Source organism: Tateyamaria sp. ANG-S1 (assembly GCF_000814025.1).
Taxonomy (GTDB): domain Bacteria; phylum Pseudomonadota; class Alphaproteobacteria; order Rhodobacterales; family Rhodobacteraceae; genus Tateyamaria.
This window is the reverse complement of sequence record NZ_JWLL01000009.1, coordinates 1-115,343: the sequence shown is the minus strand read 5'-3', so window position 1 is coordinate 115,343 and position 115,343 is coordinate 1. Positions and strand designations below refer to the sequence as shown.

The 115,343-nt window shown below is 60.5% G+C and carries 109 protein-coding genes (1 of these 109 running past the window's edge); 53 read left to right on the top strand and 56 right to left on the bottom strand.

Annotation, left to right across the window (positions count from 1 at the left end):
• On the bottom strand, positions 1–179 hold the 5' portion of the coding sequence (locus tag RA29_RS17605; RefSeq protein WP_039688431.1) for a sugar ABC transporter substrate-binding protein. 901 nt of this gene lie to the left of the window's left edge; 179 of the gene's 1,080 nt are visible here — the first part of the coding sequence; it begins with the start codon at positions 177–179; its stop codon lies beyond the left edge, outside the window.
• 131 nt (positions 180–310) lie between these two features.
• Here RA29_RS17605 and RA29_RS17600 point away from each other — a divergent pair, with 131 nt between their 5' ends.
• The gene (locus RA29_RS17600) at positions 311–1,333 is read left to right on the top strand and encodes a LacI family DNA-binding transcriptional regulator (protein WP_052249749.1); all 1,023 of its coding nucleotides are present in this window, start codon (positions 311–313) and stop codon (positions 1,331–1,333) included.
• A gap of 242 nt (positions 1,334–1,575) precedes the next feature.
• Here the strand turns inward: RA29_RS17600 and RA29_RS17595 are convergent, their stop codons facing one another.
• Together RA29_RS17595 and RA29_RS17590 are read right to left on the bottom strand one after the other, a co-directional pair.
• On the bottom strand, positions 1,576–4,059 hold the full coding sequence (locus tag RA29_RS17595) for a PAS domain-containing hybrid sensor histidine kinase/response regulator (RefSeq protein ID WP_241462642.1): 2,484 nt from the start codon (positions 4,057–4,059) through the stop codon (positions 1,576–1,578).
• 36 nt (positions 4,060–4,095) lie between these two features.
• Positions 4,096–4,590, bottom strand: coding sequence for a molybdopterin-dependent oxidoreductase (locus tag RA29_RS17590; protein ID WP_039688671.1), 495 nt, complete (start codon positions 4,588–4,590; stop codon positions 4,096–4,098).
• 351 nt (positions 4,591–4,941) lie between these two features.
• Here RA29_RS17590 and RA29_RS17585 point away from each other — a divergent pair, with 351 nt between their 5' ends.
• Positions 4,942–5,556, top strand: a complete 615-nt coding sequence (locus RA29_RS17585; protein WP_039688427.1) for a response regulator transcription factor — start codon at positions 4,942–4,944, stop codon at positions 5,554–5,556.
• Positions 5,557–5,583: 27 nt separating this feature from the next.
• Here RA29_RS17585 and RA29_RS17580 read toward each other — a convergent pair whose 3' ends face one another.
• From RA29_RS17580 to RA29_RS17530, 11 genes are all read right to left on the bottom strand, one after another.
• Positions 5,584–8,196, bottom strand: coding sequence for a calcium-binding protein (locus tag RA29_RS17580; protein ID WP_039688669.1), 2,613 nt, complete (start codon positions 8,194–8,196; stop codon positions 5,584–5,586).
• A gap of 40 nt (positions 8,197–8,236) precedes the next feature.
• Positions 8,237–9,631, bottom strand: a complete 1,395-nt coding sequence (locus RA29_RS17575) for a nucleotide sugar dehydrogenase (protein ID WP_052249767.1) — start codon at positions 9,629–9,631, stop codon at positions 8,237–8,239.
• A 203-nt stretch (positions 9,632–9,834) separates the two neighbouring features.
• Positions 9,835–11,250 (bottom strand): mannose-1-phosphate guanylyltransferase/mannose-6-phosphate isomerase, encoded by a 1,416-nt coding sequence (locus RA29_RS17570; RefSeq protein WP_039688426.1) that lies wholly within the window; start codon positions 11,248–11,250, stop codon positions 9,835–9,837.
• A 97-nt stretch (positions 11,251–11,347) separates the two neighbouring features.
• On the bottom strand, positions 11,348–12,937 hold the full coding sequence (locus RA29_RS17565; RefSeq protein WP_039688424.1) for a glycosyltransferase: 1,590 nt from the start codon (positions 12,935–12,937) through the stop codon (positions 11,348–11,350).
• The gene (locus RA29_RS17560; protein WP_193743572.1) at positions 12,930–14,402 is read right to left on the bottom strand and encodes a biotin/lipoyl-binding protein; all 1,473 of its coding nucleotides are present in this window, start codon (positions 14,400–14,402) and stop codon (positions 12,930–12,932) included. The genes RA29_RS17565 and RA29_RS17560 overlap by 8 nt, the downstream gene beginning before the upstream one ends.
• A 127-nt stretch (positions 14,403–14,529) precedes the next feature.
• On the bottom strand, positions 14,530–15,471 hold the full coding sequence (locus RA29_RS17555; protein ID WP_039688420.1) for an ABC transporter permease: 942 nt from the start codon (positions 15,469–15,471) through the stop codon (positions 14,530–14,532).
• Positions 15,468–16,511 (bottom strand): ABC transporter permease, encoded by a 1,044-nt coding sequence (locus RA29_RS17550; RefSeq protein ID WP_039688418.1) that lies wholly within the window; start codon positions 16,509–16,511, stop codon positions 15,468–15,470. The genes RA29_RS17555 and RA29_RS17550 overlap by 4 nt, the downstream gene beginning before the upstream one ends.
• A complete protein-coding gene (locus RA29_RS17545) occupies positions 16,501–18,021 on the bottom strand; it encodes an ABC transporter ATP-binding protein (protein WP_039688417.1) in 1,521 nt (506 codons plus the stop codon). The genes RA29_RS17550 and RA29_RS17545 overlap by 11 nt, the downstream gene beginning before the upstream one ends.
• Entirely contained in the window at positions 18,018–19,331 is a 1,314-nt protein-coding gene (locus RA29_RS17540; RefSeq protein ID WP_039688415.1) for an amidase, read from the bottom strand. Before RA29_RS17540 ends, RA29_RS17545 begins: the two co-directional genes overlap by 4 nt.
• A gap of 3 nt (positions 19,332–19,334) precedes the next feature.
• The gene (locus RA29_RS17535; RefSeq protein WP_039688413.1) at positions 19,335–20,318 is read right to left on the bottom strand and encodes a BMP family protein; all 984 of its coding nucleotides are present in this window, start codon (positions 20,316–20,318) and stop codon (positions 19,335–19,337) included.
• A gap of 30 nt (positions 20,319–20,348) precedes the next feature.
• Positions 20,349–21,641, bottom strand: a complete 1,293-nt coding sequence (locus RA29_RS17530) for an amidohydrolase family protein (protein WP_039688411.1) — start codon at positions 21,639–21,641, stop codon at positions 20,349–20,351.
• A 199-nt stretch (positions 21,642–21,840) separates the two neighbouring features.
• Between RA29_RS17530 and RA29_RS17525 the strand changes: the two genes are divergently transcribed.
• The 7 genes from RA29_RS17525 to RA29_RS17495 all read left to right on the top strand — a co-directional run bounded on the left by RA29_RS17525 (position 21,841) and on the right by RA29_RS17495 (position 28,813).
• Positions 21,841–23,781: a neuraminidase-like domain-containing protein gene (locus tag RA29_RS17525; protein ID WP_152613071.1), complete on the top strand. Its 1,941-nt coding sequence runs from the start codon at positions 21,841–21,843 to the stop codon at positions 23,779–23,781.
• Between the two features lie 18 nt (positions 23,782–23,799).
• Positions 23,800–25,176 carry a neuraminidase-like domain-containing protein gene (locus RA29_RS17520; RefSeq protein ID WP_039688407.1) on the top strand — a complete coding sequence of 459 codons (1,377 nt, stop codon included), beginning with the start codon at positions 23,800–23,802 and terminating at the stop codon, positions 25,174–25,176.
• Positions 25,177–25,376: 200 nt separating this feature from the next.
• Entirely contained in the window at positions 25,377–25,502 is a 126-nt protein-coding gene (locus RA29_RS23785; protein WP_275041512.1) for a hypothetical protein, read from the top strand.
• 75 nt (positions 25,503–25,577) lie between these two features.
• The gene (locus RA29_RS22540) at positions 25,578–25,985 is read left to right on the top strand and encodes a PAAR domain-containing protein (protein ID WP_082029594.1); all 408 of its coding nucleotides are present in this window, start codon (positions 25,578–25,580) and stop codon (positions 25,983–25,985) included.
• A gap of 8 nt (positions 25,986–25,993) precedes the next feature.
• The gene (locus tag RA29_RS17505) at positions 25,994–27,178 is read left to right on the top strand and encodes a hypothetical protein (RefSeq protein ID WP_039688404.1); all 1,185 of its coding nucleotides are present in this window, start codon (positions 25,994–25,996) and stop codon (positions 27,176–27,178) included.
• Positions 27,179–27,309: 131 nt separating this feature from the next.
• Positions 27,310–27,987, top strand: a complete 678-nt coding sequence (locus tag RA29_RS17500) for a hypothetical protein (RefSeq protein WP_152613070.1) — start codon at positions 27,310–27,312, stop codon at positions 27,985–27,987.
• 13 nt (positions 27,988–28,000) lie between these two features.
• Positions 28,001–28,813 carry a hypothetical protein gene (locus RA29_RS17495; protein ID WP_039688400.1) on the top strand — a complete coding sequence of 271 codons (813 nt, stop codon included), beginning with the start codon at positions 28,001–28,003 and terminating at the stop codon, positions 28,811–28,813.
• Positions 28,814–28,844: 31 nt separating this feature from the next.
• Here the strand turns inward: RA29_RS17495 and RA29_RS17490 are convergent, their stop codons facing one another.
• The 4 genes from RA29_RS17490 to RA29_RS17475 form a co-directional block, all read right to left on the bottom strand.
• A complete protein-coding gene (locus RA29_RS17490; RefSeq protein ID WP_039688398.1) occupies positions 28,845–29,588 on the bottom strand; it encodes a 3-oxoacyl-ACP reductase family protein in 744 nt (247 codons plus the stop codon).
• Between the two features lie 73 nt (positions 29,589–29,661).
• Positions 29,662–30,969 (bottom strand): TRAP transporter large permease, encoded by a 1,308-nt coding sequence (locus tag RA29_RS17485; protein WP_039688396.1) that lies wholly within the window; start codon positions 30,967–30,969, stop codon positions 29,662–29,664.
• Positions 30,969–31,556 (bottom strand): TRAP transporter small permease subunit, encoded by a 588-nt coding sequence (locus tag RA29_RS17480; protein ID WP_241462641.1) that lies wholly within the window; start codon positions 31,554–31,556, stop codon positions 30,969–30,971. The genes RA29_RS17485 and RA29_RS17480 overlap by 1 nt, the downstream gene beginning before the upstream one ends.
• Complete coding sequence (locus tag RA29_RS17475) at positions 31,557–32,540, bottom strand: TRAP transporter substrate-binding protein (protein WP_039688394.1); 984 nt, start codon at positions 32,538–32,540, stop codon at positions 31,557–31,559.
• A gap of 321 nt (positions 32,541–32,861) precedes the next feature.
• Between RA29_RS17475 and RA29_RS17470 the strand changes: the two genes are divergently transcribed.
• On the top strand, positions 32,862–33,542 hold the full coding sequence (locus RA29_RS17470; protein ID WP_039688392.1) for a GntR family transcriptional regulator: 681 nt from the start codon (positions 32,862–32,864) through the stop codon (positions 33,540–33,542).
• A gap of 225 nt (positions 33,543–33,767) precedes the next feature.
• Here the strand turns inward: RA29_RS17470 and cynS are convergent, their stop codons facing one another.
• Genes cynS through RA29_RS17445 form a run of 5 tightly spaced genes read right to left on the bottom strand, consistent with a single transcriptional unit; the run spans position 33,768 to position 37,848 of the window.
• Complete coding sequence (gene cynS, locus RA29_RS17465; protein WP_193743571.1) at positions 33,768–34,217, bottom strand: cyanase; 450 nt, start codon at positions 34,215–34,217, stop codon at positions 33,768–33,770.
• A gap of 16 nt (positions 34,218–34,233) precedes the next feature.
• The gene (locus RA29_RS17460; protein WP_039688388.1) at positions 34,234–34,710 is read right to left on the bottom strand and encodes a nuclear transport factor 2 family protein; all 477 of its coding nucleotides are present in this window, start codon (positions 34,708–34,710) and stop codon (positions 34,234–34,236) included.
• Positions 34,711–34,714: 4 nt separating this feature from the next.
• Entirely contained in the window at positions 34,715–35,617 is a 903-nt protein-coding gene (locus RA29_RS17455; protein ID WP_039688386.1) for an ABC transporter ATP-binding protein, read from the bottom strand.
• Between the two features lie 12 nt (positions 35,618–35,629).
• Complete coding sequence (gene ntrB, locus RA29_RS17450) at positions 35,630–36,466, bottom strand: nitrate ABC transporter permease (protein ID WP_193743570.1); 837 nt, start codon at positions 36,464–36,466, stop codon at positions 35,630–35,632.
• The gene (locus RA29_RS17445; RefSeq protein ID WP_039688384.1) at positions 36,463–37,848 is read right to left on the bottom strand and encodes a CmpA/NrtA family ABC transporter substrate-binding protein; all 1,386 of its coding nucleotides are present in this window, start codon (positions 37,846–37,848) and stop codon (positions 36,463–36,465) included. Before RA29_RS17445 ends, ntrB begins: the two co-directional genes overlap by 4 nt.
• 189 nt (positions 37,849–38,037) lie before the next feature.
• On the opposite strand from RA29_RS17445, the gene RA29_RS17440 reads away from it, so the two are divergent.
• Positions 38,038–39,873 carry a sigma 54-interacting transcriptional regulator gene (locus RA29_RS17440; RefSeq protein ID WP_039688383.1) on the top strand — a complete coding sequence of 612 codons (1,836 nt, stop codon included), beginning with the start codon at positions 38,038–38,040 and terminating at the stop codon, positions 39,871–39,873.
• A gap of 106 nt (positions 39,874–39,979) precedes the next feature.
• On the opposite strand, the gene RA29_RS17435 is transcribed toward RA29_RS17440, so the two are convergent.
• The 14 genes from RA29_RS17435 to RA29_RS17370 all read right to left on the bottom strand — a co-directional run bounded on the left by RA29_RS17435 (position 39,980) and on the right by RA29_RS17370 (position 59,222).
• Positions 39,980–40,975 carry an oligopeptide/dipeptide ABC transporter ATP-binding protein gene (locus tag RA29_RS17435; RefSeq protein ID WP_039688381.1) on the bottom strand — a complete coding sequence of 332 codons (996 nt, stop codon included), beginning with the start codon at positions 40,973–40,975 and terminating at the stop codon, positions 39,980–39,982.
• Positions 40,975–41,922 carry an ABC transporter ATP-binding protein gene (locus RA29_RS17430; RefSeq protein ID WP_039688379.1) on the bottom strand — a complete coding sequence of 316 codons (948 nt, stop codon included), beginning with the start codon at positions 41,920–41,922 and terminating at the stop codon, positions 40,975–40,977. The genes RA29_RS17435 and RA29_RS17430 overlap by 1 nt, the downstream gene beginning before the upstream one ends.
• 33 nt (positions 41,923–41,955) lie before the next feature.
• Positions 41,956–42,894 carry an ABC transporter permease subunit gene (locus RA29_RS17425; RefSeq protein ID WP_082029593.1) on the bottom strand — a complete coding sequence of 313 codons (939 nt, stop codon included), beginning with the start codon at positions 42,892–42,894 and terminating at the stop codon, positions 41,956–41,958.
• The gene (locus RA29_RS17420; protein ID WP_039688377.1) at positions 42,891–43,823 is read right to left on the bottom strand and encodes an ABC transporter permease subunit; all 933 of its coding nucleotides are present in this window, start codon (positions 43,821–43,823) and stop codon (positions 42,891–42,893) included. Before RA29_RS17420 ends, RA29_RS17425 begins: the two co-directional genes overlap by 4 nt.
• 132 nt (positions 43,824–43,955) lie before the next feature.
• The gene (locus RA29_RS17415; protein ID WP_241462649.1) at positions 43,956–45,521 is read right to left on the bottom strand and encodes a peptide ABC transporter substrate-binding protein; all 1,566 of its coding nucleotides are present in this window, start codon (positions 45,519–45,521) and stop codon (positions 43,956–43,958) included.
• 551 nt (positions 45,522–46,072) lie between these two features.
• Positions 46,073–47,470 carry a siroheme synthase CysG gene (cysG, locus tag RA29_RS17410; protein WP_039688373.1) on the bottom strand — a complete coding sequence of 466 codons (1,398 nt, stop codon included), beginning with the start codon at positions 47,468–47,470 and terminating at the stop codon, positions 46,073–46,075.
• A gap of 10 nt (positions 47,471–47,480) precedes the next feature.
• Positions 47,481–50,084 (bottom strand): nitrate reductase, encoded by a 2,604-nt coding sequence (locus tag RA29_RS17405; RefSeq protein ID WP_082029592.1) that lies wholly within the window; start codon positions 50,082–50,084, stop codon positions 47,481–47,483.
• The gene (gene nirD, locus RA29_RS17400) at positions 50,081–50,416 is read right to left on the bottom strand and encodes a nitrite reductase small subunit NirD (RefSeq protein ID WP_039688369.1); all 336 of its coding nucleotides are present in this window, start codon (positions 50,414–50,416) and stop codon (positions 50,081–50,083) included. Before nirD ends, RA29_RS17405 begins: the two co-directional genes overlap by 4 nt.
• Positions 50,413–52,845 (bottom strand): nitrite reductase large subunit NirB, encoded by a 2,433-nt coding sequence (gene nirB / locus RA29_RS17395; RefSeq protein WP_039688367.1) that lies wholly within the window; start codon positions 52,843–52,845, stop codon positions 50,413–50,415. The genes nirD and nirB overlap by 4 nt, the downstream gene beginning before the upstream one ends.
• Positions 52,846–52,850: 5 nt before the next feature.
• The gene (locus tag RA29_RS17390; protein ID WP_039688365.1) at positions 52,851–54,527 is read right to left on the bottom strand and encodes an ABC transporter ATP-binding protein; all 1,677 of its coding nucleotides are present in this window, start codon (positions 54,525–54,527) and stop codon (positions 52,851–52,853) included.
• 5 nt (positions 54,528–54,532) lie between these two features.
• Complete coding sequence (locus RA29_RS17385) at positions 54,533–55,612, bottom strand: ABC transporter permease (RefSeq protein WP_039688363.1); 1,080 nt, start codon at positions 55,610–55,612, stop codon at positions 54,533–54,535.
• A gap of 245 nt (positions 55,613–55,857) precedes the next feature.
• Complete coding sequence (locus RA29_RS17380) at positions 55,858–57,198, bottom strand: CmpA/NrtA family ABC transporter substrate-binding protein (protein ID WP_241462648.1); 1,341 nt, start codon at positions 57,196–57,198, stop codon at positions 55,858–55,860.
• Between the two features lie 264 nt (positions 57,199–57,462).
• Positions 57,463–58,641, bottom strand: coding sequence for a CmpA/NrtA family ABC transporter substrate-binding protein (locus tag RA29_RS17375; protein WP_039688359.1), 1,179 nt, complete (start codon positions 58,639–58,641; stop codon positions 57,463–57,465).
• Positions 58,638–59,222: an ANTAR domain-containing protein gene (locus RA29_RS17370; RefSeq protein ID WP_039688357.1), complete on the bottom strand. Its 585-nt coding sequence runs from the start codon at positions 59,220–59,222 to the stop codon at positions 58,638–58,640. The genes RA29_RS17375 and RA29_RS17370 overlap by 4 nt, the downstream gene beginning before the upstream one ends.
• Positions 59,223–59,420: 198 nt before the next feature.
• Between RA29_RS17370 and RA29_RS17365 the strand changes: the two genes are divergently transcribed.
• The 5 genes from RA29_RS17365 (at position 59,421) to RA29_RS17345 (ending at position 64,009) form a co-directional block, all read left to right on the top strand.
• Entirely contained in the window at positions 59,421–60,632 is a 1,212-nt protein-coding gene (locus RA29_RS17365) for an FAD-binding oxidoreductase (RefSeq protein WP_039688355.1), read from the top strand.
• 10 nt (positions 60,633–60,642) lie between these two features.
• On the top strand, positions 60,643–61,482 hold the full coding sequence (locus RA29_RS17360; protein ID WP_039688354.1) for an NAD(P)-dependent oxidoreductase: 840 nt from the start codon (positions 60,643–60,645) through the stop codon (positions 61,480–61,482).
• Positions 61,483–61,485: 3 nt separating this feature from the next.
• On the top strand, positions 61,486–62,460 hold the full coding sequence (locus RA29_RS17355; RefSeq protein WP_039688352.1) for a membrane dipeptidase: 975 nt from the start codon (positions 61,486–61,488) through the stop codon (positions 62,458–62,460).
• A 62-nt stretch (positions 62,461–62,522) separates the two neighbouring features.
• Complete coding sequence (locus RA29_RS17350) at positions 62,523–63,467, top strand: NAD(P)-dependent oxidoreductase (RefSeq protein ID WP_039688350.1); 945 nt, start codon at positions 62,523–62,525, stop codon at positions 63,465–63,467.
• Positions 63,468–63,508: 41 nt separating this feature from the next.
• Positions 63,509–64,009, top strand: a complete 501-nt coding sequence (locus tag RA29_RS17345) for a hypothetical protein (RefSeq protein WP_039688348.1) — start codon at positions 63,509–63,511, stop codon at positions 64,007–64,009.
• Here RA29_RS17345 and RA29_RS17340 read toward each other — a convergent pair.
• The 3 genes from RA29_RS17340 to RA29_RS17330 are packed head-to-tail and all read right to left on the bottom strand — an operon-like array spanning position 64,006 to position 66,481.
• Positions 64,006–64,557 carry a TadE/TadG family type IV pilus assembly protein gene (locus tag RA29_RS17340; RefSeq protein ID WP_039688346.1) on the bottom strand — a complete coding sequence of 184 codons (552 nt, stop codon included), beginning with the start codon at positions 64,555–64,557 and terminating at the stop codon, positions 64,006–64,008. The genes RA29_RS17345 and RA29_RS17340 overlap by 4 nt on opposite strands.
• Positions 64,557–65,036, bottom strand: a complete 480-nt coding sequence (locus RA29_RS17335; RefSeq protein ID WP_241462640.1) for a TadE family protein — start codon at positions 65,034–65,036, stop codon at positions 64,557–64,559. The genes RA29_RS17340 and RA29_RS17335 overlap by 1 nt, the downstream gene beginning before the upstream one ends.
• A gap of 53 nt (positions 65,037–65,089) precedes the next feature.
• Complete coding sequence (locus tag RA29_RS17330) at positions 65,090–66,481, bottom strand: TadE/TadG family type IV pilus assembly protein (protein WP_241462639.1); 1,392 nt, start codon at positions 66,479–66,481, stop codon at positions 65,090–65,092.
• Between the two features lie 322 nt (positions 66,482–66,803).
• Between RA29_RS17330 and RA29_RS17325 the strand changes: the two genes are divergently transcribed.
• The 13 genes from RA29_RS17325 to ribD all read left to right on the top strand — a co-directional run bounded on the left by RA29_RS17325 (position 66,804) and on the right by ribD (position 80,957).
• The gene (locus RA29_RS17325; RefSeq protein ID WP_039688341.1) at positions 66,804–68,234 is read left to right on the top strand and encodes a Glu/Leu/Phe/Val dehydrogenase; all 1,431 of its coding nucleotides are present in this window, start codon (positions 66,804–66,806) and stop codon (positions 68,232–68,234) included.
• A 192-nt stretch (positions 68,235–68,426) separates the two neighbouring features.
• A complete protein-coding gene (locus RA29_RS17320; protein WP_039688658.1) occupies positions 68,427–69,680 on the top strand; it encodes a sarcosine oxidase subunit beta family protein in 1,254 nt (417 codons plus the stop codon).
• Positions 69,681–69,798: 118 nt separating this feature from the next.
• Positions 69,799–70,062: a sarcosine oxidase subunit delta gene (locus tag RA29_RS17315; protein WP_039688656.1), complete on the top strand. Its 264-nt coding sequence runs from the start codon at positions 69,799–69,801 to the stop codon at positions 70,060–70,062.
• Complete coding sequence (locus RA29_RS17310; RefSeq protein WP_039688339.1) at positions 70,059–72,992, top strand: sarcosine oxidase subunit alpha family protein; 2,934 nt, start codon at positions 70,059–70,061, stop codon at positions 72,990–72,992. The genes RA29_RS17315 and RA29_RS17310 overlap by 4 nt, the downstream gene beginning before the upstream one ends.
• Complete coding sequence (locus RA29_RS17305) at positions 72,985–73,524, top strand: sarcosine oxidase subunit gamma (RefSeq protein WP_039688337.1); 540 nt, start codon at positions 72,985–72,987, stop codon at positions 73,522–73,524. The genes RA29_RS17310 and RA29_RS17305 overlap by 8 nt, the downstream gene beginning before the upstream one ends.
• Before the next feature lie 38 nt (positions 73,525–73,562).
• Positions 73,563–73,865 carry a hypothetical protein gene (locus tag RA29_RS17300; RefSeq protein ID WP_039688335.1) on the top strand — a complete coding sequence of 101 codons (303 nt, stop codon included), beginning with the start codon at positions 73,563–73,565 and terminating at the stop codon, positions 73,863–73,865.
• A gap of 36 nt (positions 73,866–73,901) precedes the next feature.
• On the top strand, positions 73,902–75,860 hold the full coding sequence (gene dnaG / locus RA29_RS17295; RefSeq protein WP_039688333.1) for a DNA primase: 1,959 nt from the start codon (positions 73,902–73,904) through the stop codon (positions 75,858–75,860).
• 128 nt (positions 75,861–75,988) lie between these two features.
• The gene (gene rpoD / locus RA29_RS17290; protein WP_039688331.1) at positions 75,989–77,974 is read left to right on the top strand and encodes an RNA polymerase sigma factor RpoD; all 1,986 of its coding nucleotides are present in this window, start codon (positions 75,989–75,991) and stop codon (positions 77,972–77,974) included.
• Between the two features lie 82 nt (positions 77,975–78,056).
• The gene (locus RA29_RS17285) at positions 78,057–78,326 is read left to right on the top strand and encodes an HlyU family transcriptional regulator (protein ID WP_039688329.1); all 270 of its coding nucleotides are present in this window, start codon (positions 78,057–78,059) and stop codon (positions 78,324–78,326) included.
• A 5-nt stretch (positions 78,327–78,331) separates the two neighbouring features.
• Positions 78,332–78,739, top strand: a complete 408-nt coding sequence (locus RA29_RS17280; protein ID WP_039688327.1) for a secondary thiamine-phosphate synthase enzyme YjbQ — start codon at positions 78,332–78,334, stop codon at positions 78,737–78,739.
• 104 nt (positions 78,740–78,843) lie between these two features.
• Entirely contained in the window at positions 78,844–79,272 is a 429-nt protein-coding gene (locus RA29_RS22070; protein WP_152613068.1) for a hypothetical protein, read from the top strand.
• Between the two features lie 123 nt (positions 79,273–79,395).
• Positions 79,396–79,863 carry a transcriptional regulator NrdR gene (gene nrdR / locus RA29_RS17270; protein ID WP_039688325.1) on the top strand — a complete coding sequence of 156 codons (468 nt, stop codon included), beginning with the start codon at positions 79,396–79,398 and terminating at the stop codon, positions 79,861–79,863.
• Positions 79,860–80,957, top strand: a complete 1,098-nt coding sequence (gene ribD / locus RA29_RS17265) for a bifunctional diaminohydroxyphosphoribosylaminopyrimidine deaminase/5-amino-6-(5-phosphoribosylamino)uracil reductase RibD (protein WP_342666430.1) — start codon at positions 79,860–79,862, stop codon at positions 80,955–80,957. Before nrdR ends, ribD begins: the two co-directional genes overlap by 4 nt.
• On the opposite strand, the gene RA29_RS17260 is transcribed toward ribD, so the two are convergent.
• The 3 genes from RA29_RS17260 to RA29_RS17250 form a co-directional block, all read right to left on the bottom strand.
• A complete protein-coding gene (locus RA29_RS17260; RefSeq protein ID WP_039688323.1) occupies positions 80,954–82,948 on the bottom strand; it encodes a capsular polysaccharide biosynthesis protein in 1,995 nt (664 codons plus the stop codon). The genes ribD and RA29_RS17260 overlap by 4 nt on opposite strands.
• 23 nt (positions 82,949–82,971) lie before the next feature.
• Positions 82,972–84,108 (bottom strand): polysaccharide biosynthesis/export family protein, encoded by a 1,137-nt coding sequence (locus RA29_RS17255; RefSeq protein ID WP_039688321.1) that lies wholly within the window; start codon positions 84,106–84,108, stop codon positions 82,972–82,974.
• 153 nt (positions 84,109–84,261) lie between these two features.
• The gene (locus tag RA29_RS17250) at positions 84,262–85,554 is read right to left on the bottom strand and encodes a capsular biosynthesis protein (RefSeq protein ID WP_039688319.1); all 1,293 of its coding nucleotides are present in this window, start codon (positions 85,552–85,554) and stop codon (positions 84,262–84,264) included.
• 153 nt (positions 85,555–85,707) lie between these two features.
• On the opposite strand from RA29_RS17250, the gene RA29_RS17245 reads away from it, so the two are divergent.
• The 7 genes from RA29_RS17245 to RA29_RS17220 all read left to right on the top strand — a co-directional run bounded on the left by RA29_RS17245 (position 85,708) and on the right by RA29_RS17220 (position 90,572).
• Positions 85,708–86,295 carry a riboflavin synthase gene (locus tag RA29_RS17245; protein ID WP_039688317.1) on the top strand — a complete coding sequence of 196 codons (588 nt, stop codon included), beginning with the start codon at positions 85,708–85,710 and terminating at the stop codon, positions 86,293–86,295.
• A 208-nt stretch (positions 86,296–86,503) separates the two neighbouring features.
• Positions 86,504–87,625 carry a 3,4-dihydroxy-2-butanone-4-phosphate synthase gene (gene ribB, locus RA29_RS17240; protein WP_039688315.1) on the top strand — a complete coding sequence of 374 codons (1,122 nt, stop codon included), beginning with the start codon at positions 86,504–86,506 and terminating at the stop codon, positions 87,623–87,625.
• Positions 87,625–88,167 carry a 6,7-dimethyl-8-ribityllumazine synthase gene (locus RA29_RS17235; protein WP_152613067.1) on the top strand — a complete coding sequence of 181 codons (543 nt, stop codon included), beginning with the start codon at positions 87,625–87,627 and terminating at the stop codon, positions 88,165–88,167. The genes ribB and RA29_RS17235 overlap by 1 nt, the downstream gene beginning before the upstream one ends.
• A complete protein-coding gene (gene nusB, locus RA29_RS17230; protein WP_039688312.1) occupies positions 88,164–88,631 on the top strand; it encodes a transcription antitermination factor NusB in 468 nt (155 codons plus the stop codon). Before RA29_RS17235 ends, nusB begins: the two co-directional genes overlap by 4 nt.
• Before the next feature lie 128 nt (positions 88,632–88,759).
• Positions 88,760–89,242, top strand: a complete 483-nt coding sequence (locus tag RA29_RS22970; RefSeq protein WP_152613066.1) for a hypothetical protein — start codon at positions 88,760–88,762, stop codon at positions 89,240–89,242.
• A gap of 82 nt (positions 89,243–89,324) precedes the next feature.
• A complete protein-coding gene (locus RA29_RS17225) occupies positions 89,325–89,591 on the top strand; it encodes a hypothetical protein (protein WP_193743569.1) in 267 nt (88 codons plus the stop codon).
• Between the two features lie 15 nt (positions 89,592–89,606).
• Positions 89,607–90,572 (top strand): NADPH:quinone oxidoreductase family protein, encoded by a 966-nt coding sequence (locus RA29_RS17220; protein ID WP_039688310.1) that lies wholly within the window; start codon positions 89,607–89,609, stop codon positions 90,570–90,572.
• A 218-nt stretch (positions 90,573–90,790) separates the two neighbouring features.
• Here the strand turns inward: RA29_RS17220 and RA29_RS17215 are convergent, their stop codons facing one another.
• On the bottom strand, positions 90,791–91,774 hold the full coding sequence (locus RA29_RS17215) for a DMT family transporter (RefSeq protein WP_039688308.1): 984 nt from the start codon (positions 91,772–91,774) through the stop codon (positions 90,791–90,793).
• Between the two features lie 103 nt (positions 91,775–91,877).
• Between RA29_RS17215 and RA29_RS17210 the strand changes: the two genes are divergently transcribed.
• From RA29_RS17210 to RA29_RS17160, 11 genes are all read left to right on the top strand, one after another.
• Positions 91,878–92,396: a carbon monoxide dehydrogenase subunit G gene (locus RA29_RS17210; protein ID WP_039688305.1), complete on the top strand. Its 519-nt coding sequence runs from the start codon at positions 91,878–91,880 to the stop codon at positions 92,394–92,396.
• Between the two features lie 90 nt (positions 92,397–92,486).
• Positions 92,487–93,422, top strand: a complete 936-nt coding sequence (locus tag RA29_RS17205; RefSeq protein WP_039688304.1) for an ABC transporter ATP-binding protein — start codon at positions 92,487–92,489, stop codon at positions 93,420–93,422.
• The gene (locus RA29_RS17200) at positions 93,419–94,180 is read left to right on the top strand and encodes an ABC transporter permease (protein ID WP_039688302.1); all 762 of its coding nucleotides are present in this window, start codon (positions 93,419–93,421) and stop codon (positions 94,178–94,180) included. The genes RA29_RS17205 and RA29_RS17200 overlap by 4 nt, the downstream gene beginning before the upstream one ends.
• Positions 94,181–94,249: 69 nt before the next feature.
• The gene (locus RA29_RS17195) at positions 94,250–95,047 is read left to right on the top strand and encodes a S49 family peptidase (RefSeq protein ID WP_039688300.1); all 798 of its coding nucleotides are present in this window, start codon (positions 94,250–94,252) and stop codon (positions 95,045–95,047) included.
• Between the two features lie 3 nt (positions 95,048–95,050).
• Complete coding sequence (locus tag RA29_RS23310; RefSeq protein WP_039688298.1) at positions 95,051–95,215, top strand: hypothetical protein; 165 nt, start codon at positions 95,051–95,053, stop codon at positions 95,213–95,215.
• Positions 95,216–95,226: 11 nt separating this feature from the next.
• Positions 95,227–96,177 (top strand): calcium/sodium antiporter, encoded by a 951-nt coding sequence (locus tag RA29_RS17185; RefSeq protein ID WP_039688649.1) that lies wholly within the window; start codon positions 95,227–95,229, stop codon positions 96,175–96,177.
• Positions 96,178–96,197: 20 nt separating this feature from the next.
• A complete protein-coding gene (locus RA29_RS17180; RefSeq protein WP_039688296.1) occupies positions 96,198–96,977 on the top strand; it encodes an SDR family oxidoreductase in 780 nt (259 codons plus the stop codon).
• Between the two features lie 289 nt (positions 96,978–97,266).
• Complete coding sequence (uvrC, locus tag RA29_RS17175; protein WP_052249742.1) at positions 97,267–99,153, top strand: excinuclease ABC subunit UvrC; 1,887 nt, start codon at positions 97,267–97,269, stop codon at positions 99,151–99,153.
• Between the two features lie 57 nt (positions 99,154–99,210).
• Positions 99,211–99,870 (top strand): CDP-diacylglycerol--glycerol-3-phosphate 3-phosphatidyltransferase, encoded by a 660-nt coding sequence (gene pgsA / locus RA29_RS17170; protein WP_039688294.1) that lies wholly within the window; start codon positions 99,211–99,213, stop codon positions 99,868–99,870.
• Positions 99,871–99,875: 5 nt separating this feature from the next.
• Positions 99,876–100,121: a molybdopterin converting factor subunit 1 gene (gene moaD, locus RA29_RS17165; protein WP_039688292.1), complete on the top strand. Its 246-nt coding sequence runs from the start codon at positions 99,876–99,878 to the stop codon at positions 100,119–100,121.
• A gap of 4 nt (positions 100,122–100,125) precedes the next feature.
• The gene (locus RA29_RS17160) at positions 100,126–100,566 is read left to right on the top strand and encodes a molybdenum cofactor biosynthesis protein MoaE (RefSeq protein ID WP_039688290.1); all 441 of its coding nucleotides are present in this window, start codon (positions 100,126–100,128) and stop codon (positions 100,564–100,566) included.
• Between the two features lie 356 nt (positions 100,567–100,922).
• Here RA29_RS17160 and RA29_RS17155 read toward each other — a convergent pair whose 3' ends face one another.
• From RA29_RS17155 to ubiA, 3 genes are all read right to left on the bottom strand, one after another.
• Entirely contained in the window at positions 100,923–101,249 is a 327-nt protein-coding gene (locus RA29_RS17155) for a hypothetical protein (protein WP_039688288.1), read from the bottom strand.
• Positions 101,236–103,152, bottom strand: a complete 1,917-nt coding sequence (locus RA29_RS17150; protein ID WP_039688645.1) for an OmpA family protein — start codon at positions 103,150–103,152, stop codon at positions 101,236–101,238. The genes RA29_RS17155 and RA29_RS17150 overlap by 14 nt, the downstream gene beginning before the upstream one ends.
• A gap of 67 nt (positions 103,153–103,219) precedes the next feature.
• On the bottom strand, positions 103,220–104,182 hold the full coding sequence (ubiA, locus tag RA29_RS17145; RefSeq protein WP_039688286.1) for a 4-hydroxybenzoate octaprenyltransferase: 963 nt from the start codon (positions 104,180–104,182) through the stop codon (positions 103,220–103,222).
• A 12-nt stretch (positions 104,183–104,194) separates the two neighbouring features.
• On the opposite strand from ubiA, the gene RA29_RS17140 reads away from it, so the two are divergent.
• The 4 genes from RA29_RS17140 to RA29_RS17125 all read left to right on the top strand — a co-directional run bounded on the left by RA29_RS17140 (position 104,195) and on the right by RA29_RS17125 (position 107,807).
• On the top strand, positions 104,195–104,920 hold the full coding sequence (locus RA29_RS17140) for a 16S rRNA (uracil(1498)-N(3))-methyltransferase (RefSeq protein ID WP_039688285.1): 726 nt from the start codon (positions 104,195–104,197) through the stop codon (positions 104,918–104,920).
• Positions 104,920–105,795 (top strand): GNAT family N-acetyltransferase, encoded by an 876-nt coding sequence (locus tag RA29_RS22065; protein ID WP_052249741.1) that lies wholly within the window; start codon positions 104,920–104,922, stop codon positions 105,793–105,795. Before RA29_RS17140 ends, RA29_RS22065 begins: the two co-directional genes overlap by 1 nt.
• Complete coding sequence (locus tag RA29_RS17130) at positions 105,795–106,328, top strand: hypothetical protein (protein ID WP_342666429.1); 534 nt, start codon at positions 105,795–105,797, stop codon at positions 106,326–106,328. Before RA29_RS22065 ends, RA29_RS17130 begins: the two co-directional genes overlap by 1 nt.
• A 108-nt stretch (positions 106,329–106,436) precedes the next feature.
• Entirely contained in the window at positions 106,437–107,807 is a 1,371-nt protein-coding gene (locus RA29_RS17125; protein ID WP_039688281.1) for a glutamate--cysteine ligase, read from the top strand.
• 79 nt (positions 107,808–107,886) lie between these two features.
• On the opposite strand, the gene RA29_RS17120 is transcribed toward RA29_RS17125, so the two are convergent.
• The 9 genes from RA29_RS17120 to RA29_RS17080 form a co-directional block, all read right to left on the bottom strand.
• Positions 107,887–108,216, bottom strand: a complete 330-nt coding sequence (locus RA29_RS17120; protein WP_039688278.1) for a hypothetical protein — start codon at positions 108,214–108,216, stop codon at positions 107,887–107,889.
• A 14-nt stretch (positions 108,217–108,230) separates the two neighbouring features.
• The gene (locus RA29_RS17115; protein WP_039688276.1) at positions 108,231–108,698 is read right to left on the bottom strand and encodes a hypothetical protein; all 468 of its coding nucleotides are present in this window, start codon (positions 108,696–108,698) and stop codon (positions 108,231–108,233) included.
• A gap of 23 nt (positions 108,699–108,721) precedes the next feature.
• Positions 108,722–109,258, bottom strand: coding sequence for a MarR family transcriptional regulator (locus RA29_RS17110; protein WP_039688274.1), 537 nt, complete (start codon positions 109,256–109,258; stop codon positions 108,722–108,724).
• 307 nt (positions 109,259–109,565) lie between these two features.
• Complete coding sequence (locus tag RA29_RS17105; RefSeq protein ID WP_039688272.1) at positions 109,566–110,189, bottom strand: LysE family translocator; 624 nt, start codon at positions 110,187–110,189, stop codon at positions 109,566–109,568.
• A gap of 9 nt (positions 110,190–110,198) precedes the next feature.
• Positions 110,199–110,486 carry a hypothetical protein gene (locus RA29_RS17100; protein WP_039688270.1) on the bottom strand — a complete coding sequence of 96 codons (288 nt, stop codon included), beginning with the start codon at positions 110,484–110,486 and terminating at the stop codon, positions 110,199–110,201.
• A gap of 3 nt (positions 110,487–110,489) precedes the next feature.
• Positions 110,490–111,104: a glycerol-3-phosphate 1-O-acyltransferase PlsY gene (gene plsY, locus RA29_RS17095; RefSeq protein WP_039688268.1), complete on the bottom strand. Its 615-nt coding sequence runs from the start codon at positions 111,102–111,104 to the stop codon at positions 110,490–110,492.
• Positions 111,105–112,385 (bottom strand): dihydroorotase, encoded by a 1,281-nt coding sequence (gene pyrC, locus RA29_RS17090; protein WP_039688266.1) that lies wholly within the window; start codon positions 112,383–112,385, stop codon positions 111,105–111,107. It abuts the gene before it with no gap.
• Positions 112,382–112,924, bottom strand: coding sequence for a hypothetical protein (locus tag RA29_RS17085; RefSeq protein WP_039688264.1), 543 nt, complete (start codon positions 112,922–112,924; stop codon positions 112,382–112,384). The genes pyrC and RA29_RS17085 overlap by 4 nt, the downstream gene beginning before the upstream one ends.
• A complete protein-coding gene (locus tag RA29_RS17080; RefSeq protein WP_039688262.1) occupies positions 112,921–113,865 on the bottom strand; it encodes an aspartate carbamoyltransferase catalytic subunit in 945 nt (314 codons plus the stop codon). Before RA29_RS17080 ends, RA29_RS17085 begins: the two co-directional genes overlap by 4 nt.
• Before the next feature lie 141 nt (positions 113,866–114,006).
• On the opposite strand from RA29_RS17080, the gene RA29_RS17075 reads away from it, so the two are divergent.
• Positions 114,007–114,771, top strand: coding sequence for a uracil-DNA glycosylase (locus RA29_RS17075; protein WP_039688260.1), 765 nt, complete (start codon positions 114,007–114,009; stop codon positions 114,769–114,771).
• On the top strand, positions 114,768–115,343 hold a 576-nt coding region (locus RA29_RS17070; protein WP_039688258.1), incomplete at its 3' end, for a LysE family translocator. The genes RA29_RS17075 and RA29_RS17070, both read left to right, overlap by 4 nt.

Here is a 115,343-nt window from a genome sequence, read left to right as displayed (position 1 = left end):
CGCCAGTCATTGCCAGCAAACCCGTTGACGAACGCCAGCTTATACGGGCCTTCCTTTGCATCGTACTGAATGGATGACGTCCCCGGCGCTGGCGCAAAACATTCCGGACGATACGTGTCCGCGAAAGCGATACCTGCCCAAGCGATTGCAATCGCAGAGCTCATTAAAAGTGTTTTCATATTTCCTCCCCAGCGGCGGAGCCGCCTTAATTCTGTCTAGTATGCAATGTGTGTTTACGTAAACACATTGCGCAGAACTTAGGTGTTTACGTAAACACACGTCAAGAGAAGAGTCTGTAGGCACTGACCCAATGGCCAAGAAGCGCCCCATACATGCCGCGAAAGCGCAACCTACGATGCATGACGTCGCGCGCGTTGCTGGCGTCAGTCAGATGACCGTATCCCGGGTCATGCGTGGCGCTGGATATATCTCGAAAGATGTTAAAAAAGAGGTGGTTAGGGCTGCGCGTGACATCGGCTACGTGCACAATCGACTGGCTGGCGGCAATGCGAACTATGACAACCCAATCGTTGGAGTCGTCGTTCCGACCTTGCAAAACCGCGTGTTCACGGAAGTTCTGTCGGGCATCAATGCCACCTTGGACGAAAGCGGGCTGAGGCCGGTTTTCGGTGTTTCGGAATACTCGCTCGAAACCGAGGAGGACTTGGTTTTCGATCTGTTGTCCTGGCGTCCGCGCGGCCTGATTCTGCCGGGCCTGGAGCACACTGACCAACTTCGAAAAATCGTCGCCAAGACAGGCGTCAGGGTCGCGGAGATCATGGATATCGATGGTGATCCGATCTCGACTTGTTTTGGGTTTTCCCACAGCAAGGTTGGTGCAGAGATGGCAGTCCACATGATCGGGCGGGGGTATCGGAGTTTCGGATACATCGGCAGCCTGGGTGAGCTTGATTTGCGGGCTGCAAAACGTTTCAGGGCCTTTGCCAAAGTCGTGCAGGAGGCCGGGGCGACGCTCCATGCGGTCGAAAAAACCCGGGATGCCTCGTCGATGGAGACGGGGCGTCTCATGACAGACCGGATACTGCAGCGCATCGACCGGCCGCAGGCCATCTACTACGCCAACGATGATCTCGCGGCTGGCGGTTTGATGCATTGTCTAGCGGAGGGGCTTAGTGTCCCAGATGACGTTGCACTGGCGGGGTTCAACGGTCTCGGCTTTCTATCGGCCTTGCCCAAACGCATAACTACAACAGTGACCCCGAGATACGATATTGGGGCATCCGCAGCGAATTGGATTCTGCAATCTCAGGACCAAGAAATGCCAAGCATCATTGAGTTGGCGGCTGCCCTCAGGGTGGGGGAAACAACCTAGAAACGATAGTGGCGGTCTGCGCCGTTCGACTTGGATGCGTCTTCGCGTCCGTGAGTTGCCAGAGATTTCCGCTCGATAGTGTGCTCCTTTTTCCGGGCAGGATGAAGGGCGGGTATTCGAAGCGGATGCACCCTTTGCGGGTGGCTTTGATAGTCACTGAGCATTCTCTCAAGGTGTGCATCCCATGCCTTGAGTGCTTGTGCCTTTGCATGGGGCACATCGCGCAAATCGGATGGCTAGCTCTACGAGAGGATGGGTTTCACCGCTGCTTCAAGGTTTCCAATGTGTTGCCCGTGCCTATGGGGCCAGTCTTTTCCATCGCAGTGTTCTATGTCTTGCAAAACTCCATGGACTCTCTCTTCGCCCAGGATCGCAGCAGATCCGCTGAGTTTATGCGCGGTTTCGCGGATTTCAGCAGTAAGAGCCGGTGTTCGTGCAAGTTCTTGCGCCAGTTTGGCGATGTCAGAGTGGAGCGCTTCCAACGCGGATTGGTACTTGATTTCGCCAAACCGTTTTCTGAATTCATCACCGGCGCGTGCGTCATCCTGGTTGACCGTGGTGAGCTGATCCAAAGTCAGGACGGAAGATACCGTAGCGACAATATCTTCGGGACGTACAGGTTTGACCAGCAGGTCTGAGAACGACGCCTTATTGATCGTCTCATGATCCTTGCGAGCCGCATGAGCGGTCACGGCGATAGCGGGCAAGGTAGACCAATCCACATCCAGTTTGCGAATGCGATCGAGTGTTTCGATCCCATCAATCCCGGGCATGCTGATGTCGAGGAAAATGATGTCAAATCGTTGGTTGGATATGCATCCTATGGCCTCGAACCCGTCGCTTGCCTCGTCCGCGCTGAACCCGATATCTCGTAACATATCCACAAGGATCATGCGGTTGATTTCGTTGTCATCAACAACAAGGGCATGCTGCCCGCGGGGCAGTCGAACAGGCGCGACACCGTGTGTCGGCCCCACATCACCCCTTTCGGATCGCTCGACAGGAAGCGGCAGGCGCAGCGTGAAAAGGCTCCCCTCGCCGGGAAGGCTGTCGGCTTCGATCTCGCCCTGCATGGCTTCGACCAAACGCTTGGTAATCGCCAGCCCCAGACCCGTGCCAGCATTCTCGCGCGCAAAAGCTGTGTCGATGGTGACAAACTCTTCAAAGATGCGTTCAAGGTTGTCCGGCGCGATGCCGACACCGGTGTCCGACACTCGAATTTCTACAAGGTCGCCATCGTTCAACCGCTCAATCTCAATGGCGACAACACCATCGCTGGTGAACTTGATGGCGTTGCCCACTAGATTGATCAAGCATTGCTGGAGGGAGCGCTTAGACCCGGACACCGTTCCAAGATCGCCAGACAAGTACTCCACAGTAAGGGTATTGCCACGCTCTTGCGCGCTGGCCATCAGGCTGTTGGCCAACTGTTGCACCATATCTTGCAGATCAAAATTGTCTGTCTGCAGGGGAACTGAATGGGAATTGAGGCTGGACAGATCCAGCACGTCATTCACATGCGACAACAGCAATTCGCCTGAGACGGCAATTGAGTTCAGATGCCGTTTCTGCCGCTCCTCCAGGTTATCCTGATCGATTAACGCGAGCGAACCGAGAATGCCGTTGAGCGGTGTGCGCATCTCGTGGCTCATGACAGTAAGCAGGTCAGACTTGGCTTTCTCGCTTTCCTGTGCCTTGTCGCGGGCGTTGCGCAGCTGTTCCTCGGCTTGCAATTCGGGGGTGATGTCCCTCAGGAAAGAAACGAAAACCCGTTCACCATCTGCTTCGGAGAGCGAAATCGATAGCTCGACCGGAAAGACTTCACCCGATTTACGTAACCCTTCAAGCCGTATGCGCCCTGCGCCAATCACCTTCTGCTCGCTAGTTTCAAGATAGCGCGCCATGCCTTTGCGGTGCATCTCGCGCAGATGTTCGGGCACAATCATCTCGGCCATATCGCCGCCCAAGGCTTCGGCGCGGGAATAGCCAAAGACAGTTTCCGCCGCACCGTTGAACTCAACGATCTTCCCGTGTGTGTCTACGACCAGAACGGCATCCAGCGAGGATGAAACCGCAGCCTCGAACCGCGAGCGTACCACCTCGTTGTCATGAACAACCTGTTGGCCTCGGCGATAAAGCTTGACCAACACCACAAGGCCCCCAAGCAAGAGCAGGATCAGTGCCAGTATTGAGGCTGCGAGTTTTACCAGAGTATGCGAGAACTCCGCGCGCCGTGCGGCTTCAGCCTCGGCGAACACTTCGATCCCGGCGAGCGCCAGGGTGCGCAGTTGAGGACGCAGTTCGACGAGTTGATCCTCGATACCGTGCAAGGCAGCGCGCAAGGCCGCGTCAGGACCATCGACAACTGGCGTTGTGTCTTCAAGAAAACTGAGTGCTGCTGTCAGGCTGGCCTCTGCGTTCGCTTCGGCGCGGATAACTGCATACAAAGAGCTTTGCGTCAGCGTATTGACACGACTGTAGAAAATATCGAACCGCCTGCGAAAATCCGACAAGTCGCTGGACGCGGAATGTCCAGCATCGTGGGCCGCACTTGCCAGGTTCAGGACCTCGATTTCGAGCTGGGACATGTTCCAGCTGATATCATCATGCAGCGCTGTCGAGAGTATCTCGAGATCATCGATCACGGAACGCCCGAGATAGGTGATGAACACAAGTCCGGCAATCAGCAGGCCTGTGAACAGCATGACCGGCTTTTTGCCCATCATCGGATACGACCCGCGATGTGCGATGACATCCTCACTTTAGTTTTCCGTGACAAGCTCGATACGATCGAGTTGCCAAATACTGCGGGAATAATACTCTTCCGACTTGTAGATCTCGTTATCATCAAATGGGTAAACGATCCACAAAGGGCCCTTGTCGCGGACTGACATTTCATCACCGTTGCGCCCATAGGCCACGATTGGTCCGCCCTCGACCGCGTCGGCCACCGGGATCGAGACGGCGTAGTCATTCAAGGCGACAGCGCGGATGGTGCTACCCGTCGCACCCACGTGGTCCAACAAAACAACCAATGGCACGCCTTCGAATTGCTGCGGTCCCTCGGTCCAGATGGTGGTGGTTTCAAAACGTTCGGCAGGCAGTGACTTTAGGTCCACCATATCGAATTCCCAAGCGCTGCCCTCTGCCGGGGCCTCTACGGCCCCTGAGACAGTCAGTACGACCTCGTCGGCAAGGGCCGGGGTGGCCAGAGAAAAGACAATAAAAGTGACAGCAGTGCGGATCGTCGCGAACATGAAAAAGCTCCGTGGGTCATCGTGCATTCCAGGATGCGTATGCCATGGCCCGGCCTCGGTGGCTGAGGTGCAGGGGGTTAGCAAAATATACTTTCGTATAATTCGGGTAACCCAAGGTGCTTCGGCCCTGTCTGGAAGCGCTGATGCTGTGTCTGCTTCCCTTGCGACATAACCGGATGAGTAAATCGCCCCGGCTTTTGGCGGACCTCCATGTCCGAAAGATCAGAGCCGATGAAAACGTAAGGAATTGCTATGACTATTGCAGTAAGACGAAACGATAGCGGCCTGACTGGTTCCACCTATACGGGTGCGCTACCATGTGATGTGAACAGTAGAGTACAGAGGGCGGCAATGCGGATTTTGTTGGCAGATGATCATCAGATGGTGCGCGACACGATGTCCGTCTATCTCGAATCCGAGGGGCGCGCGGCGGTCGTCGCTGTTGAGGATTATACGCAGGCGATGAAAACACTGGCCAACAAAGGGCCGTTTGATCTGGTTTTGCTGGATTTCAGCATGCCGGGTATGAACGGCTTGGATGGTCTTTCGGATGCCATCAAGGCCCACCCGGATCAACCATTTGCGATCCTCAGTGGCACCGCTCCCAACCGTATCGCACAAGAGGCCGTCGAATGTGGGGCAATCGGGTATTTGCCCAAATCGATGTCTGCAAAGTCTCTGGTCAACGCGGTGCGTTTCATGATCGCGGGAGAGACCTTTGTTCCGGCCTCGGTACTGGCTGATGCAGGTGAGGCGGCTGAGAACGAATTTACAAAGCAATTGAGCCAACGGGAGAGGCAAGTGCTGGCTGGACTATGCCGTGGCCGGTCAAACAAAGAGATCGCGCGCGAACTGGATCTACAGGAAGTCACCATCAAACTGCATGTGCGAACGCTGTGCAAAAAGTTGAATGCAAAAAACCGCACGCAAGCGGCGCTGATCGCGAAAGACGCGGGCTTTGAGTAACCCGCGCCTTTCGTCTTTAGGCCTACTCTAGAACAACATGCTGTCGAACAGCAGACCCAGGTCCGGGGCAGCGTCATCCAACAGTAAGGTGCTACCGGCACCCAGTTCAATTTGAATGCTCTGATCGTTGATCACGCTGACATTGCTGTCGAACCAGTCGCTCATATCCGTGCCCGAAGCATCAAGGTTCAGACCGCGCAGATCCAGTTGATCACCCTGAGACACCGAAAAGTCGGTGATTACGTCCATCGCTCCATCAAGGTCGTTGCTGCGGAACACGAAACGGTCTGCATCTGCACCCCCCGTGGCGACATCATCACCAGCGCCAAGGTAAATCCGGTCTTTGCCGCTGCCACCGTCCAGGGTGTCATCGCCTGATCCACCGTTCAGATAGTCGTTGTCGCTGCCGCCGCTGAGCTGGTCATCGCCCGAGCCACCTTTCAGAGTGTCGCGGCCATCACCGCCCGACAGGATGTCATGACCTGACCCGCCATCAAGCGTATCTTTGCCGTCCTCGCCACCCAGTACATCGGAGCCCGATCCCCCCTTCAGACTGTCATCACCGTGACCACCCCGCAAGAAATCTGCGCCCGACCCACCATCCAGTTGATCGTCACCGCTGCCACCCGAAAGCGTGTCGTCACCTGACCCGCCCGCAAGGTTATCCGCACCGTCATTCCCGGACAGAGCGTCGTCACCGGACCCGCCGGACAACATATCCTGGCCATCGTCGCCAAAGAGTGCGTCGTCACCAGAGCCGCCGTGCAGTTGGTCATCGCCATCACCGCCAGACAGGAAGTCTGCCTCGGACCCACCGCTCAGGTTGTCGGCGCCGTCTCCTCCGTAAAGTGCGTCCGATCCAGACCCCCCGTTCAGGATGTCATCGGCGTCTCCGCCATCAAGTGTGTCATGCCCGGCAGACCCGGACAGCGTGTCCTCTCCGGCCCCGCCCATGAGGATATCGTCATCCTCGGGCAGGATGTTGCCATACTGATCATAGCGCACACCATTCTCGTCATAGGTCGAGATGATACCGCTGGCGCTGTCTTCGCCTGCACCGCCATGCAGATTGTCTGCGCCGTCATCGCCTTCTAGCGTGTCGCCGGCGCTGCCGCCGATCAGCACATCCGTTCCGATGCCGCCCGACAGTGTATCGTGCCCGGCATTGCCGCTTAGCGTGTCGTCATAGGTCAATGCGCCTTCTGTCGTGGCCACCAGGGACAGATCGGCCAACAACACGCTGGATTCGATGTCCACCTCGGCGAAGGGGCTTTCAGCTGTCGGATCCGCCGCGCCATCGTTGGAGTAGGAGCTGGGCGCTTGCTCGACCAAGTGCAGGCTTGCTTCACCCGTCTGTGGATCAATCATCACCTGATAGATCGCGCCTGACGATCCTGTCGCGTCGTCCATATCGTGATCGCCGGAATTGCCACCGACATAGAGGTTGCCATCCGCATCCACGATGGCGGCGCCAAAGGTCATCGCTGGAGCCCCGTCCAGAGTATTCCCGTCTAGCACGGTCGAGGTTACGGGAACGGTGCTGAACTGAGGCTCTCCGCTGGAAATATCAATCACCAGCAGAACGGTGTCCTGCCCTTCTCCACTTGGTCGGGCCACCCCGTAAAAGCTTTGCGATGCGGCGTCAAAAGCCACGTCATAGACGCGCACGTCAACCAGTTCGTTGGGTATATTATAAACGGTTGTGATCGGGTTGCCGTCCACATCGAACTGATCAACATCAATCACCGCGATATGGTCCATGCTGGACTGGAAGGACCAGAGGTTGCCCTGATCATCAAAATCACCGGTCCAGGCGCGATAGGGGGTCGATCCAACAAGATAACTGTTGCCCTCGGCATCGATCATCACAAGGTCGGAGCGGCTTACCGGTTGGCCGAGGGCATCCACACCGTTACCGACCGCAATCGCATAAAGCATGTCATCTTCCGCATTGTAGCCTATCGAGTTGACATTGACCGTGCCCTGCACGCCCGCCACCTCGTAGCTTTGGGTTTCGACATCAAACACATGCAGCGTGCCGTTGAGCACTTGATAGAGGTTGGACTGACCATCTGCGAAAGCCGAAACGGTCACAGTCTGCCCACCGATCTCCATCTCTTTGTCGTAGTGAAAAATGGGGCCGGAGGTATCGATTTGCGGGCCATCGTGGTCCGCGGCCACCGAGCGGATGGTGATCTGCGCGCTGGTGTCTTCTGCTGTGAACTGCACGTCATGTGCGCCAAAGGCGCCACTTTGCGAGCTGAATTCGGCGATCACAGTGCCGTCAACCAGTACCTCGACCGCGGCCCCGGATTGACCACCGGCAAAGTTCGCGGCCAGCTCAAGGTTCAGGTTGTACACACCGCCCACTTCCGTGGTGACCTCTTGTGTCATTTCCTGGTGACCATTTTCGAGATCAACGACCTGCCAATCACCGCTGGCCGCGTAGTCGGAAAAAGATGTCGCGCCATCAGTGCCGCCCAGCAGGTTTTCTTCGGCGTAGTCGCCATGCAGGGCGTCATCCCCAGCTTGACCACTCAGATTATCGTTTCCAGCAAGGCCGACCATGTTGTCATTTTGGCCGCTGCCCTCGTTTTGATCGGACAGTCCCGTGCCGATCCATGTTTCAGTCGTCGTCATTTCAGTACCTCGTTTGATGAAGGGTAGGGGGGTGCAGGTCTTACCAGCCGATGCCATCGACCTGCGCGGTTTGGGGCGCGTCGTCGAACAGACGCACCACATCGATCACCGGGATGTCCGGGCCGTTGATGATGGCCTGCCGGTAGGTGTTGTTGCTGTGGCAAACGATGACGGCGTCCACGTTGTCCATCACCTCGCGCACATCGTCGCAAAGCATGTCCTTGAGCGTGTCCGCCAACTGGCCAAGACCTTTGCTGCCATGCTGCACGTAAGCCTGCAAAGCGCCCAGCGGCGTGTTTTTGGTCACTGCCGTGTCATGCACCAAAAGCTCAAAGCCATCGGCTTGCAGGTCGGCCATAACCTCCAGGATTGGGCTTTCACGAAGATCGTCGGTGCCAGGTTTGAAGGCAACGCCCAGAATGCCGATGCGCTTCGCCCCGGTCGCGCGCGCCATGCGGGTCGCCTCCTCGATCTGTACGCGATTGGAGCGATCCAGATTGCCAATGAGTGGCAGAGAGACGCCCAGGCCTTCGGCAATATGCTGGACCGCACGCACTTCCTTGGGCAGGCAAGAGCCGCCATAGGCAAAGCCGGGCTTCAGGTAGTACGGCGACAGGTTCAGCTTCTGATCCTGAGTGAAGATGTCCATGACGGCGTGACTGTCCACGCCCAAGGGCTTGCACAGGCGACCCACCTCATTGGCGAAGCACACCTTGGTCGCGTGCCACACGTTGTCGATGTATTTGATGGTTTCTGCCACCTCGACCGTGGTCAGGATCGGATTGGCGTCCACCGGCGCATAGATGCGCCGCATGATTTCTGCCGTGCGGAAATCGCTGGTGCCGATCACGGTTTTGGGGGGATTGTGGAAGTCGTCAATCGCGACGCCTTCCCGCAGGAACTCGGGGTTGAAACAGATCCCGAAATCGCGCCCCGCCTTTTTCCCGGACATATCTTCGAGGATCGAGGCCATGACCTTCATCGTGGTGCCCGGGGGGATCGAGCAGCGCATGGCGAAAACGTGAAAGCCATCTTTCTGGCGCAGGCCCACGCCCATGGATTTGGCCGACTGTCGGATGTAGCTGTCGTCACATCCGCCGTCGGCAGCGGTCGGCGTGCCGACAGACACGAAAGTCACGTCAGTTTGCCGAACTGCCTCAACGAGATCTTCCGTCGCGCTGATCAGGCCACCCCGCACGCCTTGCGCCAGTGTCTTGCCCAGCATCTCTTCATGGATGGGACTTTGTCCTCGGGCGATCTGGTCAATCTTGACGGGATCAATATCGACACCGATCACCTTGTGACCCAGCGAGGCCAGACAGGCGGTCGAGACAGCCCCGACATACCCCAGGCCAACGACGCTGATCCGTGATTTTTGCGACTTGGCCGGGATCACTACCTGGCCGTCATGCTGGTCAAATTTCCTAAGTTCCATAATCTGATCCTCCATTCTGAGGATCGTTATAACTATCTGAAAATAAATATATTTGTGGCGAAGGGTGAGGTGTTTGGCGCGAATGAGTGGTACGCTATACCAAGGGTTAGAAACGCCATACCCAGGCATAAAAAAGGCCCGCGTGGTTTCCCACGCGGGTCGATCGCGTCCGTGAGTGATGGCACTGCAGCCTGACGCGAACCTCAGGCGACCGCGGTGCGATCGTATATGTCCTCGTAGCGGATGATGTCGTCTTCCCCGAGGTAGCAACCCGATTGTACCTCAATCAGATGCAAGGGCAGCTTTCCTGGGTTTTCCAGCCGGTGTACCGCACCGAGCGGAATGTAGGTGCTTTCGTTTTCAGAAAGCAGCTTGACCTCATCGCCAACGGTTACTGTGGCTGAACCGCTGACCACCACCCAGTGTTCGGCACGGTGCACGTGGCTTTGCAAGGAAAGCTTGGCGCCCGGTTCGACCATGATGCGTTTGACCTGAAAGCGCGGACCAAGAGACAGGGTTTCATAGTACCCCCAGGGGCGGTGACAACGACGGAACCCATCGGCTTGAGACGCACCTTCTGCCCGTAGGACATCTACCACCTGCCCCACTTTCGGGCTATGTGCTGCGTCGGCAACAAGAATGCCGTCATCAGTGGCCACAGCGACAATGTCTTTCAAGCCCAGGCCCACCAACTTCACATCCGGGTTTTCGGATTTCAGCAATGTGCCTTCGCAGTCGATCGCTGTTGCGTTGCCTGAGGTGACATTGTCGTCCGTGTCATTCTCTTCGCGCTCTTTCAGCGCGGTCCAACTGCCCAAATCAGACCACCCACAGGTCAATTCCAGCGCCACACACTCGTCGATATGCTCCATGATCGCGTGATCGAAGGAAATGTCCCGACAGCGGGCAAAGGCATCTTCGGCCAAACGCTGGAAACCCAGATCACATCCGCCCAATGCAATCGCTGCCTCGACCGGCGCCATCAGATCCGGCGCGTGGGCTTGAAACGCATTCAGCACCGTATCGACGCGGAAAAGAAACATGCCCGAATTCCACAGCCAGCCACCCGTCGCCAGCATCTGCGCGGCCCGGGTTGCGTCGGGTTTCTCCGAAAACTCAGAGATGACGAGCGTATTCGCGTTGCCCCCCTCGACCTTGAGATAACCAAAGCCTGTGGCGGCATGGTCCGGTTGAATGCCAAGTGTCACGATCGTGCCCTTGGCTGCGATGCGGCCCGCCTTGGTGAGGGTGGTTTGGAAGGCCGCCTCATCCTCAATCATGTGATCGCTGGGCAAAACTGCCAGAACCGCTTCGGGCTGATCCTTGCGCAACAGCGCTGCCGTCAGAACTGCGGCGGCAGTGTTGCGCCCTACGGGTTCAACAATCAGATCCGATGCTGTCGCCCCGATATCAGCCAGTTGTTGACCTGCGATGAAGCGATAGTCTTCGCCTGTAATGATCGTTGGCTCGGCAAAACCCTTGCCCGAAACGCGCTGTATCGTGCGTTGAAACAGGCTTTCGCCGTCGATCAGCGCTGCGAATTGCTTGGGGTAGCTTTTGCGGGACACGGGCCACAGGCGGGTGCCGGCGCCGCCAGCAAGGATAACAGGATAGATCATTTGAATACCTCGTTTGTTTGATGGGGTCATCCTATCAGCGCCTGATATTCTTTTTTGATATCTGAGGGTTAAGTGAGCTATCGAAAGGATAGTCCAACTAGCTGAAAGGGCTTTCGATCAGGCCCACGTAAATCATGATGAGCATCAAAAAAGCGGACAGTGAGGTAACCAGCTGGAACTTTGCAAACCCGCATTTAGCCGTCTCGGTCAGGCCGGAGCCGTCGCCAGAGCTCTGGTTGCCTCTATTCGACCATTTTTGTTTGGAGAGATGGAAAATCATGTAGATTTTCACAGACGCGTTGATGACCTGGTTCAGATACAGGATGAACGGCCAAGTCATGTCTGCTTTGCGGCTGTAGCCGAACAGGAACAGGCACAGCACGATGCGCGAGAATAACACCCAGATCAGACAGTTCCAGAAGTAGCCCGGTGCAATCATGCTGCCCAAGACCGCCATGACCGGGCTGACCATCATGGTCCACATTGCCAGCCGCTGATCTACCACGCACCACCAGATGAAAAACGGCATGGCCGTCGGGCCCAGGGCAATGGCGCGCGCGCCGTTGCGCAGCATGTTGCCCGACCAACGCCGGAAGTTCTGTACCATCCGCATCAGGCCGTTTTCCTTGATCACCTCGATTGTGTAGACGGTTGCGTCGGGCACATAGGTCATTTTGGCGCCTACGCTGAGCAACCTGTACCAGGTGGATTTGTCATCCCCGGACAAGAAGCGGAAGCGGCCCCAAAGCCAGTGGTTCAGATGGTCGGCCTCGATCGTGCGAATGAACTTTTCATCGAGGATATGGCGTGCGCGAAAAACGCTCATGCGGCCAGTAAGGGTCAGCACCCGGTTTGACAGCGCGTGGCTTTGCATCGCCAACCGGCGCTGGGCAAACCGCATATCCAGCCATTTTGAAATCCATGTCGGGCCATAGCAGATCACCTCTTCATCGGTAGTCAGGGCCTGCAGCTCGGGGTCGCTTCCAAACATCGACAGCGTCTTGCGGAGCACGTCACCGCCATAAAGCGCGTCGCCGTCCATAAAGATCACAAGGTCATCGTGAGCGGCGCCCGACCGCGCAATCGCGCGCAGGATCAGACCGATGGCCATGCGCTTGCCTGGCTGGTTCTGCCGAATGAAGATCAGTTCGGCCAGATCGTCGGGGATGTCCTGCGCATAGGTCTCGACAAAGTCGCGGATGATCTGCTCGTCATAGGCGCTGCCGGTGCCGATATAGAGCGAGGTTGGGATACCCTCGCGCTTGATCTGTCCCAGGATCGATCCAATGACGCGCTTGGTGATCGACGGCTCTTCGAAATAGGTGGTCATCTGGATATGCAATCGTTTGGGCCGCCAGCCAGCTTCCCAAAGAGCATCGGCGCGCTTGCGCATGCCCGGCCACTTGGTGCGGGCATAGACCTGTGCGCGCATGGCGTGGGTAAACCACCAACCGAACCGCCAAAGGCCCAGTGTGCCAAGAACCACAGTCACATGCAGGGTCGAAGGATTGGCAAAACGGTTGGGTACACTGGCCAAAAGCCACAGGAGCCCCATGAACAGCAGAAGGAACAGCGTGAATTGCGGCAGGGACCAACGCGCAAAGTAGTTCGGCACCGGTTTTTGTAATTCACGCAACCTGCGCGTCAGGTCCTTGTCAAAGGCGTATTCCGACATTTCCTCAGCCATGCCAAAGGCCCTTGTCGGCCAGCCAGCCACGAAGCCGCTGGCCCATCTGCCGCTTTGCCTCCAGATTGACCGGCGCCCCCAGGCGCAACCGGGCTTTGGTTGCTTGGGCGTCCAGCCCGACGGCCGAAACAGTCACCATTATGCCAAACTCGCCGGGCCTCTCCGGATGGTCGCCCGCCCTTACATCCGTGACCGCCCCCTCAAGCGTGATCTTTTCGCCGCTCTCGTTCAGTCCGATCGTGGCCGGCATCCCGATATACAGCGTCTCAGCAAATTTCTCCGAGACCCAGCCGACAGTGACACGCGGTTCCGCGTGTTCAAACACAAGCGCGTCCTGTTGCACTCCAAAAGGTTGTCCGGTTTGCAAGCGAACATCATGTACCAAACCATCTGACGGTGCACGTATGTGTCCGCGGTCGACTAATTCGAGCAATGCATCGCGGTCAGCTTGAATGCTGGCGACCCGAGCAGCCCGACGCGCAGCTTCGCTGGCGACCAGATCGGCAACAATCGTCACCGGGTCCGAGATAGCCGCAAGGTCATCATTGCGCCCGCGCATGGCCACCCATTGTTGACGCAAATCGTCAAACCCACCTTTGCCCAGAAAGCCCGTGTAGGTCCGTGCTGCAATGGCCATCCGCAAGGCAACGTCGTCTACCGCTTCTTGCGCCGCCAAATCGTACTGAGTAGCAAGACTGCGGTCATGCTCTGCCGTTGCGACAGCAAGTTCGGTTTCTATCTGTTCCAACCGCGCAAGCGTTTCAGGATCGCGCAGCCGGACAAGGATATCGCCAGCGTTAACTTGTTGCCCGGCTGATACCTCGACACTTTCGACAAAAGCGCCCTGAGACGGAAAAGCTGGGTACATGGTGGCAAGCACACGACCGTGTTGAATATCAATCCTGTCGAGACTGGAGAAGATATTGTTGCCGATAACCCCCACCACCATTGCGGCGATCAGCAGATAGGTGGCGATGTTAAACGCAACGCGGATAGGCCGGGGAATGAATTTTACCGGTTGTTCGGATTGCTCGGCGTCGGTTTGCTCCATCGGGACCAGGTCGACAGGTGTATCGAGGCTGGTGATGACCTCGCCACTGCTGGCCATCTTGCCCGACAACAACGAGCGATAGAACAGGGCCAAAGTCTCACGTTGCCTGCCGCTCAGCCCCTCAAGGCGGACGAGGTTGTTTTCCATGTCATTCGACAAACGAACGGGAAACCGAACATCCACACCTTGGAAGGGAACGCTGAGTGTGCCCGTCTTCGGACAATCTGGTGCACCTTCGGGCCAGCTCAGCCCCGACAACGACCAGCTTTGAATCTGCACCGATTCCCCCAAAGGTGTTTCCAACACCAGGGGTGCGCGAACTTTCCAAGCCATGTCGGCGTCTGGAGTTTCGTGGCGGATTCTCATCGCAAGCCTCTTTGTTGTGCGATGTGACCATAGCCAAACAGCCCACAAACCGTGTTGCGCACACGGAGAACCAAGCCTGCAAAAGACCATAAGGTTTATACAGAAGTATAGTCATGCCACATGGTTGTTGCTCAGCCTTGAGCCGCTCAAGACCGCAGTAACGAAACGATGCGATCTAGCGTTCTCCGCGTCTGAAGGGGGTCATCAACGCCTCGGGCACTTCAGCACGGCGCGCGACAAGAACCAATGCCAGGATCGACATCGCGTACGGGGCCATGAGCAACAGTTGATATGGCACGCCTTCGATCACTGTCTGGAGGCGCAATTGGAATGCATCGAAAAACGCAAAGAGCAATGCACCGATCAGCGCTTTTCCGGGCCGCCATGAAGCGAAGACCACAAGCGCGATACAGATCCAGCCGCGCCCCTGCACCATTTCGGGAAAGAAGCTGTTGAATGCCGCGGTTGTAAGAAACGCGCCACCAACGGCCATCAGGGCTGACCCGGCAATCACGGCTCCGATGCGGATCCAGGTTGGATTCAGCCCTTGCGCATCGACCGCATGCGGGTTCTCCCCCGTCATCCGAATGGCAAGCCCAAGAGGTGTGCGCGCCAGAACATAGGCCAAAACTGCAACCGACATCAGAGCCAGATAGGTGGGCATGGTTTGTTGAAAAACAATCGGGCCCAGGACTGGGAGGTCCGAAAGAATGGGTATGTCCAAGGGGCGAAAGGGCTCAATCGTCGGGGGCAAATCCCCGACCACAACAATCAGGCGATACAGGTAGTAGGCCAGCGCTGATGCAAAGAGCGTGACGCCAAGCCCGGAGACATGTTGTGACAGCCCAAGGGGTACCGTCAGCATGGCATGCAGAAGCCCGAAGAGGGCCCCTGACAATGCTGCAACCACAAGGCCCGTCCAAAGGTCGCCGCCCATGTAGACGGTCAGCCAGCCCGTCATTGCGCCCATGGTCATAATCCCCTCGATCCCGAGGTTGAGCACACCGGCGCGTTCACAGAGCAGCGCGCCAAGCACGCCAAAGATCAACGGGGTTGCGATACGCAGCACCGCCGCCCAAAGGCTGGTGTTTGCAAGAAGGTCCAATGCTTCGATCATTTTCGCACCCGGTACGTTGTGAACAGAAGCGCCACCAGCATCGTCAACAAACACAGCGCCACGATGACGTCCGAGATGAAGCTGGGCACCCCGGTTGCGCGGCTCATGGCATCTGCACCGACGAAGACCGTGGCCACAAAAACCGCCGCAGCAACGACCCCAGCGGGGTGGAGCGCCGCAAGCATGGCCACGACAATCCCGGCATACCCAAAGCCTGGCGACATCGTGGTCGTGACCACTGCCGTGACGCCGAGAACTTCCATCGATCCTGCCAATCCTGCCATGCCGCCGGAAAACAGCGCCACTGCCATCAGGTTTCTGGGCAGCGATATTCCCGCAAAGGATGCCGCCGATGGGCTTAGGCCCACCGCGCGGGTTTCGGTTCCGAACACTGTGCGCGCGAGGATTAGCCAGACCACGCCAGCCGCCGCAATGGCGATCAGAAACCCGATATGCAGGCGGGTGCGCGCGATGAGGTCGGGAAGGCGGAAATCGCTGTCGACCGGCACGGAAGAGGGCCAACCGAAGGCCATCGGGTCACGCAGCGGCCCTTCGACCATCAGGCCGACCAACAGGATAACGATGAAGTTCAAAAGCAGCGTTGTGACAACTTCATCGACCCCAAAGCGCAGACGCAGGTAGGTCGGGCCCGCTAAAAGAGCCGCCCCGGCGGCCATGCCGATGAGAAGCAATACGGCGATGCCGGGAACGGGCGGCAGCCCGAGCGAATGACCGACCCACGCTGTAATCAACGCGCCCATAAAGAACTGCCCCTCGCCGCCGATGTTCCAAAGTCGGGCGCGAAAGGCGATGGCGGCAGCCAAGCCTGTCAGGATCAAAGGTGTTGCGCGGGTCAGCGTCTCGGTCACAGAAAGCCGGGATCCGAACGCGCCCTGTAGCATTTCGGTGTACGCGGTCAGGGGGTTTACGCCTGCCGCAGCAATCAGGCCTGCGGCCAGAGTCAAGGCCACAGTGATGGCCGCGATGGGCGCCACGATCACAAGGTGGATTGGCACGTGGGCGCGTCGTTCAAGTCGCATATTCGCCCTCGGTCCAGACACCTGCCATCATCAGGCCCAGACGCTGCGGATCTGCCGCGCTGGCTGGGATCGGATGTGACAGGCGGCCCTTGACCATCGCCTGAATGCGGTCAGAGAGGGCGACGGCCTCTTCCAACTCTTCCGAAATCAGCAAGATCGCGGCTCCAGCGCTGCGGGCGGCCAGAAGTGCGGCATGGACGGCGGCAATCGCGCCTTCATCAAGGCCCCGTGTCGGCTGATTGGCCAGCAGCAACTTGGGTCTGATCGACAGGCAGCGGCCCAGGATCAGCTTTTGCATGTTGCCCCCCGATAGCAGCCGCGTCCGCGTGTCCGGGGTCGCTCCGCGAATATCAAATCGTTCAATCAACCCGGCGGCATAGGCTTTGCAGGCCCTTTGTCGCACGAAGCCACGGGTGGAGAAATGTGGTGCGCGCAGGCGTTCGAGTACGGCGTTTTCCCAAACCGCCAATTCGCCGACCACGCCCTCGCTATGGCGGTCTTCGGGAATACGACCGACGCCCGCGCGTATCACCCCGCGGGGACCGAGCGAGCGGACGTCTTGCTCCTCAAGTGTAAGACTGCCTGCCGTTGGCTTCGTCTGTCCGGAGAGAAGCGCGCCCAGGCTGGCCTGACCATTGCCTGATACGCCGACGATCCCGAGTATTTCACCGGCTGACACTGTGAAAGACAGATCGTCCAGCTTGACCTTGCCTTCGGCTTCGACCCTGACAGAGTTGGCAACAAGCACCGGCGCGCCGATCTTGTGATCCTTGCGTACGGGTCGCTCAACCTTGCGGCCGACCATCAGTTCGGCCAATTCCTCGGCGCTGGTGTCCGCTGTATTGCGCTCAGCAACTATCCGACCGCTGCGCAGCACCGCCACGCGGTTCGAGGCAGCCATGACTTCATGCAGTTTGTGACTGATGAAAATCAGCGATAGCCCTTCTTTCGTCATCTCCTTCAACGTCTCGAACAGGCGCTGTGCTTCGGGGCGGGCCAGCACGGCTGTCGGTTCATCGAGGATGAGGATACGCGCGTCGCGGTAGAGTGCCTTGAGGATCTCGACCCGCTGACGCTCTCCGACCGACAGCCTGCTGATCTTTTCATCGGGGGACACTGGCAGGCCGAAGCGCTCGGCGATTTTCAGCAGTTTGTGGCGCGCTGATGTGCGGGCTGATCTTGTGCGCCAGAGGGGCTCGGACCCGAGCATGATGTTGTCGAGGACTGTCAGGTTTCCGGCCAGGGTGAAGTGCTGGTGGACCATGCCCACGCCTGCATCAATCGCGGCGCGCGGTCGGCCCGAAGGCAACTCTTGGCCAAACACCCTAACGGTGCCCGCGTCGGCGGCATAGTGGCCGAAGAGGATATTCATCAATGTCGTCTTACCTGCGCCATTTTCACCCAGAAGCGCCAGGATTTCGCCCTGTCCGAGGGTCAGCGAGACGTCGTCATTGGCCGTGAGCTTGCCAAATCGCTTGGTGATCCCGTCAAGTTCCAGCACCGGGGTCATTGCGGCATCCCTGCGATTGGCGCTGGATAGGCGATGGGCGGCGGCGTGATCTTTGCCGCAAGTGCAAGCAGCATGGCGTCAGACCCTCGCGGTCCCATCAACTGCACGGCTGTGGGCGTGGGCCCGCACGTGGGCAGAGGGATGGCGAGCGCGGGCAGGCCAGCGATGTTGGCAAATGCTGCGTTTGGTGCCAGCGCTTCCATCTTTGCAAGGTGCCCTGCCACATCTGCGTGATCGGTTGGGAATGCGCCCAATGGCGGCGGGGGGCCTGACAGGATGGGCATAAGGATCGCGTCGACATCTGCAAACAACGATAGCGCGGCATGGCTGATCTGCTGAATGCGGCGGCTGAGGGCAAAGATTTGCGGACCGGTTATGGCGCGACCCAAGGTGGCATTGGCCGCAGAGAGGAGAGAGACCTCATCATCCGTGATCCCAAGCGCGTCCAGCCACTCTGCCAGCGATACGGCAAGGATTTGGCCTGCGATTGTCTGGGCCTGTCGCCCAAGGTCATCTGGGGCGGGTTGGCGTATGACAATCGCACCCGCTGCTTTAAAAAGCTCAGCCGCCTGACGTGCTGCGTCGGCTTGAAGGGTGTTGCAGCGTTCCGGTATCGCTAGCGCGATCCGGGGGCGCTTTGGCGCTGTGCCTTGCGGCAGAAATGGTGCAAAGGCAGCAGCGATGTCGCGCAGGGACCGCGCGAGGACACCTTCGCCGACGATACCCATCAGATAATTGCCAAAGTCAGGTCCCATGGGTGTCGCCCCGCGCGATGGCTTGAGCCCCCAAAGGCCACAGCACGCGGCGGGCACCCGGATGGACCCCGCCGCATCCGTTGCATGTGCAATGGCGACGATACCGGCTGCGACGGCGGCGGCAGCTCCGCCTGAGGAGCCACCGGGCGATAGGTTTATGTCAAAAGGGTTCAGGGCAGGGGGCTGGTTAGTAGGTTCGGAACTCAGCGCAAATCCGAATTCTGGCGTTGTGCTCAGACCAACGGGGATTAGCCCCTGCGACCGAAGACCCTTGAAAAAATCGCTATCCTCGGGCGGATCGGTGATGCGCGCGCGCATCGCCTCTGACCCGGCAGAAGGTGCAAGGCCTTGCGCGTGGGACCCCAGATCCTTGGCCAGCATGGGCACTCCGCCGAACGGGCCGTCAATCCCGGCAGGGATCTTGTCGCGGGGAAGCAGTCGGGCCACGGCGCCCAAGCCCGCCTGCGCGTCGGCGCAGGCGAGTGTGGCATCCATCACTTGCGAAGCAGTCGTATGCCCCTGGGCGATGGCATTTGCGAGGGCCGTGGCGTCCAAGTGTTAGGCCGGCTCGTCGTTGTTGATCGGCACGTCCCATTCGCCGGACTTGATCTGTGCCTGACGCGCTTCCATGGGTGCAATGGCGTCGGCCGGGACGTCCTCGGCGACATAGATCAGTTCATTGCCGCCATAGGCCATGAATGAGTACTCCGTATAGTCGCGTCCCACTGGCTTACCCGCCTGAACATCAGCCACGATTGCTTCGATGGTTGGGCCGTAGTTCCAGATCGCGTTGGCAAACACCGTGCCGGGATACCGCGGCGTATAGTCGATGAGCGAGCCAATCGCCTTCACGCCGCGTTCTTCGGCGGCGTCGGCCGTGCCGATCCGTTCGCCGAAAAGAATATCGGCGCCTGCGTCGATCTGGGCCAAGGCGGCCTCTTTCGCGCGGGCCGGATCGAACCACGCACCGAGGAACGCATTGAGGAAGGTCGCGTCGGGGTTCACTTCCGTGACGCCCGCGCGGAACGCATTGATCAGCAAGTTCACCTCTGGGATCGGGAAGCCTCCGACCGAGCCGAAGACATTCGACTCCGACATTGTGCCTGCCAACATGCCGGCGAGGTATGCGGCCTCGTGATTGCGGGTGCCAAACACGCCAAAATTGTCGCCTTCCGGTCCGCCAGAGGACCCCATCAAAAACGCCGTGTCGGGGTAGTCTGCAGCCACTTCGCGCGCCTCGCGCTCAACCGCATAGGATTCGCCCCAGACCAGATCCACGCCGCTTTCGGCGTATTCACGCATTGCACGCGGGTAGTCGGTTGGCGCAACGCCTTCAGAAAACTCATATGTGATCAGGCCGGATGCAGCGGCTTCCTGAAACGCCAGGTGGATGCGGCTGTTCCATGCGTTTTCGACCGGAGAATTGTGCACACCTGCGATACGAACTGCGCTTTGGGCGTTGGCGCGCCGGATGTATGCGGGCAAGGCCAGTGTCGCAGCGGCACCGATCAGAAGCTGACGGCGGTTGGATGTAAACGTCATAGTAAGTCCTTTCGTTTAAGTCGCAGCGTATTATGGATCTTTGGCCGTCGGCGCATAATCGGCCGGATCAAGGGTTTCTGCACGGTTTGGGAGGTCGAGATGCGCGACCCGAGGTTCCGTGCGGGCAATGACTTTTCCATGTTTGATGACAGCGAGGCGTGTCGCCCGCAGGCGGACGGCTTCAATGGGATCGCGGGCTTGAAGAACAACCATGTTGGCGGGGCCGCCCTCGCGGATTGTGGGATCGGGCAGACCCATGGCGCGCGCACCGTTGACCGTTACGGAAGTGAAGGCCCATTCCATCGCCTCGCGAGAGGTCATAGGAACCGCATGAACCCCCATATGCGCCACGTCTAGCATGTCAGCCGAGCCAAGCGAGTACCACGGGTCCATCGTGCAGTCCTGGCCAAAGGCCACGTTCACGCCTGCCGCCCGCAACTCTCGCACGCGGGTTAACCCACGGCGGCGGGGGTAGGTGTCTGACCTGCCTTGAAGGGTGATGTTGATCAGCGGATTTGGGATCACGTTCATCTCACTTTCAGCGATGAGCGGTATCAGCTTGCTGGCGTAATAATTGTCATAGGAATGCATTGCAGTGACATGGCTGGCAGAGACGCGCCCGCCAAGACCCAGGCGCGTCGTCTCTGCGGCAAGTGTTTCCACATGGCGTGACATTGGATCATCGCTTTCGTCGCAATGAATATCCACCATGAGACCACGGTCAGCCGCGATTTCGCACAACCGCAGGACGGAGCGCGTGCCGTCAGACATGGTACGTTCGAAATGTGGGATACCCCCCACTACGTCGACGCCCATATCAAGCGCGCGCAACAGGTTCTTCTCAGAATTGGCTGTCCGAAACAGGCCATCTTGCGGAAAGGCCACGAGTTGCAGATCGATATAGGGGGCAACGGTTTTGCGCACTTCGATAAGCGCCTCAACGGCGGTCAGCCTGTCGTCGCAAACGTCGACATGGGTGCGGATTGATAACAGACCTTGAGACACCGCCAGATCGCAATATCGCAGGGCGCGTTCCATTACGGCTTCTGGTGTCAGCAATGGTTTCAGCTCGCCCCACAGTGCTATGCCTTCCAGCAATGTACCCGAGACGTTCAATCGCGGTAAGCCGAGGCTCAGCGTGGCATCCATATGGAAGTGCGGGTCGGTAAATGGCGGGGCGACAAGCTGCCCCGTGGCGTCAATTTCCGCGCGAGCTTCGGCGTTGATGTGAGGCGAAATCGCGGCGACTTTGTCTCCGACGATCCCAATATCCAAAGGACCTTGCCCATCCGGCAAACGGGCCTGCCTTAAAATCAAGTCCAACGCGGCATCTCCTTCAATTCCCTTACCATATGGTAAAAGTTTTCTGTGTCCTTCGTATGATTGCGTTGCGTGACATGAAAAGCGTCATCTGACTAAGAAACGGGCAGCTATTGCGGTGCATTCAACCATAGGGCGACGGTTTTGCGTGCGGCAAAGTTCGTTGTGCGAAACTGGCGCGATAATCCCACAGGATGAAGATGTGATTGCCGGGCTCGAACAGACCGAGGTTTCGTTCCTGCGCACGCTCTTCGGCGATGATGCTGCTGCCATGCAGGTTTGGACTGCGGCGGGCGAGACACCCGTCACCGACCCGGCATTGGCAGCTGTCCTCTGCCGTGGGCTCGGCCTGACCACGGCAGAGCTGCACGCCCTGACCGATGCGCTCGATCCGACCTTCAGCCTTTCGGATGGCGTCGATGCGAACGGGCTGGCCGCACTCTACCGCCTGCGCACGGTTTTCCGTCTCTTCGGTTGGTCGATCGCGGACGGCCTTCGGCTTCTTGCCTGTCTGGGTGCCGATACAGACCCGAGCCGGGCAGTCCTGATGAAGGTAGATAGCCCGGAAGACCTCATCCGCCTCTGCGACGCGCTCGACCAACTGGCCGCGCTCGCACGCTGGATGGACAGCGTAGAGATTTCTCCTTCGACGCTCTGCGCCATTCTGATCCCGACCGAGGCTGGTGCGGTGCCCGACCTGAGCGACACTGACCGCGCCTGGCTCGACGCCCTTGGGACCGCAAGCGCACCGCTGGCGATCCACGCGGAAACATTTTTCGAGTTCCAGGATTGGCACGGCCCCGTTTTCATCGAGGCCGAGACCTGGCTGGCGCACTTGCAGGCGCGAGGCGATATCCTCCATCCGTCAGGTATCTTCCGCGCCAACGTTACGGTCGATCAGATCGAGACGGTGGTTGCTGACATGCTCAAGACCGCGTCCGTAGATCTTGAACACCCCCAGAATTCGGCGCGCCGCGAACAACTTGTGACACGGCTCTTGCGGTTGCACGATAATCAGGTCCAGGCGGTTCTGGCCCATATTGCCACTCTTAGCCGCAGTCTCACTGCCGCGGGGGCCGACCCGCTCACGCGCTGGGCGCAGACCAGCCCGCTAGACCTGCTGGATATCCTGTTGAACGACGGTGATGATCGGCAGCGTTTTTTCTGGATGGAAGGGCTCAAGCGATACGTTAGCGTCATCGAAGCCTTTGGCTTGGGTGATATTGACCTCTGGATCGCGGGTCACAGGCAACACTGGCTTTCCGCCACCTTTGGCGCGAATTTGCAACCGCTCAGCCTCGATCAACTCTTCCATTTGCAAGCGTTCGCGGCCCTTCAGGTCGGCGCGGCGAATGATGCGACCTGGCGCGGGTACCTTGCCTTCGTCAACGAGGGTCAGCAGGATGCGGATCAGACGGACTGGCACATCGCTGCGGTCGACACTCTTGCTGTCCTGTTCGGCACAGCCCCCGAAGAGATGACCCTCTATCTTCAAGATATCCTCGGTCCCGAACACGTCCCGACGGATATCGAGACGCTTGAAACCATCGTCCGCCATGTCCGGCTTGCCGAGGACCTGGCGGTCAGCGCAGATGGTTTGCTGGCCCTCAAAGCGGTCGCGAACGCGGGCGAGACGGCCGATTGGCAGGCTGCTGCAACCGCGGCCGAGGCAGGCCTCGCCCAGTTCAATGATGGCAGTCAGGTGCCCGCTTACCGTCACGCCTTTGCCGAACTCAAACGCGACGCCCTCGTTGCCGCTTACATGAAAACGAAAGTCGCGGGCGATCTGGACCTGACGGAGACAATCAAGGACCGCGACGCGCTTTATCGTCACCTGCTGCTCGATGTGGATGTCACCAGCGCGGTCCCGACCAGCCCGATTGTCGAGGCGGCAAGTTCCCTGCAACTCTACATCAGTCGTGCGCTCAGCGGATTGGAGCCGGAGATTGGTTTTTATGATCGGGACGCCCTGCAGGCGCAGTGGGAGCTTGATCAGGACTATCGCCAATGGGAGGTCAATCAGAAGCTCGCCCTCTATCCGCAGAACTATATCGAGCCTGAACTGCGCTATGTGACATCGCCGGAATTCGATGAGCTTTTGCAGGCCGTCTCTGGCAAGAGCGTTGATACAGACGCAGTCTAGGCGGCGGTCAACACCTAAATGGCCGGCCTTGCCAGCCGCTGCGATCTCAAGCTCTGCAGCATGTTCGTCGACCGCAAGGGCGGGGGCGAGACCACCTATCATTTGCTTGCGCGCGCGCAGTGGGAACCGGGCCGCTTCTTCTACCGCAAGCTCGACGCGGACTACGCATTGATCGCGGATCTCGATGATCCAACGCAGTACCTCAAGGCGATGGATTGGACCTTCTGGAAAGAGATCGTCATCCCGTCCACGTACGATCTCTTCTCGGACGTTTCGGTCTGCTATTTCCGTAACCGCTACTTCTTTTTCTGGCTCGAGATTGAAAAGTTGGAAAATCAGGGCCCGGATGCCGACGCCACCGCCTGGCGCATCCATCCCCGCTATATGCGCTGCGACACCAGCGCGCTCACCGGGCCGATGCACGCGCCCAAGCTCTTCACATCCGGTGATCTGGCCGACGCAAGCCAGACGGTCGGGGTCGACGATGCGTTCGTCTGGTATGGGACCCGGCCGCAACTGGATGGAACATATCATCCGGCCCGCATTTCAGATGCCTTCACGTTCAGTAAGAGACAGATCAATACAAACCCAGAGGAAGAGGTCGTCACCGCGATCGTCGTCACGTTCGGCGTTGCGCTTCGCGACGATGCGAGCAAACGCCACGACACATCGATACAGCTTCGCCTGACCGACGACTGGGCCGACGCACTGCATATCCTTGATGAAGCGGTGAACACCAGCTTCGACGAGTCTGCGCCGCAGGGTTATGACAGCGTTTATCCCCGCCCCAACAAGCCTTTCGCGGCAACTCCGGACAAAGAGTTCTTCGAAGCCACTCACGAACTCGGCAATACGCTCAACTTCAAGTACGAGGAGGTGAACTCATACTCCCCGGAGGGCAACTACCTCCGCATCTTTAATGAATTCAAAGCCGACACATACAACACGTCGACCCGTTTCCGTATGGCCGAAGCTGGCTCGGGCAACCTAGGGACGCTCGACGTTAGCGTCGATCTCGGACCAAGGTCCTATCGCTTCCAAGAAAAGGGTTATGTCGATGGAGACAATCTGGGCGCACGAGAGGCTACTGGCACCCGCCTGTTCTTACAACTGACTGTCACGGTCAGCGCCCCGGGCGAGAAATGCCGCGAACTCACCCTGCCCGAAACAGAACTGGTATCGGCACCGTTCAACTTGACTTGGCCTGCCAATGATCCCATGCCTGCCCCTATCACCCATGTGGCATCCGAGACGGTAAACTGCCTTGTGCCTTTGCCGGTAGATCTGGCTTTCGACGGAACGAGCGAAACCACCAGGACGGTCAAGATGAACATCCGGCGCGAGGCGCCGAAGATGATCGTGCGCAAGAGAAGGTACTACAGCTACGGTTCATAGCGTGAGCCTGCCGACCTGCTGCGGCACCTGCGCGTGGCCGGTGACCTTCACTATCCATTGCTGCTGCCTGGCGCGATCTGCCTGGGATGGGCGGCAGCGATCCTACATGTTGCTGGCTTGATCATCGCTGTTCCCACACGCGCGAAGATACGCCGACGGTCGCCTCCAAGCTGCAATCGACTCGTCAGGGAGATGCGGACGTGGCACGCTTTGCGTGTTTGTTAAAAGTATTTGTGCAGGAGCTTTTTGATGAAGTGGTGCGTGATTTCGTACAGGCTGACCGGATCGTGCGCATCACGGTACCTCTGAGCGAGGACACTATTTGAGCCCTTATACGCCCCTGTCCCGCAAGTGACCCATCTGAGATGTCCAGCCTCACACGATCAAGATTGGAGATGTGAATGCCCCCAGCACACCGCAAAGGCGATATCGGGTCCGGCCATGGCTGCCATTTCCCTCCGACACCGGCCACCGGAGGCAGCCCCGACGTCTTCGTCAATGGAAAACCCCTTATGCGGCAGGGGGACAGTTTTGCCTCTCATGCCTGTGTGAGAGGTCATGCGCGTACGCATAGCCGGGCGCTATCCTCTGGATCGGTTTCTGTTTTTGTGAATGGGTCCCCAGCCGGGCGCAAGGGGGACAGCATCAATTGTGGCGGAGTTGCTGAAACGGCCAGCCCGGATGTGTTCATCGGCGATACCGTGAGTTCCGGGGCAGGCGCTAAGACCAGAAGTTTCCCGTTCAGCGCCCGCAAGCCACAATGCCAACGCAGTATGGCAGCGGCAGGAATGCCGTTCCTTAAACCGTAGAGGCTGCGATGGTTGCAGTTGAGGTGCTGACGCCACGGTCTGCGGGGACGCAGTACGACGAGCTTGCAGCCGCTGTCGAAGGCGCTTTGGCAGATGGCAACAGGCTTGCCGTTGCGTTGGATGGCGCCTTGTTCGCAGATATATCCGCATCCCTAGAAGACTTGGATATCTGGGGAACCCCGCTGTGGGGCGGGAGCCTGCCCCGTGCCCAAGTTGATGCGGGCCCGTGGATGGCCTTTCCGGACAGACGACCGGTCAACGCAGTGGATGGGCTACCGAAAGCCCCTGAAAACATCGCGGCGGATCCGGAGGCGCATGCAGCTTTTCTTGCTGACGCAGCATCGCAGCTCGCGGACAGTGAAAGCCGCCCAGCGGATGGAGTTTTCGGCGCTGCGGGCATTGCCGCGCGGGACGCGCAAGATACGCGAGCGGTTTTGTCCGCATTGATCGAAAACTGCGTGCCCTTTTCCCCGGTCTTCTGGGTCTTACCGCCCCGTAAAACGTTCGTTGATGGAGACATCGACACCGATGTAAGTACGTTGCGGCGGCACTTGCGCAGTCTGAACCTCATCCTTCTTGCACGCCGTCCCCGGCCAAGGCATCCCGATGCAAGTGGTCAGGAGGAGGTCGCATTCCGGCACGCTGATGGCCGAGCCATGGCGGTCGTTGCGTCTCTTCTTCGGCCCGATCAGAACGCGCGTTTGCTGGGGCCAGCGGTGTCCATGTTCGCTGTCGTCCCGGATGGCGCGATATGTCACGATGGCACCCTGTCCCATGTGGTCAGGCTCGATCGGGAACCGACAGCGGAAGACAACTCTCAGGACGGTCTTCAGCCCCTTTCTCTTGATCCGCAGCAAGTGGATGCGCTGGGTGATGCACGGGCGTCGGAGCTGGATGTTGCGATAGCGCGTCATCTTTCCCGTGCCTATCCCGAGATCAACGAAATGGCCGCGCAGGACGTCCGGAGACGTGCCAGTGAACTGCGCCGCATTGCAACATCGCGAACGGCGTTTCGGGCTGACCAACACATCGCGGACCTCGTTGAGATCTTATGGCATTACGGTGCCTCGATCCTTCAAAGACCGGACATCAAGGTCTGTCTGTCGCGTAAAGACTGGTCCCAAGAGCGCAAATGCGCCGCCCTTCGCCGGACCCTCTTGCCACCGGCCACCAATGCGGGAATTGATGTCTGATGCCACAGGATGCCCCTTTCAGTACAACTCGTTCGTCGCCGACGCCTGTCGGTGTTTGTCCCGATGACTGTGACGAAGCTTTCGCGATGGTTCAGGACGAGGTGAACCGGATCAAGCGACAGGGTCCCGGCATGGCCGATATGGATATGGAGAGCCGAACCTATCGCGAGATTCCAGCAGAAGTCATACGCAACGGCTATATCACGCAAGCCTACACCGATCTTGCGGCTGATATGCCTGAAAATCACTGGGTTCGTCTGGCGTCTTACGTGTCGGTACAAGGGGGCTGTGCGATCCGGCAGGCCGCCAGCGCTGACGATATGATCCCGGACCGCATCTTCGGCGGAGCTGATACCGGCGCAAACATGCTGACTGCGCTCGGTGAGGCGAATGTTGCCATCTTCGAGAGTATCTATCCCCCGATGCGGATGGCCGCGAATTGCGGGATCGAACGAGTACTCGAGTGCGCTGATGAAGGCGCCATTCAATTGGAACAAGACCTGCGGACGGCGCTGGAGCAGATGCAAGATGGTGATCTGCGAGGAGCTGCGGACACCATTGCCCGATATGAACAGATGGAAGTTGTGCAACCGGTGTACGAGCGATGGCCGGGCACTTTTCAGGCCGCAGGGGTCGTTGACGGCCTGAACGTGTTTCAGGACATGACCTCGATCCCGGTCGCCAAGACTTGCACCCGAGAAAACCTGGTTCCCCTGGGGGACCGATCTATCGCGAGTCCGACGGACCGCGTGGATTATTACCGTGATCTGATGGATCGCATGTACGAAATCGAAGGTATCCGCGAGTGATGAGGATGCGCACATGTTTCAAAGAAAATGGATCGCTGCATATGTCGGATTGCTCATTCTCGCGGGCGCATTTCTCTGGTGGCGAGGTGCGGCAGTGAACCTTGATCCGCCGAAAGTCTTGGAACTCGGTCTGCTGGACGAAATTTCCAAGTTCTACGAACGCATCGGCTCGGAACTGCCAATGGGGACTGAACGGCCCCGTCAGGATGACGATGTGGTCTTTTTTCAGGCGCTTGCCTCCGGCACGAGCGGCCCTGACGGTTACATCCTGCGGTATAACGATGGCACCTGTCCGCCCATAACCTTACCAGCTGGGCGTTTGATCCGGGTGGACCACGTGGGCCCTTGGATTTCCGGTGTCTATGCGACGCTTCCGATGGAGCCGCTTTCCTTTCAAGATGCCCGTGCGGCATCGGATGACATCATTACATCCATGATGGAGGCGGGCTGGGAACGCAGCTTCTACCGCCCCGACGTCGATGAGGCGCGCATTGCCGAAAGCATGGGCCGTCGATATATCCTCGCCCGGCTAAACGTTTGCGGGACTGAAGGAACCTATGCGGAGGTGGTGTTGCGAAGCTACGGCGACGGATCACCGGGCTTTTCCGCCCCGCCCCTCGCGGTCGGTCGATCCCTGCCAGAAGACGAACCGATCCGCTACCTCATTGCTGTGTCGATCATTGCGCGCGATTTCGATGACGCCACGCCAAACCTGATTGCGCCACGCGAAGACCTGGTGCGCGCCCGGCGCGAAGCGGTCACTGGCAATCCGAGACAAGCGATACCGCTGTCCGTATGGCTCGAAGAGCCGAACTGGACGCCTTGAGTGCATTACCCACTGGCGTCCGCGCGGTAACCTATGAAAACAAAATGCCCCCGTTGATGTCGATGTTGGTGCCTGTGATGAAAGCGCTGTCATCGCTTGCCAGAAACAGGACGAGATTTGCGGCATCCTCAACATGCCCTTGGCGTTTGAGTGGTGCGCTGGCTTCAAAGCCACGCCGGCCTGCATCGGGCGTGTGGACGTTGTGAAAGTCGGTGTCGATCATGCCGGGGCATAGGGCGTTGACCCGAATGTCTGGCCCGAGTTCCTTTGCAAGCCCGCGTGTCATTGTCATGATTGCCCCTTTTGAGGTCGCATATGCAACTGCGCCAGGGCCGCCACCATCGCGGCCCGCTTGACTGGCCAGGTTCACAATGGCGCCGGAGGTCATTTGCGCAAGACACGCCTGGGTCATCAGGAAAGTGCTTGTCACGTTCAAACGTATCACAGCCTCCCAGTGCTCCAAAGGCATCTCGGCGATCGTTTTCCGCCCGATCAATCCGCCCGCGTTGTTCACAAGAATATCGACACCACCGAAGGCATCTACTGTCGCCTGAACCAGTGCCTGTACATCCGCCTGCTTGTTCAGATCACCCTGCATGGCCAGGGCGTTTCCCCCCTTGGCCTTGATCGCAGCGACAGCGTCATCCGCACCTTTTGAACTTGAGAAATAGTTGATGGCGACATTTGCCCCTTCAGAGGCCAGTTTCTCAGCAACGGCGCGGCCAATGTCGCGACCTCCTCCGGTCACGATGGCGGTCTTTCCTGCGAGTTTCATGTCGATCCTTCCTGTTTGCGAATGACCCAGTGCGGGCCGATGTTTCGGTTTATGAGTAGAGTAGGGGCGCCCGTTAGAAAGCGCCCGGCATAAGCGCCTTGGGCAGCCACAGAATGATTGCGGGAAATGCGGCGAGCATCACGAGGATGAAGAGCATTGGGGCAAGGATAATCACCACTTCGCGCAGCACCTGCACGACGTTCAATCCTCCAATCGCTGCTGAGATCAACAGGCACAACCCATAGGGCGGTGTCACCAGTCCGAAAGCGAGTGAGACGATCCCGATGATTGCAAATGCGATGGGATCGACGCCGCCAGCCTGGGCCACGGGCATCAGCACCGTGCCCAGAATGATGATTGTGGGGATGGCGTCGATAAACAGCCCGAATACGAGAAACAGGGCGGCGATGACCATGGCTGTGCCGAAGGGGCCAAACTCCCACGCCGTCAGGACACTCACGATCAGGCGAGGTGCATTGTAGAAGGACAGCAACCAACCGAACGCCGAAGCGGTGCCAATGGCAAAGAGTGAAATAGCGGCAAATCGGGCCGTGTCATATAGGATGAAGCCAAGGGTGCGGACTGTCACCGTGCGATAGACAAACATGCCCAAGACCAATGCATAAGCGGCGGCGATGATCGCGCTTTCCGTGGGCGTCACGATCCCGCCGACAATCCCGCCGATGACGAAGATGGGCGTCAGAAGGGCGAGGGCAGCGCCTTTCCAGGCGGCCCAAAAAGCGCCAAGGCTTGGCGTTGCGGTCACCGGATAGTTGCGCACCTTGGCAAAGCAATAGACGGTGCCCATCAATGTCAGGCCGATCATAAGCCCCGGGACAGCGCCACCCAGGAACAGCGCCCCGACAGAGACCTGCATCACACCGCCCCATACGATCATGAGAATGGATGGCGGGATGATCACACCCATGACCGAAGAACAGGCCGTGATCGCTACCGCAAATCGGGTGTCGTACCCCTCTTTCTGCATGGCCGGGATCAGTATTTTCCCGATCCCCGCAGCGTCCGCCGTGGACGAGCCTGAGATGCCCGCAAACAGCATGGACACAGCAACGTTCACATGGCCAAGCCCGCCCGGCATCCACCCGGTCAGCACGCGGGCCAGCTCGATCAAACGGTCCGTCACCTTGCCAGAATTCATCAGATTGGCAGCCAAAAGGAAGAATGGCACAGCGAGCAGGATGAAGGAATTGTATGACTGGAACATCCGGTCCAGCACGATGAACGGGGTCAGGCGCAACTCCAGCAAGACAACCGGGACGGTTGCCAAGCCCAAAGCAAACGCAACCGGAATGCGGATCAGGATCAAGACGACGAAAGCCCCGATCAAAATCAGTGTGGCGGTGGCTGTGTCCAGGATCATCAGACGACACCTCCGCGCGCGCGAAAGATCGCGATCTCTTGGGCAAGGCGATAGCCCGACAACAGCATCCACAAGCCACCAGCGATGGGGACAGAGATATGCGTGATCATAAGGTTGGCCCGCATCATGACAGATCGCTGCTTGCCACCGAATTCGGCGTATTCAACGCCGTAGAACAGGAACAAAGCGCCGAAGGCCATGATTGCAAAGTGCACGACACCGCGTTGCATGAGCGTCATGAAAGGGGTTTGAGCATCCCGCGTGATGCGCACGTCAAAATGAGTGCCATCCCAAACGGCAACCACCGATCCGATCATCACGATCCAGACAAATAGAAAGGTCGCGAGTTCTTCGGTCCACAGGAACGATGGGATGATTCCCGTGTATCGAGACAGGACCTGCATCGCGACCGGGATGGCCAGTGCGCCCATCAGCGCGCCAAGAAGAATGCGCAGGCTCTTGCAGAACCCATCAAGTAGTCGGCCAAGCATGACGCCCCCGGATTTGCGGCAGAACACGGTGCCAGGATTTTCGGAAAGCCAATGGGCGGCGCAGTTCTCTGCATCCGCCCATTGGCTCGGAGGCATTTACATGCCGCGGACGTTTGTGAGCAGCTCTGTCGCGCCGAGGCTTTCGGCGTAGGAGTCCTGCACCGGCTTCACCAGTTCGAGCATCTTCTCGCGACCGGCAAAGTCGTGAATGACGATCTGTCCGGCTTCGGACATCTCTTGCAGGATTTCACCATCGGCGCCGCTTTCAAGGGCGCGGCCAAAGGCACCGGCTTCTGCACCAGCTTCCATGACCGCGCTTTGCAGGTCTGCGGGCAGCCCATCGAAGGTTTTGGCAGACATCACAATCGGGCGTACCGTGATCGTGTGCTGCGTCAGTGAGATGTGCGGTGCCACTTCGTAGAACTTCAGGTTCTGGATCGAGGCGGCCTCGTTCTCGAACCCGGCAATAACGCCAGTCTGGATCGCGTTGTAGACCTCGTTGTACGCGATGGCCGACGGGGCCGCGCCAACGGCATCGAACGTCTGCGCCTGAATGGGCGCCCCCATGACACGCATCCGGTGGCCTGCCAGCTCGTCCATGCTGGTCACCGGCTCTGCCGAGGCCAAGTTCCGCACCCCGCCGCCATGGTAGCCAACGATCACAATGCCCGCCGCTTCGCGCAGGTCCGCTTCCAAAGGTGCGAAGGCGTCAGATGACAGAACGGCATTCCAGTGGTCCAGATCGCGAAACAGGAACGGCATGTCCATGAGCGGAATGCTCTCGGAAAACACCGCCATATTGGAAGGCGCAAGGATCGTGTAATCGACCGCAACGCCCTGGTTCAGATAGGTCACGTAGTCGGACTCGACGCCAAGTTCGCCGTTGAGCCGCAGGTCAAAGCTGACGTCCCCATCGTATTTCTCGGCCACCAAACGCTCGAATTCCCGCAGCGTTTTCGTGAACGAATGCTCTTCGTCGAACATGCTGGCGCCGCGCAGTGTCACGTCGGCTTGGGTCACCGATACCCCGGCCAGCACCATCGCTGACGTTGCCAGAGCCTTGAGTGTTACATTGATCATTGTGTCCTCCCTGATCAGTTTCTTTTCGCTCCCTTGGTCGGTCTTGGATCAACCGACCACATCACCTGCGAGTTCTGCCTCTACCGAAATGCGCGCGTGCCTAGCGCGCCTCCAGCCGGAGAGACGACTCTTTAGTTGATGTTCCAGATGAAAGCCCTAACTGGGATACTAGTCAACCATTATTGTTGAGAAGAACTGTAGGAAGAGATTTCCTGGAAGCTCCAAAGCAATAGGCAGTAGCCTAGTAGCCTGAAGTAACGTCTTTTACTCCGGGCGATCGTCTGACAGAGTTGCGATAGACAGAAAGGCAGCGAAAGAATTATGGCGGCACTGGGAACCTTGGAACGCACAACCGGTAGTGATCTGGTCTTTGACCAACTCTTCGAGCAAATCACCAAGCTGGAGCTGCTGCCTGGAACCAAGATCTCGGAATCGGAGATCGCGAAGGCATTTGGCTACTCAAGGCAGCCGGTGCGCGAGGCGTTTACCCGACTTGCCGGTCTCAACCTTCTTCTTGTTCGCCCGCAGCGCGCCACTGTCGTCCGACCCTTTTCCAGAGAGTTGATCGCAAATGCCCGGTTCGTTCGGGCCGCGATAGAGCTTGAGGTCGTGCGCACCGCAACGGTGGAACGCGATATGTCCATTGATCCAAAGCTGAAATCGAACATGAAGGCGCAGGCCGAAGCGATTGTGGTGGAAAACACCGATCTGTTTCACGAATTGGACTACGAGTTTCACAAACTTCTGTGTGCCTCGGCGCGGCAAAGTTTTGCCTTCGATCTGATCGCGGCAAACAAGGCTCAGGTTGACCGGCTGTGTATGCTGGCACTCACCAGCAAGGATGCGATGACCGTGCTTTACAACGACCACCAGGACCTGCTTGACGCCATCATGTCAGGTGACACAGGCAAGGCTGACGTGACGCTGCGGGAACACCTTGGCAGGCTGACGCCAACGATTGATGCGATCTACACGACGCACCGTGCATACTTTGATGACTAGTCATGCGATGATGATGCAAAGGCCTGGAAACTGAAAGCAAAGCTTATGCTGCGTCTGGATCTGTTCTAGCGCCGAGCTTTCGAGGCGATCTCAGCATAGAAAACAGGCGCTGCAGCAGGGCGTAATTTAGCAGGGATTCTGCGCCCTGGCCCGTCAATCCATATTGCTGAAAACAACAAAGGCGGCCGAACGGCCGCCTTTCTGGATTGAATGCAGTATTACAGCTTACCAGCTATTGTAGCCGAGGAATTTGCCAGACATCTCGACCTTTACGCGATCCCCTTTGGGGTGTTCGACGCGGGTCACGGACATGTCGAAATCAATCGCCGACATGATCCCGTCACCAAATTTCTCCTGGATAATGGCCTTCAGAGTCGGACCATAGACACCGACGATCTCATAGAAACGGTAGATGCAGGGATCGGTGGGCACGGCTTGTTCCCAGATCTTGGTGGGGCTTTCGGCCAGCACGGCTTCGGCCTCTTGGGGCAGGCCCATGGTTTGCACCATCAAAGCGGCTTTCTCGGCCGGGAAGGCATTCATGCCCATAGCCGCTGAGTGGGTCCACACCGGTGACATATCGATCTTGTCGGCGATCTCTTCCCAGGTCAGACCTGCCTGCCTTTTCGCAGACAGGATCATCGCTGTGACGTCTTCCTTTGTCATCTCGGTCATTATTGTGTCCTTCATCTTACAATCCTAACGCTGTTAGCCCGGGGTGATCGTCTGGCCGCGGCGTGCCTTCGGGCCAGTGAAACTTGCGCTCCGCTTCGGCAATCGGGACATCGTTGATCGAGGCATGACGCACAGCCATGTACCCAAGCGCATCGAATTCCCAGTTCTCGTTTCCGTGGGCGCGGTACCACTGACCCGCGTCATCATGCCATTCATAGCAAAACCGCACGGCGATCCTGTCGTCGCTGTGGCACCATATCTCCTTGATCAGGTGGTAGCCGGTCTCCTTGGCCCATTTGCGGGTCAGGAAGGCTTGCACCTCGTCGCGGCCCGACGGGAATTCTGATCTGTTGCGCCAGCGGGTATCGACTGTGTAAGCTTGCGCGACCTTTTGTGGATCGCGTGTGTTCCAGGCATTTTCCGCCATCCGCACCTTCTGCACCGCGTCCTCGTAGCTGAATGGCGGCAGGGGTGGGCGTTGGGGTTCTGTCACAGCGCTATCCCTCCACCGCGCGCAACACGGGCGCAGGTTCGGGGTCGTCAGCCTCGTCCGTGACGTCGATGCGCACAGTTTTGGGCTGGTGCATACCGCTCCCACCGCTTTGCCCCGAAAGCTCTGCCGAACGTTGGCCGAGGAAGTGCACCAGATGGTTGCGGATCGCGTAGTAGTTCGGGTGTTCGACAATATCTGTCCGGTTGCGCGGACGGGGGATCGTGATCTCGACACTCTCGGCCACCTGCGCATTGGGGCCATTGGTCATCAAAAGGATGCGGTCCGCAAGCAGGATCGCCTCATCAATATCGTGGGTGATCATAAACACCGTCTGGTCGGTGTCGCTCCACACCTTGATCAGTTCATCCTGGATTGTGCCACGTGTCAGCGCATCAAGCGCGCCAAAGGGTTCATCCAGCAACAACAGCTTGGGCTCATTGGCAAAGGCCCGCGCGATTGAGACACGCTGGCGCATGCCGCCTGACAGTTGGCTCGGCTTGCGGTGGATCGCATCCCCTGTCAGCCCGACTTTGGCCAGAAACGTCGTCGAATGCTCGATAACTTTTGCCTTGTCCCAATCGGGAAAGCGCGCCTGCACGCCGAAGGTCACGTTCTTTAGGGCCGTCAGCCAGGGCAGAAGCGAATAGTTCTGAAACACCACGCCGCGATCCAAACTTGGCCCCGACACGTGCTGCCCGTCCATTTTGACAACACCGCTTGTGGGCTCGGCCAGTCCGGCCAGGATGTTCATGATCGTCGACTTCCCACAGCCCGAATGGCCAAGGATACAGACGAATTCGCCCTTCTCGATCCCAAAGCTGGCATTCTCAAAGACGGTGAATTCGCCGCCATTGCCATCGGGGTATCGCTGGGTCAGTTGCTCAATGCTCAGGAAGGCATTTGCCATATCTCAGCGCTCCTATTCGGTATAGGCGACGGTGCGCTGCAGCAGGCCAAACATCGAGTCCAGCAGCATGCCCACAACACCAATCATAAGGATGGAAAAGATGACCGAAGTCAGGTCGAGGTTGTTCCACTCGTTCCACACGTAGTAGCCAATGCCGGTGCCACCGACCAACATCTCAGCGGCCACAATCACCAGCCACGCAATCCCGATCGAGATGCGCATGCCTGTCACAATCGTCGGCGCGGCCGCAGGCAGAATGACAGTGAAAGCGGTCTTCAGCGCACCAAGCTCGTGGGTGCGTGCAACATTGACCCAATCCTCACGCACACCGGCGACACCGAATGCCGTGTTGATCAACATGGGCCAGATCGAGCAGATGAAGATTACGAAAATCGCACTCATCTCACTGTCCTGGATCACAAACAGGGCCAGTGGCATCCACGCCAGCGGAGAAATGGGCCGTAGCACCTGTATGAACGGGTTAAGCGCCTTGTACGCGACCGAAGACATGCCGATCAGAAACCCGAGCGGGATCGCGATCACTGCCGCCAACAAATAGCCCGTCAGCACCCGGTAGATCGAGTATCCGATTTGGATGCCGATGCCTTTGTCGTTGGGGCCGGCGTCATAGAACGGGTCCGACAGTTGCTCCCAGGCCTTTCCTAGGACCTGGCTTGGCGGCGGGACACCCGCTTTTGGCTGGCCGCCGCCGGTGAGCCGCTCATATTCGGTCAGTTCCTCAACGGCCTTTTGGGCGGGGATAGACATCTCCCAGATGAAACACCCGACCAGCAGGATCAGAACCGACAGCAAGGCGGCCTTCTTGTTTTCGCTCAGCGTCCCGATCATCGTTTGATCTCGAAGCTGTCGATATAGTCTTCGGGTTCTGCTGGGTCGAACGTCTTGCCCATGATCGTATGCGACTTGTAGGTGACGTCAGGCGCATCATAGCCAAGTTCGGTCATGACCTTCTTCGCATCGGAGGCAAGGTAGACCTGCTCGGCTACGCCTTTGTAGTCCACGTCCCCTTCGATGTAGCCCCAGCGCTTCATCTGGGACAGGATCCACACGCCCATGGAATGCCAGGGGAACGGGTCAAAATCGATCCGGTCCGGCACCCGCTGCACCTCGCCCAGACCATCGGCATAGGTGCCCGTCAACACTTGCTCGACCACCGTGACCGGCTGGTTGAGATAGTTGGTGGGCGAGATTGCCGCGGCAATCTCCTTCCGATTGTCCTGGTTTGATGCGTATTGAGTGGCGTCAATGATGGACTTTAACAGCGCGCCATAGGTGTTGGGCAGCTCGGTTGCGAAGGACAGGGGCGCAGCAAAGGCGCAGCACGGGTGGCCTTCCCAAATCTCCTTGGTCAGGATGTGTATGAAGCCAATCCCCTCGAACACCGCACGTTGGTTGAACGGGTCAGGCGACAGATAGCCGTCGAGGTTCCCGGCCCGCAGGTTTGCAACCATCTCCGGCGGGGGCACCACGCGGATCTGAATGTCTTTGTCGGGGTCCAGACCAAACTCCGCCACATAGTAACGCAGCAAGAAGTTGTGCATCGAATACTCAAACGGAACACCAAATGTGAATCCCTTCCACTGCTTGGGATCACGCTTGTCTAGATGTTCGTTGGACAGAACGATGGCCTGACCGTTGATGTTCTCAACGGCGGGCATGATATAGGGCGTCGCGACCGAGCCTGCGCCCAGCGTCATGGCCAAAGGCATCGGTGTCAGCATGTGGCTGGCGTCGTATTCGCCGGACAGGGACTTGTCGCGGGCCACCGCCCATCCCGCCGTCTTGATGACCTGCGCGTCCAACCCGTAGCGTTCGTAAAACCCGAGGGGCTGCGCCATGATGATGGGGGTCGCACAGGTGATGGGCACAAAGCCGATGTTCAGGTTTGTTTTCTCCGGCGGTCCTAGATCATCCAGGATCGCGGCCTTGGCCTGTTCCAACGGAAACACCGACGCCAAAGCGGCCGCCGCCGTGGTGCCACCGATCATACCCATGAATGACCGGCGACCAATGTCACTTTGCCCAAACACCGAACGCACAACCGCGCTTTCAACAGCTCGCTCAAGCATCTGCTCGCTGTTCATCTTATGGGGTTCAACATGATCCTTGTCATGCCCGTGACCGCTCAGGCAGCCCTCGCAACCGCAGTCGGCGCCGTGCCGCAGGTCCGTTTTTTCAGAGAAGGGGTTTCCAAGGCTTTTGAGTGTCATGCGAAGTCTCCTGGCAGCGTCTGCCCAACCGTCTCACCCAAAACGCCCCCCTTGAAGGCAGGTCGGACATGGCTCAATTTTTCGCGAAGCATTGATTTTATTGATTAATTTTTGGGCATTGGTTACGAAAAGTCGTAAAGTACGAGATTTCATAAAGCGCGCGCGGAAAACCTGCGTGATCCTCTGGTCATGCTTGACGATTCCTCTGCGCCCTTGACTGTCGACCAACACGCTCTGCCCACATTGCTGGTCTCACCACGCGACAACCGTGTGCTCGAGGCCAATACCTCGGCCCGCGCCCTGTTCCAGCTGAGCGAACAGCTCTCCGAGCTTCTGGTGTCGGACGCGGCCGATGCAGTGGTCTTTTTCGATGCGGTCGCTCACTTCGGGCGCTACGCGGATCGTACGCTTGAACTCCGCGGTGCCGATGCCCGACAGCTTCGACTGCAAACCTTTGGTGTGCAGTTGGACGGCCCCAAAGTTCTCCTTAGCTTCCTTGATCTCAACGACCTCGACCAACGCAACCGCGCCATGGAACACGACGCCCACCAAAAGGGCGGGTTGATGCAGTGGCGGAATATCTATGGCTTCTTCCAAGAGGTTGAGGCCCAGAACCACCTGATCCTCGAAGCCGCGGGTGAAGGGATCTATGGGATCAATGCAGAGGGCAAAGCCACCTTCGTCAATCGCGCGGCACAAGAGATGCTGGGTTGGTCCGCAGAGGATCTCATTGGCCGAGACCTACACGCCACCATTCATCACAAACACCTGAACGGAGAGCATTTCCCGGCCCATGAATGTCCGATCTACGCCTCCTTCCGAAATGACGAGACGATGCGGGTCGATGACGACGTGTTCTGGCGCAAGGACGGCAAACCGATCATGGTCGAATACGTCTCGACCCCGATCTACGACCATAACATTCTGGCGGGCGCCGTCGTCATCTTCCGGGATGTCACTGAACGTCGCGAAAATGAACGCAAGCTGCGCGACGCCCTGGCCCAGGTCGAAGAGCTGAAGGTCAAACTGGAACAGGAAAACGAATACCTGCTGACCGAAGTGCGGTCTGCCCGCTCCCATGCCGGTGTTGTGGGCGTTTCGGACGCCATCAAATCGCTTAATGCGCAAATTGATCTGGCTGCAAAGAACAATGCGCATGTGCTTGTTTCTGGCCCGCCCGGATCCGGCAAAAGCCTGACAGTTTCAGCGATCCACGAAGCCAGCACGCGCCAACGGCGTCCGCTGGTTCGCATCAATTGCAGTGAGACGAACGTCCAAGCGCTCGAAACAGAGCTCTTTGGCCATAAACGCGGGGCGTTCCCCGGTGCAACGCGCGATCAAACCGGCAAGTTTCTGATGGCGAACAACAGCACCTTGCACTTGGACGAGGTCGCCGATCTGCCCAAGTCCGTTCAGGCTAAGCTCCACGACGTCTTGCAAAGCGGTCACTTCCAACGCCCGGGCGACGCAAGCCAAATCCCCATCAATCTCACCGTCGTGGCGACGACCTCGCGCGATCTTGCGGCCGAGGTGCGGGCAGATCGGTTTCGCCAGGACCTCTACTTCACACTCAACCTCTTTTCGATCCGCTGCACACCACTGTGCCACCGGGAAGAGGATATCCCGTACTTGGCAAAGCACTTTCTGGACAGAACAACGCGCCGTCTGCGGCTGCCTGAAAACCGGCTCACGCGGTCCAACATACAAGCGCTCGAACAATACGCCTGGCCCGGCAACGTGCGCGAGCTTGAGAACGTGATTGAACGTGCGGCCATACTCGCGCAAGGCGGGCGGCTCGAGTTTGATTTCCAGAGTTCTGATCCGTTGCCAAATGAAGGTTCGGATGTTGTGCTGACCGCTGAAAACCTCCGTGATCTGGAACGGACGAACCTTCAGAATGCTCTGAAGCGAAGCCAGGGAAAGGTCTCGGGGAAACACGGTGCGGCTGCGATGCTGGGTTTGGCGCCCACGACGGTGTATTCCAAGATAAAGTCATTGGACATCGACGCCGCCGAGTTCAAATAGTGGCCGATCTGGAAACACTACTTGTTCACATGTGGACTGCCTGGATGTTCGGCTGACATTTGGTCATGTCCCAAACGCCCACAGAGAGGCAGATTCCGTCCCAAGTTCAGTGGGTCAGGGCAGCCTCCTTCTCGGACATGTCCTCCAACAGAACACACGCAGCCCGATGCTGTCCGCTTGTCACCATCGGTGGGCGTGCACTGCCGCACTTTGGCATGGCTTTTGGGCATCTCGATTCAAAAAGACAGCCGGGCGGTAAATTCAATGGGCTCGGCAGGTCACCTTCCAGCATCTGCGGTGCGATCCGCACGCGCGGGTCCGGGACCGGCACGGCCGACAGCAGCGCTTGGGTATAGGGATGCTGCGGGTGAGCGACCAGCGCTGATGCAGGCGCTTGCTCCATCGGTGCGCCCACATACATCACGAGGACATCGTCCGAAATATGCCGCACCACGCCAAGATCATGCGCGACAAAGACGATGGCCAGCCCCATCTCGCGCTGCAATTCTTTCAGCAGGTTGACCACCTGCGCCTGGATCGAAACGTCCAGTGCCGAAACCGGTTCGTCACACAGCAGCACCTTCGGTCCCGCGACCAGCGCGCGTGCGATGCCAATGCGCTGGCACTGCCCGCCCGAAAACTCATGCGGAAAGCGGTTGGCCTGCGCAGGCGGGATACCCACGCGCTCCAGCATCGCCAGTGCTGCCGTGTTGCGCTCTTCGGCGCCCATGTCGGGTTTGAAGAATGCCAAGGGTTCAACCACGATCTCACGGATGGTCATGCGCGGATTAAGCGATGCAATCGGGTCCTGAAAGATCATCTGCATGGTCGCCCTCAACCGCTGCATGGACGCGCGATTGCGGTAGTCGACGGTTTCCCCGTCCAATTGCACGGTGCCAGCCTGCAAGGGCGTAAGGCCCGCGACCGAGCGGATCAATGTGGACTTGCCGCAACCGGACTCGCCCACGATGCCAAGGGTTTTGCCCGCTTCCAGCTGAAACGAGATACCATTGACGGCATGTACGATGCCGGGCTTTGACCAGGGCCATTTCTTGGTTTGCGCCACCTGAAAGGTCACGTGCGCGTTTTCAACGGATAGCATCAGGTCAACTCCTCAACCGGGCGCACGCAGGCGCGCCCCTTGTGCAGCATGGGCAGCGTATCGCGGCAGGTGTCCACGGCATCGACGCAACGTGGTGCAAACGGGCAGGCCTGCGGAAACCGGTGCTGGCTGGGTGGGCTGCCGGGGATTGCGGTTAGCGCGTCCGACGGGTCCTCAATGTTCGGTACGGCGCGCAGCAGGCCGCGCGTATAGGGATGGCCGGGCTGCTCAAACAGCGCAGTCGTCTGGGCCTCTTCCATGATGCGCCCGCCGTAAAGGACGACAACGTCCTCGCAGAACCCGGCCACAACCCCCAGGTCATGGGTGATCAGCACCACGGAGGTGCCAAAGTCCTGCCGAATGTCCGCCAATAGCTGCATGATCTGCGCCTGGACCGTCACGTCCAGCGCAGTCGTCGGCTCATCCGCCAAGATCAGCTTGGGCTGGCACATCAATGCCATGGCAATCACGATCCGTTGCCGCATACCGCCTGAGAACTCGTGCGGGTAGGCCCGCAAGCGCGCCTTGGCATCCGGAATGCGAACGGCATCCATCACCTCAAGTGCGCGGGCGCGGGCATCGCGGCGCGACATCCCCTCGTGGTGCTCGACGATCTCGGTCAGCTGCCGTTCAATCGTCATGTAGGGGTTCAGCGACGACATCGGATCTTGAAAGATGATCCCGATCTCCTGCGCGCGGATGCGGTTCATCTCGCGCTGCGATGTGGCCAACAGGTCTTGGCCATTCCACAGGATCTGACCGTCCACTTCCGCGTTCTTGGCCAGCAGGCCCATGATCGACAGCGCGATCTGGGATTTGCCCGACCCGCTTTCGCCGACAAGCGCGATATGCTGGCTGGCGCCGACGTCAAAGGACACGTCATTGACCGCGTGGACCATGCCGTCGCCTGTGCGAAAGCGGATATGCAGGTTCCGGACACTCAGCATGTGACCGCCCCCTTCGTTTCTGGATGGTTCAAGTCATCTCTCCTTGGGGTCCAGGGCGTCACGCAACCCGTCCCCGATATAGAACAGCGACACCTGCGCGATCACGAAGATTGCCGCCGGGAAGCCCAGCTGCCACAGCGTGCCAAATGTCATGGTCGCCGCCCCTTGGGACAAAAGCGCACCGATGGATGTGTTGGGTTCCTGAATGCCCACGCCCAGAAAGGACACAAGGCTTTCCATCATGATCACTTCGGGAATGACGATGGAGGTATAAATCACCACCACCCACAGCACGTTGGGTGCGAGATGGCGGAAGATGATCTTGAAATCCGACATGCCCAGCATCCGGGCTGCATCTACGAACTCGCGGTTCTTCAGCATCATCACCTGACCCCGCACGATCAGCAGGCCCGCGGTCCAGTTCACCAGAATGATCACAAGGATCATCTGGCTCATCGAGCGACCGAAAAAGGCCTGCCAAACCACGAAGAAGATGATGTAGGGGATCGCCAGCCAGATGGTGTAAGCGGCAAGCACGGTGCGGTCCAAGCGCCCGCCATAGTACCCCGCGAGCGCGCCCAGCATGGCCCCCAGCATGACCGATACGGGCCCCGCGATGAAGCCCACCAGAAGCGAGGTACGCGTGCCCTGAACGACCCGGGCATATAGGTCCCGGCCCAGCTCATCGACGCCGAACCAATGGCCATTCTCAAGCGACGGGCCACCGTCTTCCTTGATGCGGCCCAGCACGTTCCAGTCGATCTCTTCATAGGACCAGCGTGCAAACAGGTTGCCGAAGATCGAAAACAGGATCAGCAGGCCAAGCATTCCAACGGAAAACACGGCCATGCGGTTGTTCAGAAAGCGCCGTCCTGCATCCGCCCAGAACGACCGCGAGGCGATCATCTCGGGCGCACGTTCATCGGCAAAGGCGCGGGATTGAAGGCGGCGGCGGGCCGCAGACAGGATCATGACAAGCCCGCCCGCACCTTGGGATCAATCCAAGCGTAAAGCAGATCGACCATAAGTGTCAGCGCAAAGGTGAGAACGGCGTAGAGAATGGCAAGGCCCAGCAGGATAGCGTAGTCGCGGCTATAGGCACCGTTGATGAAATCCTGCCCGATCCCGCCGGTGGAAAAGAACACGTCCACAAACACCGACCCTGTGATCATGTAGACAAAGACCGGGCCCATATAGGTCAGCGTCGGCAACAGCGCTGGCTTCAGCGCGTGACGCATGATGATGGTGCGCTCGGGCAGTCCCTTGGCGCGGGCGGTGCGGATATAGGGCGAGTTCAGCACTTCCAGCATGGACCCGCGGGTCAGGCGCGCGACCGACGCCATATAGGATGTGCCAAGCGCGATAGCGGGCATCACGACATATTGCCATTGGCCGCCATTCCATCCACCGCCTGGCAGCAGTCCCCATGACAGCGTGAACAACAGCACCAGCAGCGGCGCGAGCACGAAGTTCGGGAAAATCTGAGAAAAGATGGCCAGACCAGTCATCGTGTAGTCCCAGAACCCGTTATGCCTGAGTGCGGCGATGATCCCCAAGGGGATGCCCAGCACCAGCACGAACACCGCCGACCAGAACCCGTAGGTCAGGGTCACGGGAAAGCCCTGCGCGATGACATCGTTCACCGTCCGGTCTTTCTGGGAAAAGCTGGGGCCGAAATCGAAGCAGCAGACGATGTTTTTGACATAGGTCCAAAGCTGGACATGCAGCGGCTCGTCCATGCCGTAGCGTTCCAGCACATTTGCCATCACTGAAGGGGGCAGGGGGCGTTCAGAGGTGAACGGCCCACCTGGCGCAAGGCGCATCAGGTAAAAGGCAAAGATCACGAGGATCAAAAGCGTCGGCAGCACCATGAGCAGGCGGCGAAGCGTGTAGTTGAGCATTGGGTATTCCCATCAATGGGCGCGGATTGGGCCAGCAAACATGTTCGACCATACCGCGCGGGGCGTGCGCTGCATTTGATCCAGCGCACGCCCACATGCAGAACCCCGGCGCAAGGCCGGGGCATGATCACGTCAGTCAGCGACGCGATACAGGTCTTTGGAGTACCAGTTCAGTTCGACGTTATTTACAGGAAAGCCCCGGATTTCGTCGGACAGCATACGGTTGAGGGAATAGTGATAGATCGGAATGACCGGCATTTCGGCGGCCACGATCTGCTCTACCTCTGTGTAGAGCGGTTGGGGGTCGCTGGACGATTTGGCTTCGGCCAGCAGTTCGTCCACGCGCGCGTTTGAATACTTGGCGTCGTTGTAACCGGACTCTGTGGTCAGCAGATCAAGGAAAGTCGATGCCTCGTTGTAGTCACCGCACCATGCGCCCCGGGCCATGTCAAAGTTCTGTGCGCCGCGGCTCTCAAGGAACACTTTCCATTCCTGGTTTTCGAGGGTGACATCGACGCCCAGTTTCTGCTTCCACATCTGGCTTGCAACGATGGCCACCTGCTGGTGCGCTTCGTTGGTGTTGTACAGATACTTGAAGCTCAGGGGCTCACCACCCTCGCCATATCCGGCCTCAGCCAGCAATTCCTTGGCCTTCGCGTCACGTTCGGCCTGCGTCATGGAAGCCATTTCGATGTCTGGCATCTCGAATTCGGCTGTCGCGGCAGGGGTGAAGTTATAGGCTGGGAACTGGCCGCCCTGTAGAACGCGGTCCACAATCACTTCGCGGTCAATCGCAAGGGCGAGGGCCTGCCGGACACGCACATCCTTGAATGCCTCGGGGCCGGACGCCAGGTTGAAGTTGAAGTAGTAGTTGCACAAGCGGGGCAGGGCCAACGCTTCTGTCGGGAATTCTTCGACCAAGGCGGGGTATTGGCCTGCGGGAATGTCGGCCATGTCGACTTCGCCCGCGCGCCATCGTGTCAGCCCTTGGGCATCGTCGCCGATGACCAGCGTGGTGACGGTCTCAAGCACCGTGTTCTCGTTGTCCCAATAGGTTTCGTTGCGCACCCGGACCGAGCGTTCCTTGGGCACATGGGTGTCCAGGATGTAAGCGCCGTTGCTCACAATGTTTTCGGGTCGGGTCCATTGGGTGCCGTGTTCCTCAATAACCCACTTCGGAGCAGGGAATGTCGTGGAATGTGTCACCATCTTTGAAAAGTAGGACAACGGTTGCGACAGCTTCACTATCAGCGTCGTGTCGTCGGGTGCTGATACGCCCAGTGCGTCTGTCTCCATTTCGCCATTGACGATGGCCGCCGCGTTCTCAATCGACATCAGCTCCATGTACCACGCATAGGGCGAGGCCAGCTCCGGGTCGACGGCCCGTTGCCAAGCGTACACAAAGTCACCTGCCGTGACAGGTGTTCCATCGGACCACATGGCGTTCTCGCGCAGTGTGAACGTGTATGTCAGATTGTCGGCAGACGCCTCGTGGCTTAACGCAACGCCAGGCACAAGATTGCCGTCGGCATCTTGATTGTACAGCCCCTCAAACAGGTCGCGAACAATGTCAGACCCATCGACATCTTCAACCACCTGGGGGTCGAGCGACGAAAACTCATCAATTGTGCGGTAGGTAAACGTCTGTTCCTCTGCCAACGTGACACCTTCGGGCACATCGGCGGCAAGGGCAGGCATCGTCAGGAACGTCGTGGCAAGGGCTGCGGCGAAAAACGAGCGGCGTTTCAATGGAAAACTCCTCTGTTGGCTACGTTTCTTTTCTGCGCGCATTGTGACCGATGCGCGCCCGAGGCCAAGCCACCTTTCTCAAAAGAGGCGCGACGGAAGGGTCTGATCGGCGAAGTTCTGCCAAAGCGCGTTTTTCAGCCGGAAAACAGGGGCTTGTGCCGTGCGTTGCATCAAAAGCTATGCGGCGGGCACTGGAAACGACCCTCAAGCAAGACGATTTTGCCGGGATGACGGCCCGAAAAATCCGTCCTTTGCGCTGCCAGCGACGTGAATCCCGTACATTCGAAATGACTGCGGATGCCTCTTGCCGCAGTGGCATCCACATATTCCGAAACGGCATTTCTGCTCTAGTGCCGATGCCAGCCTTCAAACTGACTTTGGTTGCGCTGAGTTCGATCTCCCAGTGCCGACTGTCGAGGTGTCAGCCCCGATCACGCGATACCGATGAAAGACCGTCGTTCCGGGCCCCGATACGATACTGTGCCAACATGCACGATGGCTTAGACCGCCACCAGATGCGGTACAGGCTCAGCCGTGCCTGAGGTCGACACATCGCGATGCGACAGGAACAGGATCGCCGGGCTTTCTATGCCTGCGCGGTCCAGTTCTTCGACCATGTCGGCAGCCCGGCAGCGCATCACCTTCTGATCCGCATGCTGCGCCTTGCTGACGGCTGTCAGGTCGATCTGATCCAGCAAGCCCGCCCGTGCAAGCGAGTCTGAGATGCTGGGCGCTGCCGCGACGCCCATATAGACGGCCACATTGCTGCGCTGAGTCAAATGCGTCACCCAATCCGGCACGCCATTGCCGTCTGCACAGCGACCCGTGGTCAGGACCAGCGTATCGCTCTTGCCGCGTTCGGTGAGAAACCCGCCAACCGCCGCTGCGGCACCGCTTGCCGCGGTCACGCCGGGTACGATCTCGTACTCCAGGTTTGCGGCTTGCAGGGCTTCCGCCTCTTCCGCACCGCGGGCAAACACACCCGGATCGCCGCATTTCAGGCGCACGACGCGCTGCCCGCGCTTGGCGGCAGCCACGATGACGGCGTTGATCTTGTCCTGCGGCCAGGCGTGGCAGCCCGGTTCCTTGCCCACGAATACCCGTTCCGCATCGCGGCGGGCCAACTCCAGCACACCGGGATCGACCAAGCGGTCGTAAAAGATGATGTCGGCCTCTTGCAGCCGTTGCACACCGCGCAGCGTGATCAGATCGCTAGATCCGGGACCGGCCCCAACCAAGGCAACGGGGGCAGGGGCGGCGGCAGGCACGCTGCCGGTGCGGATCACATCCTTGATCGCGCGGGCCACTGCCGCGTCGCCCTCGCGTGCGTGCTGCGCCCGCAAGGGGCCGTTGAAGACCCAGCGCCAAAGGTCACGGCGCTGGCGCGGCCCCAGCCGTTGGGCAGCGTAATCGCGCAAACGGCCCGCAAGGGCGGCCAGATCGCCCAAACGCGGGTCCAGCATCCGTTCAAGGGCCGTCTTCACCTGACGCGCCAGAACAGGCGCTGTACCTTCGGTCCCGATGGCGACGACGACGGGGTCGCGGTCAACGATGGCTGGTGTGATCGCGTCGCACAGGTCGGGTTGGTCGACCACATTGACCAGTGCGCCCGCGTCACGTGCAACCGCGTGCAGAGCCGCGTCAATGCCGGGGCAGCCGGTCCCCACAAAGACCAGCGGCGCGCCGCGCAGCGCCTCCGCCGTGATTGGCCCCGTTCTGTGCGTGATCCGCCCGTTGTCTGCTAGCGCCTGCAACTCGACGTCCAGAGCGGGTGCAAACACCTCGATCTCCGCCTCGGTCTTCAGCATCAGGCGGCATTTCTGCGTCGCCTGCTCGCCACCGCCCAGGATCACGACGCGGCGATCCGTCATGGTCAGGAACATGGGAAAGGTCTTCATGGCATGTCTCCTATTCTGCGGCGACGGCTGGAGTGGGGGCAGGCAACAGCAGGCCCTGAAGTTCGGGTTTGCAGGCGCCGCAATTGGTGCCCGCGCCGGTGCAGTCGCCAAGCGCTTCGACAGTGGCCGCACCATCCGCGATGGCACGTTTCAGATCGTTCAGCCCGACGCTCATACACGCGCAGACGGTGGGACCCGGGTCTGCCTGCGCGCCCGCCGCACGCCCGGCGAGAGCCGCGCCAGCAGGGCTGTCCTGCCCAATGGCTGCAATGGCATGAGACCGCGAGAGTTGCACAGGCTCGGGCGACAGGAACAAAAGGGCGCTCAGGCGGCCATCAAGGTGGTGCGCAAGACGTTGCGTGCCCGTCGCTGCATCCGAGGCGATGCTGATACTGCCGGTGGGTGTACCGACCAGCCGCGCCAGCAAGGCTTCCGCATCTGCGGGGGCCGAGGCCCCGGCCAGTTCCGCCTGCCAACCGGTATCCGTGCGCGCGATCGCGCAATAGTCGCCCAAGGGCGTGACCGCCTGTGCCGAGGCCAGAAATCCGTACCACCGCGCTTCGAAACGGCTGGCCGTCACCCGCCCGAACTTGAGCGCCGGTTGTCCGGACACCGGGTCAGTTCCGGCCTGTACGACTGCGTTTACGGTTCCGTTTGCTGCGCGTTGCCGTGTCCAGTGCATGGGCGCAAAGAGCGCGCCACGCGCAACCCGGTCCGTGGGCAGACTGCGCAGGATCGCGCTGTTCTGCCCGTCGCTCAGCACGCACAGCTCAGCCGTGCCAAGGCCAAGCTCGGCAGCGTCGTTCGGGTGAATTTCCACATAAGGCTCCGCCAGATGGGTCCCGAGGCGCGGCGCCTTACCCGTGCGCGTCATCGTGTGCCACTGGTCCCGGTTGCGACCTGTGTTGAGGTGGAACTGGCCCGATGGAAGGGCCGTCGGCGCACTCAACGGCAGCATGCGTGCCTTGCCATCCGGATGATAGAACCCACCGTCGGCAAAAAAGCGGGTCTGCCCCTTGCCCTCAGCCGGAACCGGCCATTGCACGGGTGCCATCGCGTCATATTCCGCGTCACTCAGCGTCGCCAACCCGCTGATGTCAAAGTCCCGCTTAAAGGGACGCATGGCGGCAGACAGGGCGGCGTGCTCCCGAAACACATCCGCCGGGCTGGTGTAGTCAAAGGCATCCGCCCATCCCATGACCGCCGCCACATCGCTGATGATCTTCCAATCGGGCCGCGCCTGCCCCGGCACCGGCAGAAACGCCCGCTGCCGCGAAATGCGCCGCTCGGAGTTCGTCACGGTCCCGCTCTTCTCGCCCCAACCCGCCGCAGGCAGCAGCACATCGGCCAGATCGCCGGTGTCCGTCCGCACCATGATGTCCGACACCACGGTAAAGGGCACGTTGGCAATCGCATCCGCCACACCCTGCGCATCGGGCAGGCTCACCGCAGGGTTGGTTGACATCACCCAAAGCGCCTTGATCTTGCCCTCTGCGCAGGCCTTGAACAGATCGACCGCTTTCAGCCCGGGGGCTTCACAGATCGTCGGGCTGTTCCAGAACGCCTGCACCGCCGCCCGGTGATCCGCATTCTCGATATCCAGATGGCTCGCCAGCATATTGGCCAAACCACCCACCTCGCGCCCGCCCATCGCATTGGGCTGACCGGTCACCGAAAACGGCCCCATACCAGCGCGACCAATGCGGCCTGTCGCCAGATGGCAATTGACAATCGCGTTCACCTTGTCGGTCCCGCTGGACGACTGGTTCACACCCTGTGAATAGACGGTGACAACCTTCTCGGTCCCGGCCCACATGGAATAGAAAATCGCCAGCTCATCTGCTGACAAACCGCTCTCTGCCGCTTCGGTCGCATAGGCGGCAGCCAAGGCAGGCTCAAACCCGTTCACATGTGCATCGACATACGCGCGGTTCACCCGGCCCGTCGTCGCCAGATGCGCCAGCAGCCCATTGAACAGCGCCACATCGCCATCGGGTGCAATGCTAAGATGCAAATCGGCAAGCTGAGAGGTCGCAGTCCGACGCGGATCGATGTTCACGATCCGCATCTCCGGCCGCGCCTCCTTGGCAGCGGCAATGCGCTGGTGCAGGACAGGATGGCACCAGGCCAGGTTCGACCCGACCAGCACGATCAGATCAGCTTCTTCCAAATCCTCATAGGTTCCCGGCACCGTATCGGTGCCAAAAGCGCGCTTGTGCCCCGCAACGGACGACGCCATGCAAAGCCTTGAATTCGTGTCGATATTCGCCGCGCCGATAAATCCCTTCATCAGCTTGTTGGCGACGTAGTAGTCCTCGGTCAGCAACTGACCTGAGCCGTAAAACGCCACGGACTCTGGACCATAATCGCGAATGGCCTCGGAAAACTTCCGCGCGACAAGCGCGGTCGCCTCGTCCCAGCCAACCTCGATCCCGCCCACAGTCGGGGCCAGCAAACGACCCTCCAGATCAATGGTCTCGCCCAGGGCAGAGCCCTTCGAACACAACCGCCCGAAATTGGCCGGATGCTGCGCGTCGCCCTTGATGGTCCCATCGGGCGACGCGATCACACCGCAGCCTACGCCGCAGTATGGGCAGGTCGTGCACGTGCTCATGCGGCAGACCGCGCCTGTAGGAACGTAGTATCCAGCAGGATGCGCCCGCCTTCAACCCGCGCCGGATAGGTCGCGACCTGACCCTCATCGTTGCCCTGCACCAGACCGGTCTTAAGCGAGATCACCCAATTGTGCAGCGGGCACGTCACGGCAGACCCGTGTACGATCCCCTCGGCCAGTGGCCCCTTCTTGTGCGGGCAGGAGTTCTCCAACGCGAACACCTCATCCGCCGCCGTCCGAAATACGGCCACACACCCGGCCCGCGTCTTCACCACGCGCGCGCCGCGCTGGGGAATGTCGTCGAGGGCTGCAATATCAATCCAATCGGTCATTCCGCAGCCTCCAGGGTCAGGTTCGCAACAGGCCGGTAGATCGCGGCCTTCTTCTGGGCGTGCTCGGCCCATGGGTCTTTCTGGTAAACGGTCTGGGACAGATCAAAGCGGGCCGCCAACGCATCACGCTCTGCTGGGTCGGCAATGCGCTCGCGTATCCAATCCAGCCCCACCTTGTTCATCCACTTGTAGATGCGGTCGAGATATTTGGCATTCTCACGATAAAGCTGCGTCATCGCCTTGATGACGATAATCGTCTCTTCTTCGGTCTCGACATCAATCAGGCGCTCAACCTCTTTGACATCCATGCCCGCCGCACCTCCGATGCCCACTTGAAAGCCGCTGTCGACGCAGATCACACCAATGTCCTTGCACGTTGCCTCCGCACAGTTGCGCGGGCAGCCCGACACACCCAGCTTCAGCTTGTGCGGTGTCCACGACCCCCACAGCGCCTTTTCCAGCTTGATACCCAGACCTGTGGAATCCTGCGTCCCAAACCGGCAGTGATCGGTGCCCACACAGGTCTTCACCGTGCGCAGCCCTTTGGAATAGGCGTGGCCCGAGACCATCCCGGCCTCGTTCAGATCGGCCCAGATGGCGGGTAGGTCCTCGCCCTTCACGCCCAGCAAGTCGATGCGCTGCCCACCGGTCACTTTGACCGTCGGCACATCGTACTTATCCGCCGCATCGGCAATCGCGCGCAGCTCATCCGGCGTGGTGATCCCACCCCACATGCGCGGCACGACGCTGAATGTCCCATCTTTCTGAATGTTCGCGTGCTTGCGCTCGTTGATAAAGCGCGATTGCGGGTCGTCCAGATATTCCAGCGGCCAGTCGGCAATCAGGTAATAGTTAAGGGCAGGGCGGCACACGTGGCAGCCATCCCGCGTCTTCCAGCCACATTCCTGCCAGACGGCATCCATGGACTTGAGTTCCTGAGACTTGATCATCCGCCGCACGTCTTCGTGCGTCAGATCGGTGCAGCCACAGATCGACTGCGCCGCTGGCATGACGAAATCGTCGCCCAGCGTGACGGCCAGAACCTGCTCCACCAGCCCCGTACACGTCCCGCAAGACGCCGACGCCTTGGTCACGGCTTTCACGGCTGTCAGGTCGGTCGCGCCACCCTCGATGGCGTCCACGATGGTGCCTTTGCAAATGCCGTTGCAACCACAGATTTCCGCATCACGCGGTAAGGCTGCAACGGCTGCTAAAGGGTCCACGGGGGCACCCCCTTGGTACGCAGGCCCAAAGATCACCGTATCGCGCATCTCTGCGATGTCGGTCTTGTCGCGGATCAGGCCAAAGAACCAGTTGCTGTCTGCGGTGTCGCCATACATGACGGTCCCGACAACAACGTTGTCCTCAATCACCAGCCGCCGGTATACGCCGCGCCCCGGATCACGGAACACGATGTCCTCGCGCCCCTCTGCATCGGCAAAGTCACCGGCAGAGAACAAGTCACAGCCCGTCACCTTCAGCTTGGTGCTCAGTTCTTTCTGAACAAATGTCGCGTCCTCGCCCATGATCGTCTGAGCCGCGACTTTCGCCTGATCGTAAAGCGGCGCAACAAGGCCAAAGATCGCCCCGTTGTGTTCGACGCATTCACCCACGGCGAGGATGTGTTCATCCGAGGTCAGCATCTGGTCATCCACATGGATGCCCTTGCCCACAGCGAGGCCTGCGTCCTGCGCGAGCGCCACGTTGGGTCGGATACCTACCGCCATGACCAATAGGTCACAGGGCAACTCCGTACCGTCGTCCAACAGCAGCGCCTTGACCTTGCCGTCTTCGCCCAGAATTTCCTTGGAGTTCGCCTGGCACAGCACCGTAATGCCTTTGTCCACCAGCGCCTTACGCAGCAGGTAGCCCGCTGCCTCGTCCAGCTGCCGCTCCATCAGGTGGCCCATGATGTGCACAACGGTCACGTCCACACCCCGCGCCGCCATACCGGCGGCGGCCTCAAGCCCCAGAAGGCCGCCGCCAATGACCACGACCTTGTTTTGCGGCCCCATCGACATCATCAACTCGGTGTCTTCAAGGTCGCGATAGGCAATCACCCCGTTCAGGTCGTGGCCGGGTAGGGGAATGATGAAAGGGTTCGAGCCCGTGCCGAAGATCAGCTTGTCATAGGGCAGAACATCGCCGTTTTCCGCAGTGACCGTCTTCGCCGCTCGGTCCACCGATGCGACCCGCTCGCCAAAGCGGCAGGTCACACCGTTAGCCTCATACCAATCGGCATCGTGGGTCACGATCTCTTCGTAGGTCTTGTCGCCCGCCAGCACGGGCGACAGCATGATCCGGTTGTAGTTCCCGCGCGGCTCGGCGTTGAACAGCGTGACGTTCACGTCCGCGCCTGCGTCAAACAGGTGCTCCAGCGCACGGCCCGAGGCCATGCCGGCACCAATGACGATGATATTCTGTGTCATCTCTTTCACTCCGCTGCCATCGCTTTAGGCTTTGGTTTGGGCTTTGCGCCGTGCTCATATTCCTCAAGGAAATCGAGCACGTCCTGCCGGTAGTTGTAGTAGTCTGGATGCTCCAGCAGCGCCTTGCGCGTCCGGGGCCGGGGCAGGTCCACATCCACGATCTTCCCAATCGTCGCCTGCGGCCCGTTGGTCATCATCACGACGCGGTCGGCCAGCAAAATCGCCTCGTCCACGTCATGCGTCACACAGATGGCGGTCACCTTGGTGCGCGACCAAACCTCCATCAGTACTTCCTGCAACTCCCACCGCGTGAGCGAGTCCAGCATTCCAAAGGGCTCATCCAGCAGCAGCAGCTTCGGCGACAGGGCAAAGGCCCGCGCAATGCCAACCCGCTGTTTCATGCCGTTCGACAGATCAGCAGCCTGCTTGTCCATCGCGTCGGCCAGCCCCACACGTTCGAGGTAGTACTCGACTACATCCTGCCGTTCTTCACGCGACGCACGCGGGTACACCTTGTCCACCCCGATCGCCACATTCTCCTTGGCACTCAGCCATGGGAACAGGTTGGGGGACTGGAACACGACCGCCCGCTCAGGATCCGCGCCTTCCACATGCCGACCATCCAGCTTGATGGCCCCCTTCGAAATCTCGTTCAAACCAGCCGCCATCGTCAAAACAGTCGACTTGCCGCAGCCCGAGTGCCCAATCAGCGAGATGAACTCGCCCTTGTTGATCTTCAGATCGAAATCCTCGACCACCGTCAGAGGCCCCTTCGGCGTCGGATACACCTTGTGCAGCTGCGAGAAATCCAGGAACCGGTTCTCGATCATCCCCTTCTGGGCATCGGCCACAGCCGACGGCACACCATGGATGGGCGTCACGTCTGGCAAGGATTTCGTGCCCTCGACCTTCGCCTCAATCCCCACATCCATCAGATACTTCGTCACATCCGCCCGCAACCGCTTGAACTGATCGTTATGGTTCATCTCCATGCGATCACGCGGGCGGGGGATGGAAACAGAAAACTCGTTACCCAACGTGCCGTCCGGGTTCAGTGCTATGATGCGGTCGGCCAGAATAATCGCCTCGTCCACATCATTGGTAATCAACACACAGGTCTTTTTGTCGGCTTCCCAGATATGTTCGATCTCGTCGGCCAGATTGGCACGGGTCAGCGCGTCCAGCGCGGACAAAGGCTCATCCAGCAGCAGCACCTCCGGGTTCATCGCCAAAGCACGGGCCACATTCACACGCTGCCGCATCCCGCCGGACAACTCGGCAGGACGGCGCGTGGTCGCGTGACCCAAACCCACCATCTTCACATAGTGGTCCACCTTCTCGGCCCGCTCCGCCTTGGACAGACTGGGGAAAATGGTGTCCACAGCCAGACCCACATTCCCGTTCACCGTCAGCCAGGGCATCAGCGAATAGCTCTGAAAGATCACACCACGCTCCGGCCCCGGCCCGGTGATCGGCGCACCCTTGAACGTCACCTCACCGCTCGAAGGGGTATCCAGACCCGCCATCAGGTTGATCAGGGTTGTCTTACCGGTCCCCGAGAACCCGAGGAGGACCAGAAACTCCCCCTCTTTCACGGACAGAGAGATGTCTTTCAAAACCTCCGTCCGCTCGGTGCCTGCGTCGAAATACTTCGATACGTTTTTGAACTCGATCATGCTCATTGGGATCACCGGTTGTTCGTGAAGGTGAACATGGATTGGATGGCGTACATCAGACGGTCGAGTAGGAAGCCGATGATGCCGATGGTGAAGACAGCCACCATGATCTTGGCGAGGGACTGGCTCGACCCGTTCTGGAATTCATCCCAGACGAACTTGCCCAGACCGGGGTTCTGCGCCAGCATTTCGGCGGCGATCAGAACCATCCAGCCGACGCCAAGCGACAGACGCAGGCCAGTAAAGATCAGCGGCAGGGCCGAGGGCAGGACCAGCTTGGTGATCTTGGTCCAAGTGTTCATTTTTAGAACCTTCGATACGCTCACCAGATCCTTGTCGATGCTGGCCACACCGAGTGCGGTGTTGATCAGCGTGGGCCACAACGAACACAGGGTCACGGTGATGGCCGATGTAAGGAAGGATTTGGCAAAGAAACCGTCAGCAGCATAGGTAGCGGAGACAACCATCGTCACGATGGGCAGCCACGCCAGCGGTGACACGGGCTTGAAGATCTGGATCAGCGGGTTGATCGCCGCGTTCACCGTCGGGCTCAGACCGGCAGCGATGCCCAGCGGGATGGCGACGACCGACGCTATCAGGAAGCCAAAGAAGACTGTCTGGATCGAGGTCCAGATTTGATCGTAGTAAGTCGGCTTGCCGGTGTAGACGCGCTCTTTCACACGGTCGGCCTGACCATCTGCGATCAGCTTGGCATTGCGTTCGTCCTGACGAACATAGAACGCGGCCTCTTTCTCTTTCTCGCGCTGGGCGTCTTCGTTTAGCTTGCCGACCTGCTCCCAAACCTGCGCCGGTCCGGGGATTGCACCCAGCGATGTCTGCACGGTCGGAGCCAGTGATGCCCAAGCCACAAGGAACAATGCGATTGCCACCAGCGGAACACCCAACAGCCGCCAGATTTCCTTGGTCTGTGCCTTGGGGTTGTCCCCAGCTGCGGCCTTCAGAACCGGCGTCAGCCAGGCGAGGCCCAGAACCTGAAACCATTTGTCGGCGGCGTTGATGCGGGTGAATGTCCGCTGCTTGCGTTCTTCGCGCGCTGCGGCGTCCAGATCGGATGGGTCGATGGCGGTCATGTCAGGGCCTCCTCGGCGGGATCGGGCGGGGCTGTCAAAACCCCATATCTTGTGTCTGGCGGGCTATGCTGCACTGCGGCGGTGCATAGGGGGTGTACGGGGGGTGCACGCGGGGTGACACCGTGGTGTTGGGGGCTCTTGCGGCACAGCAGCGTGCCTAAATTCTGAGCAAACGCCCCACCGTTGGGGCCGGATTGCTGCGGAGCAGCGTAGGGTGGGCATCGCTGCCCACCCCTTCATGGCTTTCAACCTTCGACTGCATTGCCGACGACCTTCTGCTCACCTTTCAGACCGATGGGCAGGCTGTCGATGTAAGCGTTGGGCGCTTTGCCGTCGTAAGGGATGCCGTCGATGATGTCGGCGGCAGGCGTCGGTGCCTTGAACCCGTCGCTGTCCCAGGGGAAGTCAGCCTCATTGGCCAGACCTTCGTCCACCAGCAGGCGTGCGGCTTCCAGGTAAATCTCGGGCTTGTAGACCTTGGCAGCCATGTCGAAATACCACTGGTCAGGCTTCGCCTCGGAAATCTGACCCCAGCGGCGCATCTGGGTCAGGTACCAGATGGCGTCCGAATAGAATGGGTAGGTCGCATTGTAGCGGAAGAACACGTTGAAGTCGGGGGCTGGGCGGCGGTCGCCCTTCTCGAATTCAAAGAAACCGGTCATTGAGTTCGCGATCACGTCGTAATCCGCGCCCACATATTCCGAACGGCTCAGGATCTCGACCGCTTCCTCGCGGTTGGCGTTGTCGTTCTCGTCCAGCCAGATGGCCGCACGGATCAGCGCCTTGGTGATGGCCTTCGTGGTGTTGGGATATTCTTCGGCGAACTCGTTGGTGATGCCGAAGACTTTTTCGGGGTTGTTCTTCCACATGTCGTAGTCGGTTATGACCGGCACGCCGATGCCTTTGAACACGGCCTGCTGGTTCCACGGCTCACCCACGGCGTAGCCATATATTGTGCCAGCTTCCATTGTGGCGGGCATCTGTGGGGGTGGGGTCACGCTCAGCAGCACGTCCGCACCGATCTGGCCGGTGATGTTGTCGGGGCTGTAATAGCCGGGCTCCAGACCACCAGCAGCCAGCCAGTAGCGGATTTCGTAGTTGTGAGTGGAGACGGGGAACACCATGCCCATGTTGAAGGGCAGACCTTGATCTTTGTAGTCTTCAACGACTGGCGCGAGGGCCTCGGCGCTGATCGGGTGCTGCGGACGACCATCGTCCATAAGCGGCACATGCGGCTTCATCTGCTCCCAGATTTCGTTGGAAACCGTGATACCGTTGCCGTTCAGGTCCATCGAAAAGGGTGTGATGATGTGCGCCTCGGTGCCGTACCCAATCGTGGCGGCGAGAGGCTGGCCTGCCAGCATGTGTGCGCCGTCAAGCTGGCCGTCAATCACGCCGTCCAGCAGAACTTTCCAGTTCGCTTGCGCTTCCAGCGTCACGAACAGGCCCTCATCTTCGAAGTAGCCGTTTTCATATGCAATGGCCAAGGGCGCCATGTCGGTCAGCTTGATGAAGCCAAACTTCAGCTCATCCTTTTCCAGATCCAGCAGCTCGGCATGTGCTGCCGTGCCAAGCAGGGCAGCCATGGCACCTGCAAATGTAAAGAGACGGGTCATCCTGTCGGTCCTTTTTTTAACAAAAAAGCTGCCCGTTCTACGGAGCGCATGGGAGGAGGTATGCGCAGGCAGAACGAGCAGCTTTGCTCTTGATAGAGCCCCCATCGTGGAGGCAGAGGGAAGCGTCTTTGCTTCGTTGATTTCAGGGTAGCGACTCATCGGGCCGCTCGCCAATTGGATTTTGGTCGTAAGCAAGAGATTTCCGCTGCGATGCAGCAACTGCCCAAAAACTAATCACTCAGACGGGGCAAAATCGAAAGTTTCGCCATCAAAAAAAGCATCCGGCCCCAGAATCATCTCCCCCCGTGTCGACGCGACGGCCATGGGGTGGGTCAGGGCGCCTTCGATTTTGGCGGAGGCGCCGGGCATGTCGACACCTATTGGTCCCAGATGCTCCCGGTAGCAATCGGGGCGCATGGCGCGCTGGGCCATGGCGATGGCGTGGTCACGGTTGATCCCGGCAAGCCGCGCAATCTCGGCACCGATCCAAGCGGCCTGGCTGCGCCACGGGAAGTTTGCGGCCCGGTCGTGGAAGCGCAGGAAACCGGGCACATCTACGGGTGCCGCGCCGAACTGGGTGGCAAAGCGGCCCATGAGGGCGTGATCCAATGCGGCATGGGGCAGATCAAGATGCGCGCTGCGGGCGAGGATCTCGATTGCAAGGGGACGGTTCTTGGGGGTGTCGAGCCATGCGGACGCCCGTGCGACCGCGCGCATCAACGCGCCGACGACAACCGGGTTCTCCTCGACCCAGGCATGACGAGCCGCCAGAACCTTCTCCGGGGCGTGCGCCCAGATCGCGGCACCGGGCAGGATCAACTCGCCCACGTTGTTGCCGACAGCCACCGAACCCCAGGGCTCGCCCACGCAGAACACATCGATTTCGTCCGAGGCGACGGCCTCCGCCATCAATGGCGGCGGCGTGGTGATGATGTGCATATTGGACAGGTCCATCAGACCTGTGTGGCCGATCCAGTATTCAAACAGCAGCCGATGCATGGAATAGGGAAACGGCACCCCGACGCGCAGCGGTCGGTCGAGCGCGGACAGCATTGGCCCAGCGGTGTCTTGCGGAGACGCGAAGCCACCCGGCCACCCTTTTTTCCGCATAGCCTCTGCCATCGCGTTCGACACACCGATGACGGTTCCATTCACCGACAGCACCATCAGCGCATCAATTCGGGCCATCGGCCCGCTCAGGCCAAGCGACATCGCGATGGGCATGGGAGCCAGCATATGGGCTGCATCCAGATGCCCCAGCGCGAGCAGGTCCCGCAGCGCAGCCCACGACGGCTGGCGCAGCAGGTTCAGCGACAGGCCCTCGTCCGCGGCGAAGTTCAATTCTTGCGCCACGATTAGGGGCGCACTGTCGACCAGAGGCACGTAGCCGCAATTCAGACGCGCGGTACTCATGTCAGCAAATCCGATGCGGTCAACAAGGCTTGCGCCACTTCGATCACCTTGCGGTTCTGGGACATGGCCGTCTTGCGCAAGAGGGCATAGGCTTCTTCCTCCCCCACGCCTCGGGCCTGCATAATCATGCCTTTGGCGCGGTCAACGGTCTTGCGATCTGCCAACGCTTGCTTGGCTGCCTCAAGCTCATTGCGCATCTGGCTCATCATCTGGAAGCGGGCGATGGCCGTTTGCAGGACGGGTTTGATGCGGTCCGGCTGCAATTCTCCGACGACATAGGCCGACAGGCCCGCGGCCACGGCGGCCTGTGTCATCTCGTCATCGGAGCGATCCACAAACATGGCAACGGGACGGCTTTGGGCTTCGGAGGCGACGCTGACCTGTTCCAGTGCATCGCGGCTGGGATTGGCCAGGTCAATCAGCACGAGGTCGGGATCAAGGGCGGCCAGCTTTCGGGCCAAGCCACTCACGTCGCCCAAAACGACCACGTCGTTCCAGCCACCTTCCATCAGCGCATCAATGATGTCGCGTGCACGATCAGGATCGGGTTCGATCACAGCAATTTTCATATCTTCAGTCACGCATCATGTCGTGCGCGACGGCGGCATGGCGTTCCATCCGGGATATGCAGGCTGCACGATCATGTCGCATTATGTTTGGTTGGCGTCCTAATGGTTGGGCGTTGCGCACAAAATTTAAGCATCTGAAGAATAAAGCGCTGGCGCGCCAGGGATATCCGCCGCACAATTGGCGCAGATATGGACTGAAAACCGAGGGCACTGGTGGCACAGGCACCGCAATACACCCACTATGATGTCGTGATCGTCGGCGGCGCTATCATGGGGGCTTCGACGGCTTGGTTTCTGACCGATAACCCGGATTTCGATGGCCGGGTGCTCGTTGTGGAACGCGACCCGACCTATGCCCAATGCTCAACCGCGCACACAAATAGTTGCATGCGCCAGCAGTTCTCGACCGAGCTCAACGTGCGGATCAGCCAGTTTGCCGCTGATTTCGTCAAGAACATCAGGACGTACATGGGTGGTGACGACCGAGTGCCCGAACTTGGGATCCGCAGCTTTGGTTACATGTATTTGGCGGATACCGATGCCTTTGCAGATACCCTGCGCCGGAACATCGAAGTGCAACATGCCGCCGGTGCCTCGACGCAACTGATGACTCCGGATGAGATCAAGGCAGCCTATCCGTTCTACAACGTGGATGACATCGTGCTGGGGTCCATCAACACGGTGGACGAAGGCTATTGGGATGGGGCTGCTGTCTTTGACTGGTGGCGCAGGCAATCTCGCGAGCGCGGGGTCGAGTATATCGACAATGAAGTGGTCGCGATGACCCGCAATGCGGCTGGCACGCATATCGACAGCGTGACCCTTGCCAGCGGAGAGGTCGTTGCCTGCGGTCAGGTCGTCAACGCATCGGGGCCGCGCGCGGCGCGTACGGCGCAGATGGCGGGCATCGGCGTGCCGGTCGAGCCGCGCAAACGCTATTCGTGGGTGTTCAAGGCCGAACAGCCGCTGGATCGCGATCTTCCGCTGACGATTGACCCTTCCGGCGTGCATGTTCGGGAAAATGGCGGTGGCACCTATCAGGCGGGCGGACATGCCGATGTCGATCCGGCAGTTGGTTACGACGATTTTGCCATGGACCATGCGATATGGGAAAACCACGTCTGGCCCATTCTCGCGACGCGCATACCGCAGTTCGAAGCGATCAAGGTCACCAGTGAGTGGGCGGGGCACTACGCCATGAATACCTTTGACCACAATGCGATCACAGGACCGCATCCCGAGATCGGGAATTTCGTTTTTCTTAATGGATTTTCCGGTCATGGGCTCCAGCAGTCTCCCGCCATGGGCCGGGGGACCGCCGAGTGGCTGACATATGGCGCATATCGCAGCCTGGATCTGACACCCTTCCATTATGATCGGCTGGTCGCTGATCGACCCATCATCGAAAAAGCAGTGATCTAGAGGACCAATAATGAAGAAACTCGTTCTCACAGGGGCCGCAGGCCGCCTCGGCTCCTACTTGCGCGTGCCATTGTCAAAGATGTGCGAGACACTGGTCTCAACCGATATTGCGGACGGTCTGGGTAAACTATTGCCAAACGAAACCTACGTGCAGGCCGATCTTGCCGATTTCGCAGCGATGGAGGCGGTGGTTAAAGGCGCCGACATGGTTGTCCATTTCGGGGCTATTGTGGATGAAGCGCCGTTCGAGACGCTGCTAGGCCCCAATTTAATCGGCTCCTACAACATCTGGGAATCCGCCCGTCGGCACGGGGTCCGGCGCGTCGTCTATGCGTCATCCATCCACGCCGTTGGTATGCACCCCAAGACAGAAGCCATCGGCATCAACGCAGCCCACCGCCCCGATGGTTTCTATGGCCTCGCCAAGTGCTTTACCGAAGACCTCGCTCGCATGTACTGGGACAAGGAGGGGATCGAGGCCGTGTGCCTGCGCATCCTGTCCTGCGCCAATGTCACCAATCCGCGCGCCGTGGGCTCGTGGCTGAGTTACGACGACATGATCCATCTGGTCGAGCGGGCCATCGACACACCGATTGCAGGGTTTTCCATCATCTACGGCGTGTCTGACAACGACCGCGCACCGGTCGATAATTCAGGAGCGCGCCATCTAGGCTATCGGCCACAAGACAATGCGGAACAGTTTGCAGAGGAAATCTATGCCAAGGCGGGCGTTCTGGACCCGCAGGACCCGGCCAACATGTGCCATGGCGGTCCCTTCGCCAGCACGCCGATGGGCCAAAGCGCGATGATGGCTTTGAACCTGGATACAGACGACAAGGGCAAGGACTGAGCGTTGCGCATAGACAATCTTCAGTACTGCAACTGGTCGGAAAAGATCTTTCGCCAGATGCGCGAGGGGCGCGTGGATGCCGTTCATGTCACCATCGCTTACCACGAGAATTTCCGCGAAACGGTTCTGAATTTCGAGGCGTGGAACCGGTGGTTCGAACAGTATCCCGACCTGATCACCAAGGGGCTCTGGGCGAGCGACATTGACCGGGCCAAGGGCAAGGGTAAGACGGCCATATTCTTCGGCTTCCAGAACCCCAGCCCCATTGAGGACGACATTGGCCTCGTCGAAAACGTGCACGCGCTGGGCGCACGCTTCATGCAGCTCACCTACAACAACCAATCCTTGCTCGCGACCGGCTGCTACGAAGACAATGACACCGGCATCACGCGCATGGGCCGTCAGGTGATCAAGGAGATGAACCGCGTTGGCCTGGTGGTGGACATGAGCCATTCGGCGGATCGTTCGACAATCGAAGCGGCGGATATCTCGGAACGGCCCATTGCGATGACGCACGCCAATCCGCATGACTGGCACCCCGCGCTGCGCAACAAGCGTGATGATGTGATCCGGGCGGTGACGTCAAACGGTGGGATGCTGGGCTTTTCGCTGTATCCTCACCACCTCAAAGACGGGTCGAACTGCACGTTGCAATCGTTCTGTGACGCGGTTGCGCGGACGGCAGAGAAATACGGCACCGACAGGATCGGCATCGGGTCGGACCTGTGCCAGGACCAACCGGACAGCGTGGTCGAGTGGATGCGCATAGGCCGCTGGTCGAAGGAGATCGACTATGGCGAAGGCTCCGCGGCCAACCCCGGATTCCCGCCACAGCCCGTGTGGTTCCGCGACAACCGATACTTTGGCAACATCGAGACCGGGTTGCGCGCCACCGGCATGTCGGAGGATGAAGTCGCGGGCATCATGGGCGGCAACTGGTATCGCTTTTACGCCGAAAACTTCGAACCCGCGTCGTAAACAAGCCGGACAGTTTTCGCCGGTGCTTTTCCACTGCCACCGGTACGGCAGGGAGAGCAGCCATGAAAATCGGTTTTATCGGTCTTGGAAATGTAGGCGGAAAGCTGTCGGGTAGCTTGATCCGCAACGGCCACGATGTGTGCGTGCACGATCTGAATGCCGACTTGGTCGCCGCCAAAGTGGCTGACGGTGCCCACGATGGACAAAGCCCGGCAGCGATGATGCAAAACTGCGACGCGGTGATCACCTGCCTGCCCAGCCCGGCAGCATCGGCGGCCGTTATGGACCAGATGCTGCCTCATGTCGGCCCCGGCAAGATCTGGATGGAGATGTCCACGACCGATGAGGCAGAGGTCAAACGCATCGGCGCGCAGGTCATTGAGGCGGGCGGTGCGGCGGTCGATTGCCCGGTCTCGGGCGGCTGCCACCGGGCGGACACGGGCAATATAAGCATCTTCGCCGGCTGTGATCGCCCCACATTCGAACGCATCCTGCCGCTGCTGACAACAATGGGGCGGCGGGTTCTGCATACCGGCGATCTGGGCAGCGCATCTGTGCTCAAGGTGCTGACAAACTACCTCGCCACAGCCAACCTTGTGAGCTGCGCTGAGGCGCTGACCGTGGCCAAGGGTGCTGGCATGGACCTTGGCGTGGCCTATGAGGCAATGGCGATCAGCTCTGGAACGTCGTTCGTGCACGAAACCGAAAGCCAGGTGATCCTGAACGGCTCGCGCGATATTTCGTTCACCATGGATCTTGTGGCCAAGGACATCGGCCTGTTTCAGGATGTGGCCGACCGGGCAGGTGTGCCGCTGGATTTGAACCCGCTCCTGATCCAGCTTTTTGACGACGCAATCGACCGCTTTGGCCCGCGTGAGCTGTCCCCCAACATCATCAAGCGGCTGGAAGAGGCGACCGGGCTGGACGTCACTGCACCCGGTTTTCCGGCAGAAGTGGCCGATGATGAACCCGAAGAACCGGGGGCCGAGGTTATCGTGCGGCGCTGATCAACCTTGCCCGCCTGCCGCGCGCAAGCTAAGGGCGGGCCATGCAAGGTCTGGATTTCAAAGAGGGCGAGGTCATCGCCACGATCAATGCGTCGCCGGGGCGTCGTATTCTGGGGGTGGGGTCACTGTGCATCCTGTCACTGATGGTGATCTATGTGGGCATCGTGCGCCCGCCTGAGATCGGCTGGCAGATTTTCCTGCTTGCGCTGGGCGGCGGCTCGCTCTGGATCGCCGAGAAAATGCGCCGCGCCACGGCACTGACACTTGAGTTGACACCAGAAGAGCTGCGCGACAGTTCCGGTCAGGTGGTTGCGCGCACCGCAGATATTGCATCGCTTGATCGCGGCATGTTCGCCTTCAAGCCGTCGAACGGCTTTCTGTTGCGCCTGAACGCGTCTGATCAGCGGGCCTGGAGGCCCGGGCTTTGGTGGCGTTTGGGCAATCGCGTCGGTGTCGGTGGCATGACACCCGGTCATCAGGCAAAATTCATGGCCGAGATCCTCTCGGCCATGATTGCAGAACGGTCATCTGATCCGTCTTAGTCGTTCGACCACAGCACACGGGGTGCATAGCGCGGCCGTGTGAAGACGAAGTTTGTGATCTCGCGGTCCTGTAGCCCGGTGTCAAACGGCGGCTCATACCTGGAGAAGGTTTCGACGACCATCACGCGCTCGTTGTGTGGCATGACCGGAAGCACCTGACGCAGGTCTGCCACCTGGTTGTTGGACAGCGCAGGCTGCCACCCGCGCGCCCGGGACCAGTCACGTTTGTAAACGTCATTGTTGGCATCGTATTTCACGCTGGTCACACGAACAGCCACGTCGCTCTTGGCGTTGTTTGTGAGATAGGCAAGGATCTCCCGCGTGCCGTTCAGGTAGCTGCTGTCCAACGGCGTCGTCTCACGCGAGATGATGTCACCAATGGTATAGGCCGCTTTCTGGTTGATGGAATGCTGGCGATACGAGTCAAAGATCGCGAACATCGACAGGTAAGCCCAGAATAGGACCGGGACTATGATCGCTGTCTCAACGGCGATACTGCCCTGATCGTCGTCGCGGAAGGCCCGCAGGGTGTTGATAAGGCGTTTCATCAGCTTGGCTCCTGCACAAATCCGGACATAGCGGTCATTTTGACCCGGCCCGCGCCATCCTTGGAGAACGATCCCCCCAGCCCGGTCATCGGGAAGACGGGGTTGAACGAGTAGCAGGCCCGCAGCATCATCAACTCATGTTCGCTGCCGTGCACAAAGGTGGTCGAAGGCGTGACCGGCAGTGACACGTCGGCACAGTCGATCGCATTCGGGAAGCCCGAGAAGGAGCGCGCCGACACCGGCATCATCTCAAGCTTGAGCGCATTGTCGCAGTCCTCAAGAAAACCCGAGTACTCACAAACCATCTGTTTGATATCGCTGTGCGAATAGTTGGCACCGGTGTTCAGGCGCACGTTGCGCACTGCCATATCGAGCCCGCGGTCAAGGAAGCCCTGGCGGACCTGGTAGACGCCAAGTTCCACGGACGTCATGAACAGGCCGAACATCAAGGGAATGGCAAGGGCGAATTCCACCACCATATGGCCATCTTCCTCGCGCCGGAACCGGCGTAGAAATGATTTGGGATTGAAGGTCATTGGGTCAGCCTCAGTTGGTTGATTTGCTTTGCAATTGCCTCGAAGGCTTCGGTAATCTCGACGCCTTCCACCCGGAAGAAATGGCTCGGCGAGGAGGCACAGTTTTCCATCACGCCGGCAGAGTAGTCAGTCACTTCGAACCCAACGGACCACACCACGATCCCCTCGGCCTTGGCTGCATCACAGATGTCTTCCAACATCGCGTCACCCTGGGCAGAGGTGTATTTGGTGTAGCGCCAGTTGCTCCAGCTGCCCCGCACATAGTTGTTCAGGTACCAGTGCAGCGGATAGCGGTTCCAGTGCGCATAATGCGATGAGTTGGCGTAGTACCACGGTTGGATGCGCGTGGTGTCAACGTTCTGACCGTCCGTCATCAGCACAACGGTCTTCAACGTCTCGGTGTCCGAATACGGCGCAGGGCGGTTGGCAAAGGCGTCATCCACAACGTCGGTGCCGGGCAATGCCAGATCCTGCGTGATCGGACGGAATGTCGGGTCAAGCAGTGCAACACCCCACTTCATGCCAAGGTGGATCGACGTGTTCGCGCGGGCGCGGTACTGATCAATCGTGTTCTTGAGAGCGGTGGCGTTCTGGCTGAACGGCACGATCTCTTCGTAGCTTCGTTTGGGGCAACCCGGGTTGCTAACGGGGTTAGAGTAGTCCCACCCTTCATCAAAGTGCTGCATGTGCTCGTACTCTCTGTCGAGGTCGAGCCCGGTTTCAGAGAAATCAGGGATTTCGAAATCGATGCAGTAGGAATAGTTGTGCAGGTGGTTTGTCTCCATCCGCGAGAAGATGTCATACCCGGCATTCACCTGCGCGGTATAGGGGATCAACGACACCGAAATCAGGTCATCGTTCTCATCCCGAAGAACGGTGTCCACAAATGACTTCGCCGCGGTTTGCAGGTTCGCCATTTTGTTGTTCCGGCCCATGGAGCCGGAAATATCGAGCACCATGGAAATCTCAACATTGGAAACACGCTCTTCAGCTTGTGCCTTTGTCGGAACCGGCAGAGTTTCCACGCCCATCAGGCGCATGAACTGCGTGTTCGTCGTCATATTGGCCGTGGCAGTGACCGTCCTGAAGTTCAGTCCTTCGTCTACCGAGACGGAGCTAAGGTAGTCGCTCATTCCGGACTTGTCGAAGTAGTCGCGCACGACGTCTTCGGGCGACAATGGCTGATCAAGGTCTGCAGCGGCCAGCACGGCACGGTCTACAGTCGCTTGCATGCGCGTCCGCTCCATCTCGTTGCGCATCAGGTCAACCCCGATGCCGCCCACGAGGATCATCATCATAAACATCGCGACGGCGAAGATGGTCATAGCCCCCGACTCGTCCCGCGCAAATCCGGCAACGCTGTTTTTCAGCCCCGCCTTCGTTGTCAATTTCCGTGTCCAATTCATTGGCTTCGAGCACCTTGTTGTTTTGGTCATCTCAGGCCTGAACAGCCTTTTCGTCCAATGATCGGTGTGGCCCTCGAATGTGGCTGAATTCGGGCAGAAAGGGGAAAGCTGTGGGGAGATTTCGATTGCATTGTCGTCAATCCGGCAGCGTATGCTGCACTGTTTACAAATTGGTAAGAATTGCAGGTGTTCGCCGCCCTGTTTCCAAATCGCACAAAAAAGTCGCACCTATTAACGGAACCGTCATAGGCTGGGTTCACAGACTCGATCCATACTGAGTCGTGCCGGAAGAAGGAGATCCCGGATGAACCCCGAAAATGAACCCAGTTTCCGTGAAAGCGTTGACATCATGTTCAACCGGGCGGTGGCCCTCATGGATCTGCCGCCGGGGCTGGAGGAGAAGATACGGGTCTGCAACGCGACCTATACGGTCCGTTTTGGTGTGCGGCTGCGCGGGCAAATCCAGACTTTCACCGGTTATCGTTCCGTCCACTCCGAACACATGGAACCGGTCAAGGGCGGCATCCGCTTTGCGCTGGGCGTCAACCAGGACGAGGTCGAGGCGCTGGCCGCGCTGATGACCTACAAATGTGCGTTGGTCGAGGCGCCGTTTGGCGGGTCCAAGGGTGGGCTGCATGTCGACCCGCGCGAATATGACGAGCACGAGATGGAGTTGATCACACGGCGCTTTGCCTACGAGCTGATTAAGCGCGACATGATCAACCCTGCCCAGAACGTACCCGCCCCCGATATGGGAACGGGCGAGCGGGAGATGGCCTGGATCGCCGACCAGTACAAACGCATGAACACCACCGATATCAACAGTGTGGCATGCGTGACCGGCAAGCCGACCAACGCGGGCGGTATCCAGGGGCGTACGGAAGCGACAGGGCGCGGTGTCCAATATGCCCTGCGCGAGTTTTTCCGTGATGCCGAGGGCGTGAAAAAAGCCGGGATGTCCGGCACGCTCGACGGTAAAACTGTTGTGGTGCAGGGCCTGGGCAATGTGGGCTATCACGCCGCCAAATTCCTGAGCGAAGAGGACGGCTGCAAGATCGTCGGTATCATCGAACGCGATGGTGCGCTTGTTGATGATCGCGGTCTGGACATCGATGCCGTACGCAATTGGATCGCGCGACACGGCGGGGTATCGGGCTATGCCGACGGCACCTTTGTCGAAGATGGGGCCTCCGTTCTGGAAAAAGAGTGTGACATCCTCGTGCCCGCGGCACTCGAAGGCGTGATTAACCTGTCCAACGCCAAGAATGTGAAGGCTCCGCTGATCATCGAGGCTGCGAACGGCCCCGTCACGGCTGGCGCTGACGCGATCCTGCGCGAAAAGGGAACGGTGATCATTCCCGACATGTATGCCAATGCGGGTGGTGTGACCGTTTCGTACTTCGAATGGGTCAAGAACCTCAGCCACATCCGATTTGGCCGGATGCAGCGCCGTCAGGAAGAGGCGCGGCACCAGCTTGTCGTGGACGAACTTGAGCGTCTGAGTCGACATCTGGGCGACGCCTGGACCATCACGCCGGACTTCAAGGACAAGTACCTGCGCGGCGCGGACGAGTTGGAGCTGGTGCGCTCGGGCCTTGATGACACGATGCGCGCCGCTTACCAGTCGATGGCCGCGGTCTGGCATGGCCGGGATGATGTCGATGACCTGCGGACCGCCGCCTATCTGGTGGCCATCGGCAAGGTGGCGGACAGCTATCGGGCCAAGGGTCTCTGACCGCGGTAGGCTCGATCCTATCCATATCAGCGGCACCCGGTTCTTACGGGTGCCGCGTGTCCTTACGGTCGCGCCGCATAATCAGTCGCTGCCAGACCAGCCCGTGTCGAAAAGTGCCGCAGGCGGCCACACACCTCTTGCTACACCAAGTGGGATGATCATGGTGGAGCCTGCATGCAGGCGGAGGGGCATATGCGCTTTTCAGGGCTGAAGGTTCTGACCGAAGGGCTGACCGGGAACAAAGGGTGGGGGCCGCATTGGCGCAATCCCGAACCCAAGCCCGAATATGACATTGTCCTGATCGGCGGCGGCGGTCATGGTCTGGCAACGGCGCATTATCTGGCCAAGGAACACGGGCTGACCAATGTGGCCGTGCTGGAAAAAGGCTACCTCGGCGGTGGCAATGTGGGCCGCAACACCACCATCGTGCGGGCCAATTACATGCTGCCCGGCAATTCCGAGTTCTATTCGCATTCGCTGAAACTGTGGGAAGGTCTGGAAGAGGACCTGAACTACAACGTCATGCACTCCCAGCGCGGCATCATCAACCTCGTGCACTCAGACGGGCAGCGCGACGCCTTTGTCCGGCGGGCCAATTCCATGTGCGGGCAGGGCGATGACGGCGCAATGCTTGACCGGGCGGGCGTTGAAAAACTGCTGCCGTTCCTCGACTTCGAACAGACGCGTTTTCCGATCTATGGCGGGCTCTACCACAAACGGGGTGGCACTGCGCGCCATGACGCGGTGGCCTGGGGCTTTGCCCGGTCTGCCAGCGACCGCGGTGTCGACCTGATCCAGCAATGCGAGGTCACCGGCATCGACGTCGAAAACGGGGTGCTGAAAGGCGTCCAGACAACCAAGGGGCCAATCCGCGCCAAGAAGGTCGGAATGGTTGCTGCGGGTCGCTCGTCACAAGTGGCAGCGATGGCGGGTATGCGCCTGCCTATCGAAAGTCACGTGCTGCAAGCCTTTGTCACCGAAGGGCTGAAACCCTGCATTGATCACGTCATCACCTATGGTATGGGCCACTTCTATATCAGTCAGTCCGACAAGGGCGGCCTGGTCTTTGGCGGTGACCTCGACATGTATGCAAGCTACGCCTCGCGCGGGAACCTGCCGCTGGTCGAACACGTGGCCGAGGCTGCGATGACGCTGATGCCTGCCATCGGCAAGGCCAAGGTGCTGCGCAGCTGGGGCGGCGTGATGGACATGTCGCCCGACGGCTCCTTCATCATCGACAAGACGGATATCGAGGGGCTCTTTGTCAATTGCGGCTGGTGCTATGGCGGGTTCAAGGCGACACCGGCCTCGGGCCACACCTTCGCCCACCTTCTGGCCACCGGCACGCCGCACCCCACAACCGTCCGTCACCGTCTGGATCGTTTCCGCACCGGGCGCGGGATCATGGATGAAGAGGCCACCGGGTCTCAGCACAATCTGCACTAGGGAGGGTTGAGATGACGGGAGCCTCACTTCTCGGTGGCAAAGCCACCTGCCAGTCAGCGGGCGGGGATTTTTTTGAAACTGGGAAGGGGTGGACCTTGAACTCCTATGGGGAAGCCTGATGCGGTTGCGATGTCCGATATGCGGTGAGCGCGACCGGCGCGAGTTCTATTATCAAGGTGCGGCAGTGATGCTGGACCGCCCGGCACCCGATGCGGGAGAGGCCGCGTGGGATGACTACTTGCATCTGCGCGAAAACCCGGCGGGCGATCTGGAGGAGCTCTGGAGCCACGACGCAGGCTGCGGCGCATGGCTGAAAGTGACCCGCAACGTTTCCACGCACGAAATCAAGTCCGTGGAATTGGTGGCGGAGGGCAAACCATGAGGGTCGAAGGTAAGGGGCTTATCGACCGGTCGCGACGGCTGTCCTTCCGCTTTGACGGCACGACCTATCGCGGATTTGAGGGCGATACGCTGGCCTCGGCCCTGCTGGCCAATGACGTGCGCCACGTGGCACGGTCGTTCAAATACCACCGCCCGCGCGGGATCCTGACGGCCGGATCGGAGGAACCCAACGCCCTCGTCACCATCGGGCGCGGCCCGGCCACCGACCCCAATGTGCGCGCCACGGTTCAGGAGCTGTACGATGGGCTGGAGGCGCGCACTCAGAACGCCTGGCCATCGCTGGGCTTTGACCTCCTGAGCGTCAATGACCTCGCATCCCCCTTTCTGGGTGCCGGGTTCTACTACAAGACCTTCATGAGGCCGCGCGCGTTCTGGGAAAAGGTCTATGAGCCATTCATCCGGCGTGCGGCTGGCCTCGGGGCGCTCAGCGGTGAGCAAGACGCGGACCACTATGAAAAGGCATATGCGTTCTGCGATGTCCTGGTGATCGGCGCAGGATCTGCGGGCCTCATGGCGGCGTGGACGGCGGCGCAAGCAGGCGCCCGGGTGATCCTCGCGGATGAAGACAGCCGCATGGGCGGCCGCCTCAACGCGGAAACCTTGACCGTCGACGGCGCGCACGGTGCTGCATGGGCGGCCGACATGGTGTCGAAACTCGCCGCCATGGACAATGTCCGCCTGATGCCCCGCACCACAGTGACCGGCGCGCATGACGGCGGCACGTTCGGCGCGTTGGAGCGTGTCGCGCATCACATGGATGGCGTGCCGCAGGGCGGGGTTAAGGAAGCCTTCTGGCGCATCGTTGCCAAGCGATCCATCCTCGCCGCCGGTGCCATCGAACGGCACATCGCGTTCCAGAACAACGACCGCCCGGGCATCATGGCGGCAGGTGCCGTGCGCGCTTATCTCAACCGCTTCGGCGTGAGCCCCGGCAAAGCGGTGACGATCTTTGCCAACAACGACGACGCCCATCGCACGGCGATGGATCTGCAGGACGCAGGCGTACACATCGCCGCCGTCATCGACAGCCGCAAGGATGCCCAGGCACTGGGCGACTACCACCTGATGCAAGGAGCTGTCGTCACCGGCGCGGATGGACGCACGGGGCTGGAGGCCATCCGGGTTCAGACCGCATCCGGCACCGAAAAGATCGCCACTGACTGCCTCGCCGTGTCAGGCGGATGGAACCCGACAGTCCACATGACCTGCCACATGAATGGTCGGCCCACTTGGGATGAAAACATCGCCAGCTTCGTGCCCACCCCCGGTGCAATCCCCGGCATGGAAACGGCTGGGGCATGCAACGGCGCGTTCTCGACCGCCGCCTGTTTGGCCGAAGGGGTTGCGGCCGCCAAGACGACTCTCGAAGTCCTCGGCCTAGCCGCACCCGACATCGACATCCCCCAAGCCGATGACAGCCCCTACGCCATCGAACCGCTCTGGGCCGTGCCGGGCAAGGGGCGCGCCTGGCTCGACTTCCAGAACGATGTCAGCGTCAAGGACGTCAAACAGGCGGCACAGGAAAACTTTGCCTCCGTCGAGCACATGAAGCGCTATACGACCCAAGGCATGGCGACCGATCAGGGCAAGAACTCGAACGTCGCCGCACTTGCGCTACTGGCGGATGCGACCGGGCGCGGCATCCCGGAAACCGGCACAACCACCTTCCGTCCGCCCTATACGCCCGTCGCTCTCGCGGCCCTCGGGGCAGGGGCGCAAGGCAAGGGGTTCGCGCCAGAACGCAAAACCACCAGCCATTCGGCCAGCGTGGCCGCAGGCGCGCCGATGATTGAGGCAGGTCTGTGGTATCGCCCCTCTTACTTCCCGCTGCGGGACGAAAAGACATGGCGCCAGTCCTGCGACCGGGAGGTCGGCTGGGTGCGCGAGGCAGTGGGCATCTGCGATGTCTCGACCCTGGGCAAAATCGACATTCAGGGCCCGGATGCGGACAAACTGCACGACTTTGCCTACACCAACACGTTCTCGACCCTGAAAGAGAACCGGGTGCGATATGGCCTGATGCTGCGCGAGGATGGGCACGTCATGGACGATGGCACCACCGCGCGGCTAGGCGAAAACCACTACGTGATGACCACGACCACTGCTGCGGCAGGTCAGGTCATGCGTCACCTCGAATTCGTCACCCAAGCGCTGCATCCCGGCTGGGATGTGCGGATCATGTCCGTCACCGAACAATGGGCGCAATTTGCTGTGGCCGGGCCGAAGTCGCGTGAGTTGTTGAACGGGCTGCTCGATGACACCATCGACGACGGCAAATGGCCCTTCATGTCCTGCGGTCTGGTCACGGTCCAAGGGGTCAAGGGGCGGCTTTTCCGCATCTCCTTCTCCGGCGAACATGCCTACGAACTGGCCGTCCCGTCGCGCTACGGTGACAGCCTGTTCCGACTGCTCGTCGCGCGGGCTGAAAGCCTCGGCGGCGGTGCCTATGGGATGGAGGCGTTGAACGTGCTGCGCATCGAAAAGGGGTTTATCACGCATTCCGAAATCGACGGTCGCGTGACGGCGCAAGACATTGGCATGGCTCGGATGCTGTCCAAAAAGAAAGACTTCATCGGCGCCACCATGGCGCAGCGCCCCGGCCTGACCGAAGCGGGCCGCGCGCAACTGGTGGGGCTAAAACCTGTGGGTCCGGTCAAGCAACTCACCGCGGGCGCACATATCTATGCGGACGGGCAAGAGCCTGTAGCCGAACACGATCAGGGCTATGTCACGTCCGTGGGCTTCTCACCCACGCTTGGACATTTCATTGGCCTCGGCTTTGTCACCGACGGGCTGTCGCGCCACGGCGATGTGCTGAACATGGTGGACCATGTGCGCGGCATCCAAACCCGGGTTGAGCTATGCGACCCGGTGTTCTTAGATCCAAAGGGGGAGCGCACACGTGGCTGACCTGATCGCAAAGACCCCGCTTGAGGGCATGGACCCGGTTACCATCGGCACCTGCACGGTGGCTGAGGTCGGCCTCGGCACCCTGACCTCTATCTCGCCCTATGCAGGTGCAAAGATCGCGGACACATTCAAGACCGCCCACGGCATGGCGTGGCCTGCGCCCAACCGGGCTACGGGCAAAGAGGGCGCAAGGGCCATCTGGTTCGGGCGGGATATGGTTCTTCTTGCAGGGCCGGAGCCGGACAAGGCGCTGGCCAAACATGCAGCTCTCACGGACCAATCGGATGCCTGGACGGCGGTCACTCTGTCCGGGGCGGCCTCTGAGGCGGTGCTCGCCCGCCTGATCCCGCTCGACCTGTCAGCCGCCAGCTTCAAACGCGGCCACACCGCGCGCACCCAAATCCAGCACATGACCGGGTCGGTCACACGCGTCGGCGCCGACACGTTCCTGCTGATGGTGTTCCGCTCCATGGCGGGCACGCTGCTTCACGATCTGGAAAGGGCCATGGCAAGCGTCGTGGCGCGGGGGTAAAACATCGCAAACCGATTCCAATCTGCCGGAGCCTGTCCATGATCCGTTTTGCAATCACCGCCGCACTTGCCTTTGTCGCGGCACCCGCCTTTGCGCAGGAAACCAAGGAAGAAAGCTGCGCCCTGCAAGCGCAGGTTGTTGCTGCCGTTCAGCAGGCCCGCCTTGACCGTGTGAAAGAGCGTGAAGTGCAGGACCATATCCTGGCTCAAGGCCCAACATGGCCCGAAAAGTACAACAACGCGATCCCGCTGATTGCCCCTTGGGTCTATGAACAGCCGCGCCGCATTGTCCGCAACGAAAGCCTGTCGGACGCGTGGAGCGAACTTTGCCTGCAGCAGTGACTCGACTCGTAGGCCCACACGCCCAATATTAAGGGCATGAGCCTGCCCCCCGGATTTCTGGACGAACTGCGCACCCGCCTGTCACTGACACAGGTTGTCGGGCGCAAAGTCATGTGGGATGCGCGTAAGTCCAACCAGGGCAAGGGTGACATGTGGGCGCCATGCCCCTTCCACCACGAAAAGACAGCCAGCTTTCACGTCGATGATCGCAAGGGCTACTATTATTGTTTCGGCTGCCACGCCAAAGGCGACGCGATCAGCTTCGTGCGCGAGACCGAGAATGTGGGCTTCATGGAAGCGGTCGAAATCCTCGCCGGTGAGGCTGGGATGCCCATGCCCGCGCGTGACCCGCGCGCGCAGGAAAAGGCCGACAAGCGAACGCAACTGGCCGATGTCATGGAAATGGCGGTCCAGCACTTCCGACTGCAACTGAAAACCGGTGCGGCGGGTCCGGCGCGCGACTATCTTCAACGCCGCGGGCTGGACCCAGCCGCACAGGACCGCTGGGAAATCGGCTTTGCCCCCGATGCCTGGCAGGGCCTCTGGGACGTACTCAAGGCCAAGGGCGTCGAGGATGAGCTGATCCTCGGCGCGGGCCTTGCAAAGCCCAGCCAGAAGGGTGGCAAGCCTTACGATACGTTCCGCGGGCGCATCATGTTCCCCATCCGTGACGCACGTGGGCGCTGCATCGCCTTTGGCGGGCGGGCTATGGACCCGAACGACAACGCCAAATACTTGAACTCGCCCGAAACGGAACTCTTCGATAAGGGCCGCAGCCTCTACAACCACGGTCCGGCGCGCACGGCGGCGGGCAAGGGTCAGCCGCTGATCGTGGCCGAAGGGTACATGGATGTCATCGCGCTCGCTGAACACGGGTTCGGCGCCTCCGTCGCCCCCCTCGGCACAGCAGTCACGGAAAACCAGCTCGCCATGCTCTGGCGCATCGCCGACGAGCCGATCATCGCGCTCGACGGGGACAAGGCGGGCCTGCGCGCCGCCATGCGTCTGATCGACCTTGCGCTTCCGCTGCTCGAAGCGGGTAAATCCCTGCGCTTTGCGCTCATGCCCGACGGCCAGGACCCGGACGATCTGCTCAAGGCGCAAGGGGCAGGCGCGCTGCAAAAGCTGCTCGATGACGCGATGCCCATGGTCAAACTGCTCTGGCAGCGCGAGACCGAGGGCAAGAGCTTCGACAGTCCCGAACGCAAGGCCGCCCTCGACAAGGCGCTGCGTGACAAGATCACGCTGATCAAGGATCCGTCGATCCGCCAGCACTACGGTCAGGCGATCAAGGACATGCGCTGGGACCTCTTTCGCCCGCAACGGGGTGGCGGGCAGGGGCCGAAACGTAACTGGCAAAAGGGCCGCGGCTGGCAGGCCCCGCCAGTGCCCATGGCCAGCACCAAAAGCTCAGCCTTGGCCGCAGGTGACGCCCAAGTCACCGACCACTTGCGCGAAACGGTGATCCTCGCGGCGCTCATCTGCACACCCGAAGTGGCCGAAGACTTCGAAAACGGGCTCGAAAGCCTCGCCTGCAACGATCCGGACCATGCCGTATTGCGCGACCTGATTCTGCGCCACGCGCACCAGGGTTCAGAGGTGTTGCGCGAAAACATTTTCGCCGCACTCGGCCCCGAAGCCCTTGATAACCTGCTGACTTCACGCCATGTGGCAATTGTCCCGTGTATCCGCACACCCGGCGATGCCGATATGGCCCGCATGACTGTGGCCGAAGAGCTCGCAAAACTCAGCGCGGTAAAGGGACTTAATGCCGAGATCGCGGATGCGGTGCAGGACCTGGAAGGTGTGGCAGATGAAGGCGTGACATGGCGCCTTGCCCAAGCGGCCCAAGCCGCAACCCAGGCCAGCCGCAGCGGGAAAGAAGATGATGCCGAATACGAAACGGGCGACAACGGCGCCCGAATCAGTCGGACTGAGCGGGACGCCTTTGCGGCCCTGATGGACCAGATCAGCTTCTCCAAACGCCGCAACTGATGCGATTTGGTCTCAAAACATAAAGAAAATGCGCTTAGACGGGTGGCCGAATCACCCAAAGCACTAAATGTTTCTGGCAGCGATTCGCGGGGACGAATCGCCAAGGAGCCCCGGTAAAGGAGCCCGTTATGGCCGCAAAAGACACGAACGAAGACGCCAAGACCGAAGATCAGGACAGCGCCCACTCGCTCGACATGAGCCAGGCCGCAGTCAAAAAGATGATCTCGGAAGCCCGGGAAAAGGGCTACATCACGTACGATCAGCTCAACACCGTGCTACCGCCGGACCAGGTGAGTTCCGAACAGATCGAAGACGTGATGTCGATGCTCTCCGAAATGGGCATCAACATCATCGAAGATGAAGAGGCCGAGGAAGAAGAGCAAAAAGGCTCGACCGAGGTCACGACCACCGAAGGCACCCGCGATCTGACGCTGGGGGCCACCGGTCAGGAAAAGCTCGACCGCACCGACGACCCCGTGCGCATGTACCTGCGCGAGATGGGCAGCGTCGAACTGCTCAGCCGCGAGGGCGAGATCGCCATCGCCAAGCGGATCGAAGCCGGGCGCAACACCATGATCGCGGGTTTGTGTGAAAGCCCGCTGACCTTCCAGGCGATCACCATCTGGCGCGACGAACTTCTGAGCGAAGAGATCCTGCTGCGCGATGTCATCGACCTCGAAGCGACCTTCGGCAACCAGATGGGCGAAGACGGCGAAGAGGTGAACGAACCCGTCGTCGACACCGCTGCCAAGACTGAAGAAAAAGCCGACACAGGCCCCGAGCTTGACGCCGACGGTAACCCGATTGCCAAAGACGATGACGACGACGAAGACGAACAGGCCAACATGTCGCTCGCCGCGATGGAGGCCGCGCTCAAGCCGCAAGTGCTCGAAGCGCTCGAAGTCATCGCCCACGACTACTCGCTTCTGTCCGAAATGCAGGACAGCCGGATTTCGGCGACCCTGAACGAGGACGGCTCGTTCTCGGACGAAAACGAGGCGACCTACCAAAAGCTGCGGGCCGAGATTGTGCTGCTGGTCAACGAACTGCACCTGCACAACAACCGGATCGAAGCGCTGATCGACCAGCTGTACGGCATCAACCGCCGCATCATGCAGATCGACAGCTCCATCGTGAAACTGGCTGACCAGGCGCGGATCAACCGCCGCGAGTTCGTCGACGCCTATCGCGGGCGCGAGCTGGACCCGAACTGGCTGGAAGAGATGGGCGGTAAGTCCGGTCGCGGCTGGCAGATGTTCATCGAACGCTCCGCCGACAAGGTCGAAGAGTTGCGCGCCGACATGGCACAGGTGGGCCAGTATGTCGGCCTCGATATCTCGGAATTCCGCCGGATCGTTCAGCAGGTCCAGAAGGGCGAGAAAGAAGCCCGCCAGGCCAAGAAAGAGATGGTCGAAGCCAACCTGCGCCTCGTGATCTCGATCGCCAAGAAATACACCAACCGAGGCCTGCAATTCCTGGACCTGATCCAGGAGGGCAACATTGGCCTGATGAAAGCGGTCGACAAGTTCGAATACCGCCGCGGTTACAAGTTCTCGACCTACGCCACATGGTGGATTCGTCAGGCGATCACCCGGTCCATCGCGGACCAGGCGCGCACCATCCGTATCCCTGTGCACATGATCGAAACGATCAACAAACTGGTCCGTACGGGCCGTCAGATGCTGCACGAGATCGGCCGCGAACCTACGCCCGAAGAACTGGCCGAAAAGCTGCAAATGCCGCTGGAAAAGGTCCGCAAGGTGATGAAGATCGCCAAGGAGCCAATTTCGCTTGAGACCCCCATCGGGGACGAGGAGGACAGCCAGCTTGGCGATTTCATCGAGGACAAGAACGCCGTGCTGCCGCTCGACAGCGCCATTCAGGAAAACCTCAAGGAAACGACAACACGGGTTCTCGCCTCACTCACCCCGCGTGAGGAACGTGTGCTGCGCATGCGCTTCGGCATCGGCATGAACACCGACCACACACTCGAAGAGGTCGGGCAGCAGTTCAGCGTGACCCGCGAACGGATTCGCCAGATCGAGGCGAAAGCGCTGCGCAAGCTCAAGCACCCCAGCCGCAGCCGCAAACTGCGCAGCTTCCTGGATCAGTAACGCGCTTTCAGACATCGCGGGCGGTGGCCACCATATCACCGCCCGCCTCAACGGCCGCGCATGACAGACACGGAGTTGACCCTTGTCCTTGCTGAAAAAACTGTTCGGCAGCACCACCCCCGCTGAACCCGAGGGCGAAACCTACAACGGCTTCCGTATCATCCCGACCTTGCAGAAAGAAGCTGACGGCTACCGCATCTCCGCTAGGATCGAAAGAGAACTGGGTGGCGAAACCAAGGTCCACAGCCTGATCCGCGCCGATACTATCGCCTCGCACGAAGACGCAACCGCCGCCACCATCGCCAAGGCAAAACAGGTGATCGACGAACAGGGCGACGCCCTGTTCCGCTAAGTCTCATGCAAACCACCTTCGAAATCACAACACACGGCCAGGGCCTCTACGAATTCACCCGCGACGTGACACGCTGGTGCGAGGGTGACGGCCTGCTGACGCTCTTTGTCCAGCACACCTCTTGCTCCCTCCTGATTCAGGAAAACGCCGATCCGGAGGTGCAGACGGACCTGCAAAACTTCTTCTCCCGCCTCGTGCCGCCCACGACCGACCCGTCGATGTCCTACCTCACACACACCTATGAGGGCCCGGATGACATGCCTGCGCACATCAAGGCGGCGATGATGCCGGTCAGCTTGCAAATCCCGGTCAACGGCGGGCGACCCCAGCTTGGCACGTGGCAGGGCATCTACCTTTTTGAGCACCGCACGGCCCCGCATCACCGCCGCGTCATCGGATACCTCAGCGCCTAAAATTGCAGCGCCGCACGGCCAAGTCATCGCATGTGTGCCTATCCGGCACTTCTGCGGTTTCAAATCTGCACGCCATACCTACATGTCTGGGAAAGGAGACCACGATGCTAAAACCCCTCTCCCTCGCCGTTCTAATCACGCTGCCCACCCTAGGACACGCACAGGATTTTGTCCGACGCGAACGTTTGACAATCCCTGTAAACCGGATTGATAGCACCAGCTTTGAAGTGATCGAGGCCGATGGGGCAGGTGGAACGCAGCTTTGGTGTGCGGCCGGTATCTACACGCGGCACGTTCTCGGACAACGCGGCGGTGATCTCTACATCCAAAGCGGCAGGGGCGACGCAACCACCGCACCGGGCCGCAAAGGGGTCGTCTTCACCACCCAGCCGGTCGAGGGCGCGTTCTCATCCTTCGGCCAAGGGGTCCGACGCACGGGCAAGGTGTTTTCCATGGCCCACGCCTTTGCCCTGTGCCGGGACTCCCCGTTTTTGCGGGTGCAAACCGCGGACAACCGTCTTGTCAGGCGATAAACAGGCACCGCTCATCTAGCGGTCGCATTTCCCCTCTACCCAAAACCTTGACAACCGCCTATAGTTTCGTGGAACGGGGGAAAACCCCCACTACAGGCGGGACAAATACGAAGGGGATGGGCGATGCGCTGTCCGTTTTGCGGGAATATCGACACACAAGTCAAAGACAGCCGACCGGCAGAGGATCATGTTTCGATCCGCCGCCGCCGCTTCTGTCCGGCCTGCGGCGGGCGCTTCACCACCTACGAGCGTGTGCAGCTGCGTGACCTCGTGGTGATCAAGTCCACAGGCAAGCGCGAGGACTTCGACCGCGACAAGCTCGAACGCTCCATCCGCATTTCCATGCAGAAACGCCCCATCGACCCTGAGCGGATCGACCAGATGATCTCCGGCATCGTCCGGCGGCTCGAAAGCATGGGCGAAACCGACATCCAGTCCAAACAGATTGGTGAGATCGTGATGGAAGCGCTGAACCGCATCGACACGGTGGCCTATGTCCGTTTCGCTAGCGTTTACAAGAACTTCCAGGCTGCGGACGATTTTGACAAGTTTGTCGCCGAACTGCGGCCCGACGCGCCCGCCGACGAGTGAGCACAGCGGACGACATCCGCTTCATGTCATTGGCACTCGCGCTAGGACGGCGCGGGCAGGGGCGCACAGCCCCAAACCCCGCTGTGGGCTGCGTCATCGTCAAAAACGGCAGGATCATCGGACGCGGCTGGACTCAACCGGGTGGCCGACCGCATGCCGAACCCGAAGCGCTCGCGCAAGCGGGCAATGAGGCACGGGGCGCCACCGCCTACGTCACGCTCGAACCCTGCGCCCACCACGGCAAAACCCCGCCCTGCGCCGACGCACTGGTATCCGCAGGCATCGCGCGTGTCGTCATCGCCATGCGTGACAGCGACACGCGGGTCGACGGGCGCGGTATCGCGATCCTCGAAGCCGCTGGGATCGACGTCACCACAGGCGTCTGCGAAGCAGAGGCTGAACAGGATCACATAGGCTTTACCCTGCGCACCGAACAGGGCCGCCCTTTCGTCACCCTTAAACTCGCGAGCAGCTTCGACGGGCGCATCGCCACAGGCTCAGGCCAAAGCCAATGGATCACCGGCCCCATGGCGCGCCGCCACGTGCACGCGATGCGTGCGCGGCACGACGCAGTCATGGTCGGCGGCGGCACGGCGCGGCACGACGACCCGTCTCTGACCGTGCGGGACATGGGTGACATCCAGCAACCGGCCCGTGTGGTGGTCTCGCGCCGGATCGACGTGCCGCTCATGTCCAAACTCGCCACAACGGCGCGCGAGATGCCGGTGATCCTCTGCCACGGGCGCGATGCCGACCCGATGCTGCAACGCACATGGCGCGACATGGGGGCCACGCTCCTGCCCTGCGCCACCCAAGGCACCCAACTTGATCCGCAAGACATCTTGCAAAAACTGGGCGATCACGGCCTCACCCGCGTCTTCTCCGAAGGGGGCAGCGCACTCGCCGCTTCGCTCATCGAAGCGGACCTCGTGGACGAGTTGGTCGGCTTCACCGCAGGGCTCGCCATCGGGGCCGAAGGGCTGCCCAATATCGGCGCGCTCGGCCTCGGCTCACTGGACGCGGCGCAACGCTACCGCCTCAAATCCGTGACGCGCATCGGCGATGACATCTGCCATATCTGGAACCGGCGCTAACGCCACAGATGCGCCTGACTGGCGAGCAGCCCTTGCAGCTTTGACAGCAGCCGATTGGCCAGTCCGGGCCGGGGCAGGGGGCCATTGCGCAACCGCTCGACCACGATTTCAACCGGACAGGCGGTGCCCGTCACAGGATCAAAATAGCGGGGGTAGTCAATCAGTGTCGCATGGACCAATCCAGCCAGCGACACATCTTCGCGCCTGCGGGGCGGCACGGCCCCCCGATCCTCGGTGAGCCCCCAGCCCGCATAGAACGGCGCACCGGTCGTCACCACGCGCACCCGGCGCAGCAGCGCCTCGAACCCGGTGAGCGAGGTCATGGTCCAAAGCTCCTCCACCTGATCCAGCAGCGCGGCAATGTCGGCTCGGTCGGCGACAACATCCGCAATACCCGCGGCGTCAAACGCCCCTTCGCGCAGGCCCGCCTCCACATCCGGATGCGGCTTGTAGATCAGCACCGCATCAGGCCGCGCCGTCCGCGCGGCCTCAAGCAGCGCGCGGTTGGTCCGGATCTCCCCCGCACCCAGCCGGATCGACGCATCATCCTCAACCTGCCCCACAACCAGCACCCGCTGGCCTTTGGGCAGGTCGGGCACGCCGCCCGACAGGTTGTACTTGCTCAAACCCGCCGCCGTCAGCGACCGCACCAGCGCGTCAGCACGCGCCACCTGATCGGGCCGCAACACCCGGCGCGCCCGGATCAGATGCTCCAATCGGCTGGGCCGCGAGGGGTCATAGTAAATGCCCAGATCATCCGTCACCAGCGACAGGGGCGGGATCAACTCGGCCCCCAGACCACGCGACCGCAGAAACCCATCCTCTACGCGCACAGCATCCTCATGTCCGACATCCGCCTTGCCCGCCCAAACCATCCAAGGACGATCCATCGCACGGGCCCGACCCGGATCCTCCTCAAAGCGCATCGGCACGTACCGCCCAAACACCTTCTGCAAGGGCCGTCGCTTCCACAGCCGCATCCCGCTCGCCACCCAACCGCGATGATCCGCCCGCCAAGCGCGCGTCTCGGCGGCCAAGGCCTCCATCGCGGTCGGCAGATCACACAGGCAATCGCGATGCGGATCGTACCAGGTCGGATACAGGATCATCGCCCCTGCAAAGAGTTGCGCGCGGGTCAGCGTGCGCTGGCGCCGCTGCACCGGAAACTCATCCGCCGTCAGCCCCCACCCGGCATAGAAGGGCTGGCCAAAGACGCGCGGCTTGTGCCCCGCCATGATCGCTTCGAACCCCAGGCCGGAGGACACGGTGTAGACCGCAATCGCCCCCTCCATCAGCGTCCACGGGCTGACCGCATCGGCAAACAGCGACACGCGGTCATTGCAATCATCTTCGGTAAAATACCCCTCACGAAACCCCTGCATCGTCTCCGGATGGGTCTTGATCAGGATACGCGCGCCGGGATGCTCGTCCTGCGCGACAAACAGCATCTCAAGAAATCGGTTCCGATCCGCCCCGCAGGCCGTCACCGAGGCGTCGCCCCTGGTCTGATCAATCACCAGCACATATCCCGGTTCCGGCACCGCAGTATCGGGGTCAAACCCGGTATACTTGCTCAGATGCGCCTCCTGCATCCGCGCCATGGCCCCGCGCGCCGTGTTCAGAACAGCCGTATCATCCAGCGGCTCTTCCGCCAGTATCCGCTCCAGATCAGACGGCACCGACGGATCGAAATGCACCCCCGCATGGTCAATCAGCAAGCCAATGGGCTGGCTGCCCGCCCGCCCCGGCAGGACCGAGCGCAAAAACGCATCTTCGACCCGCACAACGCTGGCGTCACGCCGCTCTGCTACAGCCTCGCCCCGATAGGCGGTTGGTGAGTTGCCCCACACACCCACCAGCCCGTCCGGCCCGGGCAGGCCCACGGCGATGTCATAACCCGCAAGCTCCACGATACGGCGCACGCGCCCTCGCGCCAGAAAGCCGCCATTGTAAACGTAAAGCCGCCGGGCCCCATCGGGTCCGGCGGCCATGTCCTGTCCGCTGTGCACGGTCGTTACTCGCCCGACAGACCCGTCGCCAAAGAGTTCACGCCCGTGATCGGGGTCGTGATCGAGGTGATGATCTTGGCAAACTGCGTATAGGGCGCTTCGGTCACATAGAGCGTGTCGCCATCGCGAATGACGAAGTCACGCGCTTGAAACATGCCGTTGGGCTGGGTCAGGTCCAGCACATAAACCATGCGCTGCGCCCCGATCAGGTCGTCACGGCCCAGGACCACATTCGCCACCTCGGCTGGCTCATTGCGCAGCACGAAAATGCCCGTGGGGTCAGACGAATTCGTCTGCAATCCACCCACCTGCGCCAGCGCCTCTAGCGCGCTCAGCGTCGCGGTCTCGAACGGCACGCGGGCCTGCCCGCCTGTGGCACCCAGCGCTGTAAAGGCGCGTGTGTCGGCCTCGACCAGCACCCGGTCGCCACCACGGAGGGCGATGTCGAGATGCGGATTTTCATAGAGATCCTGGAAGAAGATGCGGCTGCGCATCCCGCCGCGCAGCACGGTCACGCGGGCAATCTCGGGTTCGATGGTGACACCACCGGCCTGCGCCAGCATGGTGGACAGCGTGCGTGTAGGCCGCTCAATGGGATAGACACCCTGCGCGCCAATGGCCCCGATCAGCGACACGGTCGAGCCGTCCCCCGCCACGCGGCGCACCTGCACCTGCGGGTCCGGGGTCTGGTCTTCTAACTTGCTGGTGATGATGCGGCGGATCGCTTCGGGCGTATTGCCTGCGGCGCGAATACGGCCCGCGTAGGGGACAAAGATAAAGCCCGCGCCGTCGACCTGCACTTCTTCAAGGATGGTCGAATTCTGCGCCTCACCGGCCAGCAGGCCGTCATCCACGTTTTCCCAGATGGTCAGGCCCAGCACATCGCCGGGACGGATCGTATCCGACCCGAGCAGACCCGCATTCTGGAACTCTTCGGAAAAACCAAGCGCAGGTGTGACCGCGGTCGCGTCCGTCACCCGGTCACTGACGGAGACGATAAACGCATCGCCTTCGCGCTGCACCGAGCCAGAGAAAATCTGCCGTTTGTTGGGACCAATCTGCGGCAGACCGCAAGATGCAAGAATCCCCAAAAGGGCAAAAGACGCGACCACCCGCGTCCAGCGGAATGACTGGAAAATCACTGCTCGGTCTCCTCGACCTGTTCTTGTCTGCCTCTGGTCGCAGCTTAATCTGCGCCCGTATTCTTTTTTGGTATCGCGCCGGTTTTCCGGTGCTGATTTGATGTCAACCTACCGGAGTCCGGCGATAAAATCTAGCCATAGGGGTAGTGGTGGTCAGGTCACCAACCGCAACTGTTGCCGTGGTGCCGCGGTGCCTGCGGCCAGCGCATCATAGGGATCGTCGGGCGACAGCATCATATCGACGACCTGCCGCAGAAGCTGCCGACGGCCACGGGCAGAGTAGAAACCGCCGGGGATCTGGCTCGTTTCCAGCAGGTAGCGACGGTAATCCTTATAGGCCCGATTGTCCGGGCGGCTTGCCCCGGCAAAGAAGGCGGGCAGCGGCTGATCGCTGACAAACTCGGGCTTGGAAAAGACGGCTTTGCCAAAAACCTTGAGCGGAATGCCCCGCCACAACACCTGCTGGGCGGCGGTGGAATTCACGGTCACAGCACTGCGTGCATCGTTGAGAAGCTGCGCCAGCTTACCGCCGCGCACGTAGTGGACACGGCTCTGCAGGCCCAACGCCCGGGAAAGATCGCGGATGGTTTTGCGGATGGGCGTGCGGCCATCTTCCAGCGGATGCGCCTTGATCACCAGATGGTGGTGCGCAGGCGCGCCCTCGGCAAAGCCACGGATCACCAGATCAAGGAACTCCGGCATCGTGTCGAAGGGTGAGTGTTCCTGAAAGCTGCTGTCATGTTCAAGCTGCAACAGCGCCAGATGATAGGGAAACCCGCCATAGCGAATGCGCAGCGTCGCCTGCACCCGGTCGAGGGTCAGGAAGGGCATCAGCAGCAAGCGCTTGAGGTAAAGCTGGAATTCACGCGCCACGGTCAGCGCGCGGTGGGGCTGGAAGTTGCGATACTGTCCGTTCCGGAACATCACGAACCAGTGGTACAGCGCGCCGTAGAAGACATGCTGGCGCATGTCGCCCCAATGGCCGGGGGGCAGAGGGGCCTCCATATCCGACAGGGCAAGGGCCGCCTGCATGTCGGCCACCGACATCTCCATCAGCCGCGAATGGCCGTTGGAGCCGCCGCGTTCATAGGTCACCCAATAGGGGCGCATGTACCCCTCTTCGAACACGTGGACAGTCAGGCCACGGCGCTTCGCTTCGGCCACGGCCTGCGCATGAATGGGGCGCACATCTCCGTATAGCACGATGTCGGTCACGCCCTTGCTTTCGACAAGTTTGGCAAAGGTCTCGGGCCAGTCATCGGCCTTGCCGCGATAAGGGACGTAGCTTGCCGGGTGGAACCAGAAGGCGCGGTCGCCCGCATTGAACCCCACACGCCAGACGGACGCCCCCGCGCGGCGCAGCATGGCGCCGAGCCGGTGGAAAAACGGTCCGTGCGGGCCCTGCAAGAACAGGAAAACCCGCGATGAGGGGGCATGCAGTGTCATCTGATCCCTGATATGCGGCAAAATCTTACTCTCAGATGAACACCGGACTAGGGCGTTTTTATGGCTCATGGTGCACATTTCCGCAATGCGCCTTGCTCTTGCCGTTGCGTCCCGGCACCGCTACCTCAGGGCCAAGCGTGAAGGAGACCGCCCATGTTCACAGGCATCATCACCGATATCGGCACGATCACCGACCTCAAGCAGGAGGGCGACCTGCGCGTGCGGATCGAGACCGGCTATGACACCGCTGGCATCGACATGGGGGCGTCGATTGCCTCGGACGGTGTGTGCCTGACGGTCGTGGATCTTGGCCCTGACTGGTACGACGTGCAGGTGAGTGCCGAAACCGTGTCGAAGACCAACCTCGGCGCCTGGACGGTCGGCAAGCGCCTGAACCTAGAACGGGCTCTGCGCGTGGGCGACGAATTGGGCGGACACATCGTGTCGGGCCATGTGGACGGCGTGGCCGAGGTTGTGTCGGTTGTGGACGAGGGCGACAGCACCCGCGTGCAACTGCGCGCGCCGGATGATCTGGCCCGGTTTATCGCGCCCAAAGGGTCGGTGGCCCTGAACGGCACATCGCTGACGGTGAACGAGGTGGAGGGGGCCGTCTTCGGCATCAACTTCATCCCGCACACCAAAGAGGTGACAACCTGGGGCGACGTGGCCGTAGGGGACGCTGTGAACCTGGAGATCGACACGCTCGCCCGCTACGTCGCGCGTCTGGCCGAGGTGGCCTGATCCGACGGACAGGCCTGTCGGCCTGACGCCATGCTGGGCGCTCGTGGTGGGCGTGCTCGCATCATGCGATTTAGGGTGCGTGCGGTGGATCGGCCCTCCGGGGGCGGTTTATCTGGCGAAATGAAGCTGCACGGGATCTGTGCGCCGGGGCACTGGCATTGGGGCGCGTGATCCTCTATGTCGCGGGCAATGCTGCCACAGGTGCCCCATGAGCTTTGAGACCCCCGGTCCGGTCGAGACCGATCTTGCCGCCGCCATTTCGCCCATCGAGGAGATTATCGAAGAGGCGAAGTACGGTCGGATGTTCATTCTGGTCGATCACGAAGATCGCGAGAATGAAGGCGATCTGGTGATCCCCGCCAACTTCGCCGATGCGGCAGCGGTGAACTTCATGGCGACCCATGGGCGCGGTTTGATCTGTGTGACCTTGCCCGCCGAGCGGATCGACGATCTGGGCCTGCCGATGATGGCGATGCACAATTCCTCGCGGCATGAGACGGCCTTTACCGTCTCTGTCGAAGCGCGTGACGGGGTGAGCACCGGGATTTCCGCAGGGGACCGGGCGCTGACCATTTCGACCCTTGTGAACCCGCAAGCGACCTCTGCTGATCTGGCCACGCCGGGCCATGTGTTTCCCCTGCGTGCGCGCAAGGGCGGGGTGCTGGTGCGGGCGGGACATACCGAGGCGGGCTGTGATGTCGCGCGTCTGGCCGGGCACTACCCGTCGAGCGTCATCTGCGAGATCATGAACGAGGACGGGTCCATGGCTCGCCTGCCCGACCTCGTGGACTATGCCGCTACGCACAAGCTCAAGATCGGCACCATCTCCGATCTCATCGCCTATCGCCGGCGCCACGACAATCTGGTGGTGGAAACCGACCGCCGCATGGTCACCTCGCAGCATGGCGGGGAATGGGACATGCGGATCTTCACCGACCAGACCTACGGCATCGAGCACGTGACGCTGTCCAAGGGGGACCTGAGCACGGACGAGCCGGTGCTGGTCCGGACCCACGCACTGGCCGAAGTCACCGACATCCTGGGCCTCTCGGACAAGCCCGTGGGCGAGCTGCCCCGCGCGATGGAGCTGATCGCCGCCGAAGGGCGGGGTGTTGTCTGCCTGTTCCGTGAGCCGCGCAAATCGCTTTTCACCGATGAAGAGCCCGGCCCCCGCATCGTCAAGAACACCGGGCTTGGCGCGCAGATGCTGTCGAATATGGGCCTTTCCCGCCTCATCCTGCTGACCGACAGCCCGCGCACGACCTATATCGGCATCGACGCCTACGGGCTCGAAATCGTCGGCACCCGCCCCATCCTCGGAGAGAAATGATGGCTTCGATAGACCACCACGTGCTGGACCGCCCCAGCTTTGACGAGCCGACCAAGTTGCTGATCGTCGTCTCGCCCTATTACAAGCAGATCGCCGACAACCTCGTGGTAGGCGCCAAGGCCGAGATCGAAGCCGCTGGCGCCACCTGGGACTTGGTGGAAATGCCCGGCGCGCTCGAAATCCCCACCGCCATTGGCATTGCCGAACGCATGTCGAGCTTCGACGGCTACGTGGCCCTCGGCTGCGTGATCCGGGGCGAGACGACGCATTATGAAACGGTCTGCAACGACTCGTCCCGCGCCATCCAACTCTTGGGCCTCCAAGGCCTCTGCATCGGCAACGGCATCCTGACGGTCGAGAACACGGATCAAGCCGAGGTCCGCGCCGATCCCGCCAAGCAGAATAAAGGGGGCGGGGCTGCGGCTGCGGCCTTGCACCTGATCGCGCTCAGCCGTAAGTGGGGCCGCTCCAGCAAAGGGGTCGGGTTTAAACCGGCCACCGAATACCAGCTGGCGTCCAAGACAGGATCCACAACCGCATGACCCTTTCGGGCAACCAGAAACGCAAGATGCGCTCGGCCGCGCGGCTCTATGCCGTGCAGGCGCTGTTCCAGATGGAGCAAACGGCGCAGACCGTCGACCAGATCAAGGTCGAGTTCATGGACCACCGCTTTGGCGCGTCCTACGAGGGCGACGAGATGGCCGAGGGCGATCCCGACCACTTTGCCCGGGTCATGGATGACGCGGTGAACTACCAGGCGCCCATCGACCAGATGACGGACCGGGCACTGGTGGCGAAATGGCCCATTGCGCGGATTGATCCGACCCTGCGGGCGCTGTTCCGGGCGGCAGGGGCCGAGTTTCGGGACACGGGCACGCCGCCCAAGGTGGTGATCGTGGAATATGTGGACGTGGCGCGGGCGTTTTTCCCCGAGGGGAAAGAGCCGAAATTCGTGAACGCGGTGCTTGACCATATGGCGCGGGAAGCACGGCCCGAAGCGTTTTAGCCAACGATTGTGTAACAACAGTTTAATTGGGCTTGTATTTTATCTACGTGCTTAGACATTTGCGCTCGCCTTTCGTCTTGGTGCATAACATAAATACTTAAACTCCTTTTGAATTGCTGAGACACATCTTGAGAACGGCATATCTGGTTTCGTTGCTTGCCCTGTTGGCTCTACCGGCGAGTGCTTTGGACATCCAAAAGTCATCCCAGATTGGAGATTGGCAGGTTATCGCTGCTCAAACGGCAAATGATGGCCTGTCCTGTCAGGCGCTTTTAAGTGCTTCAAACGGCTCGCTTTTGCTTTGGGGATCGCAGGATCGCAACTCAATCACTCCCTTGGTGGGATTGGGCAGTGGCTATCCGAAAGGATCACGGGCCGTGGTAAACATCGCCGGTCAGAGTTTCGAGTTTCACCAACCGAAGCCAGCGGGTGCAAACCGCTTCAGCCCAGTTGCGAAAGCTGATGACGCAAAGATTGTCAGGTCTCTTTCCAACAATCGGAATGCGAAAGTCGTTGGAAAAGGGAAGGGCGGTCAATTCACTTTGCGTATAACTCGGATGAAACAGGTTTTGAGCTTCTTCAATTCGAATTGTGAAATCTCTTTGCGTTGACACCTGCGCAGCCTGCTCCCGCAAACCGGCAGAACCAAGCCCAAGCGCACTGGTAAACGATTGTCCCGCTGGCCTCTCGCCCTTGGCATGCTACCTTTCCTCCATGCAGCCGGACCAACCCAACCCCCTCATCCGCCTCTTTCTCAACGGCACCGCCGTGGGCTTCGCCCTCTCGGCCATCTTCGTCACCGGCATCTGGCTCCTCGACATTGCCGGCATCCACACGCGCGCCGCAAAAAGCGATGACGCCTTCCTCATCCTCTTCATCCTGTGGTTCTTTCACGGCCTCCTGTTCGGCGCTGTTCAGATCAGCTATCAGGTCTGGCAAATCGGTCGCGACGGCCACTAGACGAGGGATACCAGAATGCGCGCCATGCAAGTCACCGCCCTTGGGCAGCCACTCGAACTGCGCGAAATCGCCACGCCCACCCCCAAGGCGGGCGAGGTGCTGGTGCGCATCCACACCTGCGGGCTGAACTTCGGCGACACGCTGATTGTCAAAGGTACCTATCAGGAAAAACCCCAACTCCCGGCCACCATCGGGATGGAGATGTGCGGCACCGTCGAAGCGGTCGGCGCGGACGTCACCCATCTGAAACCCGGCCAGCGCATTGCGGCCTATGCAGGCTTCGGCGGTCTTGGCGAATACGCGGCATTCCCAGCCAATATCTGCGTGCCCATCCCGGACGAGATGTCCGAAGTGGACGCTGCGGCCTTCCTCGTCGCCTACGGCACCAGCCACGTGGCGCTCGACTACAAGGCGCATATGCAACCCGGCGAGCGGCTGCTGGTCCTCGGTGCCTCCGGTGGCGTCGGCCTCACGGCGGTGGAACTGGGCAAGCTCATGGGGGCCGAGGTCATCGCCTGTGCCCGCGGTGCCGACAAGCTGAAAATCGCATCCAACGCCGGGGCCGACCACCTGCTCGACAGTGATACCTGTGACCTCAAGGCGGATGTGAAGGCGCTGGGCGGGGCTGACGTGGTCTACGACCCCGTCGGCGGCGATCTCTTCGACGCAGCCCTGCGCGCCTGCAACCCAGAGGCGCGGCTGCTGCCCCTCGGCTTCGCCTCCGGCACCGTCCCGCAGATCCCGGCCAACTACTTGCTGGTCAAAAACCTGCATGTGCTCGGCTTCTACTGGGGCGGTTACATGCGGGTGAACCCCAAGGTGCTGACCGACAGTTTCGAGGTGCTGTTCGGCTGGTACGCCGAGGGCAAGCTCAAACCCCATGTCAGCCACGTGCTGCCACTGGCCGACGCCAATGATGGCCTCGACCTGCTGCGCACGCGTAAGGCCACGGGCAAGGTCGTGATCCAGGTCGACGGCTAAGGGTTACGCCAAAGTTAAGCGCTCCGCGCAAACCTTAACGCTGTGGATAAGTGAAGGGATCGTTAACGCCCATCGCTTGTCCAAAACACGCAGTTTCCTGGCCAAAGTGTGCAGTTTGTCCACAACAGGCCGAAAAACCGGGGTTTGCGTCCGCTCAAAACACGCAGTTTTGCCCTGAAACTTCGCAGTTTCGCGAAATCCCCCCACCGTACGCTCCGTTAACCCCTGCGCCCCGGCGCAGGCCTCTGTCCTCCGATCGGCGCCTTCTGCCGCTCGCGCAAAAACACGAACAGACCCGCGCCCAGGATCAGCACGATGCCAACCCCCACTTCCCAGGTGGGCAATTCGCCAAACACGACCCAGCCCCAGAACACGGCCAACGGCAGGCCTACATATTCAAACGGGGCCACGGTGGCCGCATCCGCGATGCGGTAGGCTTGGCTCAGGCAATAAACCACGATGGCCGAGTTCAGTCCAAGGCCCAAAAATAACCATAAATCAGCATCTTGTGGCCAGATCCAGGCCCGCAGCAGAAAGATCACCGATCCGTTTGTCGCCCCTTCAGCAAAGCGTCCACCGCCCGCCACGACGAAGAAGGCCACCGACACGAGGATAAACATGCCTTGAATATAGACCGCCATCGCACTGGCCTTGCTCGCGACCCCCAGCTTGCGCGTAAGTATTTGATTTAACGCATAAGTCAGCGCCGCAAGCACTGGCAGGGCCAGAACAAACCGGCTGACCTCAAGGCTGTCCGCATCGGCCCACGGCCGCTGCATCACAACCACGCCGACAAAGCCAACAGCCATCGCCGTAAGGCGCAACACACCGACGCGCTCACCCAGAATTGGTATAGATAACAATGTGATAAACAGGGGTGCGACAAAGAACAGGGCCGTCACATCTGCCAACGGCAGCACCGCGAGGCCCACGAAAAACGTCATGTTCGCGATGACGATCAGAATACCCCGCAGCGCGTGCTGCCAGGGCGTGTCGGTGCGCAGGATCCCGAACCCGCCCTCGTATTGCACCACGATCAAGCTGAACAGAATGCCGATCCCCGCCCGGGCAAAGACGATCTGATGCAGGGGATAATCGCCCGATAACTCTTTGATAAGCATGTCATTTACGGAAATGCAGACAACCCCGATCAGCACGAACAGGATGCCCAGCCCGGCGATATTCTGGCGTGTCGTCTCCATGGGGTCAGCCCTATCACAGCTGATCACCCGCTGCCTTGCGAATAGCGCATAGCGCAATTGCAGGCTCTGCGGTATCACGGGGCAAATCCAAGGGAGACAGCCGATGCAAATGTCCGACACCCGCCAGATCGCCGCCCCCCCGTCCGAGGTCTACGCCGCCCTCCTAAACCCGGAGGTCCTCAAGGCCTGTGTGCCCGGTGCGACCGAGGTGACAGGCAGCCCGGAAGAGGGGTTCGAAGCGTCCGTGACTCAAAAGGTTGGCCCGGTGAAGGCCACGTTCAAAGGGCAGGTGACGCTGTCGGAAATGATTGAAAATCAAAGCCTTGTCATCAACGGTGAAGGTAAAGGTGGCGCCGCAGGGTTTGCCAAGGGCGGCGCGCAGGTGCGCATGGCTGAGGTCGATGGCGGCACCGAACTCAGCTACGACGTGGAGGCAAAAGTAGGCGGCAAACTGGCCCAGCTGGGCAGCCGCATCATCGACGGGTTCGCCAAGAAAATGGCCGACCAGTTTTTCGCCAACCTCCAAGAAACCCTCGAAGGACCCGCCCCGGCCGAAGAGGCCTCAGAGGCCGATGAGGCCCCCAAGAAAGGTTGGCTCGGCCGCCTCAAGGGCAAGGATTGACCACCTCGCACATCTGCCTGTGCGTTCGTGCGCTGGCCCTTTGTCCGCTGACGGCATACCTCTCGTTTCCGTGAACGGCCCGGAGTTTTTATGTCCACGATCCTGAGTATCCAGAACCTGCGCAAGTCCTATGCGGGCGGGTTCGAGGCGTTGAAAGGTGTCAATCTCGACATCGAAGAGGGTGAGATCATCGCACTTCTCGGCCCCAATGGTGCGGGGAAAACGACCCTTATTTCAACGGTTTGCGGCATCACCATGCCCACGTCCGGGACTGTCACCGTGGCCGGCTTTGACATCCTGAGCAACTACCGCGAAGCGCGTCGCCTCATCGGCCTCGTCCCCCAGGAAATCGCGCTTGAGCCCTTTGAGAAGGTCATCAACACAGTCCGTTTCTCGCGCGGCCTCTTCGGCAAGGGGCGCAAGGACAGCGCGGTCGAAGACATCCTCAAGCGCCTCTCGCTCTGGGACAAGCGCGACAACCAGATCCGCGAGCTGTCGGGCGGTATGAAACGCCGCGTGCTGATCGCCAAGGCGCTCGCGCACGAACCCCGCGTCCTCTTCCTCGACGAACCCACCGCAGGCGTCGATGTCGAGTTGCGCAAGGACATGTGGGAAATTGTCGAGCAATTACGGGCAGATGGCGTGACCACCATCCTGACGACCCACTACATCGAAGAAGCCGAAGCCATCGCCGACCGGATCGGCGTGATCAGCAAGGGCGAAATCCTGTTGGTCGAGGATAAGGACACGCTGATGGCCCGCATGGGCAAGAAGCAACTTGACGTCCAACTCACGGCAAAGATCGACGCGGTGCCAGACGCGCTGTCGTCCTATGACCTAACCTTGGGCGATGATGGTTGGACGCTGGTCTACAGCTACGATGTCAATGCCGAACGGACGGGCATCACCATGCTTCTCAACGATGTGCAGAAGGCCGGGCTGCAGCTTCGGGACGTGGTGACACGGCAATCCAGCCTCGAAGACATCTTCGTCTCCCTCGTCAATCAACCGGAGGCCGCGCAATGAACTGGACCGCCATCCGCGCCATATATGTCTTTGAAATGACGCGCTTCTTCCGTACGATTGCACAGTCTCTGATTTCACCCGTTCTGTCCACATCGCTCTACTTCGTCGTCTTCGGCGCTGCCATCGGCAGTCGCATCGACCAGGTCGAGGGCGTCAGCTATGGTGCGTTTATCGTACCGGGCTTGATCATGCTGACGGTGATGACCCAGGGCATATCGAACGCCTCCTTCGGCATCTACTTCCCGAAATTCATCGGCACGATTTACGAACTGCTCTCGGCCCCGGTGAACTTCCTGGAAATCGTCATGGGCTATGTGGGTGCCGCGGCAACCAAGGCGATGTTCATCGGGATCATCATCCTGATCACGTCGTTCTTCTTCGTCGACATCCAGATCCAGAACCCGGCGGCCATGATCGCTTTCCTCGTGCTGACCTGCATCAGCTTTGCACTCTTCGGCTTCATCATCGGCATCTGGGCGGGCAACTTCGAACAACTTCAACTGGTGCCCCTTCTGATCATCACACCGCTCGTCTTTCTTGGCGGTTCATTCTACTCGATCACGATGCTGCCGCCGGTGTGGCAAACGATTTCGATGTTCAACCCGGTGGTTTACCTCATCTCCGGCTTCCGCTGGGCGTTCTTTGGTATCCAGGATGTCCCAATCGCGACCTCGCTTTTGGCTATCGGTTTGTTCACTGCTCTGTGCCTGGGTGCTATCTGGTGGATTTTCAAGACCGGCTGGCGCATTCGGCAATAACGTAACGGCCCAAAACTCCTTTGCATTGCGGCCTTGTTCTGTGCGGGGGCGCATTCTACATGGGCGTGGATGAAACGCTGGATCCCCTTCATGAAATCCGACCCGACAGTCGCTATCGTGCGGCTGCAAGGGGTCATCGCAGGCGGCACACGCGGCGCGCTGAATGATCGCGCGCTGGCCGATCCCATTGAAAAGGCGTTCAGCCGTGGCAAGCCGGACGTGGTCGCGCTTGAGATCAGTTCACCCGGCGGCAGCCCGGTGCAATCCTCGCTGATCGGTGCGCGTATTCGGCGGCTGGCCGAGGAAAAAGAGATCCCCGTGATCGCTTTTGTCGAGGATGTCGCCGCGTCCGGTGGCTACTGGCTGGCTGCCGCTGCGGACGAGATTTATGCGGATCCGTCGTCGGTCGTGGGCTCCATCGGCGTGATCTCGGCCAGCTTTGGCGCGCACGAGTTCATGGTGCGGCAGGGGGTTGAACGGCGTGTCTACACGGCGGGCAAATCGAAAAGCATGCTCGACCCGTTCCGTCCGGAAAAGCCGGAAGATGTTGAGCGGCTCAAAGGGTTGCTCGACGACATCCACACCAACTTTATCGACCATGTGAAGGCCCGCCGCTCCGACAAGCTGGACGCTGAGGCCGAGCTTTTCACAGGCGAGGTGTGGCTTGCAGAGAAAGCCAAGACGCTTGGCTTGATCGACGGCATCGGTCACCTCAAACCCATGATGAAGGAACGGTTTGGCGACAAGGTGAAGTTTCGCCGTTACGGCGCGAAAAAGCCGTTCTTTTCCCGGCTGGGCGCGCAACTGCTGGATGACGCGGTCCATAGCATCGAAGAGCGCGCGGCCTATGCGCGGTTTGGACTGTAACTGATGATGTCCAAGATCGTCCTGCTGTTTCTTGCCTTCATTGCTGTGTTGGCTGTTTTTGGCAAGCTGCACTGGATCGGTGGCAAGCGTCTGGCATCAGCCAAATGTGCCTGCGGGCGCTACAGGATCGGCCGGGGCAAGTGCGCGTGCGGGCGGGGTGACGGTTGATGGCGGTCGCTATGCCGTGGCTGCTTAGCGGGTTGGGCCTGCTTATTCTGCTGTTGGCGGGGGACTCGCTGGTCAAGGGTGCGGTGAACCTGTCACTGCGGCTGGGCGTGCCCGCCTTGATCGTCAGTTTGACCATCGTTGCGTTTGGGACATCCGCGCCTGAGTTGCTGATCGCGATTCAAGCGGTCTTGGACGATGCGCCGGGCATTGCGATTGGTAACGTCGTGGGATCCAACACGGCCAATATCCTTCTCGTCCTAGGTATCCCCGCACTGCTGGCGACGATGCACACCTCCGAATGCGAGACGAAAAAGACATTCAATTTCATGATTGCCGCGTCGATCCTATTCATCGCCTTGGCTTTTCGTGGGGTGTTTGACTGGCTGTCGGCGTTTGTTTTGCTGGCGGCACTTGCCTTTGTCCTGTGGGACGCCGCGCGCGAGGCCAAGGGGCATCGCGCCGCCTGCGCCGAGGCGACCGAGGACGAAGAAGAGATCGAGGGCGTAGACCCTGACTTGCCCGTCTGGCGCATTGCTATCTTCCTGATCCTGGGGCTGATCGGCCTGCCCCTTGGGGCGGATCTGCTGGTAGACAATGCCACGATTATTGCCAAGATGTACGGTGTCAGCGACACCGTAATTGGCCTGACGCTGGTGGCGGTGGGCACGTCGCTGCCCGAACTGGCGACCACAGTGATGGCGGCGCTGCGCCGCCAGGCGGACGTGGCGCTAGGCAATGTGATTGGGTCCAATATGTTCAATCTGCTGGCCATCATTGGTGTTGCCAGCTTCGTTGGACCGATCCCGGTGGATCAAGCGTTCCTGCGCTTTGACCTGTGGGTCATGCTGGGAGCGTCGCTTCTGCTGCTGCCATTTGTCTACATGCGCCGTGATATCACCCGTGTGTGGGGTGTGATCTTGACCGCCCTCTATCTGGCCTATCTGGCAATCGTACTGATCTGAAGAACGAAGGGGAGGGTGCGATGACACGCGCACTTGTAACGGGGGCAGGGCACCGTTTGGGCCAGGCTATGGCGGTCTATCTGGCGGGGCGTGGTTATGACGTAGCGGTGCACTACGCCAGCTCTGACGCGGGCGCGCGCGAGACGGTCGCGATGGTCGAAGCCAAGGGCCAACGCGGTGTCGCCCTACAGGCCGATTTGACCAATGAGGACGACACGCAAGCGCTGTTCGGACGTGCGGTGGACGCTTTGGGTGGTCCGATCACCTGTCTGATCAACAACGCCTCAATCTTTGAATATGACACCGTCGAAACGGCAACGCGGACCAGTTGGGACCGGCACATGGAAAGCAACCTGCGTGCGCCGTTCGTGCTGACGCAAGGCATGGCCGCACAAGGGCTGGAGGCCACGCGCGACGATATGGGGGAGCCCCTTGCTCCAGGTCTGATCATCAACATGGTGGACCAGCGCGTGCGCAAGCTGACGCCCGAATTCATGACCTACACGCTTGCCAAGATGGGGCTTTGGGCGCTGACCCAGACCAGCGCGCGCGCCCTGACACCGGCCATCCGCGTCAACGCGATCGGGCCGGGTCCGACCTTGCAGGGGGGGCGGCAAAGCGCGGAACACTTTGCCAAACAGCGGGCAGCGACTGTTCTGGGCCGCGGCTCGAACCCGGCGGACATCGTGGGTGCGCTGGGCTATTTCCTTGATGCGCCGGGTGTCACAGGACAACTGCTCTGCGTCGATGGCGGGCAACATCTGGCCTGGGAAACGCCTGACGTGCTTGGTGTGGAATAGGGTGACCCAAGGAGAGTTTTGCACCGCGTTAAGGTGCGTTACAATTCTGTTACCAAAACACGTGTGTTTTCAGTGACTTGTTAACTTCTGAAGAAAATACCGTGATAAAACAGCTGGTTAGGTATGTGCCCAAAAATGAGGCAAATTCAGGAAGCGCCCAAAAAACAACAGAAAATTCCACGCGCTCAGAAGTTACCCGCAAACTTATCCACATCTTTAGTGGATGTAAGATCGCTTGATCACATGGTCAAATCAGTGCAGCCAAAACAGGAAAGATGGCACGAATCGTATGGCGAAGCAGGACGACGTAGAACAGCCCAAGGTTGATCAGCCCGTGCCCGTTGGCCACGAAGTGATCCACGGCTATCTCAAGACACTCGACAGCTCACCGGGCGTTTACCGGATGCTCGACCGGGAAAGCCGTGTGCTCTACGTGGGCAAGGCGCGCAACCTGCGCGCACGGGTGTCGAACTATGCTCGCCCCTCAGGCCACAGCCCTCGCATCGCGCGCATGATTTCTATGACGGCGTCGATGATGTTCCTGACCACCCGGACGGAAACCGAGGCGCTGCTGTTGGAACAGAACCTGATCAAGCAGCTCAAGCCCAAGTTCAACGTTTTGCTGCGTGACGACAAATCCTTTCCCAATATTCTGGTGACGGGCGACCATGCGTACCCGCAGATCAAGAAGCATCGTGGCGCGAAAAAGCAGAAGGGTGCCTATTACGGGCCGTTTGCAAGTGCTGGGGCTGTGAACCGCACACTCAATCAACTCCAGAAAGTCTTTCTACTTCGTAACTGCACCGACTCGATGTTCGACAGCCGCACACGGCCCTGTCTGCTGTACCAGATCAAGCGGTGTTCGGGCCCGTGTGTCGGGCTGATTTCGGAAGCGGATTATGCGCAGTCAGTAAAGGACGCCGAACGTTTCCTGACGGGCAAGTCTACGGACATTCAGGCCAAGCTCGCTGATCAGATGCAGCAGGCGTCCGAGGAGATGGAGTTCGAGCGCGCTGCTGCTTTACGCGACCGTATCCGCGCCATGACACAGGTGCAGACAGCGCAAGGGATCAACCCGCGCAGCGTGACCGAGGCGGATATCGTCGCCCTGCACATGGAGCAGGGGCAGGCCTGCGTGCAGGTGTTTTTCATTCGCGCGAACCAGAACTGGGGCAACCGCGATTTCTACCCCCGGGTCGGGCCCGACGTAGATGCGGCAGAGGTGCTGGAGGCGTTTCTGGGCCAGTTCTACGACACCAAGGAGCCGCCGCGGCAGTTGATCCTGTCGAATGAGATTGAGAACCCGGACCTGATGGCTGAGGCGCTGAGCCAGAAGCTGGGCCGTAAGGTTGAGTTGCTGGTGCCCCAGCGCGGCGAAAAGGCAGAGCTGGTCGATTCAGCGCTCCGCAATGCGCGCGAGAGCCTCGCACGGAAGATGGCGGAGAGTGCGACGCAGGCGAAGCTGTTGCGCGGTGTGGCGGAGGCCTTTGAGTTGTCCGAGACCCCGGAGCGGATCGAGGTCTACGACAACTCGCACATTCAGGGCACCAACGCTGTGGGCGCGATGATCGTCGCGGGCCCTGACGGGTTCATGAAAAACAGCTACCGCAAGTTCAATATCAAAGGGGATGACCTGACCCCCGGTGACGACTTCGGCATGATGAAAGAAGTGCTGCATCGCCGTTTCAAACGGCTGCTGTCCGAGGACCCTGACCGTGAAAAGGGCATGTGGCCGGACCTGCTATTGATCGATGGCGGGGCAGGGCAGGTGAGTGCGGTGGCCGAGATCATGCGTGCGCACGGTGTCGAGGATATCCCGATGGTGGGTGTCGCCAAGGGCGTCGACCGGGACGCTGGTAAGGAAGAGTTTCACCGCACCGGCAAGCGCCCTTTTGCGCTGCGTCACAACGATCCGGTGCTCTATTTCGTGCAGCGGATGCGGGACGAGGCACACCGCTTTGCCATTGGGACTCACCGGGCCAAGCGTGCGAAGTCCAACATGAAAAACCCGCTCGATGACATCCCTGGCGTGGGGGCTGCCCGCAAACGCGCGCTGCTCGCGCATTTCGGGTCTGCCAAGGCGGTGAGCCGCGCGAACCTTGCCGATCTGAAGGCGGTCGATGGTGTGTCCGAAGGGTTGGCGCAGAAGGTCTATGACTTCTTTCATGACCAGTAAGGCGCATGCGTCATGCGCCCCCTTCCGGCTTGGGCTGGGACAGGCTAGAGATTGCGCATGATTTGGACGATCCCGAACATCCTGACGACGCTGCGTTTGATCGCTGCCCCGCTTGTCGCTGTTATGTTCCTCTATTTCACAAGGCCTTACGCCGACATTCTGGCTGTGATCCTGTTCATCGGGGCGGCGATCACCGATTGGTTTGACGGCTACCTCGCCCGCGCCTGGGGGCAGCAGACGAAGCTCGGGACCATGCTGGACCCCATCGCGGACAAGGCGATGGTGGTGATCGCGCTGATGGTCATCATCGGCTTTTCGTCGTGGTCCCCGTGGCTGGTTCTACCCGCCACCATGATTCTGTTTCGAGAGGTTTTTGTCTCCGGTCTGCGGGAGTTTCTGGGGGACACGGCGGGGACTTTGAAGGTGACGAACCTTGCGAAATGGAAGACGACTTTGCAGATGATCGCCATTGCGGTTCTGTTCTCACAAGGCGTGTTCGAGCATTATTTCGGCATGTCGATCTGGGGTATGGATCAGGTGATGGTGAACGCCATCCTCAATGGCGACGCGCCCGATCATTTGGGCCTGTGGTGGAAGCTGGCGGGTGCGGACTGGTCGGGGCGTATAGGCCTTTGGTTGCTGTGGATTGCGGCGGCGCTTACCTTTATCACGGGGTGGGATTACTTCCGTAAGGCCATGCCGCACTTGAAAGGGTAACTGATATGGACGTGCTCTATTTCGCCTGGGTCCGCGAACGGATTGGCATCCCGCGCGAGGCTGTTGAGACTCAAGCGGGTACGGTTATGGACCTGGTCGAAGAGCTGCGCGGCAAGGAAGAGCGCTACGCCGCGGCCTTTGCCGATATCTCGGCTCTGCGTGTGGCTGTGGATCAGCAGTTGACGGATTTTGACGCGCCCCTGTCTGGAGCGCGGGAAGTGGCGTTTTTTCCGCCGATGACAGGCGGTTAGACGGATGCGCATCGTCGTTCAGGATGCCGCCTTTGACTTCGGTGCCGAAGCTACAGCCTTTGCCGAGGGTCGTGCTGTCTCGGGCGCTGTCGTCACCTTCACGGGCATCGTGCGGGATGTGGATGGTGGGCTGAAGGCCATGGAGATTGAGCACTATCCGGGTATGACTGAGAGCGCGCTGACCGACATCGCGACCGAGGCCAAGACCCGCTGGTCGCTGGAGGATGCGCTGGTGATCCACCGTCACGGGCAGCTTGAGGTGGGCGAGATGATCATGATGGTCGCGACCGCTGCCCGGCACCGCAAGGATGCGTTTGAGGCGGCTGAATATCTGATGGATTATCTCAAGTCTCGCGCCCCGTTCTGGAAACGGGAAGTCACCGCGGATGGGGCCGATTGGGTGGCCGCGCGAGATGAGGATGAGGACGCGCTGACGCGCTGGTGACCGGATGTACCAGGATGTCGTGGCGTCCGGTGATTCACCCCTTGTTTATAAAGCTGAATCGCCGTTTTGGGCGGTGTCACCCCGCGTGCACCATCTGTACACCCCCTGTGCACCCCCATCGGGCGCCTTTTAGGCGGTTAACGCAACGCACGATGGGCGCGTGGGACGGCAACACTGTGTCGTGTGGCACGTTGCGTGACGTGTTTGTGATCCAAAGGCCGCGCGGGCGCGACGACATTGTTTGGGGGGCGCTGCCCCCGTCGCTGGCGCGACTCCCCCGGGATTTTTTTGAAACAGGGAAGGGGCTGCGGACGGTGCAGGTGCCGCCATGTAGGTCGTACGGAGGGTGATGTGGCTTAGCTGGCTTGCTGGCGGTCGATCCAGGCGCGGAGTTCTTCGGCCTCGTGCCGGGCGTCGCGCAAGCCGTCCATTGCGGCGCGCAACTCGGCCTCGGTCTGGCTGAGCTGGTTTGTAAGTTCTGCCTCGCGCTGCTGGAGGTAGGTGATCGCCTGGTCGCGGGTTTCCTCGGCCTCGTGCAGTTCCTGGCTCATCCGGTCGAGTTCTGCCACATCGCCGGAGGCGACGCGGGTGAAGCGGTGGATCAACCAGTTCGCGAACCAGCCCAGGCAGAACGCGATGAAGAGAATGATGGCTGTCGCAATGACAAACTCAGTTCTGCTCATCGTCCCCTTGTCCTTCGGCGTTGTCCTTTGGTTCGGCCTCTGTATCGCTGTTTCCGGCGAGGGATTCCAGCGTTGTTTCGCGCTCTGGCACGGAAGGTTTTGGACGGATCAGTTTGAATTCGATGCGGCGGTTGGCTTCGCGGCCCTCTTCGGTGTCGTTGTCGGCGATGGGGTCCACCTCGCCATAGCCTTTGGCCGAATAGGTCGATGTGAGCACGCGGCGGGCGCGCAATTCGTTCAGCACCGACTGGGCGCGGGCCTGGCTGAGATTCAGGTTCATTTCTTCGCGCCCCTGGCTGTCAGTGTGGCCCTGGATTTCAAGCCGGATATCACCGCATTGGCGCAGCACTTCGGCGATGTCGTCCATCGTGCCAAGCGCGCTGGCGTCGATCGTTGCGCTGCCCGGCTCGAAAGTGATTTTCGACGCTGACAGGATTCCGGCAATTTCCGCCTCGCACTCGTCCGGCGTGGGCAGGGCTGCGACCGGGTCCAGCTTTTCCTGATAGGTGACGCGGATGTCGAACTCCTCTGCCTCGCCCAGTTTGGAGGCCAGCAGGGTTGCGATATTCGTGCTGGCCTTGGGGTTGCCGGTGTTGCCTGACACGGTGAGCGTATCGGGCGTGACCGTCACTGCCCCGTTCGAGAGTTGTGCCAGCGATTCGAGGCCCGTCAGCACCCGCACGGGCCAGTTGGCGGGCAGATCATCCACGATCCGGGTGGCGGTATAGACGCTGTCGGTGCCAAAGGCCGCCTGCGCATAGCTGTCCACGAGCGAGCGCAGGTTTTCGTCCGAGATGCGGCCGCGTAGTTGTACCAGCCCCTCCGGGCTGAGCGTGGCGACGAATTCGGGCGGCCCCTGGTTTGGGTCCACCGTTTCGGGCAGTTTGGCATAGAGCGCAAAGACGGGCGGCAGGGCATTTTCCAGCTCGCCCACGACGCGGTCAAAATCAGCCTGCGGCGTGCCTTCGGCGGCGATCAGGGTGATGTCGGCATCGGAGAAGGTGACAGAGCCGGTGCCGAGCGTATTCAGCGCTCCGATTGCCTGTTCGACAGCCACGCTCCATTTCGGGCTGGGCACGCCCATGCCGACGGTGCAGGTGCCCGGTCCGGTCAGGCCTGCGGACATGGCGGCGCTCACGATCCGTGTGCGGGCCGCTTCGGTATCTGCCGAGCAGGCATCGAAGCGTGTGCCAGCCTCGTCCTTGACCAGCCGCAGGGTGAAGGGGGTGATCACGGGACGCGGTGCGGCGATGTCGAGGGCCACGCGCAGGCCCGGAGGGGCGGCGCGGTTCAGTTGTGCTTCGAGGTTGGTTTTCTCTTCGGCGCTGTCGGTGATGGCCCGGATCGAGACCCGGCCCGCCTCGACCGATACCTTGGCCCGTGGGAGACGTTCCATCGCCGCGAGGGAAAAGCCCAAGGCATCGTCCCAGCCATCCGGTGCCGGATAGTCGGCCACTTCGATCAGGTCGGTGACGGGGGTGTTGCCTGCGATGGCGGTGATCCGGTCGATGACGGCGGTGCGGTCGGTGGCCGCCGGGATCAACCCGATGATTGACAGGCCCGCATCATTGCGGAGCAGTTCGGCTGAAAAGCGGGGTGGGGCGATTGCGGCGGCGGCTTCGACCTGCATGTCGTCGATGACACGTGCCGCATCGACCACGCGCCCGGCTGTAGAGATGGCTGCGAAGCGCACGGCCTCGGTCGGAGCGATGCCTGCCAGTGTGACTTGCAGGCCGTCGGCCTCCACCTCGGCCCAGGTCATGCCTTCGTCGTCCAATGCGTCGCGCACGCCGATTTCCGAGCTTTCCTCGATCAATTGCACCGACAGGTTGGCTGTCACTAGTGCCAGAATCGCAGCCACCGAAAACGTCGCGACGATGATCAGAAGGGACGACAATCGCATCATCAGCAGAACCTTGCTTGGATCCAGAGTGGGCCTACGGTCTACGCGGCTTGGGGCTTGGGTTCAATCATACGAGAAGTGCTGCACAGAAAAACACCAGCGGGATCGCGCCGGTGTCGCGGTTGGCGCGGAAGAGTTGCAGGCACTTGGCGGGGTTCTCGATGTCGAGCCCACGCAGCTGCCACGCCATGTGCCAGCCCATGGCCCATGGCCCGCCAAGTGCGATGACCAGGGCCAGCACGTTGGCCTCGTCAATGGCGGCAAAGATCACCGCGATGCCCATCAGTCCCACGGTTGCCATCAGGAAGCGGCGGAGCCATTGCGGCGTTTGGGTGCCAAAGAGGCGGGCGGTGGATTTCACGCCGATCAGGGCGTCGTCTTCGGTGTCCTGATGGGCGTAGATCGTGTCGTAGAACAGGGTCCATGCGATACCTGCGAGGTAGAGGACGATTGTGGGCGCCTCGAGTTGTCCGGTATGGGCCGTCCAGGCCAGCAGCGCGCCCCAGTTGAAGGCGAGGCCGAGGAACACTTGAGGCCACCATGTGAACCGCTTGGCGAAGGGGTAGACCGCCACGGGCAGCAGGGCGAGGATGCCCAGCAGGATCGCGGCGGTGTTGAACGTGAGCAGGATGGCGAAAGCGATCAGGGTCTGGAGGCACATCCAGATGACTGCGCCACGCACGCTGACTTGGCCGGAGGGGATGGGGCGCGAGCGTGTGCGCTCGACTTGTCCGTCGAAATCACGGTCGGTGATGTCGTTCCATGTGCAGCCTGCGCCGCGCATCAGCCACGCACCGGCGGCGCAGCCGATGGCGATCCAGGCATCCTCCCACCGTGGCGACTGGTCGTGCAGGATGGCGAGGGCGAGGCCCCACCAGCAGGGCAGGAGCAGAAGCCATGTGCCGATGGGCCGGTCCGCGCGGCTGAGCCGGAGGTAGGGCCGCGTCCATTCGGGCGCCAGCGCGTCGACCCAGTTGCCGGTCACCGCATCGGCGACCTGACCCTCTGGTGATGGCTGCGAGTTGGTCATATGTGTGGGCCCATGAGTGACGCGAAGATACGGCTCTATGTAGAGCAGCCCTTGGGGCAGGGGCAATCGGTTCCGCTGTCGCGGGAGCAGGCCCATTATCTCTTTGGCGTGATGCGCTTGTCGGTGGGGGCGGCTGTGCTGCTGTTCAACGGTGTGGATGGCGAGTGGCGGGCCGAGGTGGTCGAGGCGGGTAAGCGGGGCGGGGTCCTGCGCTGTGAGGCCCAGACCCGGCCCCTGCAGATGCCGCCGGATCTGTGGTTGATGTTTGCACCGATCAAGAAGGCGCGCACCGACTTTATCGTGGAAAAGGCGGCAGAGATGGGCGCGCGGCAGATTGTGCCGGTGCAGACGGAGTTCACCAATGCGGGCCGTATTCAGCGCGACCGGTTACAGGCCCATGCGGTCGAGGCGGCAGAGCAATGCGGTGGGACCTATGTGCCCGAGGTGGCTGACATGCAGCGGTTGGACCGGGCGCTGGCTGATCTGGGCGACCGGCATCTGATGTTTTGTGACGAGGCGCTGGTGGGGGCGGAGGATGCCTCCGCCTTACCAGACATCCCAGGTCCGTGGGCGATCCTAATCGGACCGGAGGGTGGGTTTTCCGAGAAAGAGCGCGCGCGGTTACACGGGATGGAGACAGCCCATGCCGTTCAGCTTGGGCCGCGTATTTTGCGGGCGGATACGGCGGCGGTTGCGGCGCTGACGGTTTGGCAGCAGCGCCTCGGGGACTGGCGGTGATGGCGCAGGACACCTGCGCCTTACGATTGGCCGGGCCAGAGGATGCGCCCGGGATCGGGGTGTTTCTGGCCCGGCACGCCGCTACGTCGATGTTTTTGCGGTCAAATATCGCGGCTCATGGCCTTGCCGCTTCGGAGGCTCCAAACGCCACGGAAGTGTTCGTACAAGACGTAGGTGGCGCTGTGCGCGGTGTGATTGGGCTCAGCAACCAAGGCCAAGTGATGGCGCAGATGCCCGATGGCATCTCTGATCTGTCGGTGGCGCGAAACAGGTGGGCAGGGCGCGTTGTACTTGGCATGACTGGCGTGGTCGAACAGGTCAGTAGGGTCCTCAATGCCTTGGGCCTTGCACATGTTCCCACGGGGCTTGATCGGGCAGAACCCCTTTATGATCTGGACCTTGCATGTCTTGCGGGGCCTTTCGAAAAACTGCGTGCAACACGGCCAGATGAACTGCAGAGGCTTGAAGTCTGGTTTCAGGAATACCTCCGCGACATCGGCTTTGCCATGGACGATCAGTCCGCGCGGGTGCAGGCGGCAGAGCGGGCCAAACGCGCGGTAAATGGTACGGCGGTGCGTCTGCTTGATGATGTGCATAGAACACCCGTCGCCATGACAACCTTTATCGCCGAGGCCGGTGATACCGTAAAAATTGGTGGTGTGTTTGTCCCCCGCACTGCGCGCAAAAAGGGATACGCGCGCCATGTGGTGGCTTCGCATCTGGCCGAGGCGCGCGCACGCGGGATAAAGCGCGCGATCCTCAGTTCGGCATCGGACGCCGCCGGGCGCGCTTACGAAGCCATCGGTTTCCAACGGATCGGCACCTACCGCATCGTGTTGTTCAAATCACCCGCAACGATCAAGGGAGCGACCTGATGTTCTTTCGTCCCGAGGCCAAGGCCGCGCTTTGGCGGTGGCGCGAAGTGCTGGTCGGTGTTGCCCTTGCCATCCTCGCCCTGTGGTGGCTGGCGCAGGCGCGTGGCGTGTTGGGCTATGTTGCGCCGGTCATGCTGGTGGGCGCAGGGGCGCTGATCATGGTGGGCCTGCAACGCGGGCGCTTTCGTGGGGCGGGTGGGGGCCTTGGCACCGTGCAGGTGGTCGAGGGTGAGGTGATCTATTTCGGTCCTTTGTCCGGCGGCTCGGTGTCGCTGCGGGAAGTGCAGCGCGTGATCCTTGATGGGGCGCAAAGCCCACCCCATTGGCGGCTGGACCAACCCCAGCATCCGACGCTGATGATTCCGGTGGATGCTGACGGGGCCGATGCGCTGTTTGATGCCTTTGCCGCGCTGCCGGGGCTCAAGACCGAACAGATGCTGGCCAAACTGCATGCGGGTGCAGACACACCTGTACTAATCTGGGAACGCAGTGCGCCGACTTTGGCACAGATGGAGCCGAGGGGGCGCGCGTAAACGCGCAGGTCTTCGTGATCCCGCGCACGCTGCCTGCGCATTGACACCTTCGCAAATTCGCACCAAGGCTTGCACCTCTGACAGCACGGCAACAAGCGGAGCGCGCCCATGTCCATCCCCCAATCCGGCGGCGGGCCCATCGAACATCACGACCAGTTGGCACAGTACCTCGCGGACGGCTGCAAGCCCAAGGAATACTGGCGCATCGGCACCGAGCACGAAAAGTTCGGCTATTGTCGGGACACTTTGAAACCGCTGCCCTACGAGGGTGAACGCTCGATCGAGGCGGTGCTGTCGGCGCTGCGCGATCGGCACAACTGGTCCGAATTGCGCGAAGGCGGGAAGCTGATCGGGCTGGAAAAGGACGGTGCGAATGTGTCGTTGGAGCCTGGTGGGGCGCTTGAATTGTCCGGCGCGCCTTTGGAAACCATCCACGAGACCTGCGACGAGGTGAACAGCCATCTGCGCGAAGTGATGGACATCGCGAATGAGATCGGCGTGGGCTTTATCGGTCTGGGTGCCGCGCCCATCTGGACGCATGAGGAAATGCCCCTGATGCCCAAGGGGCGCTACAAGCTGATGGACGCCTATATGGGCAAGGTCGGCACCATGGGGCGGACCATGATGCGCCGCACCTGCACGGTGCAGGTGAACCTCGACTTCGGATCAGAGGCGGACATGGTGCAGAAGATGCGCGTTGCAATCGCCCTGCAACCGGTGGCTGCCGCACTCTTTGCCAACTCGCCGTTTTTTGAGGGCAAGCCCAACGGCCACAAGTCCTGGCGCAGCCGGGTCTGGCGCGATCTGGATCCGTCACGTACCGGTATGGTGCCGTTTGTTTTTGACGAGGGGTTCGGGTTCGAGCGCTGGGTCGAGTATGCGCTCGATGTGCCGATGTATTTTGTGTACCGCGACGGCAAGTATATCGACGCGCTGGGCCAGTCTTTCCGCGACTTTTTGCAGGGCAAGCTGCCTGCGTTGCCGGGTGAGACGCCGATGCTGAGCGACTGGGCCGATCACCTGACCACCGCATTCCCCGAGGCGCGGGTCAAGAAGTTCATTGAAATGCGCGGTGCCGATGGTGGCCCGTGGCGTCGCTTGTGTGCGTTGCCTGCCTTCTGGGTTGGGCTGATGTACGATCAGAGCGCGCTGGATGCGGCCTGGGATCTGGTCAAGGGCTTGGATGCCGAGACCCGCGAGGGGCTGCGGGTCGAAGCCTCGGCCGACGGGCTGCAGGCGGAGGTCAACGGGATCAAGATGCATGATCTGGCCCGCGAGGCGGTGGCGATTTCCAATGCCGGTCTCAAGGCGCGTGCGCGGGCAGGGGCAGGCGGTATGATCCCGGATGAGACCCATTTCCTGAACGCGCTGCAGGAAAGCATTGAGACGGGCAAGGTGCCTGCGGACGAGTTGCTGGATCACTACCATGGCGATTGGCAAGGCGATATCTCCCGCGTGTTTGCCGAGTATTCCTACTGAAAAAGGTGCGCGATGAACGCGCACCCTACGGTTTTCTGACAGATGTGTAGGGTGCGCATTGACTGCGCACCCGTCCCTGTCACGCGGCGGGATCAGGCACCAGAGCCGCCCGCAGGCTCCCCATCGCGTGGGTGAAGCCGAGGCCAAGGCAGAGCGCCGCAAAGCCGAGCGCCAGCATCAGTGCGGCAAAGGGTTCCTGTTCCAGCAAGGGCAGCACCGCGCCGATCATGATCACCCCGCCCGCGCCGATGGCTGCGAAACCGGTGGCGATGGCAGTGGCCGCAGCACCGGCACGCGGTTTGCTGTGGGGGCAATCTTGCGCAAGCGCGCCGATCCGCAGGATCATGACGGTCAGGGCAGCTACGGCCCCAAGACCGAGGTTGAAGTACAGAAGTCCGATGGTCAGCATTGGGTTTCTCCTTTTCAGATGTGTGCAAAGTGAGGAAGCGCATCGCGCGATGCATCGTTGCGCATCCTGTTGTAAATCCAGCCAAAAGCGGCACCCCACAGCGGTGCCATGACTGCGCTGATGCCAGCGAAGGCGCTCAGCTCCTTGAAGACGTCATAGGATCCGATGATGGCCCCATGGATGGCCAAAAGCGCAATCAGCGCCATATCGGTGAGAAAGGCGAGGCCCGCAATCTCCATCGGATCACCGGGCCGGTAGTGCAGGTAGATCAGCAAGACCGGGGTGCCGGCGACCACATAGATCGGTCCGCCAAAGAATATGGCGAAGACCGGGATCATCAGGGCCCAAAAGCCCACCAGAGCGATCAGGACCGGCGCACCCAAAAGAGCGATAGCAAAGGCGACCGGATCAATCGCATAGCGTGACCCGTTTTTGGGGTGCGGGGTGTCTTTCTTTTTCATCTTTCCGATTTTTTCTGTCATGACAGAAACTCCTGGATAAATTTTTACTCAGAGGACTTCGCTTTGGGCAGGAAACGCGCAATGCGGGCGCCCATCTTGACCAGCGCAAGCTGTACCGACCGGGGCAGGCGATTGACCTCGGCGTACCAGTCGTCAAACATCTGCATGGTCTCCAATGTCTCGGCGAACCGGGCCTTGACGTCCTGGGGTGTCGCGTCGTGCTCGGCCTCTTCCTGCACCTTTTGCAGTGCCTTCAATGTTGGTGCATATTCCCGCGCCCGGCGGCTTTCGACGACGGTTTGGACCAGTTCGAACATGTCGCGGATCGAATGGAAGTGATCGCGACGGTCCCCTAGCTTGCGTGATGTCTGCACCATCCCAAGACTTTGCAACTCTTTCAGCCCGTTCGACACATTGGACCGGGCCAGGTTCAAGAGATCACAGATCTCATCCGCGCTCAGCGGCTCGGGCGAGATGTGCAGCAGGGCATGGATCTGCGCTACAGACCGATTGGTGCCCCATTTCTGGCCCATCTCCCCCCAGTGTAGGATGAAGTCTTGCATGGATTGGGTCAGGTACATTTTTGTTTCGCCTAAATTTTCTGTAGTAACAGAAATAACAGGATAACACGGTAAGTCAACCCTGCGCTTTCGGGGATGCGGGCGTGCTGCATGTACGCCGCTTCGTTGACGAAAATTGGTTCATCCAATGCTCAGTGCCCGGTAGAATACGGGTGCGCTCGGCCGCAGCACGTGTTGGTCTTCGGTCCGAAAGGTCGATGACCCGGAACTGCCGCGATTTGAAATACATAACGGCTGCGGGGGTTGGCGCCTATCTGTCTAAATTGCGCGGTCTGAAAGGCGGGTGTTTCGGCGCGCTAACGTCGATCTATACCAACCGTGTTGTCAGTATGCGTAGTGCTGCTGCGCCAAAGAACAGCGCAAACAGCGTCTCAAACCCGCGTTTTGCGCGGGTATAGGCGCGTATCATGGGCGCACTGGAAAAGATCAGCGCATAGCCATGAAAGATGGTGAAACTCAGTGCCCCAACAGCGAGGATGACCGTGATCAGCGCTGTCACAGGCGTGCCCGGCGGCACACCGACAGAGTAAAGCGCGCCAAAGAACAGGACGGCCTTCGGGTTGGTCAGATGCAGGGCCAGACCCTTTGCATAGTGTCCGCGCAAGGATCGTGAGGTCACCGGTAGTACGCTCAGTTTGGCCCCAATCCAGGCCGAACGTGCCGACTTGATCGCCAGCCAACCCAGATAGGCCGCCCCGGCATAGCGCACGATTTCAAACAGCCACGCATTGGCCAGCATGATCGCCCCCAGCCCGAATGCGGCAGAGACGGACCACATGATCGACCCGGTCGTCACCCCCGTCGCCACGGCCAATCCGCTTTTGCGCCCCGACGCCATCGAGGTGCCCGCGATGGTCAGTGTTGCGGGGCCGGGGCTGGCGCTGGCCAGGAGAGCCGCCAGTAGGATCAGCGGAAGATTGATGTCTGTCATACCCGAACGCTACGCGCCGGGCACCAGTGCGTCTACAAAATCGCGCACCTTAGCTTCTGGCATTTCGCAGGGCTTCAACCGACCGCCGGTTTTCAGGGCATACCAGTTCAGGCTGATATAGTCGGGTCCCCCCAGCTCTTCGGCCACCAGTTTGATGGATTTGCCGTCTGCAAACATTGTCTTGGTCACGACGTAGCGGCGGCCGTCAGCAACGCCGAAAAACGTCCCCTCTGGAAGTGCTGCTAGCGCCGTCTCAAAGCGCCCAGGGGTGTGCGGTGTCCGCGCACCGTTGCGCATTTCTCAGGCCGATTTCTTGCCGATCTTCGGCTCGGTCCCTGCCTTGATCCGCCGCATGTTTTCGCGGTGCCGCCAGAACACCAGAAGTGTCAGGATCACGCCCAGGATCAACGCATTTGCCGCGCCCAGACCCATCATCAGGAAGGTCGATGCCGCCGCTGCCACAATCGCTCCCATGGACGAGATGCGTGACAGGCCCGCGCCCACCAGCCAGGCCAGGCAAGCGCCAAGGCCCACGGGCCAATGCAGCGCGATCAACAACCCGAGGAAGGTAGCAACGCCCTTGCCCCCCTTGAATTTCAGCCACACCGGATAGCAATGCCCCAGCATCGCGGCGAGGCCCGCGATCTGTGCTGCATCCTCGTGCCCCGTGAGCGCCCGCGCCAACAGAAGGGCCACGGCGCCCTTGCCCGCATCCAGCAGCAGCGTCAGCGCGGCGGCGGTCTTGTTACCTGTGCGCAGCACATTCGTGGCGCCGATATTGCCGGACCCGATCTCGCGCAGGTTGCCCAGGTTCATGGCGCGGGCCAGAACCATGCCGAAGGGAATGGAGCCAAGAAGGTAGCCGGTCACTGCCCACAGGGCGAGCACGGCAAGGGTGCTTTCGATCAGAGGCATCTAGTCTTTCTTGTAAACAGAGCGTCCAGCGACAAAGGTTTGCAAAACCTTACCCTGCATCCGCGCCCCGTCAAACGGGGTGTTGCGCGATTTTGAATGGAGTGTGGCCCGGTCCATCACAAAAGGCGCGTGCGGATCGAACAGGACAAGGTCGGCCGGGGCGCCTACGGTCATGCGTCCGCAGTCCAAACCCAGCCTTTTGGCCGGGTTGAGCGACATGGCGCGCCACAGCGTCGGCAGGTCGATCAGGTTGGCGTGGAAAAGTCGCATCGCGGCAGGCAGGAGGGTCTCCAGCGCCACCGCCCCGGAGGCGGCAGCTTCAAACGGCAGCCGCTTGCTTTCCTCATCCTGCGGGGTGTGCATAGAGCTGATGATGTCGATCAGGCCGGATTGGACCGCCTCGGCTATGGTGATCCGGTCCTCCTCGTCCCGCAGGGGCGGCTTGATCTTGAAGAAGGTGCGGTAGTCGGCCACGTCCAGCGCGTTCAGCGTCAGGTGGTGGATCGAGGTGCCTGCCGTCACGTCGAACCCGTTGCCCTTGGCCCGTTCCAGCGGGGGCAGGGCGCGGGCGGCAGTGATCTGGTCGGCATGGTAGCGCGCGCCCGTCATTTCGACCATCGCAATGTCCCGGTCGAGGCCCATGCGTTCCGCCATGGGCGACACGGCAGGCAGGCCACGGAGCGAGGCGAATTTGCCTGAGGTGGCCGCCGCCCCTGCGCTGAGGCCGGGGTCCTGCGGATGCCCCAGCACCAGCGCGCCAAGGCTGCGGGCATAGGATAGCGCTCGGGCAAAGACCTTGCTGTCCGTCACCACCCGGTCGCAATCGGTGAAGGCCACGGCACCTGCGTCCAGAAGGAACCCGATCTCGGTCATCTCGCGCCCTTGCCGCCCCTTGGTCAGCGCGGCCATGGGCAGGACGTTGACGGGGGCCGCCTCCCGCGCGCGGCGGATCACGAATTCCAGCGTCTCGGGATTGTCGATCGCGGGATCGGTGTCGGGGCGGGTGACCATGGTCGTGACCCCGCCCGCGGCTGCCGCAAGACCGGCGGAACCGAAGCTTTCCTTGTGCCGCTCGCCGGGCTCGCACACCTTGACCCCGATGTCGACAATGCCGGGGGCGAGGTGCTTGCGGTTGCAGGCGATGACCTGTCTGGCCTCGGGGCGCGGGCTGTCATCCGTGATGATCGCGCTGATCCGGCCATCGGTTACTCCAAGCGCGCCGGTTGTGACCGATCCTTCGGGGTCCAGCAGCTTGGCATGTTCAAAGAGGATATCCGTCATCCGCCGATCCAGATCATGAGGTAAGTCAACAAGCCCAACACGATCAGGGCCACCATCGCGATGCGGCCCGACATGGCGGCATCCGAGGGCTTCTTCTTCACTGTCTCTGGCGGGGCAGAGTAGGGTTTGGCGCTGTCGGTCTCGATCTTTTCCGCCGCACTCCAATCGGTGCGCAACTCGCCATATGTGCCGATGAGCGTCAGCGAAGAGGCGGGGCGCAGGGTGGCAGCGCGATCCTCAAACGCCAGCGAGAACACGATCAGCACCCAGCCGCCCAGTTTTTCCAGCTTGGACCGGTCGGGGCCGAGTTGTTCCATCGGCACTGCGTTGCCTTCAACCAGGTAACCCACCAGCCCGATGCCTTCGAGGTCGGAGACGGGAAAGACCTCAACCTGATCCGCGTTCACACCCGTGCCGAGCGCGTCGTTCAGGGCGGCGGGGTCGTCCTTGAGTACTTGCGCTTCCTTGTCCGTCATGGACAAGGCGAAAACACGGATCACGCCGCGTTCGTGTGCGGGAACGGTCAGGGTGTCAGTCATGCAGCCCCCCGCACGGCGGCCAGATTGCGTGCCAGCAGGTCCATCGCCGCCATGCGCACGGCAACGCCCATTTCAACCTGTTCCTGAATGACCGACCGGTTAATGTCGTCAGCCAGCGTTCCGTCGATTTCCACGCCCCGGTTCATCGGGCCGGGGTGCATGACGATGGCGTCGGGCTTGGCATGGGATAACTTTTCCGCATCCAAGCCAAAACGGTGGTAATACTCACGTTCGCTGGGGATAAATCCGCCATCCATGCGCTCTTTCTGCAAGCGGAGCATCATCACCACATCGACGTCTTTCAGTCCTTCGGCCATGTCGTCATAGATTTCGACGCCAAACTCCGAGATGCCCGACGGCATCAGCGTGGGAGGGCCGATCAGCCGAATGCGGTTTTCCATCTTGCCCAGCAGAATGATGTTCGACCGCGCCACCCGGCTGTGCGCGATGTCGCCGCAGATGGCGATGGACAGCCGGTGCAGCCGCCCCTTGGCCCGACGAATTGTCAGTGCATCCAGAAGCGCCTGCGTGGGGTGTTCATGCCGTCCGTCGCCTGCGTTCAGCACGGCGCAATTCACCTTCTGCGCCAGCAGGTCCACGGCACCGGAATGCGGGTGCCGCACCACCAGCAGGTCGGGATGCATGGCGTTGAGCGTCATGGCGGTGTCGATCAGCGTCTCGCCCTTGGAGATCGACGAGGCCTGCATCGCCATGTTCATCACGTCCGCGCCCAACCGTTTGCCCGCCAGTTCGAAACTGGCCTGCGTGCGCGTGGAGTTTTCGAAGAACATGTTGATTTGCGTCAGCCCCGCCAGCGCATCCTTGTGCTTGTCGGGGGCGCGGTTGAGGGCGACGTAGTCCTCGGCAAGGTCCAGAAGTGTCACGATCTCTTCGGGGCGGAGGTGTTCGATGCCCAGCAGGTGGCGGTGGGTGAATGTCATGGACTCTCCGTGCGGTATTCGGCGCCGCGTTTGGGCGCTTATATGCGGCGCGCAGGCGAGGCGGCAAGCCGTCGGATTTGCATATTTGAAGAACAATGAAGGGGCATTCCTGTTCCCCCGTTTGCGGCATAGTGTGGGTTCATGGAATCGGCGGAATATCACAGCGCCCTTGCGGCCTTGGCCTGGCAGATTGAGCTGGGCGCGGACGAGTGCATCGCGGATGCGCCCGTGGATCGGTATGCCGTGCCTGCATCTGTGCAGAAGCCCAAACCTGCTGCACAGCCTGCACCCGCACCTGTTTTGCAGGCCAGTGTCGATCCGGTGACTGTCGCGCAAGAGGCGGCGCGTGCTGCGCAGGATCTGGAAGGTCTGCGCGCGGCTTTGGCTGCCTATGAACATTGCGAGTTGAAGAAGGGTGCGCGCAATCTTGTCTTCTCCGATGGTGTGCCCGGTGCCCGCGTGATGATCGTGGGTGAGGCCCCCGGTCGGGATGAGGACATGCAAGGCAAGCCCTTTGTCGGTCGCGCCGGGCAGCTTCTGGACAAGATGCTGGCCGCGATCAACATGAGCCGGGACGAAACTGTCTACATCACCAACGTGCTGCCCTGGCGTCCGCCGCAGAACCGCGATCCCAAGCCAGATGAGGTCGCCATGATGCAACCGTTCCTGCATCGTCACATCGAACTTGCCAACCCGGACGTACTGGTGGTCGTCGGCAACCATTCCTGTCAGGCGCTGCTGGGCAAGCGTGGCATCACCCGTCTGCGTGGCAACTGGACCGAAGCGCGCGGCAAGCCTGCGCTGCCCATGTTCCACCCGGCCTACCTGTTGCGCAATCCGGCGGCAAAGCGTGACGCTTGGGCCGATTTGTTGAGCCTGCAGGCGCATTTGCGGGGCGGGACATGATTGACCCGATTGTCTATCTTACCTTTTTGCCCGCCGCGTTTGCGCTGGTCCTGACGCCGGGGCCGGACATGCTGTTTGCCATGGCCCAAGGCTTGCGGGGCGGGAAGGGGCCAGCAGTCGCCGCCTCTGCCGGGATTGCGAGCGGGGCCGTTATCAATGCTGGGCTCGCCGGGGTGGGCCTGGGCGCGCTGGTGTCTGCGGCCCCTTGGGTCTTTGGCGTGGTGCGCTGGGTTGGCGTCGCCTATCTGCTCTATCTGGCGATCAAGACGCTGATGTCGCCGCTTGTCGGTGAGAACACGCGGCCCGTGCGCCCGTCGCGCGCCTTTCGTGACGGATTGATCGTGAACGTGTCGAACCCGTCGGTTATCCTGTTTATCCTCGCGTTCATTCCGCAGTTCGTGGACCCGGCACAGCCGATCCTGCCGCAATTCCTGATCTACGGCGGCACAATTGCGGTGTTGGGCTTCATCGTGAAGTCAGGCGTGGGCATGACCGCCGGTGGTCTGGGTCGCGCGCTGGCCCGGAACCCGATCATTGAACGTGTGCTGCGCTGGGTAACGGCGGGGGGCTTT

Excerpts from the sequence above, each read along its gene's own strand:
- RA29_RS17360 (WP_039688354.1), top strand. The coding sequence starts at position 60,643 with ATGAAGAAACTCGTTCTCACAGGGGCCGCAGGCCGCCTCGGCTCCTAC.
- RA29_RS17570 (WP_039688426.1), bottom strand. The coding sequence starts at position 11,250 with ATGATCTATCCTGTTATCCTTGCTGGCGGCGCCGGCACCCGCCTGTGG.
- RA29_RS17100 (WP_039688270.1), bottom strand. The coding sequence starts at position 110,486 with ATGCGCAACGGTGCGCGGACACCGCACACCCCTGGGCGCTTTGAGACG.
- RA29_RS17580 (WP_039688669.1), bottom strand. The coding sequence starts at position 8,196 with ATGACGACGACTGAAACATGGATCGGCACGGGACTGTCCGATCAAAAC.
- RA29_RS17205 (WP_039688304.1), top strand. The coding sequence starts at position 92,487 with ATGTCCACGATCCTGAGTATCCAGAACCTGCGCAAGTCCTATGCGGGC.
- RA29_RS17375 (WP_039688359.1), bottom strand. The coding sequence starts at position 58,641 with ATGAGTACCGCGCGTCTGAATTGCGGCTACGTGCCTCTGGTCGACAGT.
- RA29_RS17575 (WP_052249767.1), bottom strand. The coding sequence starts at position 9,631 with ATGGAACTTAGGAAATTTGACCAGCATGACGGCCAGGTAGTGATCCCG.
- RA29_RS17505 (WP_039688404.1), top strand. The coding sequence starts at position 25,994 with ATGGTTGCAGTTGAGGTGCTGACGCCACGGTCTGCGGGGACGCAGTAC.
- cynS (WP_193743571.1), bottom strand. The coding sequence starts at position 34,217 with ATGACCGAGATGACAAAGGAAGACGTCACAGCGATGATCCTGTCTGCG.
- RA29_RS17315 (WP_039688656.1), top strand. The coding sequence starts at position 69,799 with ATGCGGTTGCGATGTCCGATATGCGGTGAGCGCGACCGGCGCGAGTTC.
- ribB (WP_039688315.1), top strand. The coding sequence starts at position 86,504 with ATGAGCTTTGAGACCCCCGGTCCGGTCGAGACCGATCTTGCCGCCGCC.
- RA29_RS17480 (WP_241462641.1), bottom strand. The coding sequence starts at position 31,556 with ATGCCTCCGAGCCAATGGGCGGATGCAGAGAACTGCGCCGCCCATTGG.
- RA29_RS17075 (WP_039688260.1), top strand. The coding sequence starts at position 114,007 with ATGGAATCGGCGGAATATCACAGCGCCCTTGCGGCCTTGGCCTGGCAG.
- RA29_RS17405 (WP_082029592.1), bottom strand. The coding sequence starts at position 50,084 with ATGAGCACGTGCACGACCTGCCCATACTGCGGCGTAGGCTGCGGTGTG.
- RA29_RS17435 (WP_039688381.1), bottom strand. The coding sequence starts at position 40,975 with ATGCTATCCGTTGAAAACGCGCACGTGACCTTTCAGGTGGCGCAAACC.
- rpoD (WP_039688331.1), top strand. The coding sequence starts at position 75,989 with ATGGCCGCAAAAGACACGAACGAAGACGCCAAGACCGAAGATCAGGAC.
- RA29_RS17470 (WP_039688392.1), top strand. The coding sequence starts at position 32,862 with ATGGCGGCACTGGGAACCTTGGAACGCACAACCGGTAGTGATCTGGTC.
- RA29_RS17340 (WP_039688346.1), bottom strand. The coding sequence starts at position 64,557 with ATGAAACGCCTTATCAACACCCTGCGGGCCTTCCGCGACGACGATCAG.
- moaD (WP_039688292.1), top strand. The coding sequence starts at position 99,876 with ATGGACGTGCTCTATTTCGCCTGGGTCCGCGAACGGATTGGCATCCCG.
- RA29_RS17390 (WP_039688365.1), bottom strand. The coding sequence starts at position 54,527 with ATGAGCATGATCGAGTTCAAAAACGTATCGAAGTATTTCGACGCAGGC.
- RA29_RS17160 (WP_039688290.1), top strand. The coding sequence starts at position 100,126 with ATGCGCATCGTCGTTCAGGATGCCGCCTTTGACTTCGGTGCCGAAGCT.
- RA29_RS17235 (WP_152613067.1), top strand. The coding sequence starts at position 87,625 with ATGGCTTCGATAGACCACCACGTGCTGGACCGCCCCAGCTTTGACGAG.
- RA29_RS17535 (WP_039688413.1), bottom strand. The coding sequence starts at position 20,318 with ATGACGTTTACATCCAACCGCCGTCAGCTTCTGATCGGTGCCGCTGCG.
- RA29_RS17310 (WP_039688339.1), top strand. The coding sequence starts at position 70,059 with ATGAGGGTCGAAGGTAAGGGGCTTATCGACCGGTCGCGACGGCTGTCC.
- ubiA (WP_039688286.1), bottom strand. The coding sequence starts at position 104,182 with ATGACCAACTCGCAGCCATCACCAGAGGGTCAGGTCGCCGATGCGGTG.
- RA29_RS17345 (WP_039688348.1), top strand. The coding sequence starts at position 63,509 with ATGCAAGGTCTGGATTTCAAAGAGGGCGAGGTCATCGCCACGATCAAT.
- RA29_RS17180 (WP_039688296.1), top strand. The coding sequence starts at position 96,198 with ATGACACGCGCACTTGTAACGGGGGCAGGGCACCGTTTGGGCCAGGCT.
- RA29_RS17300 (WP_039688335.1), top strand. The coding sequence starts at position 73,563 with ATGATCCGTTTTGCAATCACCGCCGCACTTGCCTTTGTCGCGGCACCC.
- RA29_RS17110 (WP_039688274.1), bottom strand. The coding sequence starts at position 109,258 with ATGTACCTGACCCAATCCATGCAAGACTTCATCCTACACTGGGGGGAG.
- RA29_RS17440 (WP_039688383.1), top strand. The coding sequence starts at position 38,038 with ATGCTTGACGATTCCTCTGCGCCCTTGACTGTCGACCAACACGCTCTG.
- RA29_RS17590 (WP_039688671.1), bottom strand. The coding sequence starts at position 4,590 with ATGTTCGCGACGATCCGCACTGCTGTCACTTTTATTGTCTTTTCTCTG.
- RA29_RS17475 (WP_039688394.1), bottom strand. The coding sequence starts at position 32,540 with ATGATCAATGTAACACTCAAGGCTCTGGCAACGTCAGCGATGGTGCTG.
- RA29_RS17490 (WP_039688398.1), bottom strand. The coding sequence starts at position 29,588 with ATGAAACTCGCAGGAAAGACCGCCATCGTGACCGGAGGAGGTCGCGAC.
- RA29_RS17520 (WP_039688407.1), top strand. The coding sequence starts at position 23,800 with ATGGCCGGCCTTGCCAGCCGCTGCGATCTCAAGCTCTGCAGCATGTTC.
- pyrC (WP_039688266.1), bottom strand. The coding sequence starts at position 112,385 with ATGACGGATATCCTCTTTGAACATGCCAAGCTGCTGGACCCCGAAGGA.
- RA29_RS17185 (WP_039688649.1), top strand. The coding sequence starts at position 95,227 with ATGCCGTGGCTGCTTAGCGGGTTGGGCCTGCTTATTCTGCTGTTGGCG.
- RA29_RS17595 (WP_241462642.1), bottom strand. The coding sequence starts at position 4,059 with ATGATGGGCAAAAAGCCGGTCATGCTGTTCACAGGCCTGCTGATTGCC.
- RA29_RS17215 (WP_039688308.1), bottom strand. The coding sequence starts at position 91,774 with ATGGAGACGACACGCCAGAATATCGCCGGGCTGGGCATCCTGTTCGTG.
- uvrC (WP_052249742.1), top strand. The coding sequence starts at position 97,267 with ATGGCGAAGCAGGACGACGTAGAACAGCCCAAGGTTGATCAGCCCGTG.
- RA29_RS17585 (WP_039688427.1), top strand. The coding sequence starts at position 4,942 with ATGCGGATTTTGTTGGCAGATGATCATCAGATGGTGCGCGACACGATG.
- RA29_RS22065 (WP_052249741.1), top strand. The coding sequence starts at position 104,920 with ATGGCGCAGGACACCTGCGCCTTACGATTGGCCGGGCCAGAGGATGCG.
- RA29_RS17245 (WP_039688317.1), top strand. The coding sequence starts at position 85,708 with ATGTTCACAGGCATCATCACCGATATCGGCACGATCACCGACCTCAAG.
- RA29_RS17495 (WP_039688400.1), top strand. The coding sequence starts at position 28,001 with ATGTTTCAAAGAAAATGGATCGCTGCATATGTCGGATTGCTCATTCTC.
- RA29_RS17335 (WP_241462640.1), bottom strand. The coding sequence starts at position 65,036 with ATGGTGGTGGAATTCGCCCTTGCCATTCCCTTGATGTTCGGCCTGTTC.
- dnaG (WP_039688333.1), top strand. The coding sequence starts at position 73,902 with ATGAGCCTGCCCCCCGGATTTCTGGACGAACTGCGCACCCGCCTGTCA.
- RA29_RS17115 (WP_039688276.1), bottom strand. The coding sequence starts at position 108,698 with ATGACAGAAAAAATCGGAAAGATGAAAAAGAAAGACACCCCGCACCCC.
- RA29_RS17150 (WP_039688645.1), bottom strand. The coding sequence starts at position 103,152 with ATGCGATTGTCGTCCCTTCTGATCATCGTCGCGACGTTTTCGGTGGCT.
- RA29_RS17120 (WP_039688278.1), bottom strand. The coding sequence starts at position 108,216 with ATGCTGACCATCGGACTTCTGTACTTCAACCTCGGTCTTGGGGCCGTA.
- RA29_RS17260 (WP_039688323.1), bottom strand. The coding sequence starts at position 82,948 with ATGGCCGCCGGACCCGATGGGGCCCGGCGGCTTTACGTTTACAATGGC.
- RA29_RS17140 (WP_039688285.1), top strand. The coding sequence starts at position 104,195 with ATGAGTGACGCGAAGATACGGCTCTATGTAGAGCAGCCCTTGGGGCAG.
- RA29_RS17425 (WP_082029593.1), bottom strand. The coding sequence starts at position 42,894 with ATGATCCTGTCTGCGGCCCGCCGCCGCCTTCAATCCCGCGCCTTTGCC.
- RA29_RS22070 (WP_152613068.1), top strand. The coding sequence starts at position 78,844 with ATGCTAAAACCCCTCTCCCTCGCCGTTCTAATCACGCTGCCCACCCTA.
- RA29_RS17210 (WP_039688305.1), top strand. The coding sequence starts at position 91,878 with ATGCAAATGTCCGACACCCGCCAGATCGCCGCCCCCCCGTCCGAGGTC.
- RA29_RS22540 (WP_082029594.1), top strand. The coding sequence starts at position 25,578 with ATGCCCCCAGCACACCGCAAAGGCGATATCGGGTCCGGCCATGGCTGC.
- nrdR (WP_039688325.1), top strand. The coding sequence starts at position 79,396 with ATGCGCTGTCCGTTTTGCGGGAATATCGACACACAAGTCAAAGACAGC.
- RA29_RS17415 (WP_241462649.1), bottom strand. The coding sequence starts at position 45,521 with ATGCCTGCCCTTGCCGCCGATGTGCCCGAAGGTGTCACGTTGGCAGAG.
- RA29_RS17500 (WP_152613070.1), top strand. The coding sequence starts at position 27,310 with ATGGCCGATATGGATATGGAGAGCCGAACCTATCGCGAGATTCCAGCA.
- RA29_RS17350 (WP_039688350.1), top strand. The coding sequence starts at position 62,523 with ATGAAAATCGGTTTTATCGGTCTTGGAAATGTAGGCGGAAAGCTGTCG.
- RA29_RS17200 (WP_039688302.1), top strand. The coding sequence starts at position 93,419 with ATGAACTGGACCGCCATCCGCGCCATATATGTCTTTGAAATGACGCGC.
- RA29_RS23310 (WP_039688298.1), top strand. The coding sequence starts at position 95,051 with ATGATGTCCAAGATCGTCCTGCTGTTTCTTGCCTTCATTGCTGTGTTG.
- RA29_RS17280 (WP_039688327.1), top strand. The coding sequence starts at position 78,332 with ATGCAAACCACCTTCGAAATCACAACACACGGCCAGGGCCTCTACGAA.
- RA29_RS17600 (WP_052249749.1), top strand. The coding sequence starts at position 311 with ATGGCCAAGAAGCGCCCCATACATGCCGCGAAAGCGCAACCTACGATG.
- RA29_RS17250 (WP_039688319.1), bottom strand. The coding sequence starts at position 85,554 with ATGACACTGCATGCCCCCTCATCGCGGGTTTTCCTGTTCTTGCAGGGC.
- RA29_RS17430 (WP_039688379.1), bottom strand. The coding sequence starts at position 41,922 with ATGCTGAGTGTCCGGAACCTGCATATCCGCTTTCGCACAGGCGACGGC.
- plsY (WP_039688268.1), bottom strand. The coding sequence starts at position 111,104 with ATGCCTCTGATCGAAAGCACCCTTGCCGTGCTCGCCCTGTGGGCAGTG.
- RA29_RS17565 (WP_039688424.1), bottom strand. The coding sequence starts at position 12,937 with ATGGCTGAGGAAATGTCGGAATACGCCTTTGACAAGGACCTGACGCGC.
- RA29_RS17195 (WP_039688300.1), top strand. The coding sequence starts at position 94,250 with ATGAAACGCTGGATCCCCTTCATGAAATCCGACCCGACAGTCGCTATC.
- RA29_RS17420 (WP_039688377.1), bottom strand. The coding sequence starts at position 43,823 with ATGCTCAACTACACGCTTCGCCGCCTGCTCATGGTGCTGCCGACGCTT.
- nirD (WP_039688369.1), bottom strand. The coding sequence starts at position 50,416 with ATGACCGATTGGATTGATATTGCAGCCCTCGACGACATTCCCCAGCGC.
- RA29_RS17385 (WP_039688363.1), bottom strand. The coding sequence starts at position 55,612 with ATGACCGCCATCGACCCATCCGATCTGGACGCCGCAGCGCGCGAAGAA.
- RA29_RS17220 (WP_039688310.1), top strand. The coding sequence starts at position 89,607 with ATGCGCGCCATGCAAGTCACCGCCCTTGGGCAGCCACTCGAACTGCGC.
- RA29_RS17455 (WP_039688386.1), bottom strand. The coding sequence starts at position 35,617 with ATGGCAAATGCCTTCCTGAGCATTGAGCAACTGACCCAGCGATACCCC.
- RA29_RS17085 (WP_039688264.1), bottom strand. The coding sequence starts at position 112,924 with ATGACTGACACCCTGACCGTTCCCGCACACGAACGCGGCGTGATCCGT.
- RA29_RS17485 (WP_039688396.1), bottom strand. The coding sequence starts at position 30,969 with ATGATCCTGGACACAGCCACCGCCACACTGATTTTGATCGGGGCTTTC.
- nirB (WP_039688367.1), bottom strand. The coding sequence starts at position 52,845 with ATGACACAGAATATCATCGTCATTGGTGCCGGCATGGCCTCGGGCCGT.
- RA29_RS17155 (WP_039688288.1), bottom strand. The coding sequence starts at position 101,249 with ATGAGCAGAACTGAGTTTGTCATTGCGACAGCCATCATTCTCTTCATC.
- nusB (WP_039688312.1), top strand. The coding sequence starts at position 88,164 with ATGACCCTTTCGGGCAACCAGAAACGCAAGATGCGCTCGGCCGCGCGG.
- RA29_RS17130 (WP_342666429.1), top strand. The coding sequence starts at position 105,795 with ATGTTCTTTCGTCCCGAGGCCAAGGCCGCGCTTTGGCGGTGGCGCGAA.
- RA29_RS17320 (WP_039688658.1), top strand. The coding sequence starts at position 68,427 with ATGCGCTTTTCAGGGCTGAAGGTTCTGACCGAAGGGCTGACCGGGAAC.
- RA29_RS17445 (WP_039688384.1), bottom strand. The coding sequence starts at position 37,848 with ATGACACTCAAAAGCCTTGGAAACCCCTTCTCTGAAAAAACGGACCTG.
- RA29_RS17125 (WP_039688281.1), top strand. The coding sequence starts at position 106,437 with ATGTCCATCCCCCAATCCGGCGGCGGGCCCATCGAACATCACGACCAG.
- pgsA (WP_039688294.1), top strand. The coding sequence starts at position 99,211 with ATGATTTGGACGATCCCGAACATCCTGACGACGCTGCGTTTGATCGCT.
- RA29_RS17105 (WP_039688272.1), bottom strand. The coding sequence starts at position 110,189 with ATGACAGACATCAATCTTCCGCTGATCCTACTGGCGGCTCTCCTGGCC.
- RA29_RS17325 (WP_039688341.1), top strand. The coding sequence starts at position 66,804 with ATGAACCCCGAAAATGAACCCAGTTTCCGTGAAAGCGTTGACATCATG.
- RA29_RS17380 (WP_241462648.1), bottom strand. The coding sequence starts at position 57,198 with ATGGCTGCCCTGCTTGGCACGGCAGCACATGCCGAGCTGCTGGATCTG.
- RA29_RS17545 (WP_039688417.1), bottom strand. The coding sequence starts at position 18,021 with ATGACCCCGGTGCTGGAACTTGACGGGATCACCAAGCGATTTGGCAAG.
- cysG (WP_039688373.1), bottom strand. The coding sequence starts at position 47,470 with ATGAAGACCTTTCCCATGTTCCTGACCATGACGGATCGCCGCGTCGTG.
- RA29_RS17555 (WP_039688420.1), bottom strand. The coding sequence starts at position 15,471 with ATGATCGAAGCATTGGACCTTCTTGCAAACACCAGCCTTTGGGCGGCG.
- ntrB (WP_193743570.1), bottom strand. The coding sequence starts at position 36,466 with ATGATCGGGACGCTGAGCGAAAACAAGAAGGCCGCCTTGCTGTCGGTT.
- RA29_RS17080 (WP_039688262.1), bottom strand. The coding sequence starts at position 113,865 with ATGACATTCACCCACCGCCACCTGCTGGGCATCGAACACCTCCGCCCC.
- RA29_RS17550 (WP_039688418.1), bottom strand. The coding sequence starts at position 16,511 with ATGCGACTTGAACGACGCGCCCACGTGCCAATCCACCTTGTGATCGTG.